Source organism: Paraburkholderia sp. 22099 (assembly GCF_052045835.1).
Lineage (GTDB): Bacteria > Pseudomonadota > Gammaproteobacteria > Burkholderiales > Burkholderiaceae > Paraburkholderia > Paraburkholderia terricola.
Map to the genome: position 1 here is coordinate 55,691 of NZ_JBQEPU010000010.1, position 113,941 is coordinate 169,631.

General features: G+C 64.9%; 97 protein-coding genes, 4 pseudogenes and 1 riboswitch (2 of these 102 cut by a window edge). Of the genes and pseudogenes, 61 read left to right on the top strand and 40 right to left on the bottom strand.

The window, feature by feature from the left end; translation table 11 throughout:
* Positions 1-339: the 3' portion of a PA2169 family four-helix-bundle protein gene (locus ACTJLC_RS11985; protein WP_073429962.1), read on the top strand. 114 nt of this gene lie to the left of the window's left edge; 339 of the gene's 453 nt are visible here — the last part of the coding sequence; its start codon lies off the left edge, out of view; the stop codon is at positions 337-339.
* A gap of 166 nt (positions 340-505) precedes the next feature.
* Here ACTJLC_RS11985 and ACTJLC_RS11990 read toward each other — a convergent pair whose 3' ends face one another.
* On the bottom strand, positions 506-844 hold the full coding sequence (locus ACTJLC_RS11990; protein WP_073429961.1) for a BON domain-containing protein: 339 nt from the start codon (positions 842-844) through the stop codon (positions 506-508).
* A gap of 504 nt (positions 845-1,348) precedes the next feature.
* Here ACTJLC_RS11990 and ACTJLC_RS11995 point away from each other — a divergent pair.
* The 10 genes from ACTJLC_RS11995 (at position 1,349) to ACTJLC_RS12040 (ending at position 13,653) form a co-directional block, all read left to right on the top strand.
* Positions 1,349-2,833, top strand: a complete 1,485-nt coding sequence (locus tag ACTJLC_RS11995; protein WP_073429960.1) for an RNA polymerase factor sigma-54 — start codon at positions 1,349-1,351, stop codon at positions 2,831-2,833.
* Between the two features lie 161 nt (positions 2,834-2,994).
* Positions 2,995-4,173, top strand: coding sequence for a pyridoxal phosphate-dependent aminotransferase (locus ACTJLC_RS12000; RefSeq protein ID WP_310135230.1), 1,179 nt, complete (start codon positions 2,995-2,997; stop codon positions 4,171-4,173).
* 223 nt (positions 4,174-4,396) lie between these two features.
* On the top strand, positions 4,397-5,143 hold the full coding sequence (locus ACTJLC_RS12005; RefSeq protein ID WP_073430016.1) for a FadR/GntR family transcriptional regulator: 747 nt from the start codon (positions 4,397-4,399) through the stop codon (positions 5,141-5,143).
* A gap of 203 nt (positions 5,144-5,346) precedes the next feature.
* Complete coding sequence (locus ACTJLC_RS12010) at positions 5,347-6,090, top strand: (Fe-S)-binding protein (protein WP_073429959.1); 744 nt, start codon at positions 5,347-5,349, stop codon at positions 6,088-6,090.
* Positions 6,087-7,478, top strand: a complete 1,392-nt coding sequence (locus tag ACTJLC_RS12015) for a lactate utilization protein B (protein ID WP_073429958.1) — start codon at positions 6,087-6,089, stop codon at positions 7,476-7,478. Before ACTJLC_RS12010 ends, ACTJLC_RS12015 begins: the two co-directional genes overlap by 4 nt.
* Positions 7,465-8,061 (top strand): LutC/YkgG family protein, encoded by a 597-nt coding sequence (locus ACTJLC_RS12020; RefSeq protein ID WP_310135227.1) that lies wholly within the window; start codon positions 7,465-7,467, stop codon positions 8,059-8,061. Before ACTJLC_RS12015 ends, ACTJLC_RS12020 begins: the two co-directional genes overlap by 14 nt.
* Before the next feature lie 142 nt (positions 8,062-8,203).
* Positions 8,204-8,629, top strand: coding sequence for a DUF6088 family protein (locus ACTJLC_RS12025; protein ID WP_310135226.1), 426 nt, complete (start codon positions 8,204-8,206; stop codon positions 8,627-8,629).
* On the top strand, positions 8,592-9,548 hold the full coding sequence (locus tag ACTJLC_RS12030) for a nucleotidyl transferase AbiEii/AbiGii toxin family protein (RefSeq protein WP_310135224.1): 957 nt from the start codon (positions 8,592-8,594) through the stop codon (positions 9,546-9,548). The genes ACTJLC_RS12025 and ACTJLC_RS12030 overlap by 38 nt, the downstream gene beginning before the upstream one ends.
* 86 nt (positions 9,549-9,634) lie before the next feature.
* Positions 9,635-11,392: a VRR-NUC domain-containing protein gene (locus ACTJLC_RS12035; protein WP_310135222.1), complete on the top strand. Its 1,758-nt coding sequence runs from the start codon at positions 9,635-9,637 to the stop codon at positions 11,390-11,392.
* Positions 11,389-13,653: an ATP-dependent DNA helicase gene (locus ACTJLC_RS12040; protein ID WP_073429954.1), complete on the top strand. Its 2,265-nt coding sequence runs from the start codon at positions 11,389-11,391 to the stop codon at positions 13,651-13,653. The genes ACTJLC_RS12035 and ACTJLC_RS12040 overlap by 4 nt, the downstream gene beginning before the upstream one ends.
* A gap of 76 nt (positions 13,654-13,729) precedes the next feature.
* Here the strand turns inward: ACTJLC_RS12040 and ACTJLC_RS12045 are convergent, their stop codons facing one another.
* From ACTJLC_RS12045 to ACTJLC_RS12060, 4 genes are all read right to left on the bottom strand, one after another.
* Positions 13,730-16,396 (bottom strand): mechanosensitive ion channel family protein, encoded by a 2,667-nt coding sequence (locus tag ACTJLC_RS12045; protein ID WP_310135221.1) that lies wholly within the window; start codon positions 16,394-16,396, stop codon positions 13,730-13,732.
* Positions 16,397-16,649: 253 nt separating this feature from the next.
* Positions 16,650-16,997 (bottom strand): NIPSNAP family protein, encoded by a 348-nt coding sequence (locus tag ACTJLC_RS12050; RefSeq protein WP_310135219.1) that lies wholly within the window; start codon positions 16,995-16,997, stop codon positions 16,650-16,652.
* A gap of 469 nt (positions 16,998-17,466) precedes the next feature.
* A complete protein-coding gene (locus ACTJLC_RS12055) occupies positions 17,467-19,158 on the bottom strand; it encodes an MFS transporter (RefSeq protein WP_310135218.1) in 1,692 nt (563 codons plus the stop codon).
* Positions 19,159-19,719: 561 nt separating this feature from the next.
* Positions 19,720-21,156, bottom strand: a complete 1,437-nt coding sequence (locus tag ACTJLC_RS12060) for a sigma-54 dependent transcriptional regulator (protein ID WP_154873176.1) — start codon at positions 21,154-21,156, stop codon at positions 19,720-19,722.
* A 1,380-nt stretch (positions 21,157-22,536) separates the two neighbouring features.
* Here ACTJLC_RS12060 and ACTJLC_RS12065 point away from each other — a divergent pair.
* The 4 genes from ACTJLC_RS12065 (at position 22,537) to ACTJLC_RS12080 (ending at position 25,646) form a co-directional block, all read left to right on the top strand.
* Positions 22,537-22,824 (top strand): hypothetical protein, encoded by a 288-nt coding sequence (locus tag ACTJLC_RS12065; RefSeq protein ID WP_154873178.1) that lies wholly within the window; start codon positions 22,537-22,539, stop codon positions 22,822-22,824.
* Between the two features lie 71 nt (positions 22,825-22,895).
* Positions 22,896-24,098, top strand: coding sequence for an AAA family ATPase (locus ACTJLC_RS12070; protein WP_440844080.1), 1,203 nt, complete (start codon positions 22,896-22,898; stop codon positions 24,096-24,098).
* A 77-nt stretch (positions 24,099-24,175) separates the two neighbouring features.
* On the top strand, positions 24,176-24,655 hold the full coding sequence (locus ACTJLC_RS12075) for a nuclear transport factor 2 family protein (RefSeq protein WP_073430014.1): 480 nt from the start codon (positions 24,176-24,178) through the stop codon (positions 24,653-24,655).
* 94 nt (positions 24,656-24,749) lie between these two features.
* Positions 24,750-25,646 (top strand): 2OG-Fe(II) oxygenase, encoded by an 897-nt coding sequence (locus ACTJLC_RS12080; RefSeq protein ID WP_310134332.1) that lies wholly within the window; start codon positions 24,750-24,752, stop codon positions 25,644-25,646.
* A gap of 33 nt (positions 25,647-25,679) precedes the next feature.
* Here the strand turns inward: ACTJLC_RS12080 and ACTJLC_RS12085 are convergent, their stop codons facing one another.
* From ACTJLC_RS12085 to ACTJLC_RS12095, 3 genes are all read right to left on the bottom strand, one after another.
* Complete coding sequence (locus tag ACTJLC_RS12085; protein ID WP_310134330.1) at positions 25,680-26,114, bottom strand: GNAT family N-acetyltransferase; 435 nt, start codon at positions 26,112-26,114, stop codon at positions 25,680-25,682.
* 4 nt (positions 26,115-26,118) lie between these two features.
* The gene (locus ACTJLC_RS12090; RefSeq protein ID WP_310134328.1) at positions 26,119-27,558 is read right to left on the bottom strand and encodes an MFS transporter; all 1,440 of its coding nucleotides are present in this window, start codon (positions 27,556-27,558) and stop codon (positions 26,119-26,121) included.
* Positions 27,559-27,874: 316 nt separating this feature from the next.
* Positions 27,875-28,756: an isocitrate lyase/PEP mutase family protein gene (locus ACTJLC_RS12095; RefSeq protein WP_073429944.1), complete on the bottom strand. Its 882-nt coding sequence runs from the start codon at positions 28,754-28,756 to the stop codon at positions 27,875-27,877.
* A gap of 206 nt (positions 28,757-28,962) precedes the next feature.
* On the opposite strand from ACTJLC_RS12095, the gene prpR reads away from it, so the two are divergent.
* From prpR to ahpF, 3 genes are all read left to right on the top strand, one after another.
* The gene (gene prpR, locus ACTJLC_RS12100; RefSeq protein WP_073429943.1) at positions 28,963-30,978 is read left to right on the top strand and encodes a propionate catabolism operon regulatory protein PrpR; all 2,016 of its coding nucleotides are present in this window, start codon (positions 28,963-28,965) and stop codon (positions 30,976-30,978) included.
* 123 nt (positions 30,979-31,101) lie between these two features.
* Entirely contained in the window at positions 31,102-31,665 is a 564-nt protein-coding gene (gene ahpC / locus ACTJLC_RS12105) for an alkyl hydroperoxide reductase subunit C (RefSeq protein WP_006046984.1), read from the top strand.
* Between the two features lie 150 nt (positions 31,666-31,815).
* Positions 31,816-33,408, top strand: coding sequence for an alkyl hydroperoxide reductase subunit F (gene ahpF / locus ACTJLC_RS12110; RefSeq protein WP_073429942.1), 1,593 nt, complete (start codon positions 31,816-31,818; stop codon positions 33,406-33,408).
* A 136-nt stretch (positions 33,409-33,544) separates the two neighbouring features.
* Here ahpF and ACTJLC_RS12115 read toward each other — a convergent pair whose 3' ends face one another.
* On the bottom strand, positions 33,545-34,270 hold the full coding sequence (locus ACTJLC_RS12115; RefSeq protein ID WP_073429941.1) for a pirin family protein: 726 nt from the start codon (positions 34,268-34,270) through the stop codon (positions 33,545-33,547).
* A 131-nt stretch (positions 34,271-34,401) separates the two neighbouring features.
* Between ACTJLC_RS12115 and ACTJLC_RS12120 the strand changes: the two genes are divergently transcribed.
* Entirely contained in the window at positions 34,402-35,292 is an 891-nt protein-coding gene (locus ACTJLC_RS12120) for a LysR family transcriptional regulator (RefSeq protein ID WP_073429940.1), read from the top strand.
* A gap of 98 nt (positions 35,293-35,390) precedes the next feature.
* On the opposite strand, the gene ACTJLC_RS12125 is transcribed toward ACTJLC_RS12120, so the two are convergent.
* The gene (locus tag ACTJLC_RS12125) at positions 35,391-36,407 is read right to left on the bottom strand and encodes a 1-aminocyclopropane-1-carboxylate deaminase (RefSeq protein WP_073429939.1); all 1,017 of its coding nucleotides are present in this window, start codon (positions 36,405-36,407) and stop codon (positions 35,391-35,393) included.
* A gap of 162 nt (positions 36,408-36,569) precedes the next feature.
* Here ACTJLC_RS12125 and ACTJLC_RS12130 point away from each other — a divergent pair, with 162 nt between their 5' ends.
* From ACTJLC_RS12130 to ACTJLC_RS12140, 3 genes are all read left to right on the top strand, one after another.
* Positions 36,570-37,097: an Lrp/AsnC family transcriptional regulator gene (locus ACTJLC_RS12130; protein WP_073429938.1), complete on the top strand. Its 528-nt coding sequence runs from the start codon at positions 36,570-36,572 to the stop codon at positions 37,095-37,097.
* Between the two features lie 163 nt (positions 37,098-37,260).
* Positions 37,261-37,974, top strand: coding sequence for a peptide-methionine (S)-S-oxide reductase MsrA (gene msrA / locus ACTJLC_RS12135; RefSeq protein WP_073429937.1), 714 nt, complete (start codon positions 37,261-37,263; stop codon positions 37,972-37,974).
* A 467-nt stretch (positions 37,975-38,441) separates the two neighbouring features.
* Complete coding sequence (locus ACTJLC_RS12140; RefSeq protein ID WP_073430013.1) at positions 38,442-39,281, top strand: MipA/OmpV family protein; 840 nt, start codon at positions 38,442-38,444, stop codon at positions 39,279-39,281.
* Between the two features lie 306 nt (positions 39,282-39,587).
* Here ACTJLC_RS12140 and ACTJLC_RS12145 read toward each other — a convergent pair whose 3' ends face one another.
* Positions 39,588-40,529 (bottom strand): LysR family transcriptional regulator, encoded by a 942-nt coding sequence (locus ACTJLC_RS12145; RefSeq protein WP_073429936.1) that lies wholly within the window; start codon positions 40,527-40,529, stop codon positions 39,588-39,590.
* Between the two features lie 204 nt (positions 40,530-40,733).
* Here ACTJLC_RS12145 and ACTJLC_RS12150 point away from each other — a divergent pair, with 204 nt between their 5' ends.
* From ACTJLC_RS12150 to ACTJLC_RS12160, 3 genes are all read left to right on the top strand, one after another.
* The gene (locus tag ACTJLC_RS12150) at positions 40,734-41,933 is read left to right on the top strand and encodes an amino acid aminotransferase (protein ID WP_073429935.1); all 1,200 of its coding nucleotides are present in this window, start codon (positions 40,734-40,736) and stop codon (positions 41,931-41,933) included.
* A gap of 73 nt (positions 41,934-42,006) precedes the next feature.
* Positions 42,007-42,801, top strand: a complete 795-nt coding sequence (locus ACTJLC_RS12155) for a class II aldolase/adducin family protein (RefSeq protein ID WP_073429934.1) — start codon at positions 42,007-42,009, stop codon at positions 42,799-42,801.
* A gap of 57 nt (positions 42,802-42,858) precedes the next feature.
* A complete protein-coding gene (locus tag ACTJLC_RS12160) occupies positions 42,859-43,842 on the top strand; it encodes a 2-dehydropantoate 2-reductase (RefSeq protein ID WP_073429933.1) in 984 nt (327 codons plus the stop codon).
* Positions 43,843-44,035: 193 nt separating this feature from the next.
* On the opposite strand, the gene ACTJLC_RS12165 is transcribed toward ACTJLC_RS12160, so the two are convergent.
* Positions 44,036-45,988, bottom strand: a complete 1,953-nt coding sequence (locus tag ACTJLC_RS12165) for an AI-2E family transporter (RefSeq protein ID WP_073429932.1) — start codon at positions 45,986-45,988, stop codon at positions 44,036-44,038.
* Positions 45,989-46,148: 160 nt separating this feature from the next.
* On the bottom strand, positions 46,149-47,429 hold the full coding sequence (locus tag ACTJLC_RS12170) for a DUF445 domain-containing protein (RefSeq protein WP_073430012.1): 1,281 nt from the start codon (positions 47,427-47,429) through the stop codon (positions 46,149-46,151).
* A gap of 297 nt (positions 47,430-47,726) precedes the next feature.
* On the opposite strand from ACTJLC_RS12170, the gene ACTJLC_RS12175 reads away from it, so the two are divergent.
* Positions 47,727-48,869, top strand: a complete 1,143-nt coding sequence (locus ACTJLC_RS12175) for a metallophosphoesterase family protein (RefSeq protein WP_073429931.1) — start codon at positions 47,727-47,729, stop codon at positions 48,867-48,869.
* Positions 48,866-51,490: an AAA family ATPase gene (locus ACTJLC_RS12180; protein ID WP_073429930.1), complete on the top strand. Its 2,625-nt coding sequence runs from the start codon at positions 48,866-48,868 to the stop codon at positions 51,488-51,490. The genes ACTJLC_RS12175 and ACTJLC_RS12180 overlap by 4 nt, the downstream gene beginning before the upstream one ends.
* 27 nt (positions 51,491-51,517) lie before the next feature.
* Here the strand turns inward: ACTJLC_RS12180 and cobJ are convergent, their stop codons facing one another.
* Genes cobJ through cobG form a run of 4 tightly spaced genes read right to left on the bottom strand, consistent with a single transcriptional unit; the run spans position 51,518 to position 56,076 of the window.
* Positions 51,518-53,221, bottom strand: coding sequence for a precorrin-3B C(17)-methyltransferase (cobJ, locus tag ACTJLC_RS12185; protein WP_310134313.1), 1,704 nt, complete (start codon positions 53,219-53,221; stop codon positions 51,518-51,520).
* A complete protein-coding gene (locus ACTJLC_RS12190) occupies positions 53,218-53,949 on the bottom strand; it encodes a precorrin-2 C(20)-methyltransferase (RefSeq protein ID WP_073429928.1) in 732 nt (243 codons plus the stop codon). The genes cobJ and ACTJLC_RS12190 overlap by 4 nt, the downstream gene beginning before the upstream one ends.
* A complete protein-coding gene (locus ACTJLC_RS12195; RefSeq protein WP_073429927.1) occupies positions 53,950-54,576 on the bottom strand; it encodes a precorrin-8X methylmutase in 627 nt (208 codons plus the stop codon). It lies immediately after the preceding gene.
* Positions 54,577-56,076 carry a precorrin-3B synthase gene (cobG, locus tag ACTJLC_RS12200; RefSeq protein ID WP_083086373.1) on the bottom strand — a complete coding sequence of 500 codons (1,500 nt, stop codon included), beginning with the start codon at positions 56,074-56,076 and terminating at the stop codon, positions 54,577-54,579.
* A gap of 84 nt (positions 56,077-56,160) precedes the next feature.
* Positions 56,161-56,339: riboswitch (cobalamin riboswitch) on the bottom strand.
* Between the two features lie 84 nt (positions 56,340-56,423).
* Between cobG and ACTJLC_RS12205 the strand changes: the two genes are divergently transcribed.
* From ACTJLC_RS12205 to cobM, 4 genes are read left to right on the top strand one after another with little or no spacing between them, the layout of a single operon-like run.
* Positions 56,424-57,683, top strand: coding sequence for a bifunctional cobalt-precorrin-7 (C(5))-methyltransferase/cobalt-precorrin-6B (C(15))-methyltransferase (locus ACTJLC_RS12205; RefSeq protein ID WP_073429926.1), 1,260 nt, complete (start codon positions 56,424-56,426; stop codon positions 57,681-57,683).
* On the top strand, positions 57,683-58,780 hold the full coding sequence (locus ACTJLC_RS12210; RefSeq protein WP_073429925.1) for a cobalt-precorrin-5B (C(1))-methyltransferase: 1,098 nt from the start codon (positions 57,683-57,685) through the stop codon (positions 58,778-58,780). Before ACTJLC_RS12205 ends, ACTJLC_RS12210 begins: the two co-directional genes overlap by 1 nt.
* Positions 58,777-59,499: a cobalt-precorrin-6A reductase gene (locus ACTJLC_RS12215; protein ID WP_073429924.1), complete on the top strand. Its 723-nt coding sequence runs from the start codon at positions 58,777-58,779 to the stop codon at positions 59,497-59,499. Before ACTJLC_RS12210 ends, ACTJLC_RS12215 begins: the two co-directional genes overlap by 4 nt.
* 43 nt (positions 59,500-59,542) lie before the next feature.
* Positions 59,543-60,268, top strand: coding sequence for a precorrin-4 C(11)-methyltransferase (cobM, locus tag ACTJLC_RS12220; protein ID WP_073429923.1), 726 nt, complete (start codon positions 59,543-59,545; stop codon positions 60,266-60,268).
* 24 nt (positions 60,269-60,292) lie between these two features.
* Here the strand turns inward: cobM and ACTJLC_RS12225 are convergent, their stop codons facing one another.
* Positions 60,293-61,786 (bottom strand): MDR family MFS transporter, encoded by a 1,494-nt coding sequence (locus ACTJLC_RS12225; RefSeq protein ID WP_114164510.1) that lies wholly within the window; start codon positions 61,784-61,786, stop codon positions 60,293-60,295.
* A 247-nt stretch (positions 61,787-62,033) separates the two neighbouring features.
* Here ACTJLC_RS12225 and ACTJLC_RS12230 point away from each other — a divergent pair, with 247 nt between their 5' ends.
* On the top strand, positions 62,034-62,294 hold the full coding sequence (locus ACTJLC_RS12230) for a DUF1488 domain-containing protein (protein ID WP_073429921.1): 261 nt from the start codon (positions 62,034-62,036) through the stop codon (positions 62,292-62,294).
* 38 nt (positions 62,295-62,332) lie between these two features.
* On the opposite strand, the gene ACTJLC_RS12235 is transcribed toward ACTJLC_RS12230, so the two are convergent.
* Both ACTJLC_RS12235 and ACTJLC_RS12240 read right to left on the bottom strand, forming a co-directional pair.
* Complete coding sequence (locus ACTJLC_RS12235) at positions 62,333-62,719, bottom strand: DUF3022 domain-containing protein (RefSeq protein WP_073429920.1); 387 nt, start codon at positions 62,717-62,719, stop codon at positions 62,333-62,335.
* 276 nt (positions 62,720-62,995) lie between these two features.
* Positions 62,996-63,196, bottom strand: a pseudogene (locus tag ACTJLC_RS12240) (transposase domain-containing protein); the annotation flags it as partial.
* 22 nt (positions 63,197-63,218) lie between these two features.
* Here ACTJLC_RS12240 and ACTJLC_RS12245 point away from each other — a divergent pair.
* Positions 63,219-63,461: pseudogene (locus ACTJLC_RS12245) on the top strand (transposase domain-containing protein); the annotation flags it as partial.
* Between the two features lie 3 nt (positions 63,462-63,464).
* Here the strand turns inward: ACTJLC_RS12245 and aac(6') are convergent.
* Positions 63,465-63,872 carry an aminoglycoside 6'-N-acetyltransferase gene (gene aac(6') / locus ACTJLC_RS12250; RefSeq protein ID WP_073430010.1) on the bottom strand — a complete coding sequence of 136 codons (408 nt, stop codon included), beginning with the start codon at positions 63,870-63,872 and terminating at the stop codon, positions 63,465-63,467.
* A 2-nt stretch (positions 63,873-63,874) separates the two neighbouring features.
* On the opposite strand from aac(6'), the pseudogene ACTJLC_RS12255 reads away from it, so the two are divergent.
* A pseudogene (locus ACTJLC_RS12255) lies at positions 63,875-64,129 on the top strand (phage late control D family protein); the annotation flags it as partial.
* Between the two features lie 381 nt (positions 64,130-64,510).
* On the opposite strand, the gene ACTJLC_RS12260 reads toward ACTJLC_RS12255, so the two are convergent.
* The 5 genes and pseudogenes from ACTJLC_RS12260 to tnpA form a co-directional block, all read right to left on the bottom strand.
* Positions 64,511-65,155, bottom strand: a complete 645-nt coding sequence (locus ACTJLC_RS12260; RefSeq protein ID WP_073429919.1) for an NUDIX hydrolase — start codon at positions 65,153-65,155, stop codon at positions 64,511-64,513.
* A 161-nt stretch (positions 65,156-65,316) separates the two neighbouring features.
* Positions 65,317-65,889 (bottom strand): hypothetical protein, encoded by a 573-nt coding sequence (locus tag ACTJLC_RS12265; protein ID WP_073430009.1) that lies wholly within the window; start codon positions 65,887-65,889, stop codon positions 65,317-65,319.
* A 259-nt stretch (positions 65,890-66,148) separates the two neighbouring features.
* A pseudogene (tnpC, locus tag ACTJLC_RS12270) lies at positions 66,149-67,727 on the bottom strand (IS66 family transposase).
* A gap of 29 nt (positions 67,728-67,756) precedes the next feature.
* Positions 67,757-68,110 carry an IS66 family insertion sequence element accessory protein TnpB gene (gene tnpB, locus ACTJLC_RS12275; protein ID WP_114164512.1) on the bottom strand — a complete coding sequence of 118 codons (354 nt, stop codon included), beginning with the start codon at positions 68,108-68,110 and terminating at the stop codon, positions 67,757-67,759.
* Entirely contained in the window at positions 68,086-68,574 is a 489-nt protein-coding gene (gene tnpA, locus ACTJLC_RS12280) for an IS66-like element accessory protein TnpA (RefSeq protein WP_073428468.1), read from the bottom strand. The genes tnpB and tnpA overlap by 25 nt, the downstream gene beginning before the upstream one ends.
* Positions 68,575-68,677: 103 nt before the next feature.
* Here tnpA and ACTJLC_RS12285 point away from each other — a divergent pair, with 103 nt between their 5' ends.
* On the top strand, positions 68,678-68,881 hold the full coding sequence (locus ACTJLC_RS12285) for a CsbD family protein (protein ID WP_073428467.1): 204 nt from the start codon (positions 68,678-68,680) through the stop codon (positions 68,879-68,881).
* Positions 68,882-68,887: 6 nt separating this feature from the next.
* Here the strand turns inward: ACTJLC_RS12285 and ACTJLC_RS12290 are convergent, their stop codons facing one another.
* From ACTJLC_RS12290 to treA, 3 genes are all read right to left on the bottom strand, one after another.
* Positions 68,888-69,349 carry a hypothetical protein gene (locus ACTJLC_RS12290; RefSeq protein WP_161553738.1) on the bottom strand — a complete coding sequence of 154 codons (462 nt, stop codon included), beginning with the start codon at positions 69,347-69,349 and terminating at the stop codon, positions 68,888-68,890.
* 247 nt (positions 69,350-69,596) lie between these two features.
* The gene (locus tag ACTJLC_RS12295) at positions 69,597-70,178 is read right to left on the bottom strand and encodes an alpha-ketoglutarate-dependent dioxygenase AlkB family protein (RefSeq protein ID WP_073428465.1); all 582 of its coding nucleotides are present in this window, start codon (positions 70,176-70,178) and stop codon (positions 69,597-69,599) included.
* Positions 70,179-70,298: 120 nt separating this feature from the next.
* Positions 70,299-71,984, bottom strand: coding sequence for an alpha,alpha-trehalase TreA (gene treA / locus ACTJLC_RS12300; protein WP_073428464.1), 1,686 nt, complete (start codon positions 71,982-71,984; stop codon positions 70,299-70,301).
* A 299-nt stretch (positions 71,985-72,283) separates the two neighbouring features.
* Here treA and ACTJLC_RS12305 point away from each other — a divergent pair, with 299 nt between their 5' ends.
* Both ACTJLC_RS12305 and ACTJLC_RS12310 read left to right on the top strand, forming a co-directional pair.
* Positions 72,284-73,447, top strand: coding sequence for an epoxide hydrolase family protein (locus ACTJLC_RS12305; RefSeq protein WP_073428463.1), 1,164 nt, complete (start codon positions 72,284-72,286; stop codon positions 73,445-73,447).
* Positions 73,448-73,807: 360 nt separating this feature from the next.
* Positions 73,808-74,782 carry a hypothetical protein gene (locus tag ACTJLC_RS12310; RefSeq protein WP_073428462.1) on the top strand — a complete coding sequence of 325 codons (975 nt, stop codon included), beginning with the start codon at positions 73,808-73,810 and terminating at the stop codon, positions 74,780-74,782.
* A 15-nt stretch (positions 74,783-74,797) separates the two neighbouring features.
* Here the strand turns inward: ACTJLC_RS12310 and ACTJLC_RS12315 are convergent, their stop codons facing one another.
* Positions 74,798-75,883: a TIGR03118 family protein gene (locus ACTJLC_RS12315; RefSeq protein ID WP_073428461.1), complete on the bottom strand. Its 1,086-nt coding sequence runs from the start codon at positions 75,881-75,883 to the stop codon at positions 74,798-74,800.
* 94 nt (positions 75,884-75,977) lie between these two features.
* Complete coding sequence (locus tag ACTJLC_RS12320) at positions 75,978-77,381, bottom strand: aminotransferase-like domain-containing protein (protein ID WP_073428460.1); 1,404 nt, start codon at positions 77,379-77,381, stop codon at positions 75,978-75,980.
* A 403-nt stretch (positions 77,382-77,784) separates the two neighbouring features.
* Here ACTJLC_RS12320 and ACTJLC_RS12325 point away from each other — a divergent pair, with 403 nt between their 5' ends.
* Together ACTJLC_RS12325 and ACTJLC_RS12330 are read left to right on the top strand one after the other, a co-directional pair.
* A complete protein-coding gene (locus tag ACTJLC_RS12325) occupies positions 77,785-79,014 on the top strand; it encodes an NAD(P)/FAD-dependent oxidoreductase (RefSeq protein ID WP_073428459.1) in 1,230 nt (409 codons plus the stop codon).
* A gap of 129 nt (positions 79,015-79,143) precedes the next feature.
* Positions 79,144-80,295 carry a branched-chain amino acid ABC transporter substrate-binding protein gene (locus tag ACTJLC_RS12330; protein WP_073428458.1) on the top strand — a complete coding sequence of 384 codons (1,152 nt, stop codon included), beginning with the start codon at positions 79,144-79,146 and terminating at the stop codon, positions 80,293-80,295.
* A 92-nt stretch (positions 80,296-80,387) separates the two neighbouring features.
* On the opposite strand, the gene ACTJLC_RS12335 is transcribed toward ACTJLC_RS12330, so the two are convergent.
* Entirely contained in the window at positions 80,388-81,293 is a 906-nt protein-coding gene (locus tag ACTJLC_RS12335; protein WP_073428457.1) for a LysR family transcriptional regulator, read from the bottom strand.
* Between the two features lie 198 nt (positions 81,294-81,491).
* On the opposite strand from ACTJLC_RS12335, the gene ACTJLC_RS12340 reads away from it, so the two are divergent.
* The 8 genes from ACTJLC_RS12340 to ACTJLC_RS12375 all read left to right on the top strand — a co-directional run bounded on the left by ACTJLC_RS12340 (position 81,492) and on the right by ACTJLC_RS12375 (position 89,699).
* Positions 81,492-81,827, top strand: a complete 336-nt coding sequence (locus ACTJLC_RS12340; protein WP_073428456.1) for an ArsR/SmtB family transcription factor — start codon at positions 81,492-81,494, stop codon at positions 81,825-81,827.
* On the top strand, positions 81,824-82,276 hold the full coding sequence (locus tag ACTJLC_RS12345; protein WP_073428455.1) for an SRPBCC family protein: 453 nt from the start codon (positions 81,824-81,826) through the stop codon (positions 82,274-82,276). The genes ACTJLC_RS12340 and ACTJLC_RS12345 overlap by 4 nt, the downstream gene beginning before the upstream one ends.
* A gap of 39 nt (positions 82,277-82,315) precedes the next feature.
* Complete coding sequence (locus ACTJLC_RS12350; protein ID WP_073428454.1) at positions 82,316-82,951, top strand: glutathione S-transferase family protein; 636 nt, start codon at positions 82,316-82,318, stop codon at positions 82,949-82,951.
* Positions 82,952-82,961: 10 nt separating this feature from the next.
* Positions 82,962-83,204, top strand: a complete 243-nt coding sequence (locus tag ACTJLC_RS12355) for a hypothetical protein (protein WP_244745120.1) — start codon at positions 82,962-82,964, stop codon at positions 83,202-83,204.
* 105 nt (positions 83,205-83,309) lie between these two features.
* Positions 83,310-84,308 carry an aldo/keto reductase gene (locus ACTJLC_RS12360; RefSeq protein WP_310134287.1) on the top strand — a complete coding sequence of 333 codons (999 nt, stop codon included), beginning with the start codon at positions 83,310-83,312 and terminating at the stop codon, positions 84,306-84,308.
* 617 nt (positions 84,309-84,925) lie between these two features.
* Positions 84,926-87,100 carry a M1 family metallopeptidase gene (locus ACTJLC_RS12365; protein WP_073428451.1) on the top strand — a complete coding sequence of 725 codons (2,175 nt, stop codon included), beginning with the start codon at positions 84,926-84,928 and terminating at the stop codon, positions 87,098-87,100.
* A 594-nt stretch (positions 87,101-87,694) separates the two neighbouring features.
* Positions 87,695-88,564, top strand: a complete 870-nt coding sequence (locus ACTJLC_RS12370) for a hypothetical protein (RefSeq protein WP_310134283.1) — start codon at positions 87,695-87,697, stop codon at positions 88,562-88,564.
* A complete protein-coding gene (locus ACTJLC_RS12375; protein WP_073428449.1) occupies positions 88,524-89,699 on the top strand; it encodes a GGDEF domain-containing protein in 1,176 nt (391 codons plus the stop codon). The genes ACTJLC_RS12370 and ACTJLC_RS12375 overlap by 41 nt, the downstream gene beginning before the upstream one ends.
* A 57-nt stretch (positions 89,700-89,756) precedes the next feature.
* On the opposite strand, the gene ACTJLC_RS12380 is transcribed toward ACTJLC_RS12375, so the two are convergent.
* Complete coding sequence (locus ACTJLC_RS12380; protein ID WP_073428448.1) at positions 89,757-91,229, bottom strand: sodium:solute symporter family protein; 1,473 nt, start codon at positions 91,227-91,229, stop codon at positions 89,757-89,759.
* Complete coding sequence (locus ACTJLC_RS12385) at positions 91,226-91,441, bottom strand: DUF3311 domain-containing protein (protein ID WP_073428447.1); 216 nt, start codon at positions 91,439-91,441, stop codon at positions 91,226-91,228. Before ACTJLC_RS12385 ends, ACTJLC_RS12380 begins: the two co-directional genes overlap by 4 nt.
* Positions 91,442-91,717: 276 nt before the next feature.
* Here ACTJLC_RS12385 and ACTJLC_RS12390 point away from each other — a divergent pair, with 276 nt between their 5' ends.
* Both ACTJLC_RS12390 and ACTJLC_RS12395 read left to right on the top strand, forming a co-directional pair.
* Positions 91,718-92,392, top strand: coding sequence for a MarC family protein (locus tag ACTJLC_RS12390; protein ID WP_073428446.1), 675 nt, complete (start codon positions 91,718-91,720; stop codon positions 92,390-92,392).
* Between the two features lie 35 nt (positions 92,393-92,427).
* Positions 92,428-93,288: an MBL fold metallo-hydrolase gene (locus ACTJLC_RS12395; protein WP_073428445.1), complete on the top strand. Its 861-nt coding sequence runs from the start codon at positions 92,428-92,430 to the stop codon at positions 93,286-93,288.
* A gap of 16 nt (positions 93,289-93,304) precedes the next feature.
* Here ACTJLC_RS12395 and ACTJLC_RS12400 read toward each other — a convergent pair whose 3' ends face one another.
* Positions 93,305-95,071 (bottom strand): cobaltochelatase CobT-related protein, encoded by a 1,767-nt coding sequence (locus tag ACTJLC_RS12400; protein WP_073428444.1) that lies wholly within the window; start codon positions 95,069-95,071, stop codon positions 93,305-93,307.
* 11 nt (positions 95,072-95,082) lie between these two features.
* Positions 95,083-96,315, bottom strand: a complete 1,233-nt coding sequence (locus ACTJLC_RS12405; protein WP_073428443.1) for an AAA family ATPase — start codon at positions 96,313-96,315, stop codon at positions 95,083-95,085.
* A gap of 459 nt (positions 96,316-96,774) precedes the next feature.
* On the opposite strand from ACTJLC_RS12405, the gene ACTJLC_RS12410 reads away from it, so the two are divergent.
* From ACTJLC_RS12410 to ACTJLC_RS12425, 4 genes are all read left to right on the top strand, one after another.
* Entirely contained in the window at positions 96,775-97,893 is a 1,119-nt protein-coding gene (locus ACTJLC_RS12410; RefSeq protein ID WP_073428495.1) for a porin, read from the top strand.
* Positions 97,894-98,127: 234 nt separating this feature from the next.
* Positions 98,128-98,577 carry a sugar dehydrogenase complex small subunit gene (locus tag ACTJLC_RS12415; RefSeq protein WP_083082424.1) on the top strand — a complete coding sequence of 150 codons (450 nt, stop codon included), beginning with the start codon at positions 98,128-98,130 and terminating at the stop codon, positions 98,575-98,577.
* Positions 98,578-98,579: 2 nt separating this feature from the next.
* Entirely contained in the window at positions 98,580-100,202 is a 1,623-nt protein-coding gene (locus ACTJLC_RS12420; RefSeq protein WP_073428441.1) for a GMC family oxidoreductase, read from the top strand.
* Positions 100,203-100,204: 2 nt separating this feature from the next.
* A complete protein-coding gene (locus tag ACTJLC_RS12425; RefSeq protein ID WP_310134272.1) occupies positions 100,205-101,500 on the top strand; it encodes a cytochrome c in 1,296 nt (431 codons plus the stop codon).
* Between the two features lie 99 nt (positions 101,501-101,599).
* Here the strand turns inward: ACTJLC_RS12425 and ACTJLC_RS12430 are convergent, their stop codons facing one another.
* Positions 101,600-101,866, bottom strand: coding sequence for a hypothetical protein (locus tag ACTJLC_RS12430; RefSeq protein ID WP_073428440.1), 267 nt, complete (start codon positions 101,864-101,866; stop codon positions 101,600-101,602).
* Positions 101,867-102,183: 317 nt separating this feature from the next.
* On the opposite strand from ACTJLC_RS12430, the gene ACTJLC_RS12435 reads away from it, so the two are divergent.
* Positions 102,184-102,429: a DUF6723 family protein gene (locus ACTJLC_RS12435; protein WP_073428439.1), complete on the top strand. Its 246-nt coding sequence runs from the start codon at positions 102,184-102,186 to the stop codon at positions 102,427-102,429.
* Between the two features lie 55 nt (positions 102,430-102,484).
* Here the strand turns inward: ACTJLC_RS12435 and ACTJLC_RS12440 are convergent, their stop codons facing one another.
* Positions 102,485-102,721, bottom strand: coding sequence for a hypothetical protein (locus tag ACTJLC_RS12440; protein WP_073428438.1), 237 nt, complete (start codon positions 102,719-102,721; stop codon positions 102,485-102,487).
* A gap of 173 nt (positions 102,722-102,894) precedes the next feature.
* On the opposite strand from ACTJLC_RS12440, the gene ACTJLC_RS12445 reads away from it, so the two are divergent.
* From ACTJLC_RS12445 to ACTJLC_RS12465, 5 genes are all read left to right on the top strand, one after another.
* Complete coding sequence (locus tag ACTJLC_RS12445; RefSeq protein WP_073428493.1) at positions 102,895-103,167, top strand: hypothetical protein; 273 nt, start codon at positions 102,895-102,897, stop codon at positions 103,165-103,167.
* Between the two features lie 53 nt (positions 103,168-103,220).
* The gene (locus ACTJLC_RS12450; protein ID WP_167363277.1) at positions 103,221-103,391 is read left to right on the top strand and encodes a hypothetical protein; all 171 of its coding nucleotides are present in this window, start codon (positions 103,221-103,223) and stop codon (positions 103,389-103,391) included.
* A 435-nt stretch (positions 103,392-103,826) separates the two neighbouring features.
* On the top strand, positions 103,827-104,372 hold the full coding sequence (locus ACTJLC_RS12455) for a cupin (protein ID WP_073428435.1): 546 nt from the start codon (positions 103,827-103,829) through the stop codon (positions 104,370-104,372).
* 358 nt (positions 104,373-104,730) lie between these two features.
* Positions 104,731-106,815 carry a transketolase gene (gene tkt / locus ACTJLC_RS12460; RefSeq protein ID WP_073428434.1) on the top strand — a complete coding sequence of 695 codons (2,085 nt, stop codon included), beginning with the start codon at positions 104,731-104,733 and terminating at the stop codon, positions 106,813-106,815.
* 183 nt (positions 106,816-106,998) lie between these two features.
* Positions 106,999-107,940, top strand: a complete 942-nt coding sequence (locus tag ACTJLC_RS12465; RefSeq protein WP_073428433.1) for an NADP-dependent oxidoreductase — start codon at positions 106,999-107,001, stop codon at positions 107,938-107,940.
* 54 nt (positions 107,941-107,994) lie between these two features.
* On the opposite strand, the gene ACTJLC_RS12470 is transcribed toward ACTJLC_RS12465, so the two are convergent.
* Complete coding sequence (locus ACTJLC_RS12470) at positions 107,995-110,316, bottom strand: hybrid sensor histidine kinase/response regulator (protein ID WP_227470543.1); 2,322 nt, start codon at positions 110,314-110,316, stop codon at positions 107,995-107,997.
* Positions 110,317-110,603: 287 nt separating this feature from the next.
* The gene (locus ACTJLC_RS12475) at positions 110,604-111,506 is read right to left on the bottom strand and encodes a YihY/virulence factor BrkB family protein (protein ID WP_073428431.1); all 903 of its coding nucleotides are present in this window, start codon (positions 111,504-111,506) and stop codon (positions 110,604-110,606) included.
* 187 nt (positions 111,507-111,693) lie between these two features.
* On the opposite strand from ACTJLC_RS12475, the gene ACTJLC_RS12480 reads away from it, so the two are divergent.
* A complete protein-coding gene (locus ACTJLC_RS12480) occupies positions 111,694-112,887 on the top strand; it encodes a ligase-associated DNA damage response exonuclease (protein ID WP_310134262.1) in 1,194 nt (397 codons plus the stop codon).
* Positions 112,884-113,941: the 5' portion of an ATP-dependent DNA ligase gene (locus tag ACTJLC_RS12485; RefSeq protein ID WP_310317972.1), read on the top strand. It continues 631 nt past the right edge of the window; only the first 1,058 of its 1,689 coding nucleotides appear in the window; the start codon lies at positions 112,884-112,886; its stop codon lies off the right edge, out of view. Before ACTJLC_RS12480 ends, ACTJLC_RS12485 begins: the two co-directional genes overlap by 4 nt.

Genomic DNA, 113,941 nt, shown 5'->3' on the forward strand with positions numbered 1-113,941 from the left:
TTCGTGTCGGCTGCCGACGCCTGCGCGCTCGGCGCGCGCGAACTGCAGGACACGGTTCAGGGTCTGGGCGGCAAGCCCGAGACGGGCGGCAGCGTGGGCGGCGCCTTGCATCGCGGCTGGGTCGACGTGAAGTCGGCCGTGGCCGATCGCAGCGATCACGCGATTCTGGTGGAATGCGAGCGGGGCGAGGATGTCGCGAAGAAGCGCTATCACGACGCGCTCGAAAAGGAGCTGCCGCTGGACGTCCGCGCGATAGTCGAGCGGCAATATCAGGGCGTGCTGCAAAACCACGACCGCGTGCGCGCGCTGCGCGATCAGTACGCGGCGGCTAACCGGTAATCGACGCTGTTCAGGGCGGCCGGCGCGTTGTCCGGCGCCGGCCGCATGAACGGAAAGCCGTCCGCGTGACGGCTTTTTTACTGGAACGCCTTGTTCAAACGAAAAAAGCGCCGGCCAGAAGCCGGCGCCTTGTCTTCGATATCGGCGCTCGTTGTCGATCCCGATCTTATTCGGCGGCGACCTTGAGATGGTTCTTCACGCTCGTCACGCCCTTCACGTTCTGCACGACCTCTTCGGCCGCGGAACGCTCCTCGGCCGACGGCACCGTCCCCGTGAGCGAAACGACGCCCTTGCGGGTCTTCACGTGGATATGGGTCGACTTGAGGTTCTTCGTCGCCAGCAGATCGGCCTTGGCCTTGGTGGTGATGGTGCCGTCGCTGATGTGCTCGCCCATGGTCTCGGACGCTACCGGCCGGATCGAGTCGTTCGTTTGCGCGCTCACGTTCAAGGCGAAGGCGACACATGCGATGCTGCCAGCGGTCTTCAGGACTTGAATGGTCTTCATGTTTCTTTCTCCTTCTGGTGTTGATGAAAATTGCGGTCTTGTTACCTGCGATCGATCGCGGCGAAAAACCGCCGATGAGTCGCGTGGGGCCGTTGCCGCTACGGTTTCCTTCCGGGCCCCCGTTATCGACACCGGACATTGCCGCGCTCCTGGGTAGCGCGCTGCGCTTCATGCGCGCAGCCATGTCCGTCCACATCGTGCCTTTCCGCAATCTTCATGCCCGTAGGCGAGGGCGCGCCGTCATCGCGCGTGCGGAGGCATGCCGGGGTTCGTCGATGAACGGACAAGCGAGCGGCAGCCCTGTCGGGCGCGTCTTCGCGCGCGATGCCGGGACGCGGACCGGAAATTGCCGGGTGCTTGTAAAAATGGCGCTCGCGGCCTGCGCAATTCGCGCGCCCGAAAAAAGCAAAGCGTAGGAAAAACAGGGCGTTGCGCGAGTTGGTATGACAGTTGCTCTGAAGAGGTCACTCACCACGATCAGCTCATTAACGGGACCTCACTACAATGCCTTCAATTGAACTACGCACAAGGCAGTCTCTCGCACTCACGCCGCGCCTGCAGCAATCCGTGCGTCTGTTGCAGTTGTCGTCTCTGGAGTTCCAGCAGGAGTTGCGCACGGCGCTCGACACTAATCCGTTCCTCGAATACGACTCGTCGGAGACCGAGGATGTGGCGCTTGCCGGCGCCACGCCCGACGAGGACGGCGCCGGCGTGCTGCCGGTGGCCGATACGGTCGCCGCCGTCGAGCCGGACCCGTTGCCGGCTGAGAGCGCCGTCAGCGAGACGCTCGAAAGCGCGGGCCAGGACGAGATGCCCGGCGACTTTTCCGGCGATTACAACACCCGCGGTTCGACGCGCCAGAACGGCGATTCGGACGGCAGCGATCCCGCCGAATGGGCGCGCTCGCAACCGACCTTGCGCGAGCAGTTGCACGACGCGCTGCGCCTCTATCGGCTCGACGATCGCGACCGCGCGGTGGCGCGCTTCGTCATCGAGGCGCTCGACGACGACGGCTATCTGCGCCAGGATCTCGCGGACCTCGCCGACAGCGTCGATCTCGAACCCGAACTGACCGAGGAAGAATTGCTCGTCGCGCTGCGGCTCGTGCAGTCGCTCGACCGTCCGGGCCTCGGCGCGCGCTCGTTGTCCGAGTGTCTGTTGCTACAGGTGAACGCCTTGCCCGCCGACACGCCGGGGCGCGACGTGGCGCGGCAAATCGTCGAGCATCATCTGGAACGGCTCGCGCGCCGCGAACAGGCCGAACTGCAAAAGCAGATCGGCTGCAGCGCCGATGAATTGCGGGTGGCCTGCGCGCTGGTGCGCAAGCTCGATCCGAAGCCGGGCAATTGCTACGGCCGTACCGAAGACAACTACGTGGTGCCGGACGTGATCGTGCGCCAGGTGCGCAACAAGTGGGTGGTGACGATCAACCCGGCGGTGCAGCCGCGCGCGCGCATCCACCGCATGTATGCGGAACTGTTCGCGCAGTCGGCCGGCGCGAGCCGCTCGCCGCTCGCGCAGCAGTTGCAGGAGGCGCGCTGGCTGATCCGCAACGCGCAGCAGCGCTTCGATACGATTCAGCGGGTGGCCGAATGCATCGTCGCGCATCAGAAGGCCTTCTTCCAGTACGGCGAAATCGCGCTCAAGCCGATGGTGCTGCGCGACGTCGCCGATGAACTCGGCCTGCACGAATCCACCATCTCGCGCGCCACCGGCAACAAATATATGGCCACGCCGCGCGGCATTTTCGAATTCAAGCATTTCTTCCCGCGCGAACTCGGCACGGAAAGCGGCGGCACCTGCTCGGCCGCGGCCGTGCGCGCGCTGCTCAAGGAAATGATCGCCGCGGAAAACACGCGCGATCCGCTCTCGGACGTCACGCTGGCCAGGATGCTCGCCGATCAGGGGGTGCTGGTGGCGCGCCGCACGGTAGCGAAATACCGGCATCTGATGAAGGTGCCGCCGGCGGAACTACGCCGCCAGATTTAGGCGCACCTCGCCCCGTGCAAACGGGGCCGCGCTGAAGGGCCACGCGAGGCTGATTGATCGCGTGGCTTTTTTTCGTCCTTGCGCGGGGTTGCTCCCTCGGCTCTGGACGTTTGGCACGCGCCCCATTACATTGGCGGCTTCGGTCAAGCGGGGTGAGCGCCATGAAGTACTCGAATCTGGTCGAGCGTTTGCAAGGCAGGCGCACGTCCGCGTGGGAAATCCATCGCGCCGCGTGGGAAGCGCTCGCGCGGGGCGAGGACGTCATCGTGCTGAGCGTGGGCGACCCCGACTTTCCCACGCCCGCGCCGATCGTCGAGCGCGCAGTCGAGGCCTTGCGCGAGGGCGACACGCATTACAGCGCGGTGTCGGGTCGCGAGCCGGTGCGCGTGGCGATTGCCGCGGAACACGCGCGCATGACCGGTTGCGAGGTCAGCGCCGCCAACGTGATTCTCACGGCGGGCGCGCAGAACGGCGTGTTCGCCGCGTCGCTGTGTCTGCTCGAAGCGGGCGATGAAGTGATCGTCCCCGAGCCGATGTATCTCACCTACGAGGCTTGCGTGCGTGTCGCGGGCGCGACGCTCGTGCCGGTGCCGGTCGATGCCGCGCGAGCGTTTCACGTCGACTGCGACGCGCTCGAAGCAGCCGTCACGCCGCGCACCAAGGCGATTTTCTTCGCGACGCCCTGCAATCCCACCGGCGTGGTGATGCAGCGCGCCGATCTCGAACGCATCGCGCGGCTCGCCTGCGAGCATGATTTGTGGGTGCTGTCGGACGAGGTCTACGCCGATCTTACGTTCGAGCGCGAGCATGTGAGCATCGCCGCGTTGCCCGGCATGGCGGAGCGCACGGTGACGCTCGGCAGTCTGTCGAAATCGCATGCGATGGCGGGCTGGCGCGTCGGCTGGGCAATCGGACCGGCGGTGCTGATCGAGCACATGGGGCGGCTGGCGCTCGCGATGCTGTATGGCTTGCCGGGCTTCATCCAGGAAGCCGCGCTGACGGCCGTGCGGAACAAGGCGCACATTGCCGCCGAGATGCGCGACATTTACCGGCGCAGGCGCGATGTGGTGTTCGAGCGACTGCGCCGCGTGCCGGGCTTGCGTTGTCTGCTGCCGGAAGCCGGCATGTTCATGATGGTCGACGTCAGCGGCACCGGCCTCGATACGGTTGATTTCACGTGGCGGCTATTTCGCGCGCAAGGCGTGTCGCTGCTCGACGCGAGTGCTTTCGGCGAGACCGCGAACGGCTTCGTGCGCTTGGGCTTCGTGGTCGACGAGGCGCAACTCATCGACGCATGCGAGCGGATCGAGGCGTTCGTCGTGGGGTTGAATCGCGCGTAAGCGTTTCATTCGACCGCGGATGGAAGCGGGCGGCGGCCGCTTTTATCCGCGTTGCCGGGCTCATCGGCGAGCTTCGCCGCGGGCCGTTGACCGCTATAATTGACGCGACCCTGGACGGCACCGACTCTCGACGGCACGTTCACGCGCTTCATCCATGCCGCGTCCCAGGCTGCTGTTTTCCACCTCGTTGTGCTTTGATAACCGGCTTCGCCAAACGCTGCCCATGCCCTTCGCCCCGATCCAGTCCTTCACGCGCAAACGACTCTCCGACGTCGTGTCCGACCAGATCAAGCAACTGATCTCGGACGGCTCGCTGATGCCCGGCGACCGCCTGCCGGCCGAACGCGATCTGGCCACGCAACTCGGCGTGTCGCGGCCTTCGTTGCGCGAGGCGCTGATCAGGCTGGAGGCGGACGGTTATATCGAAACGTCGGGGCGGGGCGGCTTCACGGTGGTCGACGTCACCGCGCCGATCATCTCCAAGCCGCTCGCCGAACTGTTGCTGCAAAACCCGCGCACCAGCGCCGATATTCTGGAGTTGCGCCAGGGGCTCGAATCGATTTCGACGGCGTATGCCGCCGAGCGCGCCAGCGCCGCCGACCTGAAAAAAATCACCCGCGCATTCGAGGCGTTGAAGGCCGGCTCGCTGTCCCGCGACCGCGTGAATCTCGCGGAACTGGACGCCGCGTTCCATCTCGCGATCGCCGACTCCACCCATAACATCGCGCTCGCGCACGTGATGCACGGCATCCATACGCTGATTCGCGAAGGCATGCGCCAATACCATCGGCTGATCGATTACGACGACGCGATGGAGAAACAGTTGATGAGCCAGCACCAGGCCATCTACGACGCCGTCATGGCCCGCGACCCGCAAAAGGCGCGCAAGGCCACCGAGCGTCATCTGGCGTATGTGCGCGAGATGTATAAGGAAGACGCCGCGAAGTCTTCGTCGAGCGTGGTTTCCTGACTAGCCGTGCCCGGCCGCGCCCCGGCGGCCTTCATCGACAGGTGAGCGGTTGCGGCGCTTCGCCTTCAATCTTCTCCAGCCCGATTTCAGATTGACGCCTCGCGGGGACTTCCCTATAGTTCGTGGTCAGACCAACATTACCAGTCTTGCTGCCGGGCGATGCGGAACCGGACAGGGCGGCTGTTTATCTCCCCAATGAACTTATGAAAGTCGCGCTGTTTATCCCGTGTTTCATCGACGCGTTCTATCCCGAGGTGGGGATCGCCACGCTCGAATTGCTCGAACGCTTCGGCATCGAGGTCGATTATCCGCAGGAGCAAACCTGCTGCGGCCAGCCGATGGCGAACAGCGGCGCGCACGCCGAGGCAGCCGGCGCCGAGCGGGTGTTCGTGCGCAACTTCGCCGGCTACGACTATATCGTCGGGCCGTCGGCAAGCTGCATCCATCACGTGCGCGAGCATCTCACCGCGCTCGAACAGACCGACGAAGTCAAAAAGGTCCGCGCCGGCGCCTACGAACTCGTCGAGTTTCTGCACGACGTGGTCGGCGCGCGCGAATTTCCGTGGGCCGAGTTTCCGCATCGCGTGGGTCTGCACAACAGTTGCAGCGCGTTGCGGCATCTGAAGGAAGCGTCGGTCTCGGAAGTGGCGTGCACGCCGTTCTCGAAGCCGCGCACCTTGCTCGAAGGCGTGAAGGGCATCGAATTCGTCAAGCTCGCGCGGCCCGACGAATGCTGCGGCTTCGGCGGCACGTTCTCGGTGACCGAGGAGCCGGTATCGGTGCGCATGGGGCAGGACAAGGTTCGCGATCATCTGAATGCGGGCGCCGAATACATCGTGTCCGGCGACATGTCGTGCCTGATGCATCAGCAAGGCTGTGCGGAACGCATGAAAGCCGACGCGCGCTTCATCCACATCGCGCAGGTGCTCAACGGAGCGCGCGCATGAGCCGGATCGATCACGCGAAAGCCGCGGGCGCGTTCATCAAGAAGACGGAGCACGTCGCGTTTCACGACAAGCGTCTGTGGGATTTGCGCGAGAAGCGCGATGCGCAGGCGCACGGTATCGCCGAATGGGAGACGCTGCGCGAACTCGCGTCGGGCATCAAGGAACACACGCTCTCGCATCTGTCCGATTACCTCGAACAGTTTGCCGCGGCAGCCGAGGCCAATGGCGTGGTAGTGCATTGGGCCGCGACAGCGGAAGAGCACAACGCGCTGGTGCACCAGATCATGTCGGAGCGCGGCATGACCACGCTCGTCAAAAGCAAGTCGATGCTCACCGACGAATGCAAGATGCGCGAATATCTCGAACCGCGCGGCATCACGGTGATGGAGACCGATCTCGGCGAACGCATCCAGCAGCTCGATCATCAGGACCCGAGCCATATGGTGGTGCCGGCGGTCCATAAACTGCGCGCCGATGTGGCCGAACTGTTCGGCCGCACCATCGGCACCGATCCGGGCAATAGCGACATTCACTATCTCGCGGAAAGCCAGCGCATGAATACGCGGCCGTACTTCGTGCGCGAGAAAACGGCCGGCATGACCGGCTGCAATTTCGCGGTGGCGGAGACGGGCACGGTCGTCGTGTGCACGAACGAGGGCAACGCGGATCTGTCCGCGAACGTGCCGCCGTTGCATATCGCGTCGATCGGCATCGAGAAGCTGATTCCGAAGGTGTCGGATCTCGGCGTATTCGTCCGCATGCTCTCGCGCAGCGCGCTCGGCTCGCCGATCACGCAGTACACCTCGCATTTTCGTGCGCCGCGTCCGGGCACCGAAATGCATTTCATCCTGGTCGACCACGGCCGCTCCGAGCGGCTCGCCATGGAAGACTTCTGGTACTCGCTCAAGTGCATTCGCTGTGGCGCGTGCATGAACACATGCCCGGTGTACCGGCGCAGCGGCGGCTTGTCGTATGGCGGCACGTACTCGGGGCCGATCGGCGCGATCATCAATCCGACCTTCGATCTGAAGCGCTATAGCGCGTTGCCGTTCGCATCGACGCTCAATGGCAGTTGCACGAACGTGTGTCCGGTGAAGATCAATATTCACGAGCAGATCTACAAATGGCGGGCGGTGATCGCCGAGCGTCACGAAGTGCCGTTCGTGAAGCAGGAAGTGTTGAAGATGGCGGGGCGGCTGCTGGCGAGCCCGACCTTGTATCGCGCGACGGTGTCGTCGATGGGCAGCGCATTGCGGCGGCTGCCGAATTTCGTGCTGTATAACCCGCTCAATATCTGGGGCAAGCAACGCGAGTTGCCCGAGGCGCCGAAGCTCACTTTCCACGCCTGGTACAAGAAAAATCGTGGAGGCGGCGATGGCAACGCGTGAGGCTTTTCTGGCGAAGGTGCGGCAGGCGCAGCCGAGCGCGCGGCCGCGGCCCGAGGTGCCGTTGTTCAACGCGGCAGGCGGTGATTTGCGCGCGCGTTTCGCCGCTGCGTTGCAGGCAATGGGCGGTCAATGCGTCGAGGCGGCCGCGGCCGGCGAGGTGCCCGCGTTGATCCGCGAGCGGTTTGGCGATGCGGCGTCCGTGGCATCCGCGACGCCGGAAGTGCCCGGCACGCGTGACCTGACAGCCGACACGGAACCGGCCTCGCTGCAAGACATCGACGTCGGCGTGGTGCGGGCGCGCTTCGGCGTCGCCGAGACCGGCTCGGTATGGTTGAGCGACCGCGAGTATGTGGTCAACGCGCTGGGGTACATCGTTCAGCATCTCGTGGTGCTGCTCGATCCGGCGCAATTGCTCGACGGTTTGCAGGACGTGTATCGACGCGACGATTTTCGCGAGGCGCGGTATGCGGCGCTGGTTACCGGTCCCTCGGCAACGGCGGATATCGAAGGCGTGCTGATTCGGGGCGCGCAGGGAGTGCGGTCTTTGACGGTGGTGTGGGTGGCGCAGCCGCGAAAGGGTTAGCGGACGGCTCGGCTGCCACGCCCATACGATCTCTCCGTGACAACGTGCTATACTTACCTCGTGAGCGGTATTGGATTTTTTATTTGTTTGTAATCAAACGGTTGCGGGTGCTTTAAGCCGAACACGATGAGCGGAGTTTGCCATGTATCTCGAAGACCGGCTCAAGATAGCGATTGCCAAGCGCGCGTCCGACGTGTTCCTGCGGACCGACTTCGCACGTCTCGGCAGCGAGGCGCAGCTCGGCCGGGCGCTGCGCAGTCTGATCGAGAACGGGGTCATCGTTAAGCTCGGCGTCGGCGTGTACGCAAAAGCCAAGCGCAGTGTTCTCTCCGGCGAGCCTATTCCGGTTCAGCCGGTCGAAGTTCTGGCTGAAGAGGCTCTCGGCAGGCTGGGCGTAAAGGTCTATCCGAGCAAGCAGGTCGAGTTGTACAACGCGGGAAAAACGACCCAGCTGCCCGCGGCAACCGTGGTCAATACCGGCAATCGCCGCATCGTGCGGAAACTGGGTTTCGGCAAGAAAACTGTTCAATATGAAAATAATCTCAGAAGAACAGAAAGAGCTTATTGATTCCATTACGGCGGAGGGACTCGCCGGAAATCTCTCCGCGTTTGTTCTCGAGAAAGACATCCATGTCACCGACGCGTTGCACGCGTTGGCGAGACTGCGGCATCCGCACATTCAATTTGTGTTTTGCGGCGGAACGAGTCTGTCGAAAGCCCACGGCCTGATCGAGCGAATGTCCGAGGACGTCGACTTGAAGGTCATCCTCCGGGGCGACCACGGGCTGTCGCAAAGTGGTGTGCGAAACCATCTCAGCCAACTGAAAGACGCCGTCATCAAGGCGATGACGGCCATAGGCTTTGGCGCAATCGAAGAAGAACAGCGTGCACTGAACGGGAACCGTTACTTCGCGTCGGGCTGGCACTACAAGTCACGCTATACCACGCACACCAGCTTGCGGCCTCATTTGAGTCTTGAATTGACAGTGCGCACGCCGAGCTTCGCCGTCGTGCGTAAACCTCTCGGGTACCTGACAGACCGTTGGGCGAATCGTGAGGGCGAGCCAACTGAGATGTCGTGTGTCGCCGTTGAAGAAACGCTTGCGGAGAAAGTCCTGTCGTTTTTGCGGCGTCACGCGGAACACCGCGCTGGCGTACGCGAGAAATGGGATCAGGCGTTGGTGCGCCACATCTACGACGTGTATTGCATCGTCTGCTCGAATGCTGAATTGGTCGATCGGGCGGCTGCCCACTTCAAGGACTGTGTCGAATACGACCGCAGGGAGTTTCACCGGCACGCCTCGTTCGTTGAGAACCCAAAGCAATGCATGACGGCGAGCCTGACCACGGCGGAAACAGAAGAGCAGACGAAGCGCGAATACCAGCATGTGCTGCTGCCGCTAATCTATGGAACGGTCCGGCCTACTTTCGAAGAGGCATTCGCGGTATTCAAGCAGGCCTCGACCAAGCTTCTGGCGGCGCTTTGACAACACACATCGTGCATTGAACCGCATGACCCCGCCACCGACTTTGCTATGATCACTGTATAAACATACAGGTTCCGTGAAAGCCCGTGGCAACAGATGCCCCTTCAAACCCCCCTTACTACCTGCTGAACTTCGAGCGCGCGCTCGCGTGGCTCGCAGAGCGCTACGACGACCTGCTGGATGCACACGAGCAGGCATTCCTGCATGCTTTCGCCGCCTTGCCGCAAGCATCGCGCGCGTTGCTGGTGCGCATGCTGATGCGCAAGGGCACGCTCTTCCGCGCGAGCCGGCTGTCTTACGAAGAGATCGGCTGTCCGTTGCAGGCGGCCGCGCCGTTGGCGGCGCTCGGCTGGGTCGAGACCGAACCGCCGCTCACACTCGACGATCTGTTCGCGCTCACCACGCGCCCCGAGTTGCTGCTGATCTTCGCGGATACCATCGCATGGGTCCCCGGCGCGAAAAACCTGCGCAAAGCCGATCTGCTGGAAGCGCTGCGTCCGTTCCACCAAAACATAGACGACGAAGCACACGCGAGCACGGCGCAACCGCTGTCTATGTGGCACGACCAGACGACCGACCGCGTGCTGCAGGTCGCCATCGCGCCGCTTTGCGAGCGTCTGCGGCTGATGTTCTTCGGCAATCTGCAACAGAGCTGGTCGGAGTTCGTGCTGGCCGATCTCGGCGTGTTCCAGTACGAGAAGGTCGCGTTCGCGCCTTCGTCGCGAGCCTTCCAGCAACGCGCGGACGTCGACGCGTATCTGGCGCTGCATGCGTGCCGTGAAGCGCTCGAATGGCTGCCCATCGGCGAGACGGCGCCGCAAGCGATCGACGAACTGGTCGCCGCCGTCAGCGCGGTCGAAACCTCGAACCCCTGGCTGGAAACGCGCCGCGCGAAGCTGCTGTTTCGCATCGGCCAGTATTGCGAGCGCGAGCAGAACTGGCCCGCCGCGCTGGCCGTTTATGAGGTCTGCGCGTGGCCTGGTGCGCGTCATCGGCGCATGCGCGTGCTGGAGCGCAACGAACGCTTCGACGAAGCCTTCGCGCTGGCCGTGCATGCAGCCGCCGCGCCCGAAAGCGACGAAGAAGCGCAGCGCGTCGCGCGCATGCTGCCGCGTTTGCAACGCAAGCGCGGCGAGCGGGTCGATCGCGTGCCGGCCGTGCGGCCGGTCGAGCGCAGCACGCTCGTACTACCGAGGCCCGCGGCCGCGCAAGCGGTCGAATACGTCGCACGCGATCATCTGACTTCCGACGCCGCGCCGGTGCATTACGTCGAGAACGCGCTGATCAACTCGCTGTTCGGCCTGTTGTGCTGGGAGCCGGTGTTCGCGGCGTTGCCCGGCGCGTTTTTTCATCCGTTCCAGCGCGGTCCGGCCGATCTGCATGCGCCGGATTTTCATGCGCGTCGCGCGGACCGGTTCGCGACATGTCTCGCGCAACTGGAGAGCGGCGCGTATCGCGAAACGATTCTGCGGCATCTGCATGGCAAGGCGGGCGTGCAGTCACCGTTCGTGTTCTGGGGGCTGCTCACGCCGGAGCTCCTCGCGTTGGCGCTCGACTGTCTGCCGGCCGCGCATCTGAAGCTATGGTTCGAGCGGCTGTTGCGCGATATCCGCGGTAATCGTTCCGGTTTGCCGGACCTGATCCGTTTCTGGCCTGCCGAGCGCCGCTATGAACTGATCGAGGTGAAGGGACCCGGCGACCGCTTGCAGGACAACCAGATTCGCTGGCTCGCGTACTGCGCGCAGCACGGCATGCCGGTGCGCGTGCTCGACGTGCGTTGGGCCGATGAAGCCGGCGCGCAGAATGAAACCGGCGCAACGGCCGGCACGGAGGCTGCCGCATGACTTACGTGGTCGCCGTGCGGGCGATGTGCGAATTCACCGCGAGGCGCGGCGATCTCGATCTGCGCTTTACGCCCGCGCCCACGTCTCTCGAAGGCATGGCGGGCCACGTGACGGTCGCCGGGCGGCGCGCGAGCGGCTATGAAAGCGAGATCACGCTGACGGGCACGCATCGCGGCCTGACCGTGCGCGGCCGCGCCGACGGCTACGACCCGGCGGCGAACCGCCTGGAAGAGGTCAAGACCCATCGCGGCGCGCTCGAACGGATGCCCGCCAACCACCGCACGCTGCATTGGGCGCAAGCGCTCGTCTATGGTCATTTGCTGTGCCGCACGCGCGGGCTCGGCGAATTGACGGTGGCGTTGGTGTACTTCGATATCGGCACTCAGAAGGAAACACTGCTGACGCAAACGCATACCGCGCGTGAACTCGAGGTTTTCTTCGTCGAACAGTGCGAGCGGTTTCTCGATTGGGCCGTGCAGGAAGAAGCGCATCGCGCGGCGCGCAACGCCGCGCTCGGCGCATTGCAATTTCCGCATGCGCGGTTTCGCAGCGGGCAGCGTGAACTGGCGGTGTCGGTGTATCGCTGCGCGCGCGACGGCAAGCCGCTGATGGCGCAGGCGCCCACCGGCATCGGCAAGACGCTCGCGACGATTTTTCCGTTGCTCAAGGCGTGTGCGTCGGAGCAGATCGACCGCGTCTTTTTCCTGACCGCGAAGACGCCGGGCCGCGCGCTGGCGCTGGATGCAATCGAGACCTTGCATCGAGGCGCCGAGCGCTTGCCGCTGCGAACGCTCGAACTCGTCGCGCGGGACAAAGCCTGCGAGCATCCCGACAAGGCTTGCAACGGCGATTCGTGTCCGCTTGCGCGCGGCTTCTACGACCGGCTCGATGCGGCGCGCGGCACGGCGCTGGCAGGGCCGCGGCTCGACCGCGCGGCGGTGCGCGAAGCGGCGCTCGCTCACGACGTCTGCCCGTACTATCTGGCGCAGGAACTGGCGCGCTGGGCCGACGTGGTGGTCGGCGATTACAACTACTACTACGACGGCAGCGCAATGCTGTACGCGCTCACGCAGATCAACCAGTGGCGCGTCGGCGTGCTCGTCGACGAGGCGCACAATCTGCTCGAGCGCGCCCGGCGAATGTATAGCGCGTCGCTCGATCAGGCGGCGTTCCGGCTCGCGCGCAAGACCGCGCCGGCCGTGTTGCGCAAGCCGCTCGAACGATTGCAACGCGAGTGGAACGCGCTCAGGCGCGCGCAGACCGACACGTACCAGGTCTATGCCGAGGTGCCCGGCAAACTGCTGTCGGCCGCGCAGAATCTGATCGGCGCGGTCGCCGATCAACTCGCCGAAGCGCCGCTTTCCATCGACGACGCGTCGCTGCGGTTTTTCTTCGACGCGATGCATTTCGTCGCGCTGGCCGAGCAATTCGGCGCGCATTCGATTTTCGACATCACGCTCGCCACGGATCGCCACGCGCCACGCGACAAGACCAGCGCCACGCTATGCGTGCGCAACGTGATCCCCGCGCCGTTTCTCGCGCCGCGTTATGCCGCCGCCCGGACCACGGTGATGTTTTCCGGCACGTTCAGTCCGCATCATTTCTATCGCGACACGCTGGGGCTGCCGGAGCAGACGCAATGGCTCGAAGTGGACGGGCCGTTTCGCGCCGAGCAGTTGCAGGTGCGCGTGGCCGCCAACGTGTCGACGCGCTGGCGCGATCGCGAGCGTTCGCTCGTGCCGATCGTCGAGCTGATCGCACGGCAGTACGCGGCGCAGCCGGGCAATTACCTCGGCTTTCTCAGCAGCTTCGAGTATCTGCAACAGGTTGTGGCGATGATGCGCGAGCGGCATCCGCAGTTGCCGGTGTGGGCGCAGGAACCGGGCATGGACGAAGCGGCGCGCGACGCGTTTCTCGCACGTTTTCGCACGATGCAACAGGGCGTCGGCTTTGCGGTACTCGGCGGCGCGTTTTCAGAAGGCGTCGATCTGGTCGGCCAGCAGTTGATCGGCGCGTTTATCGCGACGCTCGGCTTGCCGCAGATCAACGAGGTCAACGAGCAGATGCGGCGCACGATGGAAGCGAAGTTCGGCAACGGTTACGACTACATGTATCTGTATCCGGGCTTGCAGAAGGTGGTGCAGGCGGCAGGGCGGGTGATTCGCACGGAGCAGGATCGCGGCGTCGTGCATCTGATCGATGACCGGTATCGGCGGGCCGAGGTGCGCAGGTTGTTGCCGCGGTGGTGGGGGATGGGGTAGCGTTTTTGGCCGTCGCTGCGCACGCGAAACCTTGCGCTGCGAACCCCTCGGGTTTCGATTCGTGCGCTTCTTCGCGTCATTCATGCGGCGACGTCGGCCCAGGATTGCCCGGCGTCCCCGGCCCGCCGGCCGGCTTGGGGTCCACCGGCAATTGATCCTCCACCGGCGCGTCGGCCTTCCCGGCGGCCGCTTTCACCGAAGCGCCGGCCGCCGGCGTTTTGTTCGGTGCGTTGCTCGGTGGCTCGTCGTCCGGCGCATCCTTCGGCTCGATTCTCGCCGGCGCGCTCCGCGCGTCCCACGTCAGCAAATTGCGTTGCGGATTCGCGATCACGATGCCGCGCGCGCTGAACTGGTCGACGATGCGCCGGTTGAACTCGCGCTGCACGCCCCAGCGCGCACTGTCGCGGCATTGCATCTGGCCCGCCAGCGTCACCGCCGAGCCGTCCACGGCATCCACGCCCCAGAAGCTGAAGTCCGACAGAATGCCCTCCTTGAACTTCTCGTCCTCGCGTAACGCGGCGCCGATTTCCTTGAGCGTGTCGATCGCCAGATCGACGTCCTGGCCGAACACGATGTTCACCTTCACCGCGGCATTGCCGAGCCCGCGGTTGGTGTTGTTGACCGTCGATACCGAGCTGAACGGCACCGTGTACAGCGAACCGTCGCCGCCGCGCAGTCGGACCGTGCGGATCGACAGATATTCGACGGTGCCCGACACGCCCGCGAGCGTGACCCAGTCGCCGACCTGCATCGCGTTTTCCATCAACAGGAAAATGCCGGTGATGAAATCCTGCACGAGTTTTTGCGAGCCGAAACCGAGCGCCACGCCGAAGATGCTCGCGCCCGCCAGCAGCGGCCCGATGTTCACGCCGAGTTGGCTCAGGCCGGTGAGCACGACCACCAGCGCGATCGCGCAGAACAGCGCGCTGCGCAGCATCGGCAGCAAGGTGCGCAGGCGCGCGGCGCGCACCAGGTCGCCGCTGGTGGTCCAGCGGTCCAGCCGCCGTTCCACCGACACGTTGACGCTTTCCCACACCAGCAGCGCGATCACGGCGGCCACGCCGATCGTGGCGAGCGCCGAGGCGAGCCGATTCCCCACGGTGCCGTTGCGGAACAGATCGCCGACGTCCACGCCCCACACCTGCAACAGCGCCAGCACGGTGGCCACGCCGACGATCCACGAGACGATGCGCCGCATCAGCGGGTAATAGCGATACGCGTGCCGATGCACGAGCGACTTCTCCGCGTCGTCCTGCGCGTCGAAGAAGCGGGCCAGCCCGCCGAAGATCACGATCGACACGACCCGCGCACCCACCAGCACGGCCAGCGACAGGCCGCCCAGATGCAGCAGCGTTTGATAGCCGTTCCGCACGTCGAGCGCCCAGATGAACCACAGCGCCATCACGACGAATACCGCGAGCCACGCCCACGCATCCGCGAGGGCATTGCCGAACATCCGCAGCGATTCGCGCGCGGCGAAGCGCTGGCGGATCAGTTCGCCGACCGGCTTCGCGCATTGCAGGATCAGGATCGAGATCAGGATGTGGCCGGCGAGCGCGACCACTTTCATCAGCGCGAGATGCGCCGCATTGTTCAACCCGAGCGACCGGGCGATCTCCGCGAGCGCCGAACCCGCGCCGATCACGCTGACGATCCGCACGATCCAGCGATGCATGAAGGCGGCCCACGCGTCGCTCATGCGCAACAGGCGCAGGCGCGGCGCGGCCGGTTGCAGAAAGAAGCCGCTGACGATCACGACCACGCGGCACAGCACGTAGATGTCGATCAGCGGCTCGAGCGCGCGATCTTGCGGCGTGCCGTCGTCGATCAGGATCGACATCAGCGCGCTCGCCGCGCCGACGAACACCGCGAGCGGCACCAGCCGCAGCGCCATGCTCAACAGCGCGCGCGGCAGGCGCTGCAGGAGCGTCCAGTGATGCGCCGCCTTCTGTTTGCCTTTCGCCTGGATGGCATCGTCCCTGGGCGAAGCGGCGGGGGATGCGCCGGCTTTCATCGCTTCTGCTTTTATCCGGGCCTCGGTCTCAGCTTCCGACGCGGACGAAGCGGGCAGCGGCGGCGCGGCGTTCGGCGCATCGGCGGGCTGCGGCCTGACATCGACGGGCAGGTCGGCTCGCGGCGCATCGTCCTGATCGCTCTGTTCGCGGCGCGCGGCGATCGCCCGATAGGTGCGCCGCAACAGCCGCCGCGCGAGCCATTCCAGCACGAGCGCGGGCACCAGCGCGGCAAGCAGCGACCACGCGACGTGAATCAGCGTGCTGCGCGCCTGCGAACTGGTCGATTGCCAGTTCCACCAGGCGCGCACCGAGGCGACGTCGAGCAGCGCCGCGACGGAACTGCGCAGCGAGGCGCCAAGGTGGACCGCCCAATGCGCGCCTTGACGGGCCAGTTGCGAGGCCAGTCCATTGGACTTGAAGGCGGCTGGAACAAGGGCGGCGGCGCCGCTTGCCGCAGCCGGCGCCGAGGCGCCCGATGCCCCCGCCGCGGCGGCGGGCGGTGCGCTCAGGGCGCCGGCTGCGGCGATGGCTTGCAGCGTATCGGCGACCTGCGCGCGGCGTTTGGGATCGTTGAGGACGGCGAGGGCCTGGCGGGCCTGCTCGGGCGTCAGCGTGACCGCCGCGCCGGAGGCCTCGGAGGCGGGCGCGGCTTGCGCCAGCGCGGCGACGGCCGGCGAAGCGCCGACGACCAGAACAATGAAAAACCAGACGTGAAGTAGTTTGCGCATAGGGTGCAAGGCGGGAGGCAAGGTGCGGGCGGCAATGCCGCGACACGAGGACCGGTTCGGCGGGGCGATGATGAACCGACACCTTTTTGGTCGTACAAGTTCCTCGATGGGACGTCCGTGGGTCCCGCCGCTCTGCCGGCCGGTCGATCGCAGCACCGGTAGCAGAAAGCTTGCCTGCTAAGCCGCGTTGGCGCGAATGCGCCTGGGATGCGCCTGGACGCGCGGCGCACGCGCGTCCCCGCCGCGCGCGTGCTTAGGCCGTCCCGGCCTCGCGAACCGGCGCCACGCCGAGCGTGCCTTCCACTACCTCGGTAAAAGTCCGCTCCTCGCGCAAGATGAACCGCCTGGTCTGTGCGAACCTGAAATTCTCGCGTGCTTCGTCGTCGGTTCGCAGCCTTGCGCGATAGGTCTCGTAGGCCGCGAGGCTGGCGAATGCGACCAGGCCCCAGGCGATGTCGTTGGTGCCTTCGTGCGGCAGGAAATAGCCGATCAGATGACCGCCGCAGCGCGGAATAATGCGCCCCCAGTTGCGCGCGTATTCGTCGAAGGCATCGCGTTGGAATGGATCGATCTGATAGCGGATGAAACAGGTCAGCGTCATGTGAAAACCCTGGTCGAGTGAGGGTGGGTGGAAGTGGCCTGAACGGGCACCGGTACGCCAGTATGGCGACTCATCGAGCGTGACGTTTCACTGCTTTCTGAAGTTTGGGCTGTGCGTTGCTCGTTGCCCGCAACCTGCGCAACCTGCGCAACCTGCGCAACCTGCGCAACCTGCGCAACCTGCGCAACCTGCGCAACCTGCGCAACACGCGCAACGCACAACCCGCACAACCCGCACAACCCGCACAGCCCGCACCCCGCACCCCGCAACCCGCAACCCGCAACCCGCAACCCGCAACCCGCAACCCGCAGCACCCAACCCGCAGCACCCAACCCGCAGCACCCAACCCGCAGCACCCAACCCGCAGCACCCAACCCGCAGCACCCAACACGCAGCACCCAACCCGCAGCACCCAACACGCAGCACCCAACACGCAGCACAAACAGCGCCGCGCCTCGATGCTCGTGCTTCAGCGCGTATGCGGCGCGGCCGCTTTCCCGCTCGTCTTGCGGATCGTCCACACCGCCAGCGCCGCGCCGGCCAACGCGCACACCGCCGATACCAGCGCAACCGCCTGCAACGCCGCCGCGAGCGCATCGGCTTGAACGCGCGCCACCTCGGTTCGCATGGCGGCGTTCGGCGCAGCCGTTGCGCGGGCCGTCGGCGGCGCGGCCATGCCGATCTGCGTGAGCCGCGCCGCCTCGCGTACCTCTCGCGGCGCATGCAATTCATCGAGCCGCGTCCCGAGCGCGGCATCGTGCGACCACACGAACACAATGCCCAGCACCGCGATCGCCAGCAGGCTCGCCACTCGCGCGACCGCGTTGTTGATGCCCGACGCGACGCCGGTACGCGCGGCGGACACCGACGTCATCACCGTGGTCGTCAACGGTGCGACGGTGATCGTCATGCCGAGCCCCAGTACGGCGAGCGCCGGAAACAGGCCGCGCCAGTATCCGTCGCGCATCCAGGGCAGCGCGAACATCGCGAAACCGAGCGCGGCGATCATCGGGCCGACGCTCAGCAGGACGCGCGCCCCGTAGCGACCCGTCAGACCGCCCGTGAAACGCGACAGCAGGCCGATCGTCACCGGCACCGGCAGCAATGCCGCGCCCGCCTGGGTCGCGCTGTAGCCATCGGCGCGGATCAGCGTGAACGGCAGGAAGAACAGCGCGCCGCTCAGCCCGAAATAGAGCAGCAGCGTGACGAGATTCGCGCCGACGAAATCGCGTGAACGGAACACGTCGAGCGGCACCATCGGATTGCGGCTTTTGGCTTCGAGCGCGACGAAGCCGGTCAGCACCAGCACGCCGCCAACGATCGACGCCAGCACCCAGCGGTCGCCGAAGCCGCGCGTCGACGCGAGGGTGAGTCCGTAGGTCAGCCCGGCGAGCCCCGCGGTTGCCGTGACCGCGCCCGGCCAGTCGAGCCGCGGCGGCGATTCGCCGATACGTCGCCCGTGCGCGCGGGTTTCGCCGTCGTCCTCCTGGCGGCTGTCGGGCACGGCGACAAGCGCCAGTGCGACGGTCGCGCAGGCGATCGGCACGTTCAGAAAAAAGATGGCGCGCCACGAGAACGCGTCGACGAGCCAGCCGCCCGCCACCGGCCCGAGCGCCGACGTGATCGAGCCGACGCCCGCCCATGTGCCGATTGCCCGGCCGCGCTCCGCGTCGTCGAACACCGCGCCGATGATGGCGAGGCTGCTCGGCACCAGCAGCGCCGCGCCGATGCCTTGCACCGCGCGCGCCGCGATCAGCGAGCCGGCGCCCGGCGCGAGTCCGCAGCCGATCGACGCCAGCGTGAAGAGGCCGATCCCGGCGACGAACACGGTGCGCCGGCCGAGCTTGTCGCCGAGCGAGCCGCCCACCAGCACCAGCGCGCCGAGAAACAGGAGATACGCGTTGACGACCCACTGGATCGCCGCGACGCTGGCGTGCAGTTCGGTCTGAATCGAAGGTAATGCGACGTTGACCACCGAGCCGTCGATGAACGCCATGCTGGAGCCGAGGATGGTCGCGGCCAGCGCGAGCTTCTTGCGCCGGCATGGGCGGCCGGAGCCCGCGGGCTGCGCGCGGATGACGAGGGCATCGCACGGACTGGCCTGAGCGGGATGGGCGGAGGAGTGGCGGTGCTCGCGCGCCGCGATATGCTGATCGGCCAAGTCCGCTCCCGTCTGGATGAACGGCTTTCAGCATAGCAACGCCAGGAGGGATCCGATAGGCGCGCGAGGCCTGCCGTGGTCGGGAAAGGCCGGGCAACCCGGCAACCGCAGCCGCAACGGGAAACCGCAACCGGCAACGGCAACGGCAACGGCAACGGCAACGGCAACGGCAACGGCAACGGCAACGGCAACGGCAACGGCAACGGCAACGGCAACGGCAACGGCAACGGCAACGGCAACGGCGACCGCAACCGGGCACCGGCAACCGGCAACCGGCAACCGGCAACCGGCAACCGGCAACCGCAACCGCAACCGCAACCGCAACCGCAACCGGCAACCGCAACCGCAACCGCAACCGCAACCGCAACCGCAACCGCAACCGCAACCGCAACCGCAACCGCAACCGCAACCGCAACCGCAACCGCAACCGCAACCGCAACCGCAACCGCAACCGGCAACTCGCAACTCGCAACTCGCAGCCGCAACCCCGGCAAGCCAGCCCACGCCGTGACGGGTCCCACATCCCCCAAAAAACCAGTTCAGGCGCGCGGCGCTCCGAGTTCAAGCGAGCGAATGCGCCCGCCGCTCGGCCTCGTCGTCGGCGCCCGTGCCGCCGCTGCCGTTCAACGCGCGCGAGGCCGCCGGTTCCTGATGCAGCCGGTTCGCATGCATCAGCCGATACAGCGTTGCCCGTGAAATGCCCAGTTCGGCGGCGGCCTCGGACAACTTGTAGCCGTGCCGCTGCAAGGCATGCTCGATCGCATCTTTTTCGGCTTTGCTGCGGATTTCGGCCAGCGTCACGGCGGGCGCGTTGTCGGCCTCGGGCAAGCCGAGGTCGCCCGCGGTAATGAAGCGCCCCTCGCTCATCACGACGGCGCGGCGCACGCAATTGATCAACTCGCGCACGTTGCCCGGCCACGGATAGTTCGACATCGCGACGATCGCGTCGCTCGACAGCCCGCGCAGTTTGCGCGCGCCGTCCTGCTTGTACATGCTGAGCGCATAGTTGGCGAGCAGCTTGATGTCGCCGCCACGATCGCGCAACGGCGGCTCCACGAGGCGCAGCACGCACAGGCGGTGATACAGGTCGGAGCGGAACCGGCCGTCCTCGACCGCTTTGTCCAGGTCGACGTGGGTCGCCGAAATGACCCGTGCATCGACGTTGATCACGGCGTTGCCACCCAGCCGCTCAATGGTGCCTTCCTGCAGGAAGCGCAGCAGCACCGCCTGGCACTCGTGCGGCATGTCGCCGATTTCATCGAGAAAGAGCGTGCCTTCGTGCGCGCTCTCGATCCGGCCGATCTTGCGCTGAAGCGCGCCGGTGAAGGCGCCGCGTTCGTGGCCGAACAGTTCCGCTTGCAGCAGGCTAGGCGGAATCGCCGCGCAATTGATCGCGACGAACGGGCGGCCCGCGCGCGGCGAGCGGTCGTGAATGGCCCGCGCGGTCAGTTCCTTGCCGGTGCCGGACTCGCCGGCGACGAACACCGGCGCCTCGGTCACCGCGCACTTGTCGATGCGGCGGTACAACTGCTGCATCGCCTCGCATTGCCCGACCATGCCGTGCCGGCCGAGCGACGGCTCCGGCGCGACCTCCACATGCCGCAAGTTCGACAGCCCATGCGCGTGGCCGAGCGCGAACACGAGCCGCTCGTTCAGCCAGGGCCGCGTGACGAAATCGAAGCAATAGTCGAGGATGAAGCGGCCGACCAGTTCATTGTCGGCCTGCCCCGGCGCGATCTGGGCGACCCAGTTGGTTTCGACGCGCCGCATGCATGACGCGAGCGCGGACAGATGCTGGGATGTGCAGTTGCCGGGTAATTCGACGAGGCCGACCTTGATGTTGCCGCGTTCGATCATGCGCTCGGCGGCGGCCGCGGTCTTGGCGTGCACGGCATGCCAGCCGGACGCAGCGAGGAAGTCCGCGAGTTTTTGATCGGGCAAGCTCGACACATAGAGAACGGTGCGTTCGGTGTCGACAGGTGTGCCAGTCGTGTTCATGTTACCCCCGGTTCGATGCTGCTCTCAGCACTGCAGTTCGGCTTACTCGCCAGGCCGGCAAGCGCGCCGATCCTCGGCCAACCAAGCTAGCCCGCTTCCGCGTGAACGGACCCGGGCATGGATTTTCGTCACGGCGATCGAGCCCGGTTGCGAGCAGCCCGGCGGTGACGGATTCACGGTAGCGGCAATGGCGGGGGCGTGATGCGTGCGGCATGAGCCGCGAGGTGCTACGCGTCGGGCGGACAGCGGAACAGCGGTCGTGCTGGCTCCTGCCCGGCGTTTTCATCCCCGAATCACAACAACCGATTCTTGACCTCGTTGACCTCGTTGACCTGATACAGGCGCTCTAGGTGGCGCGTGACTTAACCATAAGCGAAAGATCATTCGAATGCCATACAAACAAATAGGGATTCAGAAAGGATTTTTCGCGCCGATGTTGTCTGTGGCGCCGCTCGACGATAGCCGGCCAAATTCGTTACGAGCGCTATCGCACACATCGCGGCAGGTCGCCTTGCGGCATGGCGAAACCGACCCGGCGTCCAGCCATGCGCCGTGTCTCAAGCGTGCGACATATCGGGCCGCCTGCTCCGCTAGCGTTGAATGCCCACAAGCACCGGCACGAATGACCGACGCTTGCGGTCAAGGTCTGCTGCAAGCGGGCTGGCGCGCCGCCGCCGAAGACCCCGGCTTGCCATGTTCATGCGCAACGCTTCGACGGAGGACTCAATCGTGTGTCGAATACGAATCAACGGCGGCCGAAAGGGGCGGCCCGGCCGTCCGCGCCGCGGTCCGAATCGCCGTGCGACAAGGCTTTCGACCCGCATGGCATGGGCGTTGCACTAAGCGATTCACAGCGAAAGCATTGCCGCCCGATGTGACGCACGGGGAAGCAGCGGTTGGAGCAGACCGGCGGCAAATAAAGACTTCGCAAGCGCGGCCGGGGAAGCCAGTGCGTTTTGCGAGGGTGCGGCGGGGCCATTGAAAAACGGATGTCAATAAAGCGGGGCGAACTGCCGATATACAGATATCGGTCGTTCGCGAACGGACAACGTGAACGCGGCCCCGCCACTTTTTTCGTCCGACTGGATGGAACCGAAGTTGCAGCCGACGTTGAAGCCGAAGTTGAAACCGCAGTTGACACCGCAGTTGAAACAATAACGACAGGCATCGCGCTCATGCGGTTCGCGATCGATGCATGGAACAGGGAAGGGGCAGCGCTCGGCCAGGACCAGCCGGCGCGAGGAAGCGGGGAGAACGGGCCAGGAGCCTTCATAGAGAGGCGCGTGTTACGAGCTGAACCGGGCGCCGTGCCGCGCATTTGCGCGAGCACGGTCCACCCGCAAACGGCCCCGGGAAGGGGGCAACACATTGGGGGTTGTCATGAACAAACTGACCAGCAAGCCGACCATCGCATCGTCGTTGGACCGTCAAGCCACGGTGCGTACCGCTGATGTCCGCTATCAACGGCATGTGGCGCCGCCACGCGCGCTGTTCGCCACGCCTTCGGTCGATCTGCAGACGCTCGTGATCGCCGACGCGCTCAAGCGCAAGGCTCAGGCGGAGATTCAGCGCGAGGCGCTGCGCGACGCGATGTTCGAGATGCCGGCATCGCCCGAATGGACGCGCGATCGCGAGGCGGGCATTCAGCCATCCGATTTCGAAGACTGAAGTGCTTACGCGTCGATCGTGATCGGCGTGGCATCGTCAACCGAACGGCGTTAGACCGGAGGAGACCCCGCATGATCGACGTCTTTCTGCTTTCGTCCAGCACGGAACGCGCGCCGCACATCATCGCGCGCCTCGACGAAAGCGGCGTGCCGTACCGGCTGCGCGCGGCGCACGGCACGGCGCGGCAACTGCGCGTGCATGCCCGCGCGATCAGAAGCGCCGATCTGCTGATCGTCGACGACGTGCATCTGGGCGCGCGCGAACTGGACGGCGTCGAGGAGGCGCTGGCCTGCACGCCGACCTTGCATTGCATGCTGGTGACGCCGGCGCCTTCGGCCGCCTTGCTTGCCGTGGCGGCGCGCATCGGCGTGCGGCATGTGCTGCCGTGGCCGCTCGACGCCCATCAGATCGCCGCCGCGCTCACCAGGATCGCGGCGAACAAGAACATGGATCTGCGCCGCGCCGGACGCGTCGTCTCGCTTGCATCGAGCAAGGGCGGCAGCGGCACCACGTTGATCGCGGTGAATCTCGCTTACTCGCTCGCCGCGCCCGGCAACCGGCGCGTGCTGCTGATCGACCTGAGCCAGCAGTTCGCCGATGCGAGCCTGCTCGTGGCCGACAAACCGCCGCCCATCACGCTCGCCGATTTGTGCTCGCGGATCGAGTTCCTTGACGCCGCCTTGTTCGAAGCATGCGTGATGCATGTGCACGCGAACCTCGACGTGCTCGCGGGCGCGGGCGATCCGCTCAAGGCCGCGGAGTTGCTGCCCGCGCAACTGGAGCGCATCCTCGCGCTGGTGCGCGAACGTTACGACGCGGTGCTGATCGACGTCGGGCAAAGCCTCAATCCGCTGACGATCCGCGCACTCGACGCGAGCGATGCGATCTGCATGGTGGTGCGGCAGAATCTGCTCTATCTGCACGGCGGCCGACGCATGCTCGACATCTTCAAGGAACTGGGTTATCCGGCCAGCAAGGTGCGGGTGGTGGTGAATCAATACGACAAGAACGCGCCGATCAACCTGCCGACACTCGAACACACGCTCGGCGCGAAGGTCGCGCATCAGCTTCCGCGTGACGACCGGCAGGCCAACGAGGCGCTCAACCGCGGCGTGCCGCTCGTGACGTCGGCGAAAGACAGCGCACTGGCGCGCGGCATCGGGCTGCTTGCCGACATGCTGTGGCCGGCCGCCGCCGAGCGCCGCAAAGGCGTGCTCGGCCGTTTGCTTCCGATATCGCCGGGCTTGCCGCGGCGGTTCAAGCCGGGGCATTGAACGCATGGCGTCAGGTTGAATGCCTGCGCTTACAATGCGTTCATACGATCCCCGCAACCATGCTCTTCGACACAAAAATGAGTCACCCCAACACCGAACTGATCGAGCGTTTCTACACCGCCTTCCAGCGGCGCGACGCCGAAACCATGGTCGCCTGCTATGCCGACGACGCTGTCTTCAGCGACCCCGCATTCGGCGAGTTGCGCGGCGAGGAAGTGCGCGACATGTGGCGTCTGCTGGTTGCGCGCGCACAGGATTTCTCGCTGACCTTCGAGGGCGTCGACGCCGATGACACGAACGGTCGTGCCCATTGGACCGCCAGTTATGTATTCAGTCAGACGGGCCGCCCGGTGGTCAACCGGATCGACGCGCGTTTCGTGTTTCACGACGGACGCATCGTCGAGCATCGCGACACGTTCGATCTGTGGTCGTGGATGCGCCAGGCGATGGGCGTCAGAGGCACGCTGCTCGGCTGGTCGCCGTTGGTCCAACGGGCGATCAGGACGCAGGCGCGTCGAGGGCTCGATCTGTATCGGCGCAGGCAGCGCAGCGCCTGATACGACGACCAGGCTTGCCACGCCTGGTGTTGCGCTTGCCACGCCGCAGCCAGTCGATGCAGTATTTTCGTCATCTGGACGAATGGGAGTGCCAATGCCCGTAGTCGATGCCGCATGGCAGGAATGGCTGGTCAGCAACGTCGCGCGCGGCTGCAGCATGGACTCGATGATCGACGCGATGGTGCAAGCCGGTTTTGCCGACGAGGCCGCGCGTGCCGCCGTGCACGCCGCGTTCGGCCGGAAAGCGGCGAACGCGGCGAACGCGGCGAACGTGGCGAACGCGGCCGCCGGCGCGACCGAGGCCGTGCTGACGAAAGCCGCGCCGCACGCTTACCAATACGATCAGTCGCCGGTCGCGCGCGGCAACGTGATTCGCGCGCACGATCGCGACGTCCGCGTGCTGATGCGCTGCGAGCGCCCCGAGTTGATCGTGTTCGCGGATGTTCTTTCGCCCGACGAGTGCGGTGAGATGATCGAGCGCTCGCGGCATCGGTTGAAACGTTCGACCATCGTCGATCCGGCCACCGGCAGGGAAGACGTGATACGCAACCGCACCAGCGAAGGCATCTGGTATCAACGTGGCGAGGACGCGTTCATCGAGCGGATCGAGCGGCGCATTTCGAGTCTGATGAACTGGCCGGTCGAGAACGGCGAAGGATTGCAGATTCTGCGCTACGGCGCGACCGGCGAATACCGCCCGCATTTCGACTACTTTCCGCCCGATCAACCCGGCAGCGCGGTGCATACCGCGCAGGGCGGCCAGCGCGTGGCGACGCTGGTGATCTATCTGAACGACGTGCCCGACGGCGGCGAAACGATTTTTCCGGAAGCGCGCATCTCGGTCGCGGCGAAGCAGGGCGGCGCGGTGTATTTCCGCTATATGAACGGCTCGCGTCAACTCGACCCGCTGACCTTGCACGGCGGCGCGCCGGTGCTCAGCGGCGAAAAATGGATCATGACGAAGTGGATGCGCGAGCGCGCCTATGGATGATTTTTTTGCTGCGGTGCGCGGCGCTGCATGCGTTCATGCTGTCTTGTACACGTCGGGATTGTGCAGCTCCATATAACGCTCGGGGTTCGCCAGTTCACGGAAGCCGTGCGGCCTGTACACATGATGTGCGTCGGTCGTCACCAGCACGATTCTGCGTAGACCCGTGAGCGATGGGCTGGCGAAAACGTGCTTCATCAACGCCGACGCATAGCCCTTGCCGCGATAGTCCGGCAGCACGAAAACGTCGCACAGGTAGGCGAACGTCGCCTCGTCGGTGATCAGGCGCGCGAAGGCGATCTGCCGGCCGCCGACATAGCCGCCGAAACATAGCGAGCCCGCGATCGCACGCTCCAGCGTGTCGCGCGGCATGCCCTTCGCCCACGCTGTTTGCCGTGACAGGAATGCATGGATCATCTCGATGTCGAGGTTGGCCTTGTCGCTCGAAATCGTTAGTTCGGCTGCTTGCACGTCATCACCCTTTGGCCGGATCTTCGGCGCCGCGCGAACCGCCGCCGATGCTCTGGCCGGCGTCGTGCGCAAGGCCCATATAGCCGATCACCGACACCAGCGTCAGCACGCCCGCGCACAGAAACGCGAGACGGAAATCGTCGAGCGTGAAGATGCGGCCCGTCGTCTCGCCATTGAAGAACGCCGCCGCGCGCAACGATACCGCGCCGAACGCGATGCCGAGACCGATCGTCATCTGCGCGGCCGCGCTCCATAGCGTGCTTGCCGCGCTCATCTGCGGCTGCGCCACGTCGGCGTAGGCCAGCGTGGCAAGCGTCGAGAATTGCATCGAGCGCGCCACGCCGTAGATGAACACGACGAACAGCACGAGGGCAAGCGGCACCTCCGGCGTCAACAGCCCGCACGCGATGATGAACACGCCGGCCACCGCGACGTCGACGATCGACACCATGCGGAAGCCGTAACGTTGCAGAATGCGCGTGGTCAGCGCCTTCATGCCGAGGTTGCCGAGCGCGCTCGCGAGCAGCAGCAAGCCCGACTTGAACGCGGACAAGCCGAAGCCCACCTGAAACAGCAGCGGCATCAGATAAGGCACCGCGCCAATGCCGATGCGTGTGAATGAGCCCGTCACGACCGTCACGGAAAAGGTGGGAATCTTGAGCGTTGAAACGTCGATCAGCGGATGCGGGTGACGCTTCGCATGCTGGAACGCCAGCACGCCCATCAGCAACCCGCCGCCGATGACCGCCGCGGCCACCCACGGATTTTCGCCCGGCTGGCTCGCCAGTTCGGCGCCGTACAGGATCGCCGTGAGCGTCGTGCCGCTCAGCAACAAGCCGACCACGTCGAGCGGTTTGCGTTCGCTGCCGCGCAGGTTCGGCACCAGCGCGAACGCGACGGCCATCGCCGCCAGGCCGAACGGCACGTTCAGCAGAAAGATCCAGCGCCACGACGCATAGGTCGTGATGAAGCCGCCCACCGGCGGCCCGATGACCGGCGCGGCGATCGCGGGCCACGTGATGGTCGAGATCGCCTGCATCATGCGGCTCTTCTCGGTGCTGCGGACCACGATCAGGCGGCCCACCGGCACCATCATCGCGCCGCCCATGCCTTGCAGCAATCGCGCGGCCGTGAACTCCACGACGTTCTGCGACAGCCCGCACAACACCGACGCCACCGTGAACACGGCGATCGCGCTGACGAACACCGTGCGCGAGCCGCAGCGGTCGGCGACCCAGCCGCTCGCCGGAATAAAGATCGCGAGCGCCAGCATGTAGGCGGTCATGCCGAGACTCAGGCTGTTCGGTCCGACGCCGAACGACTGCGCCATCTGCGGCAGCGCCGTCGCGATCACCGTGGTGTCGAGGTACTCCATGAAGAAGGTGGCCGCGACGATATACGGCAGCCAGCCGACATGCGCGTTGCGTGTGCCGCCGGCGGTCATTGCGCTGTCTCCGCCGCACGGCGTGCGGGCTCATGAATGTCGTGAGGGTGCAGGCAGGTTCGGAGAGAGGGTCTGGATTTCATGGTTCTTGCGACTACCTTTCGAAGAGGTGTTTCCGGCCTTCGGACGACGCGAATGCGCGACAGGATCGCGGCTGCGAATAACGCTCCATTAAAGGGACGCGCCTCGTCGCCGGCCTTGAATCCTAACCTGGTAATCGCTGTTGCATCGTCGGCCAGGGCAGTCGCCTGGCGCCCGAGGCGACCGGCGCGCTCCCTGCGCGCCGGTCGGCCGGAAACACGAGCGCGCGCGTCGCTCAGTCTTTCGCGGCGTACTCGCGGTCGAGCTTGTCGTACAGCGGCTTGTTGACGAGCCGCTGGCGTTCGCTGAACGGCGCGACGAGCGTCGCGTCCTCGTCGAGGCGGCCGTTGTTTTTCAACGTGCCGAGCGCGCGCTGCATGCCGAGCACCGCGCCTTGCAGCGCCGCGTTCGCGTACAGCACGATGCCGTAGCCGAGTTGCGCGAGCGCCTCGCGCGATTGCACCGGCGTCTTGCCGCCGATCACGATGTTGATCAACTGCGGCCGGTCGAACAGCGACGGCAGACGTTCGATGTCGGCGAGCGATTCGGTCGCCTCGATAAACAGAATGTCGGCCCCGGCCTCGATGAAACGGTGACCGCGTTCGATCGCGTCCTCGATGCCGTGGACCGCCGCCGAGTCGGTGCGCGCCATGATCTGCAGATTGCGGTCCTCGCGGGCATCCACGGCCGCGCGAATCTTGCCGACCATCTCGCTCGTGCCGACCACTTCCTTGCCGGCGAAGTGGCCGCATTTCTTCGGCATGACCTGGTCCTCGAACTGGATCACGTCGGCGCCGCTGCGCTCGAGCACGCGCACCGTCTGACGCACATTCAGCGCGTTGCCGAAGCCGGTGTCGGCATCGACGATCAGCGGCAGCGCGACCGCGTCGCGAATCCGCGCGGTATGTTCGGCGACTTCGGCGAGACCGATGAAGCCGAGGTCGGGCAGGCCGAGCGACATGTTGGTGACGCCCGCGCCGGTGATGTAGAGCGCTTCGAAACCGGCGTCCTCGATGACACGCGCGCTCATCGCGTTGAAGGCGCCGGGCACCAGCAGGCCTTGGCGTTGCTCGACCTTGGCGCGGAAGGCGGCGCGGCGTGTGGCGGAAGTGGTCATGACGGTGTGTCTCCGAAAAAGGTAAGCGGGTTTGAGAGGCGGCCGTGATTTTGCAGGAAGCATGCCATCGCGCGAGGCTCCGGGACTTAGGCAATCGAATCAGGAGCTTGCGGCGCGAAGCGGCGCTGCGCGGGTTCATGGCAGAATGCGCGTGTGTTCCGTGAAACGTTTCATGGAACGTTTCAACTGTTCGCGGAGTTACCGCAATGTCCACGTTCCCGTCGCTCGTCGCGAATGCCAATACGGCGCTGCCTGGCGTTGCCCTCGTCAGTATCAGCCGCTTGAAGTCGCTTTGCGAGGCCGTCGCGCCGCGTTACGCCGGGCGCGCCCGATTCTTTTCGGTTCGCGAAGGCTACGGCGCGGCCGTCACCGCCTTGCAGGCCTACGTGGATGCGGGCTCGGTCGACGTGGTGCTGGCTGCCGGCTCGAACGGCGCCTACCTGCGCGACAACCTGAACGTGCCGGTCGTCATGGTCAAGGTGAACGGCTTCGACGTGCTCGGTGCGATTGCCCGCGCCGCCACCACGTGGCCCGGCGCGCGGATCGGCCTGGTGCTGCACGAAACGATCTCGCACGAACTGGCGGATCTCGGCGCGTGGCTCAAGGTCGGGCTGACGCAGCGCGCCTACCGTTCGATCGACGAAGTGCGGCTCGCCGTCGAGAAGCTGGCCGCCGAAGGCTGCGGCGTCATCATCGGCCCCGGCATGGCTTGCGATTTCGCGCAGCAAGCCGGGCTCGAAAGCGTTTTCCTGTACTCGCTCGGCGCGGTCGAGGAAGCGTTCGAGCGCTCGGTCGAACTGGCGCGGGTGAGCCGTCAGAAGGAGTCGAAGCGCGTGCGGCTGAATACGATCGTGGCCCATCTGCGCGACGGCGTCGCCGCTTTCGACGACGCCGGCGTGCTCGAAGCGGTCAACCCGGCGATGCTCGAACTGCTGGGCCTCGGCGCCCCGAAAGAAGCTCTTTCGGCGGACCGCCAACAGGACGCGGCGGCGCAAGTCGCGCGCGTCGTCGGTCCGTGGCTGCGCGAAACGCTTGCGAACGACCTGCCGATCGAGGAACGGATCGAGCGGATCGGCGGCCGCGCGCTGATCGTCAACTGCGTGCCGATCATGGAGCATGGCGCGCGCTCCGGCTCGGTGGTGACGGTGCAGGACGCTCTCGTCGCGCAGCGGATCGACCATTCGCTACGCACCAGCCAGCGGCCGAAGCATCTGGTCGCGCGGCATCGGCTGGACGAGTTGATCGGCGGATCGGCGGCGCTCGAACGGGTGCGGCGGCTCGCGCGCGCGGGCGCCGCTCACGACGCCACCGTGCTGCTCACCGGCGAAAGCGGCACCGGCAAGGAACTGGTCGCGCAAGGCATCCACAACGCCGGCCGGCGGCGCGGCAATCCGTTCGTCGCGTTCAATTGCGCGGCCTTGCCCGAGGGGCTGATCGAAAGCGAACTGTTCGGTCACGAGGAGGGCGCGTTCACCGGCGCGCGCCGTGGCGGCAAGCCGGGCCTTTTCGAAATCGCGCACACGGGCACGATCTTCCTCGATGAAATCGGCGAAATGTCGGCCGCGTTGCAAAGCCGTCTGCTGCGCGTGCTGCAGGAGCGCGAGGTGATGAAGCTCGGTTCCGGGCGCGCCACGCCGGTCGACGTGCGGGTGATCGCCGCGACGCATCGCGATCTGCATGCGCTCGTCGAACAGGGATTGTTTCGCGCGGATCTGTATTTTCGTCTGAATCTGCTTCGGATAGAATTGCCGCCGCTGCGCGAACGGCGCGGCGATGTCGCGCAACTGGCGCGGCACTTGTTAAGCCGCGGGGCGCGCCAATATGGGTTGTCGGAGGCGACGCTCGACCGGGTGCTGACGTTTCTCGCACCCTTGTTCGAGCATTACGCGTGGCCCGGCAATGTCCGGGAACTGGAAAACCTGCTGACGCGCGCCGCGATCTATCTAAGCGACGCGGCCGGCCAAGGCCAGGATAGGCGGGATTTGCAGTCGATGTTCCCGGAGTTCGGGCGAATGAAACAGGCGCCGGCTGTCGCAACGCCCGCCGCGCCGATGTCCCGAGCCGGCGAAGACGAACACGCGCCGGCCCGCACTTCCCCGACTCGCGAGGACGTCATGCGCGCTCTCGAGCAGTCGGGCGGCAATCGCGCGGCGGCCAGCCGCGCACTCGGAATCGGCCGCACGACCCTCTGGCGGCTCATGAAAACCGATCCGCCGCGATAGCTGCCAGCGGCGCGATAAATAGCGTATGACTATTGCTATCATTAAAACAATCCGCTTTACCTATTAAGCGCGGTCTGACATACTGGCTCCACTTTCCAACCACTCCGAAAGAGGACTCAGCAAATGCCGATCATCAATAGTCAAGTCAAACCGTTCAAGGCACAGGCTTATCACAACGGCGAATTCGTGACCGTCACCGAAGAAAGCCTGAAGGGCAAGTGGTCGGTTTTCGTTTTCTACCCGGCCGACTTCACGTTCGTTTGCCCGACCGAACTGGGTGACCTGGCCGATCGCTACGCCGATTTCCAGAAGCTCGGCGTTGAAATCTACAGCGTGTCGACCGATACGCACTTCACGCACAAGGCATGGCACGACACGTCGGACACGATCCAGAAGATCAAGTACCCGATGATCGCCGACCCGACCCTGGCTATCTCGCGCAACTTCGACGTGTTGATCGAAGAAGAAGGCCTGGCGCTGCGCGGCACGTTCGTGATCAACCCGGAAGGCGAGATCAAGCTGTGCGAAGTCCACGACAACGGCATTGGCCGCGACGCCGGCGAACTGCTGCGCAAGGTGCAGGCCGCGCAATACATCGCCGCGCATCCGGGTGAAGTTTGCCCCGCCAAGTGGACGCCGGGCGCTGAAACGCTGACCCCGTCGCTCGACCTGATCGGCAAGATCTAAGGTCTCAAGACCCTTTGCAGTCAGCGCCTCGCGGCGCATCGCCGCGCGGGCCGCTTTTCACAGCGGCCCGCGCGTCCCCGGGCCGCGCACGTCCTATCCGATGTGCGCGGCGCCGGGAACCCAACACCCCTCGTCACGGAATCGAAAGCCATGCTGGACGCCAATCTCAAGACTCAGTTGAAAACATACCTGGAAAAGGTGAGCAAGCCGATCGAGATCGTCGCGTCGCTCGACGACAGCGCGAAATCGCAGGAGCTGCTGGCGTTGCTGAACGATATCGCGACGTTGTCGGAACGCGTCACCGTGATCGAACGCCGTGGCGACGACGAGCGCAAGCCGTCGTTCTCGATCGGCGAGCCGGGCAAGGCCACAGGCATCCGTTTCGCCGGCATTCCGATGGGGCATGAATTCACGTCGCTCGTCCTCGCGCTTTTGCAGGTCGGCGGCCATCCGGTCAAACTCGACGACGCGGTGATCGAACAGATCCGCAACCTCGACGGCGACTACCAATTCGAAACGTATTTTTCGCTGTCATGCCAGAACTGCCCGGAAGTCGTGCAGGCGCTGAACGTGATGGCGCTCATCAACCCGCGCATCCGCCACGTGGCGATCGACGGCGCGCTGTTCCAGAACGAAGTCGAAGCGCGCCAGATCATGGCGGTACCGACCATGTTCATGAACGGCGAAGTGTTCGGCCAGGGCCGCAGCGGCGTGAAGGAAATTCTCGCGAAGCTCGACACCAACGCCGGTGCGCGCGCCGCGAAGGAACTGGAAAAGAAGCCGGTGTTCGATACGCTGATCGTCGGCGGCGGTCCCGCGGGCGCGGCGGCGGCGATCTACTCGGCGCGCAAGGGCATTGCGACGGGCGTGGTGGCGGAACGCTTCGGCGGCCAGGTGCTCGATACGCTGGCGATCGAAAACTTCGTCTCCGTGACGGAAACCGAGGGGCCGAAGTTCGCGACGGCGCTCGAACAGCACGTGAAGAGCTATGAAGTCGACATCATGGACGTGCAGCGCGCCGAAGCGCTGATCCCCGGCCGCATCAACGCAGTGCGTCTTGCCAACGGCGCGGTGCTCAAGGCGAAAACCATCATCCTGGCGACCGGTGCGCGCTGGCGCGAAATCAACGTGCCCGGCGAGCGCGAATATCGCAATCACGGCGTGGCGTACTGCCCGCATTGCGATGGCCCGCTGTTCAAGGGCAAACGCGTCGCGGTGATCGGCGGCGGCAACTCCGGCGTGGAAGCGGCGATCGACCTCGCGGGCATCGTGCGCGAAGTCACGCTGTTCGAATTCGGCGCCCAGTTGCGCGCGGACGAAGTGCTGCAACGCAAGCTGCGCAGCCTCGCCAACGTGACGATCGTCACTCAGGCGCAGACCACGGAAATCACCGGCGACGGCAAGAAGGTCAACGGTCTGGTCTACAAGGATCTGCGTTCGGGCGAAACGAAGAACGTCGAACTCGAAGGCGTGTTCGTGCAGATCGGTCTCGTGCCGAACACCGAATGGCTCAAGGGCACGGTGGAGTTGTCGAAGCACGGCGAAATCGTCGTCGATGCTCGCGGCGCGACGTCGGTGCCGGGCGTGTTCGCCGCCGGCGACGTGACCACGGTGCCGTTCAAGCAGATCGTGATCGCGGTGGGCGAGGGCGCGAAGGCATCGTTGAGCGCATTCGATCACCTGATCCGCAATAGCGAAGAAGTGGAAGTGGTGAAAGAGGCTGAAGCTGAAGTGGCAGTGTGAGTGAGTGGTTGGTTGGTAGTGGACGGCGGCCTGCGGGCCGCCGTTTTTATTTGAGGCGTGCGGTGTTTTTAAGGTGAAAAGACAGAGGGCGAACGCAACGTTTGATTCCGTGCGTTCGAACCCCCCTCAAACCACATCAAGCCCACAACTCCGACATCTCGATGTCGCGCAGATCGAACACGAGCACTTCGGCGTCATGGCCTTGCGTGAAGCTCAGCGCTTGCTCGCCGCGCACGCGCGCGCCGTCGCCTTCGCCGAATTCGACGCCGTTCACCGTCACGCTGCCGCGCGCCACGTGAACATACGCATAGCGATTGCTGGCGAGTTCGAGCCGGGCGCTTTCATCGCCATCGAAAAGACCGGCATAAACCCGCGCATCCTGTTGCAGCATCAGCGAATCGTTCGCGCCATCCGGCGAGAGCACGAGGCGCAGCACGCCGCGCTTCTGATCCGCGCCGAAGTGACGCTGCTGATAACGCGGCTGCGTGCCCTTTTGCCCCGGCGCGATCCAGATCTGCAGAAAGTGCACCGGCTCGCTCTTCGAATGGTTGTATTCGCTATGCGCGACACCCGTGCCCGCGCTCATCAACTGAACGTCGCCGGGCACGATCACCGAGCCGGTGCCCATCGTGTCCTTGTGCTCCAACGCGCCTTCCAGCACGTACGAGAAAATCTCCATGTCGCGGTGCGGATGCTTGCCGAAGCCTTGCGCCGGTGCGACACGGTCGTCGTTGATCACCAGCAGGTCGGAAAAGCCGTTCTGCTTCGGGTCGTGATAGTTCGCGAAAGAAAACGTATGACGCGAACTGAGCCAGCCGTGCTCCGCGCGGCCGCGTTGATTGGCGTGTCTGATATCGAGCATCGTGTTTCTCCTGGGTTGTTTGCGATCGGGCAATGGTGAGTCCGCGATCCATGAATGACAGTGTAGGTCAATCAGGATGGCTATAATCGCCGTCATACGGGAAACACTGTCACGACACGGTGGACAATACGATGCAACTCGATGACATGCGGATCTTCGTCGCCACGGTCGACGCTCATAATTTCACCGCGGCGGCCAGGCGGCTGGCGCTCTCGAAGCAATTCGTCAGCCGGCGCGTGATGGCGCTCGAAGAAGCACTCGGCGTGCAATTGCTGATCCGCAATACGCGCAAGCTGGCCGTGACCGAACTCGGTCAGGAGTTTTACGAGCGCGCCAAACGCATCCTCGGTGAAGTGGAAGACGCCGAACAGGCCATGTCGCTGCGGCGCGCCGGTCCGCGAGGGCTGCTACGCGTGAGCGCGCCGATGTCGTTCGGCATGACGCATCTGTCGCCGCTGGTGGCGGCGTTCCTGCGCGAGCATGGCGACGTGCGCTTCGACATGGAGTTGAGCGACCGCACCGCCGACGTGGTGGGCGAGGGCTTCGACATGGCGATCCGCATCGGCACGCTGGCGGATTCCACGCTGATCGCGCAGAAGCTCGTCGACGTGAGGATGGTGGCGTGTTGCAGTCCCGGCTATCGGCGGCGGCGCGGGGCGCCTGCGGCGCCTGCCGATCTGCAACGTCACGCGTGCCTGTTGTATGGGCACGGCGGGGCGGTGAACTGGGAGTTCATCGTCGAGGGCGCGCACAAGAGCATCGAAGTGCACGGGCCGTTGCGGGCCAATAACGGCGAACTGATTCGCGATGCCGCCGTGGCCGGATTGGGCATCGCGCGGCTGCCCGACTTCATCGTTGCCGACGCGTTAAAAAGCGGCAAGCTCGTGACCGTGCTCGAGGAATTCCTGCCCGCCGCGGCGAGCGTCTACGCGGTTTATCCGCAGCATCGGCAAAGCTCTCTGACGATTCGAGCCTTTGTCGAATTCTTGCGCAAGCATTTGAAGAAGCAGTTGGCGGCGTGATTCGCCACGTCGCCATGACAACACCTCGCCGCCTCGCGGCGGCAGCCGGCTCGATGCATGCCGGCCGCCGTCGCGTCGCTCATCGCGCTACTCGCCGCTCAGCCGTTGCGGAAAATGAAGCTATAGCCGTTCAGCGCCGGCACGCCGCCCAGGTGCGCGTACAGCACGCGCGACCCTTCCGGGAATTCGCCGTTGCGCACCATGTCGATCATGCCGTGCATCGACTTGCCTTCGTAAACCGGATCGGTCAGCATGCCCTCGAGGCGCGCGCACAAGCGGATCGCCTCCAGCGTGCCGTCGTTCGGCAAGCCATATTCGGGACCGCCGAAGCGCTCGTCCAGCACCACGTCCTTGCTCGTGATGTCGCGCCCCAGTTCGACTTTTTCCGCGGTCTGCTTCGCGATTCGGATGATCTGCTCGCGCGTTTGCGCGGGCTTCGCGGACGCGTCGATGCCGATCACGCGCTCGGCGCGGCCGTCCGCGGCGAAGCCGACCACCATGCCGGCCTGCGTGCTGCCCGTCACCGAGCACACCACGATGTAGTCGAACTTGAAGCCCAGTTCCGCTTCCTGCTGCCGAACTTCTTCAGCGAAGCCGACGAAACCCAGCCCGCCCAACGGATGATCCGAGCAGCCGGCGGGAATCGCGTAAGGCTTGCCGCCGGCCGCGCGCACGCTCTCCAGCGCATCTTCCCAGCTCTTGCGAAAGCCGATGTCGAAGCCGTCGGCCACGAGCCGCACATCGGCGCCGAGAATGCGCGACATCTGGATATTGCCGACGCGGTCGTACACCGCATCCGAGTAGTTGACCCAGTTCTCCTGCACGAGCACGCACTTCATGCCCAGATGCGCGGCGACGGCGGCCACCTGGCGAGTCTGGTTCGACTGGATCCCGCCGATCGAAACGAGCGTGTCGCAACCCTGCGCCAGCGCTTCGGGAATCAGATATTCGAGCTTGCGCGTCTTGTTGCCGCCAAATGCAAAACCGCTGTTGCAGTCCTCGCGCTTCGCATACAGATGCACTTTGCCGCCGAGGTGATCGCTCAGGCGTTTTAGCGGTTGGATCGGCGTCGGCCCGAAAGTCAGCGGATGACGCGGGAATCGTTGCAGGTTCATGGCAGTTCCTGTGATGAGTAGGTTCGACGCGAACAGCAGGTCGTCGCGTTGAGACAATGGTAGGGAAAAGCGCCAGAAATGAGCTTGCGAAAAAATTGCGATGGGCGTAATTTTGAAAAGAGAAATGTCAAAGTGACTTAATAAAAACTTGTGAACTAACCTATGAGCGCAACGAAAGTGCGAAGCGCGCCGGCCGCATCGGCTGCCGCCCAATCACAAGCCGATCCGCTGCAATCGCTCGATCGCATCGACCGCGCGATCCTGCGCCAGTTGCAAACGGACGCGTCGATTTCGAACGTCGCGCTCGCGGCAAAAGTGAAGCTGAGCGCGCCGGCGTGCTTGCGGCGCGTCGAGCGGCTCAAGGAGTCGGGACTGATTCGCGGCGTGGTTGCGTTGATCGATCCGAAAGCGGCGGGCGCGGGGATGCTGGTGATCATCGGCGTGGTGCTGGATCGCTCCACGCCCGAGTCGTTCGCGGACTTCGAGAAAGCCGCGCAGAAGGTGCCGGGTTGCATGGAGTGCCACGTCGTGACCGGCGAATTCGACTACTTCATGACGATCCGCACGCGCGACAGCGACAGCTTCAACCGTTTGCATGCGGAGCAGTTGCTTTATCTGCCGGGCGTCCGGCAGATTCGCTCGTTCATGGTGCTCAAGGAAATTCTCTCGACCACGAAATTTCCGCTGTGAGCGCCGCTGTAGCCCCGGCTGCGATGCCTTGATGCCTCGATGCGGAAAGACGCGCATGCTGTCATAAAAGCCCTTGCTGGCCGACTAAACATCGAGACCACTCGCGGGCGGCACGACCAACGCCCGAACGGGTGAAACGTGCGAACTTTCCGGGACGATCATCATGGCTTGCAGCAGACGGATTTTCTTCAGGTTGATCGGCGCGGCGTCGCTTGCCGGCGGCGCGTCGGCATGGCGCATCGCGTTCGCGTCCGAGGCCGCGGTTGTGATCGCGCCGCCCGCGCTCGACGAACCGGTCTCCGCCGCCACGGCGCACGAAGAAACGGCGGTATTCGCAGGCGGCTGCTTCTGGGGCGTGCAGGGCGTGTTCCAGCATGTGCGCGGCGTCAGCAAGGCGGTGTCGGGCTATGCGGGCGGTGAGCGCGACACCGCGCACTACGAGACGGTGAGCGGCGGCGAGACCGGCCATGCGGAAGCCGTGCAGGTCACCTTCGACCCGGCCAGGGTCACCTACGGCCAGTTGTTGCAGGTGTACTTCTCGGTCATTCACGATCCGACCGAACTGAACCGCCAGGGGCCGGACAGCGGCACGCAATACCGCTCGGCCGTGTTCCCGATGACCGATATGCAGCGGCGCGTCGCGCAAGGCTACATCGCGCAGCTCGAGAAGGCGCATGCGTTTCGGGCGCCCATCGTCACGAAGACGGAGACGTTCAAGGCTTTTTACCCCGCCGAGTTCTATCACCAGAACTACCTCACGCTGCATCCCAACTCCGCGTATATCGCGCTTAACGATATGCCGAAGGTGGCCAACCTCAAGCGGCTGTTCCCGAATCTCTATCGCGACAAGCCGGTCCTCGTCGAAGCGGCCAGGTAGGATCGCCCGCGTTCGATGCATCAACGGCGCCGCATCGCGCGGCGCCGTGGTTTCCTGAAGGCGCATTGCGCTCGCGATTCCTTGCCACGGCGTGCTGGCACGCTCGCTCGGCCTCTCGTTGTTTCCCGTTTGCGTTTAACCGGTTTCGCACCGCTTCCGCCGACCAGGCCCGCATTTTGCACAGTGGGTCCGTCGGCAAGGCTTTCGCGGCAATGGTTCATACGAAAGGCCCGCTGTCCGGTACGCGACTCCCCGAGCAGGTGCGTTCTTGCCGGGCAACGCGTATCGTTTGCTGAAAAAACTACACGCCGCGCCTGAGAGCGCGGCGTGCGCCGGGGTGCTGTTCGATTCCTTGCGGACCCAGGCGGAACCTAAAACCCCTTCGCCCTGCGCGAGATCGGAGGCTTCTGGTGCGCAATGACAGCCGTGAAAAGCGGATCGGCACGTTCCGCAATAAACCAATAGGCATCGCGGCAGTTTCTCTGGTCGCCGTGACCCTCGGCGTTGCCGTCGTTCCGGGCGCCGCCTTGGCGCAAACGCCTTCGCCGCTGGGCGAATGGCAATACTCGGCGGGGATTCCACTGCAAAAGGTGTGGCAGCCGAGCGTTCCCGACTGGCAGTTGCGCGTCGGCGCGGCGACGTCGTTCCAGCCGCGCTACGAGGGCTCCGACCGGTATCACTTGATGGCCGGCCCGAGCGTCGACGTGCGCTACAAGGATCTGTTTTTCTTTTCGAGCGGCGAGGGACTCGGCGTCAACTTTGCGCAGGGACAAAACTGGCGTGCAAGCCTCGCGGCCATCTACGATCTCGGACGCCGCGGCCACGACGATCCGCAGGAACTGAACGGCCTCGGCAACATCAATCCGGCGCCGGGCCTCAAGCTCTCGGGCGAATACGTGGTGTCGAAGGAATTCCCGCTGGTGCTGCGCGCGGACGTCAGACGCTACTTCGGCGGCTCGAACGGCTGGACCGGCGATCTCGGCGCGTATATGCCGATGCCGGGCAGCACCAACAACTTCTTCTGGTTCGCCGGGCCCAACGTAACCTTCGCGGACTCCACCTACATGAACAGTTGGTTCGGCGTGAATCGCGAGCAGGCGGCGCACTCGCGGTATCCGGAATATCACGCGAGCGCGGGCGTCAAGTCGGTGGGCTTCGGCATCAGCGTGGTGTGGCTGTTCGACAAGCATTGGTTCGCCACCGCGGATGGCGCATTCCAGCAACTGGTCGGCAGCGCGGGCAACAGTCCGATCACGCACCGCAAGGCGAACGGCGTGGCCGACATTTCCATCAACTACCGCTTCTGATGCGTTTGCCGATGCACGGCGAAGGCGGTGCTTAACCGATGGCCGCTATCGGGCGATGAAAGTCGGAAGCGCTATCGATGGGCAGCGGCATGCCACACGAACGTTGCGAGAAGGGCGCGGCGCAGCGGCGCGCGAACGAGATCGGCTACGGCGCGCGAGTAGGGCTCGAATGAATGGGAGGCGCTGCATGGCTCGCATGATTGACCGGCGCGGGCGGTGCAAAGTTGCGTGCCGTCGAACACAGCAATACCCGAGCCGCCTCACCCGGGCGCTGGACGGCGCGTGCTCGCGCCGCGAGGCGGCCGGTCAGCCGCGCTTCGTTTTCGCCCCGGCCTGCGTTTCGCGGTCCCAGCGCTTCAGCCAGGGCACGATGAATTCCGCGAAGCCGTCGGCGGGCGGCGACAGCGCGCGCTCGGTGGAGCGGTACAAGCACACCTCGCGGATGGTTTCCGGATCGACGATCCGCTTCATCACCAGCCCGAACGTGCGCGCGAGCGGCGCGACATAGGCGGGCGCGAGCGTCACCGCCAGCCCTTGCGATGCGAGACCGAATGCCGTGGTGACGTTGTCCACCACGTCGACCGGAATGATGCGGGCCTCGGCCGGCAGATTGGCGAGCATCTGCCCGACCGCGCGTTCGTGGTCGCGGCCGGTGGCGACGATCGGCACGTCGCGCAGATGCCGCCACTGCACACGGCGCCGCGCGCTCAACGGATGCGCCGGCGCGCACCACATCACCCACGGACTCGCGAACGCCCGCTCGCGCCCCACGCGCGCGCCGCTTTGCCGGTCGGGGCCGATCGCGAGATCCACGTCGCCGCTTTCCACGCGCTCCACCAGTTGCTCGACCACGGTGTCGACAATCCGCACGACCACTTTCGGTTTGCCGCGCGCGTATTCGGCGATGGCCGCGGGCAACGCGGTGGCCGCGAGCACCAGCGGCGCGCCGACCCGCACGATGCCGGCCGCGCGGTTGCGGATGTCGTTGGCCGATTGCGCGGCGGCGCGCACATGGCGCAACACCGATTCGGCCGAGGCAAGAAAATCCTGCCCCGCGCTCGACAGATTGACGCGCCGCGTGGTTCGGTCGAAGAGGCGAAAGCCCAGTTCCGTTTCGAGTTCGGCCAGCAACTGGCTGACCGCCGACGAGGTCAGCCCGAGCCGCTCCGCCGCCGCGCCGATACTGTGCAAATCGACGATGGCGAGAAACGCTTCGAACTGACGAATGGTGACGCGCGTGAGTGACATGAAAAACGATTGTAAAGAAAAACTTACTAATCGTGAAAAATCGATTGATTGTGCGCCGCGAGCGATTGCCTGACACTTGCCCCAATCGACGCACGCACCCAATGACGCTTAGACTTTGGGTCTCGTCCGGCGGGTGTCGGCGCTTTGCTCGCCGCACCGAAACCATAGCGACGCCGGACCCACGCCCACCACCAAGGACTTGCCATGTTCGACCACATTCCCGCCTACCCAGGCGACCCGATTCTGAGTCTGAACGAGGACTTTCAACTCGATCCTCGCCCCAACAAGGTCAATCTGAGCATCGGCATCTATTTCGACGACGCCGGCAAGCTGCCGGTGATGGACGCCGTGCGGCGCGCCGAAACCGCCTTGCTCGATGCGATCGGCCCACGCTCCTATCTGCCGATGGCGGGCCTGCCGCTCTATCGCGACGCCGCCCAAGCGCTGGTATTCGGCGCGGACCACGAAGCGCGCGCGACGGGCCGCATCGCGACCTTGCAGACCATTGGCGGCTCGGGCGCGCTGAAGGTGGGCGCGGATTTTCTGAAGCGCTATTTCCCCGGCTCGCAGGTGTGGATCAGCGATCCGAGCTGGGAAAACCATCGCGTGATCTTCGAGGGCGCGGGCCTGACCGTCAACACCTATCCGTACTACGACGAACACACCGGCGGCCTGCGTTTCGCGGACATGCTCGACGCGATCGGCCGCTTGCCGGAGCGGAGCATCGTGCTGCTGCATGCGTGCTGCCATAACCCGACGGGCGTCGACCTCACCCCGGCGCAATGGGCGGAACTGGTGCCGGTATTGCAGCGCCGCAATCTGATCGCGTTTGTCGACATGGCGTATCAGGGCTTCGGCGCGGGCATCGACGAAGACGCCGCGTGCGTGCGTCTGCTCGCCGATGCGGGCGTGGCGCTGATCGTCGCGAATTCGTTCTCGAAGAATTTCTCGCTGTACGGCGAGCGCTGCGGCGCGTTGAGCGTGGTTTGCAAAAGCAGTGAAGAGGCCGGCCGCGTGCTCGGCCAGTTGATGTCCACGGTGCGCGCGAACTACAGCAATCCGCCGACGCACGGCGCGCGGCTGGTCGCCAACGTGCTCGCCGATGCGTCGTTGCATGCGTCATGGGAAGCGGAACTCGCCACCATGCGCGAGCGGATTCTCGCGATGCGTACCACGATCCACGAAGGACTCGCCGGCCGCGTCGATGAAGTGATGCGCGCGCGTTATCTCGCGCAGCGCGGCATGTTCACCTATACGGGCCTGAGCGAGAGCCAGGTCGAGCGCTTGCGCGGCGAGTACGCGGTGTACGTGCTGCGTTCGGGGCGCATGTGCGTGGCCGGATTGAACGCGCGCAACGCCGGTTATGTGGCGTCGTCGATCGCGGCGGTCGTGGCGGGGGCATAGCGTTTCCGATTCCTTCCGATTCGCGGCAATCGAACCGCGACAACCACAGCGAACCACAACGATGGAGACTCGAATGACCCCGACCCTTGAGATGCAAGCGGCCGACGCACCGAAGCACGCCGCGATGCATCCCGACGAATGGCAGGCGCGCGTGCAACTGGCCGCGTGCTATCGCATCTTCGACCTGCTCGGCTGGACCGAGATGATCTACAACCACATCACGTTGCGTGTGCCGTCGAGCGCGAGCGGCGGCGAGCGGCATTTTCTGATCAATCCGTTCGGCCTGCACTATAGCGAGGTGACGGCGAGCAATCTCGTGAAGATCGACGTGCAAGGGCGCGTGCTCGACCACTCGCCGTATCCGGTGAATCCCGCGGGGTTCGTCGTGCATGCGGCGATTCACGAAGGCTTGCCCGACGCGCACTGCGTGATGCATACGCACACCACGGCGGGCGTCGCGGTGGCGTGTCTCGAGGACGGCTTGCAGCAAACCAACTTCTATAGCGCGCAGTTGCACGAGCGCGTTGCGTACCACGACTTCGAAGGCATCACCGTTCACGCGGATGAAGGTCCGCGCCTGCTCGAACATATCGGCGACCGGCAGGCCGTGATCCTGCGCAATCATGGCCTGCTTGCGTGGGGCCGCACGTTGCCGCAGACTTTCGCGATGCTATGGACGCTGAACCGCGCGTGCGAGATCCAGATGGCGACGTTTTCGATGGGGCGCGCGCGGCCCGTGCCGGAAGAGGTCGCGATTCGCTGTTCGCGCGACGCGTTGCAGTTCGACCCGCGTCACGGTGCGGGACAGGACGTGTTCGACGCGCTGGTGCGGCGGGTGGACCGCATCGACGCGAGCTATAAGGATTAAACGCGAGGATTAAACGCGAAGATTAAACATAAACGACTAAACGCAAGGATTGAAGCGATGAAAGTAGCGATCTACGGTGCGGGCGCGATCGGCGGCTGGATGGGCGTGAAGCTCGCGCAGGCCGGCCACGATGTCGGCGTGGTGGCGCGTGGCGCGACGCTCGGCGCATTGCGCGAGCACGGCTTGCGTCTGATCGAAGGCGGCGCCACGCATGCCGTGAAGGTGAAGGCGAGCGAACAGCCGGCCGAACTCGGCGTGCACGACCTCGTCGTGGTGGCGGTGAAGGGACCGGCGATGGCGTCGGTGGCCGCGCACGTCGCGCCGCTGCTGAGTCCGCGGACGATCGTGCTGACGGCGATGAACGGCGTGCCGTGGTGGTTCTGCGACGGCCTTGGCCGCGACTTCGCGGGCAAGCGGCTCAAGTCGATCGATCCTGACGGCGCGATCGCCGCCGCGATTCCGACCGAACAGACCGTGGGTTGCGTGGTGCACGCCAGTTGCCTCGTCGAGGCGCCGGGGGTGATCCGGCATCATCAGGGCAATGGGCTGATCGTCGGCGAGGCGTCGGGGCAGCCGAGCGAGCGCGTCGCGGCGCTCACCGCGACGCTCGCCGCGGCAGGCTTCAATGCGTCGATGTCGGAGCAGATTCAGCGCGACGTCTGGTACAAGCTGTGGGGCAACATGACGATGAATCCGATCAGCGCCATCACCGGCGCGACCACCGACCGGATTCTGAGCGACGAGCTGGTGCGCGGCTTCGTCACGCGCATCATGCTGGAAGCGAAGGAGATCGGCGCGCGCTTCGGCATTCCGATCGAGCAGGCGCCGGACGATCGCCACGAGGTCACGCTCAAGCTCGGCGCGATGAAAACCTCGATGCTGCAGGACGTGCAGGCGGGCAAGGCGGTCGAACTGGATGCGCTGGTGGCCGCGGTGCGCGAACTCGGCCAACTGACTCATGTGGCGACGCCTTACACGGATGCGTTGCTCGGTCTCGCGAGGCTGCATGCGAGCACGTTGGGCTTGTATCCGCAGCAGTGAGGCGGGCGGCCGACCTTCGGCGATATGACGCGGGCTTCGCGCTGAGCGCCGCAGAGGGACTCGGCTTTCCTCCATTTCGCGGCGGGCAGGGTCGGTGCCGCAGCCGGCTTCGCGCTGTTCCTGCAGTCAACGCCGCAGCCATTCCCGCCCGTCAACGCCGCAGTCAACCCGCAGTCAACCCGCCGTCACTCCTTCAACCACTCCCGCCCACATGCGAAGCCTGCCGCGCGTGCTGCGTGCCCGCCGCCGCGAGGCATTCCTCGATCATCGCGCGGAAGGTCGGCGCCGCATGCGAAGCGCCGGTCGCGCCCATTTCCGGCCCCGCTTGCGGCGCTCCGCCGACGCCGACCACGAGCGTCGCGCGCGGCCGCCATTGCCGCGTGCGGCGCAACATATTGCGCAGATACGGCGGCGATTCCGGCGCGTCGAGCGAGACGATGCAGATGATCGGCGCATCCTTGAAGGCCGGTTCGTCGGCGCGCGCGCTGCGATAGCCCGAGTGCGTCGCCATTAGCGGCGCAAGGCCCTGGCGGCCGAGCAGTTGCACGGCGATCGCGGTGGTGACTTCGTCGAATGCGCCGCGTCCGGGCACGCACAGCACCGAGGTTTTTTCAGTCTCGGCGCGCGAGTGCGGATGCGCCGACATATGGCTCTCTGGCCGCTCGGACAGATCCGCCGACGCCGAAGCCAGCGCCGCCCCGGCGGATTCCGCCGGATCGGCGCGAGACAACCGCTCCGGCACGCCGTCCGCGATTTCCAGGTTTTCGACGATATCCACCAGCGACTCGTTGACCCGCGCCAGTTGCTCGGGCATCAGCACGCCGCGCATCGCGTCGTTGCGGGCGAGCTTGAGACCTTCGAGCGCGACCTTGTCGTAGTAGTCGATCAGCGACATCTCGCGCAACAGACGCTCGGCCTGCACGATCGCCTCATGCGGATCGTCGGCGAGCAGGCGCTGATAAAAGGTCTGCGCCGGCGTGAGCGCGGGCTGATCGCCCAGCAGCACGGTGAGGAAGTTCAGGCGGTCCGCATAGCGGCCCAACGTGACGACGCACAACGTGAGCGGCGTGGACAGCACGAGGCCGACCGGTCCCCACAGCCAGCTCCAGAAAATCGCCGCCACCACCACGGCGAGCGGCGACAGCCCCGAGCGGTGACCGTACAGCAGCGGCTCGGCGACCTGCCCGGCCACCACGTCGACGACGATGAAAAGAATCAGCGTATACACCGCCATCGTCCATTGCGGCTGAATGGCGGCGGCGAGAAAGACGGCGAGGATCGCCGCGATCCAGATGCCGATATACGGCACGAAACGCAGCAACGCGGCGATCACGCCGAACAGCAGCGCGCCCGGCACGCCGATGATCGCGAGACCGATCGCGATCACGCCGCCCGCGCTCACGTTCACGCCTAGTTGCGCGACGAAGTAGCGGCTCAGGCGCCCGGCGGCGTCGTTGATCGCGGTGGTGGTGCGGTGCAGATCGCGCGAGCCGAACAGGCTGATCAAACGGTCGCGCAAGTCCTCGCGCTGCAACAGGATGAAGATCGTCACCACCAGCACGATGAAGGTCGTTTCGAGCGGCGCGATGGCCGGCGACAACGCGCGCTGGGCGAGTTGCAACGGCGTGGGCGACGGCTCGTGCACTTCGACGGGCGTCGGCACGGCGGGCGCATTGCGCGCGGCGCGCCCGGTAGGGCGCGGCGGATTCGGTTTCGACGGCGCGACGCGTTGCAGCGTGGCGGCGGCGCGCTTCATCAGCGAATCGGCACGGCCCACGGTCTTTTCCTGCACCGTCTCGATCTTCTGCTCGATCGCCACCTGATACTGGGGCAGGTCGCCGGCGAGTTGCACCAGTTGCGCCCCGATCAGTCCGCCGACCGCGAGCAGGGTGGCGAGAGCGAACAGCACCGCGATGAAGATCGACGGCAACTGTCCCATATGCAAGCGCCGCAGCGTCTGCACGAGCGGCGCGAGCAGGAAGCTGAGCAGCACCGAGAGCGTGATCGGAATCAGCACCGCGCGGCCGAAGTACAGCGCGCACACCACCACGACGCCGGTGATCACCGAGGCGAGGCCGTGCAGGCCAGGCGTGCCCGGCGGATAGACGCGGTTCGGCCGCCCATGCGGCGGGAGCGATAATTTCATGAGCACACTTTCCGATTGAATGGCGTCGCTTTATAGGGAAGGCGCGCGCGGCTGGAACGTCGGCGTCGACTAAAGCGCCTGGCAGCAATACGCATGCCCGAATTGTAGGCGCTTTGATCGTCTCAAGGCTTATAGAAGCAGCGCGCGACGCTCCACGCGCTCATCCCGCATGCACGCGCAGCAACTCGAACAGTTGCGAACTCGCGTACAGCACGAGCCCGATAAAGCCGCCGACGATCGTCCCGTTGATGCGGATGTATTGCAAGTCCTTGCCGATGTTCAGCTCGACTTGCCGCGACATCTCGCGCGCGTCCCAGTTCTTCACGGTATCGCTGATGTGGCGCGTCAGGAACTGCGCGAAGTCCGGCGCCATGCCGCGCGCCGCGTCCTCCAGGTGATCGTTCAGCGATTGACGCAGCGTGGGATCGTGCGCGAGCTCGCGGCCCACCCATTGGCCCATCGCCATCACTTTCGCGTGCAAGGCCGAGTCGGGGCTTTGCAGATCGCGCTTGAGCCAGGCGCGCAATTCGCCCCACATGTCCTTCACATAGGTGCCGAGCGCGTCGCCTTCCAGCAGATAGCGCTTCAGTTCCTCGCCTTTTTGCAGGAACGCCGGATCGGTTTTGAGTTTGGCGATCAGCTTATGCGCGGCGTCATCGAACTTTTGACGCAGCTCATGCGTGGGGTTTTCGCTGATCTGTTCGAGCATCCGGTTCACCGCGTTGGCGATCGCTTCGGCGCCTTTCTCGCCGAGCCATGCGGAGGGCAGGATCTTTTCCATCTTCGGGTATTCGCTCTTCACCCAGTCGACGATGCGGTCGGCGATAAACGCGCGCGCCTGCTCTTCGCGCAGCAACGCGAGCACCTGTTCGATGCCGGCGTCGAGCAATTCCTGATGACGGCCGTCCTTCGTGAGCGTGTCGAGAATCGCGCCCATCGATTGCGACAGATCGACCTTGGCCAGCACGCCGCGCAAGGCGTCCTTGATGAAGACCTGGATGCGCACGTCGTCGGTCAAATCCAGAATGCCGCCGGTGAGCTTGACGACGTAGTCGCCGAGCCGCGCGGTGTTGGCCGGCTGCGTCAGCCAGCCGGTAATGCTTCGCGCCGGGTCGTGCTTCTGGATCAGACCGACCAGCGAGGGCACGTCCAGGAACTTGTCCTGCACGAAGACCGCGAGGTTGTCGGCGATCTTGTGCTTGTTCCTCGGAATGATCGCCGTGTGCGCGGAGACGATCGGAATCGGCACGCGGCGAAACAGCGCGACCACCGCGAACCAGTCCGCGAGCGCGCCGACCATCGCGGCTTCCGCCACCGCCTTGATGCCGTCGACCCACACGCCGCGCGGCATGAAGGCGGTGACCACGAAGACGCAGGCGGCCGCCAGCAACAGCAGCAAGGGTGTGCGCTTGGCCTTCTTGAGTTCGATTTCCTTGTTCATCGGCAGCGGTGCGGCGGGTTCCATTCGATTGAAATACGGCGCAGCAATCGACGCGCGCGTTCGGAACCGCGAGTGTAGCGCCGCTGTTCGGGCAATGCGCCATCCACGTGGGGCTATCTTTGCCGCGTCGGCGCGGTAACATCTGCGGCTGGAGTGCTGGAGCGGGCGGTTCGGCCAGGCGCGAAAGACACGATGCACGCGATGAGCGCCCACCGGTCGAACCCGCGCCGACGCCACAACGCCAGGCAAGGCCACGCAAGACCAGGCGACGCTGCAATTGAACGGAATGGAGGCACAGTGATCAGGTTTCTGCACACCGCGGACTGGCAGATAGGCACGCAATTCGGCCAGTTCGAGCCGGACGAGGCCGCGCATCTGGCGGAGGCGCGCTTCGAAACCGTGCGCCGCATCGCCGACGAAGCGGCCGCACGCAAGGTCGACGCCGTGCTGGTGGCGGGCGACGTCTTCGACCTGCAAACGGTGTCGGACACGGTGATCCGCCGCCTGTTCGGCGCATTGCAAGCGTTCTCGGGACCGTGGATCATGCTGCCGGGCAATCATGACGCCGCGCTGGTCGAAAGCGTGTGGACCCGCGCGCAGCGGCTGAACTGCGTCGCGCCGAACGTGCGGCTCGTGCTCGAACCCGGCGTGGTGCTGCTCGACGAGTGCCGCTCTGCATTGCTCTGCGCGCCGCTCACGCAACGCATCACCTACGACGACACCACCGCTTTCTTCGACGCCGCCGAGACGCCGCCGGGCTATCACCGCGTCGGGCTCGCGCACGGCAGCGTGAGCGGCATCCTGCAGGAGGGCATCGATTCGTCGAATCCGATCGCGCCCACGCGTGCGGCGAGCGCGCGGCTCGACTATCTCGCGCTCGGCGACTGGCACGGCCACCTGCGGGTGGACGAGCGCATCTGGTACGCCGGCACGCACGAACAGGACCGTTTTCGCGGCAACGATCCCGGCTTCATGCTCGACGTCACGTTGCGCGAGCCTGGCGCGTCGCCGCGGGTCGAGCCGGTGCGGGTCGGCAAATATCAATGGCGGCGCTGGGACGAAACGATTGCCGTGCCGACCGACGTGGATTCGCTCAAGGCGCGCCTCGCGGCGTTGAACGGCAACGACGTGCTGCGTCTCGCGGTAAGCGGCACGGCCGCGCTGGCCGATGCCGAGGCGCTGCACGTCGCGGTGGAGGAAGCCCGCGCGCGAGTGCGCGCGCTGCGCGTCGATCTGAGCGGCCTGCAAGTGCTGCCCACCGCCGACGACCTCGCCGAACTCGGCGCGCAGAGCGGCTATCTCGCGAAGGTGGTGGCGCGTCTGCGTGGCTTGCAGGAGGACCCGCAGTCGGACCCGCGAGAGGTCGCGCGCGCGGCCGAGGCGTTGTTGCTGTTGGCGCGCATTCAACGTGAACTGCCGCGCGAAGCGAGGTCCGCATGAAGCTCGAAAGCATTGCGATCCAGGAGTTCAAGCAGTTCACCGGCCGGCTTGTGGTCGACGATTTGCAGCCGGGGCTCAATCTGTTCACCGGACCGAACGAGGCCGGCAAGAGCACGATCGCCGAAGCGGTGCGCGCCGTGTTTCTCGAACGCTACAAGGCCTCGCATCTGAAGGATCTGTTGCCGTGGGGCAAGGCGAGCGGGCAGCCGTCGGTCGAAGTGACTTTCGATCTGGACGGCACGAGCTGCAAGCTGTCGAAGCAGTTCGTCTCGCGGCAGCGCTGCGAGTTGCGGATCGGCCAGTCCGTGTTCAGCGAGGACGAAGCCGAGGACAAGCTCGCGGCATTGCTCGGTTTTTCGCGTGCCGCGCGCGGGCCGTTGAAAGCCGAGAACGCCGGCGTTCCCGGTTTGCTGTGGGTGCAGCAGGGCGGCACGCAGGAGATGCGCGATTCGACCGGGCACGCGGCGCAGTATCTGCGCGACGCGCTCTCGCAACTGTCGGGCAGCCGGGAGTCGGCGGGTGAGGACGCGTTGATCGCCGCCGTGCAGCGCGAACTTCGGCAACTGCTCACGGCCCGCACGCAGAAGTCCACCGGGCCGCTCGCCGAAGCCGAACAGGCCCTGGCCGCGCTGCTTGTCCAGCGCGACGAGCTGGAACAGCAGCGCGAGCAGTTCGAGGAGAACATCGCGCGCCTCGCCGCGCTTCAGGAAGCGTTCGACGACACGCAACGCAAGCGGCCCTGGGAGCTTCACGAGCAGAAAGCCGTGCAGGCGCAACAGCGCGCCGACGCCGCGGCGGAACTCGAACGAAGCGTTCAGCAACTCGCACAGTCGCTGCAAGTGAGTGAAGCGGAACTGGCGCTTTCGTTGCAACAGGAGCAGGGCGCGGCCGAACTGGAAGCGGCCGTCGCTCGCGAGCGGCAGCAACTCGATGCGGCGCGAGCCAACGTGTCCGCCGTTCAAACCGAGCATGATCGAGCCGCGGCGAGCGTCGCGCGATTCGAGCAAGCCTCCGCCGATGCCAACCGGGCGCTCGACCTGGCGAACGCGGCGGTGAGCGCGGCGGACTTGCGCAGCCAGATCGGCCTGCATCGCGCCGAAAGCGAGCGGCTCGAAGCCGCGATCGCCGACGCGGGCAAGGCGAACGACGCCGTTCTCGAAGCCGCGCGCGCCGCGGCTTCGCTCGAAATCGACGCGGCGAAACTGAAGCGGCTTCAATCGCTCGATGCCGAATTGACGGTGCTGCGTGCGCGCACCGAAGCGGCGATGACGCGCATCGAATACCGGCTGAACGGCGCGATCACGGTTGGCGAAGCGCAGGTGAGCGGCGCGGGCGTGTTGCGTCTGGACGAGGAGAAGCTGATCGGCCTCGGCGCGCTCGGTGAGTTGCGCGTGATTCCGGGCGTCTCCGATTTGCCGGCGCGGTTATCCGAGCTTGCCTCGCTCGAAGCCGGTCATGCGCAGTTGTTGCAGGCGTTGGGCGTGGCATCGCTCGGTGAGGCCGAAGCGCGCCATGAACAGTGGAAGGCGCTCGTCGCGCAACAGAAGAGCCAGGCGAAGATTCTCGAAGTGCACGCGCCGCAGGGCATCGACGCGCTGCGTGCGGCGTTGGCTTCCACTAGCGCGCGCTGGCAGGCGTCGAATGAACGGCTGGCGTTGCTGCCCGATGTGTCCGCCGCGCCGCCGCTCGACGAAGCGCGCCGCAACGCCGAGATCGCGCGCGATGCATGGGAAGCCGCCAGAAAACTGCTGGCGCAGTCGGCGGAAAAACGATCGACCGCGACAGCCACGACCGACTCGCTCGCCGCCCAATTGCAGCGCAAGGAAGCGCAGTTGAACGACGAAGCGTTCCGCCGCCACCGCGCGCAATGGCAGACGAAAATGATCGAGCAGCGCGTACAGGTCGATGCATTGAGGAAGCAGCGCGAGGGACGCGAGCGCGAACTGGAAGCCGCGCGCCTCGACGATCCGGCTGCCGAGGCGAAGCGCTATCGCGCGTCGGCGGAACTCGCGCGCGGCGAGCAGCATGAGCGGCAAGTGCGGATCGCGCAATTGCGCAGTCAACTGGAGACGGTCGGCGCCTCCGGCCTCGGCGAGCGTCTCGCGGCGGTGCGGGCGCGCGTCGAACAGGCCACGCGCCGCAAGGACGAACTCAGCTTGCGGGCCAGCGCGTTGAGCCTGCTCGACGAAGTGCTGGTCGACGAACGCGACGCGGCGGTGGCGCAACTGCGCGCGCCGTTGACCGAGCGGCTCGGGCATTATCTGCGGCGAATTTTTCCGCAATCGACCATCGCGCTCGGCGACGATCTGAGTCCCGCGACACTGGATCGTTATGGCCGCGCGGATACGCTCGACGCGCTGAGCTTCGGCACGCGCGAACAGCTCGGCATTCTGACGCGGCTCGCGTATGCGGATCTGCTTAAGGCATCGGGCCGGCCGACCTTGCTCATGCTGGACGACGCCGCCGTGCATACCGACGCCGCGCGGCGCGATGCCATCAAGCGCGCGCTGATCGACGCGGCGACGCGCCATCAGATCCTGGTGTTCACCTGCCATCCCGAGTTGTGGGACGACTTGGGCGTGAGGCAGCGGGCGATCGACGATCTGAAGGCGGCGGCATAGGCCACCCCACCCGTTATCTGGATCGATTCACTCGTACCAGCGCGGGGTATAAATCCATTCGCCGCCTTCGGCGTTTTTGGCGAAGCCCCGCGTGGTCGATGAGCCCACGATCACCATCGTCCGCATATCCACGTCGGACGAGCGCAGTTCGCCGAGCGCGATCGTGCGCAGCGTGCCGCCCGGCCTGCCGATATCGCGGCCAAGCACCACCTTGGTGGTCGCGGCGCGATATTCCCTCACGATGTCCAGCGCCTTATCCAGTTGCCACGGACGCGCGCGCGAGATCGGGTTATAGAACGCCATCACCAGATCGGCTTCGGCCGCGTGCCTTAGACGCTTTTCGATGATCGTCCACGGCTTCAGATTGTCGGACAGCGACAGCATGCAGAAGTCGTGACCCAGCGGCGCGCCGGCTTGCGCGGCGGTGGCCATCGCCGCCGACACGCCCGGCACGATCGACAGGTCGACCGCGTGCCACTGCGCGTTCCGCTCGGCGTCGAGCGCTTCGAGCACCGCGGCGGCCATCGCGAACACGCCCGGATCGCCGGACGACACCATCACCACCGAGCGTCCCATGCTCGCCAGTTCGAACGCGTGACGCGCGCGTTGCATTTCCTCGCGATTGTCGGTGCCATGCACGCGCTGATCCGCGCGCAACGGGCCGGCCATTTTCACGTAGGTGTCGTAGCCGAGAATATCGGTCGCTTCGTTCAGCGCCGCGCGCGCGGCGGGCGCCATCAGATCGGCGCTGCCGGGGCCGAGGCCGATCACCGTCAGACGGCCGCGTGCGCGGCCGATCGTGTCGGGATCGATCGCCAACGGCGCCACTGCGAGCGCGACGCCGCTAGTCGCGTCGTCATGCAGCGTTTCGTAGGGAATGCGCAGCGCGGCATGCAGCAGGTTGCTGGGCCGCTCGCCGTCTTCGGGATGCGTTTGAGTGAAACGCAGCGGCACGTTCAGACTGGCGGCGGCCTGAGCGAGCGCCTGGTCCGCCATGTGTTCAGACGAAGCCAGCAACGCCGCGAGAGAAAGCACCGCAAGACCCTGCGCATCCAGCGCCTCACGCACGCGCGCTTCGATCTCCGCACCCGCACCCGACACCGCCACCACCACACTGCGCGGATGAATCACCAGTTCGTCATCACGTCCGCTCCACGCTCGCGGCGTCACGCGAATCGCGAGACGCGCCGATGCCGAGCGCGGCAACTGCGCATCGTCGAGCCACGGCGCTTCGCCTTCGATCCGCGTGCTCTCGCCGGCCAGCAGATCGGACACAAAGCGTTTGCCTTGGCCGAGATCGGCGAGCGCATAGCCTTCGGGCGGATTGAGCACGCAGGTGCCGAAGCGCAATTCGCCGCTCGTCGTGATCGCCGGCGACACGGCCAACGCGGCGGCAATCACGCGCGCCATCACGTTGACGCCGGCGAGACCGCCGAGCAAGGGCACGACCGCGCTGCCGTCCTCCGCGACGGCCAGCACCGGCGGCTCCGCGCCCTTGTTCGCGAGCAACGGCGCGACGCAACGAATCACGATGCCCGCCGCGCACAACGCGACGATCGGCGTGCCGCGCGCATACAACTCGCGCAGATGCGCGCCGAGTTCGCTGTACGAGACATCGGCCGCGACGCGTCCCTGCAACCCATGCACCTGGCTATCCGCGTACAAAGCTTGAATGCGCCGCGCGGTCGTCAACGCGCCCGCGCCGAGAATCACGATCGCGGGTGGCGTCATCCTTGCCATTTTTCCCCCGGCACGACGAGCAGCGAGAAATACGGCGACGCCATCGGATCGACTTCCGCGAGCGGCACGATGCGCTGATTGCCCATCGTCGCACGCTCGACGTAAAGCGCGCGCCGCGCGAGACCGAGTTCGCCCAGCACGCGCCGCACCTTGTCGAAATTGCGGCCGAGTTTCATCACGACGGCGGCGTCGGCATCGGCGAGACGGCGGCGCAATTCGTCCTCGGGCAGCACGCCCGAGAGCACGGAGAGGCTCTGGTTGCGATAGACGAGCGGCGCGCCGAGCACGGCGGCGCCGCCGAGCATCGAGCACACGCCGGGCACGACTTCGCTCTCGTAGCGCGCCGCGAGCCGGTCGTGCAAATACATATAGGAGCCGTAGAAAAACGGATCGCCCTCGCAAATCACGGCCACGTCGCGGCCCGCGTCGAGATGACCGGCGACGATCTCCGCCGCCGTGTCGTAGAAGTCGGCGATGATCGCTTCATACGAGAGCGGCGGTTCGAGCGCTTCGGTGGTGACCGGATACACGAGCGGCAGATGCTGCTGCGCGTCGTGCAAATGCGCTTCGATGATGCTGAACGCGTTGCCTTTCTTACCCTTCGCGACGAAATACGCGACCACGGGCGCCGCTTTCAGCAGACGCAGCGCCTTCAGCGTGATGAGTTCAGGGTCGCCGGGGCCGACGCCGAGTCCGAACAAACGTCCTTGCACGGTCATTTATTCGACCTCCGTCGCGAGCGCGTTCACGGCGGCGGCGGCCATCGCGCTGCCGCCGCGTCTGCCGTGCACCACCACGTAGGGCACGCCGCGGCTGTCGTCCGCGAGCAGCGCCTTCGATTCGGCCGCGCCGACGAAGCCCACCGGAAAACCGAGAATCAGCGCGGGCTTCGGCGCGCCGGCATCGAGCATGTCGAGCAAATGAAAGAGCGCGGTCGGCGCATTGCCGATCACGACGACGCTGCCCGCGAGTCGCGGACGCCACAATTCGAGCGCGGCGGCCGAGCGCGTGTTGCCGAGTTCGCGAGCGAGCGCCGGTACGTCGTCGTGGGTGAGCGTGCAGATCACTTCGTTGTTCGCGGGCAGCCGCGCGCGCGTGATGCCTTGCGCGACCATGCCGGCATCGCAGAGAATCGGCGCGCCTTGCGCGAGCGCCGTGCGGCCCGCGGTGCCCGCGCCTGCGGAAAATTGCAGGGCGTCGACGATATCCACCATGCCGCACGCGTGAATCACGCGCACCGCGAGTTTTTCCAGGTCCGCGGGGATGCGCGATAAATCGGCTTCCGCGCGGATCGTCGCGAAGGATTGGCGATAGATCTCCTGACCGTCGCGAATGTAATCAAGCATCTATGGGCTCCGGGCCAGGTGGTCGAGCAGGTCGGCGGCCTGGTCGATCGTCAGTTGGCGCGCGACGCACTGGCCGAAATCCGAGTGGCCGTCGTCGCGTCGATAAAGGTCGTAAGTGCCGGGCGACACAGCCAGCAGTGTGTACGGCGCACGATGCGCGGCGGCGCACGAGCGCGGGCAGCCGCTCAGATGGACCTCGACGTTCTCGGGCAAGCGCGCGGCGAGCCGCAGTGCGTCGGCCTTGGTGTCGGCGAGGCTTTTCGCGCAGCCTGGCGAGCCCGCGCAGGCGATCAGACGCGTGATGGCTTGCGTGGCATCGCAGGCGAGGCCCAGCGTGTTCAGTGCGGTCAGCACGGCTGGCACGGCGTGCGCCGCGATGTCGGTCAGCAGCACGCTTTGCCACGGCGTGACGTGCAGCGTGCCGTTGCCTTGCTGTCGTGCGAGCGCGGCGAGGGCATGCAGGGTGGCGGCGTCGAGGCGGCCTAGCGGCGGCTGGCCGCCTACGTGCCAGGTCTCCGTCGTGCGTTGGGCGTGCGCGCCGAGACGACGCGCGGCATCGGCCGGTGTCGCGCGATGCCAGGACGCGAGCGACGCGTCGCGTGACAGCGGGAAATCGACATACGTTTGCGCGCGCTGCAATACGGCGTCGACGGAACGCGCGGCGAGCAGGTGACGCATGCGCGTGGCGTCGGCGGCGGCGAGGTCGAGAAACGAGTGCAGCAGCGCGCGGACAAGCGCAGGGACTTGCGATGACGACACGGCGGCTAATGCGCCTGCGTCGTCCACGCGACGAGCTTGTGTCGAGTCATCGCAACCGGCAGCCGGGTTTTGCGGTAACGCCACCGCTGGCGGGCAACCCGCAAGACCGAACACGAACCGCACACCGTCACGAACTTGCGACGCCGCGAGCCACACGTCATGCGGATGATCGAGCCTCGCCAGGCGCTCGCCGCCATCCACCAGCAGCGCGAATTTCGGCGACAACGCCGCGAAGCGCGCTTCGCCTTGCAGCAGCGCCAGCAGTTCGGCGCACAGCGGCCTCGTGTCGAACAAGGCGAAGGGATCGCGCCCGGCGGCGGGGCTGATCATCACGTTGCGCACGTCGTCGGCGGCCGCCGCGCGGAGCGAGTTGGAAGCCGGCGCGGCGCGCTTCGCCATCGCATCCGAACCAGCCGCCGCGTCGGGCGCCGCTCCATCGGGCCCAAGCCCCGCCGCCACCAACGCCGCGCTCAACGCCGCTGCCTCGCCGCCACGCACGCCGCGCACCTGCAGGTTCGCGCGATTGGTCAACTCGATCACGCCGGCCGCATGCCGCGCGCTCGCCTCGGCAATCGCCTCGGCCTGCGCGGCGCTCAACTCGCCGCCAGGCAGCTTGATCCGGCAGATGCCGCCGTCGCGCGCGGCGACGATGCGCAGCAGCCCCGGACACGCCGAGGGCCGTGGCGCTGGGGCCGCGTCGGGCAAAACGGTGGAGGGCGAAACTTGATTCAAGACGGACACCGGGTTTAGCGTCGCGCGAAAGCCCGAGCAAGCCGTGAGGCGGGCATTGCTGCGGCATCGGTACACCCCGCCCGATGCAGGCTGGCACGAACAGTCTCGCCGGCAGGTCTCCTGGCTGGCAGGTCATGGTCCGCCGCTGCCTTCCCGGTGAAACCAGTGGCGCGGAGCGCAAACGGACTCGCTGCATACAGTTGCGGGGGCAGCCACAGTGGCACTGTGTTCCCTCTTCGGCCCCGAAGGGCACCGGCGGCTGTATTATGCCTTTTTTCGGACAGCACAACGAGGCTGGACGCTTTGACCGGCGTGGCACAGCGCATGATTTGAAGACACAGAATGAGGATGGATGCATGCCTGCGTGGCTGACGGTGGTGGGCATGGGCGATGACGGCTTCGCCGGTTTGGGACGGCCCGCGCGGCGTGCGTTGCTGGAGGCGTCGGTGATTTACGGCGGCGAGCGTCATCTGGCGATGCTGCCCGCGCGCCTCGCCGCGCGCCGCGCGGCATGGCCGCGGCCGTTCGATCTCGCGCCGTTGCTGGCCGAGCGCGGCGCTTCCGTATGCGTGCTGGCGAGCGGCGATCCGATGCTGTTCGGCGTCGGCGCGACGCTCGCGCGGCAGTTGCCGGCCGGCGAGTTGCGGGTGCTGCCCGCGCCGTCGTCGCTGTCGCTGGCGGCGGCGCGGCTCGGCTGGCCGTTGCAGGAGGTCGCGACCGTGTCGCTGGTGGGGCGGCCGCTGCCCGCGCTGAACGCGCATTTGCACGACGGCGCGCGCGTCTTCGTGTTGAGCGCCGATGGGCGCACGCCCGCGGCGTTGGCCGAACTGCTGAATGCGCGCGGCTTCGGCGCGACCCGCATGATCGTGCTGGAACATCTGGGCGGCGAGCTGGAACGTCGCATCGACGGCCGCGCCGATCAGTGGTCCGCTCCCGATGTCGCCGCGTTGAATCTGATCGCGCTCGAATGCCGCGCGACCGAAGGCGCGCCGCGTCTGCCGCTGACCTGCGGCTTACCCGACGACGCTTTCCGCCACGACGGCCAGTTGACCAAGCGCGACGTGCGCGCGATCACATTGGCGCGCCTCGCGCCGACGCCCGGCGAATTGCTGTGGGACGTGGGCGCGGGCAGCGGCTCGATCGGCATCGAATGGATGCGCGCGCATCCGACCTGCCGCGCGATCGCGATTGAAGGGCACGCGGAGCGGCAGCGTTTCATCGAGCACAATCGCGATGCGCTGGGCGTGCCGGGTCTGCAACTCGTGGCCGGGCGCGCACCCGAAGCGCTGCAAGGGCTGCCGGCGCCGGACGCCGTGTTCATCGGCGGCGGCGCGACGGCGGCGGGCGTGCTGGAGACGTGCTGGGCGCGTCTGCGCGACGGCGGCCGGCTGGTCGCCAACGCGGTCACCTTGCAAGGCGAGGCGGCGCTCGCGGCCTGGCGCGAGCAACATGGCGGCACGCTCACACGCATCGCGCTGGCCGACGCGCAACCGCTCGGCGGCTTCGATACGTGGCGCCAGGCGTTGCCGATCACGTTGCTGGACGTGACGAAGGCCGCGCGTGAAACCGATACGGCCGCCATCGCGACGTCATCCGAATCACGGCGACAACCGTAATGCGCGAAGAAACGCCCGAACAACCCGCGCCGCTGCGTAGCGGCTATACGACCGGCAGTTGCGCCACCGCGACGTCGCTCGCGGCGGCGCGTCTGCTGCTCGCGGGCGTCGTCAGCGAGGTTGCGGAAATCGTCTTGCCGAAAGGCCAGCATGTGCCGATGCCGCTGGTGTACTGCCGCTTCATCGCTGACGGCGCGGGCGGCGCGGAAGCGGGCACCGTGAAAGATGCCGGCGACGATCCCGACGTGACGCACGGCGCGATTGTGTTCGCCCGCGTGCGGCTACTGACCGAACCGGGTGTGATTTTTCGCGCGGGGCCCGGCGTCGGCACGGTGACGCGCGCGGGACTGACGCTGCCGGTCGGCGAGCCCGCGATCAACCCGGTGCCGCGCAAGATGATGACCGACCATCTCACCGACCTCGCCGCCGAGCACGGCTACGCAGGCGGTTTCGAGGTGACGATCGGCGTCGAAGACGGCGAGGCGCTCGCGCTCAAGACGATGAACCCGCGCCTGGGCATACTCGGCGGCCTGTCGATTCTCGGCACTACCGGCATCGTGCGGCCGTTCTCGTGCTCGGCCTATATCGCGTCGATCCATCAGGGCATCGACGTCGCGCGCGCGAACGGCTACACGCATCTCGCCGCCTGCACCGGCAACGCGAGCGAGGACGCGATGCGCGCGCATTACGGCCTGCCGGATATCGCGCTGATCGAGATGGGCGACTTCGTCGGCGCGGTGCTCAAGCATATGAAGCGCGCGCCGGTCGAGCGGTTGAGCGTATGCGGCGGCTTCGGCAAGCTCAGCAAACTCGCGGCGGGGCATCTCGATCTGCATAGCCGCAATTCGAGCATCGATCTGGAACGGCTCGCCGTTTGGGCCGCCGAAGACGGCGCCGACGACGCGTTGCAGGCGGCGATTCGCGCGGCCAATACGAGCCAGCAGGCGGTCGCATTGGCGCGGGCGCAAAACGTGCCGCTCGGCGACATCGTCTGCCGGCATGCGCTTGAAGTGGCGCGCGCTATCGTGCCGCCGCAGGTCAACGTCGAAATGTTCGCGATCGACCGCCAGGGCAATCTGATCGGAGCCGCGCAATGACGCGTGTCCTGCTGCTCGGCGGCACCGGCGACGCGTTGCGGATTGCGCGGCAACTCGGCCGTGAGCACGTGTACAGTCTCGCGGGTCTCGGCAAGGTGCCCGACGATCTCGCGTGTACGGTGCGCGTGGGCGGCTTCGGCGGCAGCGAAGGGATGGCGCGCTATATCGAGGCGCAACGCATCGCGCTCGTGATCGACGCGACGCATCCCTACGCCGCGCAAATCAGCGCGAACGCCGTCACGGCGAGCCGCGCGGCGCGCGTGCCGTGCTGGGCGCTGCGCCGCGAGGGCTGGCAGCCGCAAGCCGGCGACGATTGGCGCAGGGTCGGCGATTGGGCCGAGCTTACGGCGGCGCTTGCTGCGTTCGAGCGTCCGCTATTTACATTGGGACGCGAACCGCTCGCGCATCTCGACGACATTCCGGCGCATCAGTTCTGGACCGTGCGCTGTCTCGATCCGCACGAAGGCAATGCGCGGGCGCGAATTCTGGCGACGCGCGGACCCTTCACGCTCGAAGGCGAGCGCGCGTTGTTCGCCGCCGAAGCGTTCGACGTGGTGGTCAGCAAGAACAGCGGCGGCGGCGCGACCGAAGCGAAGCTCGAAGCGGCGCGCGAACGCGGTGTGCCCGTTGTCATGCTGCGCCGCCCGCCGTTGCCCGCCGTGGATCGTGAATTCGAACGCGTGGCCGATCTGCTCGAAGCGTTGCGAATCGCAGTTTGAACCGCGCATGCATCGCATGCCGCAATGAATCATGGAGTGTTGAATGACGGTGTTTTTTATCGGCGCGGGCCCCGGCGATCCCGAACTGATCACGGTGAAAGGACAGCGCCTCGTGCGCACGTGCCCGGTGATTCTGTATGCGGGCTCGCTCGTGCCGGCCGCGGTGCTTGAGGGCCATGCCGCGCGGCAAGTGGTCAACACCGCCGAGCTCGACCTCGATCAGATCGTCGCCTTGCTCAAGGACGCACACGGCCAGGGCCACGACGTGGCGCGCGTGCATTCCGGCGACCCGTCCCTGTACGGCGCGATCGGCGAGCAGATCCGCAGATTGCGCGAGTTGAACATTCCCTACGAGATCGTGCCGGGCGTGACCGCCACGGCCGCGTGCGCAGCGGCGCTCGGTTGCGAACTCACGCTGCCCGATATTTCGCAGACGCTGATCCTCACGCGCTATGCGAGCAAAACCACCATGCCGGAAGGCGAGCAACTCGCCGACCTCGCGAAACACCGCGCGACGATGGCGATTCACCTGGGCGTGCGGCATCTCGCGCGCATCGTCGATGAATTGCGTCCGCACTACGGCGGCGCTTGTCCGATCGCGGTGATCTACCGCGCGAGCTGGCCCGATGAGGAAAAAATCACCGGCACGCTCGACGATATTCTCGGCAAGGTGCAGTCGGCGAATATCGAGCGGACCGCGCTGATTCTGGTGGGCCAGGTGCTCGCCGCCGAAGGCTTCGCGGAGTCGACGCTGTACGCGAAAAACTGACCGGCCACCGGATGCGCGGCGGCGTCAGTCCTCGATCGGCGCCAAGGCTTCGTTCGGCATCTTGCGGTCCGCGCCGAGGTGAATCGCCGGCACCAGCGTCAGCAGCAGGACCATGAAGATCGAGATCGCGAAGATCGAGACGAAGGTGAGGTGCAGCGACTCGTGCAGCACCATGCGGGTCATGTCGCTGTTGACGAGGCTCGCCGCCTGATTTTGCAGCAGCGCCTTCAGTTGATCCGAGGTGACCGCGACCGCATCCTTCGCGTGACTGAGGCCGAAGTTGAGCACCGCGCCGAACAGCGTCGCGCCCAGCGTGCTGCCGAGATTGCGCGAGAACAGATTCGACGCCGTCGCGCTGCCGCGTTCGTCCATGCGGACGATTTCCTGGATCAGCACCAGCGAACCGACGCTCGAGGTGCCCATGCCGAAGCCCATCACCAGCGAGCCGAATGCCGCGACGAGCGGCGAGCCGCCAGGCGACAGAAACAGCAGCAAGACCGCGCCGAGCGGCACGAACGCGCTGCCGCCGACCAGAATGCGGCGCAGGCCGATGCGGTGAAACGACTTGGCCGCGAGCGTCGCGCCGACGGGCCAGCCCACCATCATCATGGTGAGCGAGAGGCCCGCGATCACCGGCGAGCGATGCAGCACGCCTTGCACGTACATCGGCAGGAAGGTGGTCGCGCCCATCAGGATCATGCCGGAGAGCAGCGTCGCGCCGTTGCATGCGGCAATCGGGCGGCGGCTCCAGAGCGCGAAGGAAATCATCGGCTCCGCCGCGCGCCGCTCCTGCCAGACGAACAGCAACACGCACAGTACGAAGACGCCGCCCGCCAGCGAGGCCCGGGCAAGCTCGTCGTCGCCGGCGAAGGTCAGCGCCATCATGAGCGCGGCGATCGCCGCCATGAAGAGCGCCGCGCCGCCGAAGTCGATCGACGGCCGCGCATGCCGCTCCGATTCGCGCAGGAACGCGATGAAACCCGCCGCGGACGCAAGCCCGATCGGCACGTTCATCCAGAAGATCCAGGCCCACGAGATGTTGTGAATGATGAAGCCGCCCACCATCGGACCCACCACCGCCGAAATCGCCCACACGCTGGCGAGATAGCCTTGCACCTTGCCGCGTTCGCGCGCCGGATACAGGTCGCCGACGATGGTCAGCGTGACCGGCTGGATCGCGCCCGCGCCAACGCCTTGAATCAGGCGGAACGCGATCATCGCGGGCATCGACCACGCGAAGCCGGCCAGCACCGAGCCGAGCAGAAAGATCGCGATGCCCATCAGCACGATGGGCTTGCGTCCGTACAGATCGGCGAGCTTGCCGAACACCACGGTCATCGCGGTCTGCGTGAGCAGGAACGACGAGAACACCCAGCTATACAGATGCAGGTCGCCGAGTTGCGCGACGATCTGCGGCATGGCGGTGGAAACGATGGTGGCTTCGATGGCGACCATCGCCATCGAAGCCATGACGGCGGCGATGACGAGGCGGCGCGATGATTGCAGGCTGCGGGACATGGGGCGAGGGTTAGTATTAGGATGTTGGGCGTCGGGCGGCATGACAATCGGCATGCGCGCCGCGACACGACAGCAGGCCGTTCGAGGGCGGCCGACGTGAAGTATGCGCCTTGCGAGGAATTCGCGCTGAGCCTGGGACCGCCGGCTTGCAACTAAGAAACCACGCCAGAAGCGACATCGGAAACAACGCCGGTTTGGCACAGCGCTTGCATTCGCAAGGCTTTCTTTCGACAAATGGAGGTTCATGATGAGGATCGAATTCACCGGACGCCGCGAAGTGGTGGCAGCGGCGCGCGTCGCCTTCGAAGCCAATGTGGATGGAGCCGACGTCTGGTGCAGCGTGTCACTGGATGCGCTGAACGACCACTTCGGCAACGGCGGCACCTCGGCTCACGATCTCGTCGGCACCTTCGAGGCGAATCGCGCGCGAATAGAAAACGCCACGCGCAAGGTGCTCCAGAAGAACGGCGGACAGTCGGTGGAACTCGAGACGGGGGACTTCAACTGACACCTGGCGGCGACAGGCGTCGCGCGAGGCGAGCCACGTTAATAAGAGGACGGCGCTGGCGGCACGTCGAACAATCCATCGTGGGCCGCCAGTTCCACCGCGCAATCGCCTTGCAGTTCCGGCGGACTCTGGCGCTCGCTGAACGCCGCGCGCACCCATGCGCTCAGACGCTCCTGAAACACTCGGCGCTGTGCCGTATCCAACGCGGCATAGCGGCTGATCTGCGGCTTGGTGAACGCGATCGTCACGATGCAACGCGCATCGAGCGAGGTATCGCGATGCGATTCCATCACCCATGAAAGCTGAATGAAAAGACGCGCGCCTTCGTCGTAGCTGCTGACGCGCGGCGCTTTCGGCGATTCGAAAATGCCCGCCAGCGCTAGTTCGATTTCCTCGATGCGTTGCTCCAGTTCGGTTTGAATCATTGCTTCCTCCTCGCGGCTCGCCGTCGGTGCACGTCGCGCGGACTGCCGCGTGGTTCAACCCGGACCCGCGCATGTCTCGTTGAATGAGCAACGCGCATTCCTCCTGAAGATGAGCAGATGAGCGCCCCGGTCACGGTCGGGTCACAGGCGGGTACGGGCGTTGCTGCGTCGCATGGGCTGTTTTTTCATCGACATCGCGGACAAGGGTAAGCGATCCACGAACGACGCCCCTCAGCGTAAGGTGGCAGAACGCGTGAGGTGTGGTAGCGGTGCGGGTCAGCGGAGATTGGCCGGCATTTTCCACGGAAGCAGCGCGTCGTAGTCGTCGACGGTCTTCGCCAGCGGGAGACGCTGGAACAGCCAGGTGAGATAGCGATACGGATCGATACCGCCGGCCTTGCAGGTTTCGACGAGAGAGTACAGGTTGGCGCTCGCGTTCGCGCCGTCGACGGTGTCCGAGAACAGCCACCCGCGACGCTTAGGAAAGCCTTTCCATAAGCGCCGGGGCTGGCTGTTCGCCGATACGGTTGCTGGTGCGCAGTCGAGTGCGAATCTCTACTCGCTGGTCGAGACGGCCAAGGCCAACGTCATCGATCCCTATCGTTACCTGATCACGTTGTTCCAGAAGTTGCCTCTGGCGAATACTGCCGACAACTACGCGGCGCTCCTGTCCTGGAACACTCTGGAACGGACTCTACACTGTCACCGGACCAAACGCGGAGAGCAGGTCACCGCGAATTGAATCTCAACGACGAAATGCGCGAGTCAAATAACGCTTCCGGAAAAACACGCCTCGCTCAGTCTCATCAAAGCCGAGTGCACGGTGTAAAGCTTGCGCATCCACGTTGTCGATAGACGTATCAGAAGCAAATTCTGCGCATCCATGCGAAGCGCCCCACTGTTCGATCGATGTACGCAACAAACTCGCGATACCTTGGTGACGCATACCGTGGACTACGTAAATGCCTTCGAGAAAAAGCACCGGCGAGGTGTCACAGCCGTTGACGTAGTCGCGTCGTATCGCAGCCTCAGCAAAGCCGAGCGCCTCACCTTGGGATGAGACGGCGATAACCATCGCGTAACGATCAGGCTCGGCAAGCAACTGCTTAGTTTCTCGTACATGGTCATCTACACTTGCATGTGGCCAGAGCATATGAGCTGACTCGCGTCAAGCGCAGCCAGGCGACCATGTCTTACGCGCTCGCGCTTGGCCGTGCCGAGCTGTTTCCAGAAATGCCCGTCACTGTCGTGGGCTTCAAACCGGATATCGATGAAACGCCGTGGCTCGTGAAACAGGTCACGCACACGATTACCGGCGACGCTGGCTTCACGTCACAACTCGAATTGGAAGTGCGCGACGATCCGACGACAGATCGGCATCGGTCACACTTCCGGAAGAGAAGCCGATAGAAAAAGCCCGCACATGCGGTAATGCCGTTCAGTTAAGGCACTTTGAGGTGCCGAACGGAGTAACGCTGATACAACTGTTTGACTGCTTTTGCAGACGGACATCCTGTTACGGCCCGCATGCATGAATCCGATGATAAAATACTGCCTGTGGCGATTTTCAGGCCCGCCGATTACGACGAATGGTTGCACGTAAGGATCGTCAATGCCGCGTGCAGTGCCACAACTCGATCCCACCGACGAGATGTCCACGGCGCCCGCGCCAAAGATAATGAGAATATCGAGTGACTCGACGAGAGTTCTTTCGCGACATTTGGCGTGAACATCCGCACAAACCCCTTGCGCCTGCATTTAAATTCTGAAAGTAATATTCACCTGAAAACCTTACACCTTGCGATTGAGAATGTGAAAACACAAATACTCCAAAATGCAGTAGTACCAACCTATATTATCATCGTTCTTCATTGATTCTATCTTGGCCCAGTCATTTTTATTAGAAAAACTCCAGCGCCAAACCCATTTCAGCTCGTTATCAGCCGGCCATTTTTTTATACCATGCTTCCTTGCATATAAAGTTATCTCTGAATACGTTTTAATGTCCCTGCGCATAATTGCCCCGGCAATATCCCTAGAATTAGGTAGGGCGATTTCTGATATATTGCTCCACGCATTTTCCACATCTTCTTCGCTTGCGCAAAAATATACTGCCGAAAAAGCAAAGCTCGTTGCATTGGGCGGCAATGCCCCACCCTTCACATTGAATTTCACTGTTCTCGGCGGATTATTATCGGGGCTAAGCGGCAAATTGAATCCAGTTTCCTCCAAGAACTCGCGCCTAGCACCGTCCTCGATGTTAGGTTCCTCTAACTTGCCTCCAGGCAATGCATATTCTCCAGGGCCGCTATTTATCGTCCACCCAAGCGCATTGACCTTCCCCCCGTCGGCTTGGGTATAGTATGACTTCATCTGCTTTTTAGCCATTAGAAACGTACCGCTCTTATCGTATAAGACGGCATAAACAGAAGCCATGATGCCTCCACAATTTGATTTTACGCACGATGTCGTTCGGCATTGATTCGGCTGCCGAACAATCGATGTTGCGAGATTTGACCGATCTATTTCCGCTCTGCCGATGGCGGGCTACGCCCGCCATCAGTGTCCCCAACAATTGAGGTTCACGAAATTTAAGCTCAGCCCTGCACTGTGAGTACCTTCCATGTGCCGCTACCGCCGTCACGATTGGCGAGACGCGAACCCGTGACCAAATATTGGAAGGGCTTATTATTACCTGCGCCGTTGGTGTCCAGAACGCCTGCCAAAGTATTAAAATTAGCCACCAAAATTATGTTGTCCTCGTAATTTAAGCCGACATCTTTGCCGCTTTTTTTGGTGGTAATAATGATGGTCCAGTTGATAGTAACCAGAGCATCGTCCGTATCAGTGGTTGTTGCCACGGGGTAGCCGGAATCGCTCGGGGGATAGCTGTTGAATAATGCCAAATTACCACCATCACTAGCATTTACCAGGGTAATCGTATCGCCACTATAAACGGAGCTACCATCACCAGAGGATTCCACCAACCCTATTGTCCATTGCGTTTCATTTACATAATCGCTAAATGACTTGTACGTTCCAATGGGGTCCAGGGCGCTAGTTATACTCGTAGTCTGTTTGGTATTGATGCCGAGATAGCTGGGATTACCTTCGCCTCCGTAAAGATTGCTAATTCGGATATTGGTGCCATATTGCACATAATTTGACATTTTCATTCTCCGGTTTTCAATTTGACGACGAATGCGACCTAGCCATCATGATTTTGGCGAAAAATTCAAATCCGCTTGAATTCACAGCGCAAAATAAGAAAGCTTGCGCACAAAAAATATAGCAGCTCGCGCGCGGAAGATCGATTACACTCAATTACACGTAATAAGTGAGTTGCATGCGGCGATCCAAACTGCGATCCCCGAACGACGTCCCTCAGAGTAAATCGGTGGAGCGGCTGAGGTGCGGTAAGGAAGTGGATCAGCGCAGGTCGGCCGGCATTTTCCAGGGTAGCAGCGCGTCGTAGTCGTCGACGGTGGTCGCCAGCGGGAGGCGTTGGAACAGCCAGGTGAGATAGCGATACGGGTCGATGCCGTTGGCCTTGCAGGTCTCGACGAGCGAGTACAGATTGGCACTCGCGTTCGCACCATCGACCGTATCGCTGAACAACCATCCACGACGCCCGACGCAGAACGGCCGGATCGCGTTTTCGCACGGGTTATTCGAGATGGGCCAGTCGCCATTTTCGACGTAGCGGATGAGTTTCGGCCACTGCGAGCGCAGATAGGTCAGACCCTTGCCGAGCAGGCTCTTCGGCGTGACACCAGGCGACTGCTCGACCATCAGCGTGTGGATTGCGGCGAGCACGCGCGCGCTGTAACGTCGTCGCAATCGCTGTCGTCGCGATGCCGACCATGTTTCTCTACGCGCTTCGGCCGCGAACAGCTTGCCGATCAGCTTGATGAAGCGCGTCGCGAGCAGATGAGGCGTGCGTGCCGCCTTCGGCACGCTGTCTTCCGCTTTGACGAAGTACCGTCTCACATGAACCCAACATCCCAGGTGCACGAGCTGATGACGCTCGGCAATGTCGTTGTAGGGTTCGTAGCCGTCGGTCATCATAACCGCGCCCGCACGGATGCCGGTGAACAGCTTGTCTCCTAACTTGGCACCACGCCCCGGTGTATAGGTGAAGCAGCGGATGAGCACACCCGAATCCGTCATTTGCGCCCACAGGTAACTTTTCGTTTGCGCACGGCGGCCTTCTTCTTTCAGCACCTGGAGCGTCGTCTCGTCGCAGTAGATCAGCTCAGTATCCAGCAGCACGTCGCGCACCAGGTTGATCACGGGCTGTGTTGCGAGGCCGACGCGGACCATGCTGGCGGCGATCGTGTTCGACGAGATATCGCCACCGAAGCGGCGCAGCAGACCCGCTTGCCGATACAGCGGCATGCCGAACTGATACTTGCCGGTGGCAATCCACGCGAGCGCCGATTCGCTCAACAGTCCGCGGGGGATGATACGTGGCGGCGCCGGCGTCACCTTGATGCCGAGCTCACAGCACGGGCACGCATATTTCGCGCTGGTGCTGGATCACCCGAAGCTGCTCAGGGATTACCGTGAGCTGTTCGCTGATCTCTACGCCGAACTCGACGAGCGCGTGACCGTCGTTCGCACAGAAGCGTTCGACTTCGGGTAGTTCGTGCCGTACGATGTCACGCGGCAGGCTGGGATCGAGCGGCTTGCGATGACCGCGCTTCTTGCGTGTATGGGCGGCGACCGTCGTATCGGGGGCATCTTCCTGCGCGGGCGTCGCGTTTGCGCCCAGCGCTTCGGCCTCGTTGAACAGGCCGAGCTGATCGGAGTCCCGTGCTTCACTCTTCGCGCCGAACAGCTCGCGACGGTAAGAGCGCAGTCGTTCTTCGGCCAAGTCGCGCTCCGCCGTCACGAGACGCACCATGCTACGCAGTTCGTCTCGCTCTTGCTGAAGTGCTGCGTGCTGCTCACGAATCGCGAGCAGCGCGGCGAGTTCATCGGCGGTGACGGTGACTTGAATCGGCATGCTGATTGGACAGGCATGCCGATCGATGTTCAGCTCACGCGTAAATATTTCCGCGTCGGATGCCGCTGGACCGTGGTAATGTCGTCACCGTCGAGCAACGCGTGCAGCAGCTCCGTCGTCATCGTCACGACTTCGGTTTTCTTGTCCGGCCAGGTGAAGTGATCAACCTCGAGGCGCTTCATCAGCAACCAGAATCCGTTCCCATCCCAGCCGAGGATCTTGATCCGATCGCGACGTCGATTGCCGAACACGTAGAGCGACGCGTCCATCGGGTTCAAGCGCATCGACTGTTCGACGAGAATCGACAGGCTGTTCATGCCGTATCGGAAGTCGACGGGATCGCGGTGCAGGTAGACCTTCAAGCCTTCGTCGAACCGGAACACGGCAGCCTCCCGAGCATTTGAATGACCGTGGCCAATTCGTCGATGCTTGCCTCGCCGAGATCGAACTCGACGCCATTCGATAGACGCACGTGCAGCGAAAGCGCCATCGAAGAAGGCAACGGTGATGGCTCGGACGGTTGTGCGCACGGCGATGCGATAGCCGCTACGATCGGCACGAACGTCGATGGGGGATTGGGGAGGTCGATCGTGACGCCGTCAGAAATCGCGGGCGTTCGGGCGACTCGCTCGTGTTCGAGCTGCGCCTGAATCTTCTGGTAGCGGGCGATCCAGCTGCGCAGGAGGTTCGGATTGAGACCATGCTCCATGGCGGTCCGCGCTATGGAAACGCCGGGCTGCAAGCAGATCTGTACCAGTTCGTCTCGCGCAGCATCGTCATATTCTCGGCGCCCATCTCGCTTTCGGCCGATGACCAGTCGGCTACGCAGGTCTCGTTTCTCACTCATACACTCTGATACCAGCTGTTCACGTGGACACGTAGCATCAGAGTGAAGCGATTTCTAGACAAGGACGTCGTTAGCGGACCGCATACGGACAAGGAGCTAGCGCATGAGCAGCGATCAATCGAAAGGTATCGCCGAACAATTGAAGGGCCTCGTCAACAAGGGGTTGGGCGCCGTGACCGGCAACGAGGACCGCAAGGTCGAGGGCGACGTGCAGATCATGAACGGCGCAAACCGGAAAGACCTGGGTGACCAAAAGGAGAACATTCGCAAAGGCAAGACCGACCCGGGCAACCCCACCAACGAATGACGCCGCTCATCGACTGACGATCATCGTCTTTTCATCTTCGACCCGACTGCGCGCCTGTTTCGCAAGCGAAGCAGGCATGGCCAATGCTGCGCTTCGTGCAGAAGTCCGGGCGTGGCGCGAAGCCGCGTAAAACAAGTTGGAGGGGAGGGCAGTCGTCATGAATTCGATCCTGAGAAGCACGTTGATTGCGGCGTCGATCGCCGCGCTGACCGTGGGTGCGAGCGGTTGCAAGCGCGTGGACAACACCAGCAGGGACACGATGAGTTCGGGCAGCAGCGGCGTGATGAGCAACTCGGCCGCGCCGAGCGGCACCGGTAACAGCGACGCGGCAAAGCGTGTGACCCCGCCGGTCGGCATCGCGCCGGCACGCCCGGCGAGCCAGTAAGTCCCGATCGGGTGGCGCTCCGCGCGGGAAAGGCGCGCAGGGTGGCGGCGGCTGCAACGTTGCCTTGGAACAGTCTCTTCCAACGCGGCCTATATATCCGTGCCACTGGCGCGGATACAGTGCCGATGCACGCACGGTTTCCGTGTGCGAGCGAGAGAGTTGGCCCCGGCTGGAACTGATTCCCCAGCCGGGGTTTTTTTCGTTTGGCGCCGCCGATTGGCCGCATGTGTCGTGACGGCGCTGTGCCACGCAAGCAAGCGGGTTGCCTACCGCGTGCCTGCGAGCCGGGAGTAAGACCCACCAGCAACCGAACCGCACCGCGCAGTGCGCTCAACCGTTGAAGCAGCGAAACGCAAGACTGATACGCGGTTCAGTCACGGCCGGCGTCTTGGGAATGCTGTGCTCGTGCGTGAATTGCGACGCATAGCTCATCACGATGCAACTGCCGGCCTCCAGTTCCACATGCACCGTGCGGCCGCCGCGCGCCTTCGGCCGGATCGACATGCGGCGGCTCGCGCCGAGCGAGACGATCGCAATCGGCTGCGCGGGCAGGAGCTTTTCCGTTTTGTCGCCGTGCGGCGCGACGCTGTCGTTGCCGTCGCGATAGAGGTTGAGACCGACGCGGTTGAACGGTGCGCCGACCAGTGCGCGAACGGCTTCGAACGCTTCGCTCAACGGCGCGGGCAAATCCGCGCAGTCGCGCGAGAAGGTGGCGATCAGACGCGGCACCGCGACTTCGCGCTCGTACATCACGCGCTGCTGGCTCAGCCAGCCGATATTGCGGAACGCCTCCTCGAACCACCGTTGTGCGACGGCGGCCGCGATCGACTCGGGCAGGTAACGAATCCCGCCTTCGCCGTCACGAACGAGAGAGACGGGCTCGGGTGCGAAGAGGTCTTGCTGGGACGCCATGATTTCAACGTTGCGGTAACGAGCGCCCGTTCGGACGGCGACGGGCGCCTCGTGCACGTCATTGTACTGTGATTTTATACAGTAGTTTTGGCGAACCCGGGCAGGCGGCGTTGCCCGCCTTCATTCGCCCGGACTGTACAGATCGAGCAGCTTGAGCGTCACGCCGTTTGTCCAGCCGAAGCCGTCCTGCAGCGGATATTCGCCGCCGCCTCCGCCACCGGTTCCCGCGCCTTCGACCACGTACTTCTCGACCAGCTTCTTCTCCGACGCATAAACGCCCTTCACGTCAGCGAGAAAACGCGTGCCGATCTGCTGGGCAAGCTCATCCTGGCCATAGCGTTTCAAGCCTTCGATAGCGACCCAATGCAGCGGCGCCCAGCCGTTCGGCGCATCCCACTGCTGCGTGGTGTTATAGGTCGTCGTGACGAGGCCGCCCGCTTGCAGCAACGTGGACTGCACTTGCCGCGCGGTCTTTTGCGCGCGCTCCGGCCAGGCCGCGCCGACGAACAACGGAAACACCATCGCCGCGGTCTTGTTGTCGCGCGGCCTGGCGAGCTGCCAGTCGTAGTCGCCGTAGTAGCCGTTGGCATTCCACAGGTACTTGTTGATGCCGAGCGCGCGTTTTGCCGCGCGTTGCGCGAACTCGCCGACGCAGCGGAAATCGCGCGTCGCACCGCAGCCTTTCGCGATGGTGATTTCGAGGTGGAACATCAGGCTGTTCAGATCGACGGGAATGATCGACGTGGTGCGCACCGTCGCGAGCGTCATGTTGTCGCCGAACCAGCGCGAGCTGAAATCCCAGCCGCTTTCGGCGGTCGCGCGCAACTCGCGGTACACCTCGTTCGGGCTGCGGCCGCTGGCCTGTTGCGCGGTCTTGATGTCTTCGAGATACGACTCGTCACGCGGCGTATCCAGTTCATCCCAGTAGCGGTTGAGCACCGTGCGGTCCGGCATCACGACGACGTTGCGGGTGGCCTGACCGGGTTGCGTCGTGGTCTCGCCCCGCATCCAGTACGCGTATTCCTTGCGCAGCGCGGGCAAGTACTTCTGATAGACGGTGTTGCCTTCCACCTTCGCCGCGAGCGCCACCATATGCGAGAAAAACGGCGGCTGCGAGCGGTCCAGATAGTAGGTGCGATTGCCGTTCGGAATGTGGCCGAAGGTATCGATCTCGTAGGCGAAGTTGTCGAGCATGTTGTCGACGAGATCCTCATGGCCGGATTCCTGTAACCCGAGCATCGTGAAATAGGTGTCCCAGTAGTAGCCTTCGCGGAACCGGCCGCCGGGCACCACATAGGGCTTCGGCAAGGGAATCAGCGAGCTGTTCGGCGGCGCGCTCGTGGTGGTGCGCGTGAGCGCGGGCCACAACCAGTTGATATGTTCGCGCAGCGTTTGATTCGCGGGCGGCGTGATGACCGGCTCGCTCGGCGGCGTGAAGTACTGGTTGACGAAATTCGCCAGCGAAAAGGCGGGATTGCTCTTCTGCTGTTCGTACAGTTGCACGATCGTGGCGGGGTCGGCGTTCGGCGTCGCGTCGACGAAGGTCTTCTGGTCGGGATAGATCTGCGCGGTTTGCACGGCTACGAACAGGTCGCCGTAGAGCGTACTGGGCGCGGGTGGAAGCGTGCTGCCGACCTGGGTGTCGGCATGGCAGACGCCGGCGAGACCGAGCAGAAAGACGAAGCTGGAAGCGGCGCTTGCTCGCCGCAGGCTTTTCATTCCGGAACGCGGCGCAGAGGGAAGGGGCGAAGGCTGGAAAGCCGTGCGAGCGGCGCGGATGGCGCGCCATTGCGATGACACAATCATGTCTCCTCCTGGGGAATGGACAACAGGATTGGTCTGCCTCACACCCACTCTTATTTCATACGATTGCTGGGCCGTCGCTAGCATCGCACAGATTGAAGGGGGCTTCAAACTATGCGCCACGGGTCCTGTCGAGCGCCGCAAACAGGAGGTCCGCGGCACGCCAAACGCGAAAGCGCTGATTGTGTACGATGCGAAGTTGCTTCGCGTGTTCGAGGCCGGGCTTTGTCCACTTGCCGGTCTTCATCGTTAGCGCATGCCGCGTGCGTGTCACCCCATTCCCTTGTGCCGAGGAAATCGCCATGCATATCGCACCGTTTCAGATCGCCATACCCGAACCTGACGTCGACGATCTCCGCCGGCGCATCCGCGCGACGCGCTGGTCGCCGGTCACGCCCGCGCCCGCGTGGCAGCAGGGCGCCGATCCGGCATGGCTGCGCGAGCTCGCCGGCTACTGGGCCGAGCGTTTCGATTGGCGCGAGGCCGAGCGCGGCTTGAACCGGCAACCGCAGTTTCTCGCCGACGTCGACGGTCAACGCGTTCACTTCGTCCATCGGCGCGGCGCGGGCGCAGCGCCCTATCCGTTAGTGGTGACGCATGGCTGGCCGGGTTCGTTCTTCGAGTTCCACACACTCGTCGACCAGTTGTGCGACCCCGCCGCATTCGGCGGCGACGCCGGCGATGCCTTCGATGTGGTGATTCCGTCGCTGCCGGGCTTCGCGTTCTCGCCGGCGCCGGCGCAGCCTGGCATGTCCGCATTCCAGATCGCGGACCTGTGGGTGTCGTTGATGCGCGGCCTCGGGTACGAGCGCTTCGGCGCGCAGGGCGGCGATCTCGGCGCGGGCGTGTCGGTCGCGCTTGCCGCGCGGCATGACACGGCGGTCGACGGCATTCACCTGAACTTCTTGCCGAGTTCCTACGAGCCCGCAATCGGCGCGGCTCAAACGCCGCTCACGTCGGCGGAAGAAAATTTCTTGCGCGAGAGAAACGAATGGGCCGCGCTCGAAGGCGGCTATTCGCACATGCACGCCACGAAGCCGCAGACGCTGGCCGCGTCGCTCAACGATTCGCCGATGGGACTCGCGGCGTGGATCGGGGAAAAGTTTCGCGCCTGGAGCGATTGCGGCGGCGACGTCGAGCGGGTGTTTTCCAAGGACGAACTGCTCACCAACATCTCGCTCTACTGGTACACGCAGAGCATCGGTTCGTCGATGCAACTGTATTGGGAAAACCGCCTTCAGCCGATGCGTTTCGCCGACGGACCGCGGGTCGTGCCGCCGGTCGGTTACGCGCGTTTTCCGAAGGAACTCAGCCGTCCGCCGCGCAGTTGGCTTGAACGGACCTTCGACGTCGTGCAATGGACGGACATGCCGAGCGGCGGACACTTCGCCGCAATGGAAAAGCCCGATCTGCTCGCGGCGGAGATTCGCCGGTTCTTCAGGCCGTTCCGGCGAAAGACCGCTTGAAAGCCGCTCGAAAACCTCATGAACGGCAACGGAAATGCTCACGCGTCGATCGAGGCAACCGACAAGGTAACTTGTTCTCTCACACGCAATCGCGACTCCGCAATTATTGCGCCCGACAATCGGCAAGCACGCATTGTCGGCCGCCGCGTTGCGTCCCGCTGAGTTTTGGCGGAAACGCGCCGCAAGGACGTGAAACGATAGCGCAGACCTGCTATCGCGATCGGGTTCGTGCATGACGCCATGAAGGCGCGCATCGCGCGGCTTGGGGCTCGCCCGGCGAAAGCACATGTGAACCGACCTGCGAGCAGTAACGGCAGCGCTAACGATGCGAACCGTCTCTCACGCGTGGTGAGGAGCAATGTGAATCTCTTTCCGTGCACGCTTGTTTATGTGGATGTCGACGCGAAGCCGGGTCCCAACTCGACGAATCGCGATCCGCTCTCGTATGTGAGCCAGGCGATCTGCCTGAACAACAGCTTGCGGCGCGTGGGCATGCCGACGCTGACGATCATGACGAACGCGCCGGCACAGGTCGAAAAGCGGCTCGAAGGCCTGCCGCCGGAAAAGCGCCCGGCGGTGACGAAGCTCACCGCGACGATCGAGTTGCCGAAGAACACGCCGTTCTACGCGGCGCATTTCAAGCTCGATCTAATGGATCAACTCTCCGATGCGCTGCCCGCGGACACCATGATGCTGTTGCTCGACGCCGACATGGTCGCGTGGTTGCCGCTCGATCACACGCTGATCGAGCGATGCGCCGAGGCGGGCCTCGGTGTCTACGATATTTCGGACCAGGTTTTTCCCGCATACGGCAGCGAACGCGTGGTGGCGGATCTGGAAATCGTCGCGGACGGGCGGCTCGCGAATCCGCGCTGGTACGGCGGCGAATTCATGCTCGCGACGCCCGCATCGTTGCGCCGGCTGGTGCCGCGTGCGCGCGCCAGTTACGCGCGTTACCTGGACGAAAGCGAACGCCTGAGACATCACGGCGATGAGGCCTTCATTTCCGCCGCGCTCAATGCGCTCGTGGACGAGGGGCAAACGGTGGTCGAGGTCGGCGCCTATCAGGCGGTTGGACGTCATTGGCCCGGCAACAACTATCGGGACTTCCGCTGGTTCTGCTGCTGTTCGTTCATCCATTTGCCGGGCGGCAAATATCTGCTGGAAAAGGAGGCGCGCTTTGTCGAGTTCGCGCCGACCCGTTTCTGGCGGCGCATGCGTCACGCGCATCTGCGCGGCCGCATGCGTCACGCGGTGAAGCGGATGGTCAGGATGCTCAGCGCCGAGCGCCTCGCCACGCTGTCGGCTTACGCGCTGCGCGGCGTGAAGAGCTAGATGCGCTGACGCCCGTCACATCTTCACGTCGATGCGTCCATAGACTCCGTTGGCTTCGTCATTGGGCCCGGCGGCAAAAAACAGCGTGTTGACCGGCTGATTATTGAGCCCGTTACCGAACGCGATACCCCACAGGCCGTCCTGCACGAACGCGTTTCCATTCGACAGCTTGACGGCGCCAAGCGACTGGCCGGTGATGGGGTCGAACGCATTGATCGTGCCGTCGCCGAAGTTGCCGATCAGCACGTCGCCGCTCAAGCGGCCGAAATTCGCCGGCGCTTGCGCGACGCCCCACGGCGCGTTCAGCGCACCGGCTGAAGCAAAGCGCTGCAACAGATTGCCGGACGTATCGAAGATGTCGACGAATCCCAGACCCGCGCCGTGAACATCGTCATGCGCATCCGCGTCCTGTTTGGCGTAGGTCACGAAGAGCTTCGCGCCGATGGCCTGAATGCCGAACGGCGCGAAACCCGTCGGCAGCAGAGCGTCCTGGAACTTGCCGGGCATCGCGACTTTCGCGAAGTTCTTGTCGAACACGTCGATCTTGTTGTTGTGAAAGTCGGTGGCGTAGAGCAGATTGGCGGTGCCGTTGCTGGCGAGCGCCAGTCCCTTGTAGACCGCGCCGCCGTTGCCGTCGTCGAACACGGTGATTGCCGCGGTGGGCGCGACCGCCGGCGCCCATGCGGTGATGTTGCCGCCTTCGCCGGAAAAGATGAATGCGGCGACGCCCGATTTGCCGCCCTGCGTGACCATGAAATCCGTCGTGCCGTTGAACACGATGCCGGTCGGGTTCGCCGAACCGCTCGCGCCGGCCGGAATCCTGACGACCAGCGATTGCGGCACGCCGTTGCCGTCATAGAGCGTCGCGAGCGAGGTTGCGTTATCCGCCACCCACACGAAACCTTTTGGATTGAACGCGATGCCCCACGCGTTCTTCAGATTGGCATCGGTATGCGGCGCCGCGACCGCGCCGTCCGACACCAGCACGGTGGACGTGAACGATTGCGCGTTGAGCGAGCCGGAACTTCCCCCGCATGCAACGAGACTCGTCAACGCCGCGGCGCCCATGACGGCGCCCAGTACCTTAAGCACAGATTTCATGACCACACCTCCGTCACGACCGATGGATCGTCGAGGCTATTCAAACGTGTGGCCTTGCCGCTTTATTCCCTCAGCGGCGCGGAAATCTTTTGCTTCAGATCGTTCCGAACAATGCGCGCGGACGATCCTTGAGCGTGCCCGTCAAGAGCCGCAACGCGCTCACGAGTTGATCGCGGCTCGTCGCGCAGGCGAGGTTGATGCGCACGCCGTGCTCGATCTCCGAGCGGTCCACGGCGAACGCCGACGACGGCATCACCACCACGCCGCGCGCCTTCGCGTTCGCCGCGAAATCGTCGGCGCGCCACGGCGGCGGCAACTTGAGCCACACGAACATGCAGGCGGGGTCGGTCTGCAGCATCTCCTGCGGCAACAGTTCGCGCGCGAGGTCCTGGCGCGCGCGAATCTCGGCAAGTTGCGCGTCCATGATGCGGCGCGCGGTGCCGTCCTCGATCCAGATCGACGCGATCAACATGGACATCGGCGCGGGCATCCATGCGGTGGTGCGCACGGCTTCCGCGCACAGCGCGGCGCTGTCCGGGGGACTCAGCAGATAGCCGAGCCGCAGGCCGGGCGCGAGGATCTTCGAAGTGGCCGCAAGGTGAAACGTCAGTTCGGGACACAGGCTCGCGATGGTCGGCAGACGTTGCGACACCAGTGGTCCATAGACGTCGTCCTCGATGATCGCCACGCCGTGGCGGCGCGCGATGTCGGCGAGGGCCATGCGGCGTTCGAGGCTCATCGTCGTCACGGTGGGGTTCTGCAGATTCGGCACGGTGAAGATCGCCTTCACCGGCATGCGCCGGCAGGCGCGCTCCACTTCGTCGGTGAGCAAGCCTTCGCGGTCGCTGGGAATGCCGACGATCTCGAACTGAAACACCGGCGCGAGCGCTTTCAGGCCGTAGTAGGTGAGCTGGTCGGCGAGGATCACGCCGTCCGTGCCGATCAGGCTGTTGAGCACCGCATACAAACCGTGTTGCGCGCCGCTCGTCACGACCACATATTCGGGCGCCGGCGCGAAGCCCGGCGCGGCCATCCACTGCGCGCCCGCGGCGCGCGCCCATGACGGCCCTTGCGGCGGCTGATACTCCTGCAATTGCGGATAGCGCGGATCGCGCGGCAGGTCCGCGAGCGTGCGCGCGAGGCAGTTCAGAAATTCGCTGGTGGCGGGGCGGTTGACGGTCAGATCGATCGCCGTGTTGCTCGCCGGCTGCGCGGGCTCGACGCTCGGCATCGCGCCGCCGGTCACGAGCGAGCCGCGCCGCTTGCTGCCGATCACCAGTCCGCGCAACTGCAATTCCTTGTACGCGCGCGAAACCGTCGACACGTTGATGCCGAGTTCCGTCGCCAGTTGCCGCTGCGGCGGCAGCCGGCTGCCCGGCGGATAGACGCCGCTGCGGATCTCGTTCTCGATCGAACTGGACACCTCGACATAGGTGGAGCGCTTCGCCTGCGCGCTCGACCCGTTAGTCCGACGCGCCGTGCCTTTGCCAGAAGCCATAAGAACCGATGTCTCCATACAAAAAATGCTTTGTCCGCGATTGTGCGGAGTTTTGCCGATTCTATACCAGACAGCGGGACTGCAAACGCTAAAAGCGCGTAGGCAGGGCGGCTTCGCACGGCTCGGGCACGGGCTGTCCGTTTGCGGCGCAGACCATCCAGGGAAAACGCCGATGCCACACAATGCGCGTTTTAATTGCACACAAAAAAATATTGTGTGATTCTGTGCTCATGGTTTTGTTCGGTGGCGCGGGAAATGAGCCGCTACCGGACAGCATTCGAAACTTATTAGCCGGAGCTTGCTGGATGCGCTTTCCTCAGTCCACACCACGCGGATGCGTGTCGAAACGCGGTGCGCCGCCCGTCCTCGGCCGTTGCGCCGCCGTACCCGAAAGGCGCGCGTGATGCCGGACGTCGCCATCATCGGTGCGGGGTTCATCGGCCTGGCGAGCGCGGCCGCGTTGATGCGCGACGGCCACCGCGTCACGCTGTTCGATCCGGCCGGCGTGGGGCAGGGCGCGTCGTTCGGCAACGCCGGGACGTTCGCGCCGTATGCGTGCATTCCGGTCAACAACCCGTCGGTGTTCCGTGACTTGCCGCGCTTTCTGTTATCGAACCAGAGTCCGTTCAGATTGCGTTGGGGTTATCTACCGCATCTCGCGCCGTGGCTGGTGCGCTTCATGATGAGTTCGCTGCCGCGCCGCTACGAGGCCAGCGCCGCCGCACTCGCGGCGCTGCTCGATCACGCGTATGACGGCTATGCGCCGCTGCTCGCGAACCCGGAACTGGCGAGCTTCGTTCGTCCGCGCGAGTGCCTGTATCTGTATTCGAGCGCGGCTTCATTCGATGCCGCGCGTGCCGCGCTCGATCTGCGCCGGAAGCTCGGCGTCACCTTCGATCTGCTCAAGGGCGACGATATCCGTGCGCTGGAACCGTCGCTCGCACCGATCTTCGAGCGCGGCGTGCTGTTCACGAATAGCTGGCATTTCTCCGACCCGCAAGGCTTCTTGCAGACGCTTCATGATCGACTCGCCGCGCAAGGCTTGACGCTGGAGCGCGCGGCGGTCGAGCGCGTGCAGCCTTCGGGCGAAGGCGCGAGCCTCAGCGTCGGCGGCATCGCGCGCCGTTTCGATTACGTGGTGGTGGCAACCGGCGCGCGCTCCGCGCAGTTCGCCGGCCAATGCGGCGACCCGGTTCCGCTCGACACCGAGCGCGGCTATCACGTCCGTTTTCCCGGCGCGCAGCAACTGGTGTCGCGGCCGGTCGGCTGGGCCGAACGCGGCTTCTACATGACGCCGATGAGCGACGGCTTGCGCGTCGCGGGCACCGTCGAACTCGCCGGTTTCGGCGACACGCGCAACCGCTCGCTGCTCGACTTGCTGACGTTTTCCGCGAAGCGCGCGCTACCCGCGCTGGCTACGCCTGACAGCAACTGGCTCGGCTTTCGCCCGACGCTGCCCGACGGCGTGCCGGTGCTCGCGCGATCGCGCGCGAGCGAACGCGTGATCTACGCCTTCGGCCATCAGCATCTGGGCCTGACGCTGGCGGGCGTGAGCGGGCGCATCGTCGCGGATCTGATCGCGCGGCGGGCGCCGTCGCTCGATCTCGCGCCCTACGCGGCCACGCGTTTTTGATTTTGCAGGGGACAGCCAAACGAAGTTTTCACGTTTCACCACAGGCATCGCAGGACGGTTTCGACGCGTCGCGCATCGGATCGGTCAACCTACTACACGCGCGACGTCACATCTCGCAAGGAGCGCATCATGAATCGCCGCTATTGGCTGTTGAGTGCCACTGTCTGTGCACTCGCCACGTACATGCCGTTGTCGTGGGCCGCCGACCCCGAAGTCGTCAAGATCGGTTTCGTCGGGCCGTTGACCGGTCCGGTGGCCCGAGTCGGCAAAGACTTGCAATATGGCGCGCAACTGGCGCTCGATGAAGAGAACGCGAAGCATCCGACCGTCGGCGGCAAGCCGGTCAAGTTCGTGCTCGACGTGCAGGACGATCAGGCCGACCCGCGCGTGGCGATTCAGGTCGCGCAGAAGCTGGTCGACGAAGGCGTGGTGGGGGTGATCGGCCACTACAACTCGGGTTGCAGCATTCCGGCTTCGACGGTCTATCACCAGGCGAACGTGGCGATGATCACGCCGGGCTCGACCAATCCGCAACTCACCAAGCAGGGCTTCAAAAACGTCTTCCGCACGATGGGCCATGACGGCATCGGCGGAGTCGTCGCGGGGCATTTCGTGGTGGAGCAGATGAAGGCGAAACGCATCGGCATCATCGACGACCGCACCGCATTCGGGCAAGGTCTCGCGGATGCGTTTGAAAAAGGCGTCAAGGAAGCGAACGGCAACGTGGTCGATCGCGAGTTCACCAACGACAAGGCGGTCGATTTCCGCGCCATTCTGACCACGTTGAAGAGCAAGAACGTCGACATGATCTTCTTCGGCGGCCTGGACGAGCAGGGCGCGATGCTGGTCAAGCAGATGCGCTCGCTCGGCATCAACGCGCAACTGTTCGGCGCGGGCGCGCTGAAGAGCAATGCGTTCCTGCAGATATCCGGCGCGGCCGGCGACGGCACCCAGGATCTCGAGCCGGGTCCGGCGCTCGACAAGCTGCCCGCCGCGCAGGCGTTCGGCAAGCGCTACAAGGCGCGCTTCAATCAGGATGTCGAGCTCTACGCGCCGTTCGCCTACGACGCCGCGCTCGCGATGATCAAGGCGATCCACGGCGCCGACTCGCTCGATCGCGCGAAGATTGTCGAGAGCCTGTCGAAGGTCACGGTCACGGGTGTGACCGGCAATATCACCTTCGATCCGTATGGCGATCTGATCAAGCCGCCTTATACGCTGTTCCAGGTTCAGCAAGGGCAATGGAAGAGCATCAAGACGGTGGGCGGCAACGGCGCGTAGTCGTTGGCGGTTTGCGCGGGTGCGCAGGCGATTGCGTTTGCGTTTGCGATTGTGTTTGTGTTTGTGTTTGCGGTTGCCTGCCGCGCAAACCGCTAGCCGTTCAGGTCGGGATTCTGCTGCGCGAGTTCATGCACCCACTCGCTGAATACTCTGACGCACATGCTCAGGCGGCGGTGCGGGTAAAGGATCGAAAGCGGAATCGGCGGGCTCGGGAAGCCGCGCAGAATTTCACGCAACGCGCCCGCATCGATCGCTTTCGCCACCATGAAGCGCGGCACCTGGATCATTCCCAAGGCTTCGAGCGCGGACGTGATGTAAACCTGGCCGTCGTTGACCGCCAGAATCCCTTCCATTGGTTTTCGCACGAGCGCGCCGTCGACTTCGAATTCGAAGGGGTAGACACGCCCCGTGCGCGCCGAAAAATAATTCACCGCGCGATGCCGCTCGAGATCGTCGGGCGTGGCCGGCTCGCCCATCTGTTCGAGATAGGCGGGCGCCGCGCAGGTGGTCATGCGCACGCTGCCGATCGTGCGCGCGACGAGGCTCGAATCGTCGAGCACGCCGATGCGGATCACGCAATCCACGCCTTCCTGCACGAGATCCACGTTGCGATCGGCGATACCCAGCTTCACCGCGATGTCGGGATAGCGCGCGTTGAAATCGCGCAGCACGGGAATCAGCACGTTGGTGGCGAATGTCGCGGAGGTGTCGACGCGAATCGTGCCGCGCGGGCTCTGGCGTTTGTTCGATAACGCCGACTCGGCGTCGGAGACCTCGGCCAGAATGCGCGCGCAATATTCGTAGTAGAGCGCGCCGTCGCCGGTGACCTGAACGCTGCGCGTCGTGCGATTCAGGAGCCGCACGCCGAGATGGCCTTCGAGGTTCTGCACGACAGTCGACACCGACGCGCGCGGCATTTCCAGCGAATCGGCCGCCCTGGAAAAGCTCGACGCGTCCACGACGCGCTTGAACACCGTCATCGCCTGAAGCATGTCCATACGTGTTGTCCTTGTGATGTGACCGGTTGGCGCGAGCGCGGCAACGAGGCGACATTCTAGAACGGCGACACGGCGGCGCGTGCCGGTCTCGGGGCGCAAGGACACGTCAACCGGTTGGATGCGCTCGCGTCCTCCGCATGACGAGGCGGCCCTGCAAAAAAGCTTGACACTTCACGATCAATCTCTATAGTTCACCACATGGCGAAGTATCCGGTCAGTCAGTTGGATCGTACGTTTTCCGCTCTCGTGGACCCCACGCGGCGGGCTATCCTCGCGCGTCTGGAGCGGGAGCCCGGCCTGTCGATCACGGAGATCGCGCGTCCGCTGCCGCTCAAGCTTCCCGCTGTCATGAAGCACCTCGACGTGCTGAGCGAAGCGGGTCTCGTGGCGCGTACCAAGAAAGGCCGGACCGTTTCGGTGGACCTCGTCGCCGGCCCGATGGAGGAGGCGATGGCGTGGCTACGACGCTATGAGCGCTTCTGGTCCGCCAGTCTCGATCGACTTACCGACTTTGTGGAGGGGGAAGAGGAATGATCAAGGAAAAGCCCAGCCTGACCATCATCCGGCGCATCAAGGCGCCGCCGGCGAGAGTCTACGCAGCGTGGACCCGCCCCGAACTGATGGCGCGCTGGTGGGGGCCCGACGCCGGGCCGGTGCTGAGCGCCGAAGCCGATCCGCGCGTGGGCGGGCGCTTTCGCGTGGTGTTCCAGACGCTCGACGGCGAAACGCACGACTGCCGCGGCGAATACCAGGAAGTCGAACCGGACAGCAAGCTCGTCTTTACCTGGCAGTGGGTGACGATGCCGGAGCGCCAGTCTCTCGTGACGATCCGATTGCGTCCGATCGAAGAAGGCACCGAACTCAATTTCACGCACTCGCAATTCTTCGACGCGGCCGCGCGCGACGCGCATCAGGTCGGCTGGAACGGCTCCTTCGACAAGCTCGAGGCACTGATCGCCGAACTGAACGACACAGGCGAATAAAGCGCATCGGACCGAATTCAACCCATATCGAGGTCGAACATGAAGCTCTACTATTCTGAAACCCTGGCCCCCAGAAAAGCGTGCGCCGTGGCGAAGTACCTGGGCTTGCCCATCGAATACGTTTTCGTCGATCTGGCAAAGGGCGAGCAGAATGAACCCGCTTATCTGGCGATCAATCCGAACGGCAAGGTGCCGTGTCTCGTCGACGGCGATAAAAGCCTTTGGGAAGCCGACGCGATCATCTGCCATTTCGCGCAGCGCGCGGAATCGGATCTCTGGCCGCGCGGCGCGCGGCAGGCCGATGCGGTGCGCTGGTTCAGCTGGAACAGCCAGCATTTTTACCGGCATGGCGGCACGCTTTATTTCGAGCATCTGGTCAAGCCGCGGATCGGACTCGGCGAGCCGGATGCGTCGAAAGTCGCTGAAGCGCAGGGCTGGTTTCGCAAGCACGCGGGCGTGCTCGATCGGCATCTCAAGGATCGCACATGGCTGCTTGGCGATGAATTGAGCGTCGCGGACTTTTCGGTCGGCGCGACCTTGCCTTACGCGAAAAGCGCGGCGATGCCGCTCGAAGAGTTCGAGCATGTGCGGCGCTGGCACGATCGGTTGAACGCGCTCGACGCCTGGCGCGATCCGTTTCCGGCGCGGCCGGCGCTGTCCGTCGCTAACGGTTGAAGGAACGGCCATGTGTTGCGCGATCGTGGCGCTCGGCATGACCTTGCTGGCGAGTTGGCGAAGCGTGTCGGGCACGCTCGTCGGCCGCGCCGGGCGGCTGCGCGGTATGGCGATTGTGGTTGCCGCGATCGGCGCGGCGGGCGGGTCCGCGTTGGCGGCGGATCGATTCGCGGCGGGCGGGGCGCAGTCGTCGCAGTCGTCTTTGTATATGCGCTTTAGTGCCGTGGCGATTTGTGGGCATTTCATCAGATAGCGGGGTGTCGTGTCCAGGCGCGACGGTCTCCTCACGCCACACGCCGCGCCCGATTGCCGTATCGTGCAGACTCGAAGCTTATTCGTTGCTTATCGAGGGCACGTCATGGCACTTTCATCGAACGACGCCGCGCGGCGCGCCGGCAGACGCTCCTTTCTGCGCACGGTAACAAGCGCCGCCATCGGCTTGCCGGTCTCGCTCGCTCTGCCGCGTTTGACCTCGGCGCAAACGCAGGCCCAACCACAACCGCAACCACAACCGCAAACCGCCACGCCCTCGCGCATCGCACAGCGTGTGATTCCGTCGACTGGCGAACGTTTGCCGGTCATCGGCTGCGGCACGTGGCGCACGTTCGATGTCGGCGACGATCCCGGCGCTCGCGCGCAACTTGCCGACGTGCTGCGAATTCTCTTCGAGGCAGGCGGCTCGGCGATCGACTCGTCGCCGATGTACGGCTCGTCGGAAGCCGTCGCCGGCGCGCTGCTGACGCAACTCGACGCGCACCGCAAAGCCTTCGTCGCGACCAAGGTCTGGACTCAGGGACGCGAGGCCGGCATCGCGCAGATGGAGGAATCGCTGCGCCGTTTTCAACAACCGCGCATCGATCTGATGCAGGTCCACAATCTGCTCGATTGGCGCACGCAACTCGCCACGCTGCGCGACTGGAAAGCGCGCGGCCGGATTCGCTATATCGGCGTCACGCACTACACGTCGAGTGCATTCGGCGAAGTCGCGGCCGTGATGCGCAGCGAAAAGCCCGACTTCGTGCAAATCAACTATGCAGCGGATGACCGCGCCGCCGAGGCGCGCATCTTGCCGCTCGCGGCGGAGCTGGGTATCGCGGTGGCGATCAACCAGCCTTTCGGCGGCGGCGGCCTGCTCGCGCGCGTCGGCAAAACGCCGCTGCCCGCGTGGGCCGCGGAGATCGACTGCACGAGCTGGGCGCAACTGCTCCTCAAGTTCGTGCTCGCGCAAGCGGCGGTGACGGTGGTGATTCCCGGCACCGGGCGTCCGCAATACATGGCCGACAACGTTCGGGCCGGCTCGGGTCCGCTGCCCGATAAAGCGATGTGCGCGCGGATCGTGGCGGCGGTGGGCGGTTGAACACCGCGTGGTCGATTCGCTCCTGAACCTGCTGCCGTGTTTTCGTGAGGGGCGCGGATGCGCAAGGTGTTTTCAACGCAAAACCCCGCGCATTCGTTTTGCATTTATTCGCGCGTCAATCCATAGCACATTCCGGGAAATGGAAAGCTAGGTTTTCCGTAGGCAATCGGGAATCGCGGGGTTTCTAGAGTATTAACTCGGATCATTTACTGGGATTCCATTCGAACGGCATACACCGTGTGAAACTTCAGGAAAGATTGTGAAAGGAAGTTGACACGGGAACGTTTGCCAAACTAGGCTACGCACTGTCGTCAAAACTGATTAAAAAAATTTACCCCTGCCCGGAGACGCAGGCAAGCCGCCGCTTTGCCCATCAGTCAGACGATCGCATGGAAGCTGAACGAAACGGTTCCAATCCGTTTCGCTGAAAGCATTGTAATGATTAAACGCCGTTATTTAAAAATCAGCCGCAAGTGCTGAGGGTGTAACACGTCCATATATTCTCGCCAGCAATTCGGTGTTGGTGCGGGAGACCTTTTTCTCTGAAAAAACAGAGAAACCAGTTGAAGCATTCATCGCACTTTCTTTATGCCGATATTGTCAGTCGAGGATTAATCATGAGTATAAATTTCCGATTGCAGATACAGTGCCTGGCGCTAGCCGGAATAATGGTTCTGGCGGGATGCGGCGCGGGAGATGGCGCCTCCACGCTGACGAGCAAGTCCGCGCAGACGCCGACGGCCGCTTCCGACACGGCGCTGGCGCCGCCCACCGCGCCGATCGCCGCGAATCCGTCGATCGACAAGACGGTGCCGCCGGTCGAACTGCCCGACACGGTCATGCCCGTCAACTACAAGCTGTGGTTCCGGCCGAACCCGGCGCTGTCGTCATTCGACGGCCGCGCCGACGTGCAGATCAAGGTGCTGAAGGCCGTCAACGCGATCACCATCGCGGGCCACCGCGTCAAGTTCACCAATGGCACGATCACGCTTCAGCCTGGCAACATCCCGTTGATCGCCACGCCGCAGGACGACGGCGACTTCTATCAGCTTCGGCCCGTCAGCGGCCAGATCGCGGCCGGCAATTACTCGCTGCACATGGAGTGGAGCGGCATCATCAACTTCAAGAGCTATGACGATCCGGTCACCAAGACCGGCGGCAGTTGCGGCGACGATCCGTATCCGGGATGCTCGGCGGCCGAAGGCGTGTTCCGCGTCGATCTGAAGGCGACGGACGGCACCACGAGCGGCGCGATTCTCACGCAAGGCGAATCGAATCTCGCGCGCCAATGGTTCCCCGGCTGGGACGAGCCGGCTTTCCGGCCCACCTATGAGGTGAGCGCGGAAGTCCCGCAAAACTGGAACGTCGTCTCGAACGCGGCGGAGAAACCGGCGGTGAACGTGGACAGCGGCTACAAGCTGGTGTCGTTCGAAAAGACGCCGCCGATGCCTTCGTATCTGCTCTTCTTCGGCGGCGGCCAGTTCGATATTCTCGAGGACGATTTCACGAGCCCGCTGCCGGACGGCAAGGGTCTGCATCTGCGTATCTTCACGCCGCCCGGCATGCGTGACTGGGCCAAGCCGGCGATGCAGCAGACCAAGCAGGCGCTCGATTACTACTATCGCTACACGGGCATTGCGTTGCCGCTCACCAAGTTCGACACGATCGCGGCGAACGACGCGTTCAAGGAGCAGAAAGACCTGAACTTCGGCGGGATGGAGAACTGGGGCGCGATTCTGGAATTCGCCGACGACATTCTGCCGGCGCCGGGCACCGAGATGTCCGATTACGGCGTGACGGTGCTCACGCACGAAGCGGCGCACCAGTGGTTCGGCGATCTGGTCACGCTCGACTGGTGGGACGATGTGTGGCTGAACGAGTCGTTCGCCACCTTCTTCGAGAACAAGACCAAGGTGCGTTTCTTCCCGGACCGCTTCAGTTGGGTCGACGACGTGAAGAACAAGTACGCGGTGATCAATGCCGATCTGAAATCCACCGCGTTCCCGGTGCAGCCGAACTTCAACGGCTGGGCCTCGAACGACTTCGTGCTGAGCGCGAGCGCCTTCACCTACGACAAGGGCGGCCACGTGCTGAAGATGCTGGAGAACTATCTCGGCGAGGAAGTGATGCGCAAGGGGCTGCAATCGTATCTGGCCGACTATGCGCTCGGCAATGTCACGCCAAGGCGCCTGTGGGATGAACTGACCAGGGCAAGCGGCGAGCCGATGGTGGCGATCGGCGACAGCTTCGTGCGGCAAACGGGCGTGCCGTTGATCTCGCTCGACACGCAGTGCGATCTGGTCTCGAATCAGACCGTGGTCACGCTCAAGCAGTCGCCGTTTCCGAACCAGAACCCGTACCCCGGCACGCAGTGGACCATTCCGTTGACGCTCGCCTACGGCGACGGGCTCACGTCGCGCAAGACGGTTGCGATGAAAGACATGCAAACGCAGGTGCGCCTGAACGGTTGTTCCGCGGTGCTCGCCGATCCGAGCGGTCTCGACTACTACGTGACGAATTACGGCAACACCGCGTGGAGTCAGTTGCTCGCGCAGGGCAACGCGTTGAAGGATCCGGTTCTGCTGACCAATCTGCAACTCGAAGCGAAGCTGCTGGTGAAGAACGGTCTCGCCGATCCGTCGCGTGAAACCAGCATCGGTTCGTTGAACCCGACTGCTACGCCGCTCGCGCGTCAGATGCTCATGACCCCGCCGACGACGCAATCGCTGCGTCCGCAGATCCGCTTCCAGGGCAAGCTCAGGTCGAAGCAGCAAGCGCAGCAGGCGAAATAAGCGGCCGGCGTTATCGAGCCGCGCTGAAAAGCAGGGCCGTGGTCCGCATCGTCATGCGATGCGGGCCACCGCCTTTACGTTTCAGGAGCCACGCGTTTTGCCGTTTCGCGGCTACCTTTCGCACCTTCGCAAAAGTAGCCAATAGCAGCCGAAATCCAGGTGCGGGCCGCCACGATCCAGCGAGGCGGAAGTCATCGCAAACCGCCCCAGCGTGGCCGTTTCTCGTGGGCCTGAGCGGTCTAGCGCGCGGCCAATTCATCGTTTATACCCTTCATTCCCCGATGCAACGCCGCCGACCGCGCTTCTCATAGGCGTGTTTGTTGCATGCCAGAAGGCCGCGAGCATGCGCCTATTCGTCTGCCCGCGATATCACCTGCACGAGCGGCCATCGAGGTCGCGCCGTACCGTCCGCATCTACACGTGACGTTGAATCTTTTACAACCTTGCAGCGCGAAGCCGACTCGCAGAGCCGGCATGTGAAGCGCGGCGTTGTCGTGTTGTCGTTACGCGATGAGCGAATTAGCAAAACCGTCGGAAGAATGTTGAACCAGGTCCGACGAACCGTCGGACGGAAGGGTTCCGGAGAGTATTGCGATGTTCGACGATACCGAGTTGCCGAGGTCCAGGAGGGCCGGCCGGGATGCCGGCTTCGACACTGACGAGCCCGAACAGGATCCGGCGCCGCCGCCACGCTTCGGACGTCTCGCGCTATGCGTAGCCGCCGCAAGCGCGCTCGCCTTCGGCGTGGTGGGGACGGTCGCGTACGGCGTCTGGTTCAATCACGATCAGCAGGCCTATGCCGAAGCCATGGCGGGTGCGCGGCGCGCGCTCGGCGTGCCGGCGTCGGCGGCGAGCGCAGCGGTGCTCGCGAAGTCGGCGTCATCGCTGGGACCGCCGATGTCGATGACGATGGCGGGGCCGGGCATGCCGTCCGCGCCCGTCGCGGCGGCGCCCGTGAATGTGCCGCTCACGGCCCCGATGGGCGCGGCGGTCATGGATACGGCGGTAACGGGGCCCGCAACACCCGGCGCGGCAACCCCGGACAGCAAGCCGGCCATGAACCCGCCCGCACCAAAACCGCCCGCAACGCCTGCATCCTCCGTCGCGACACTCACCTCGGAGGGCGAAGAAGGCCGCAAACAGGCAGTCTGGTCAGGCCGTGTCATGCGGCGCCCCGCAACCACGATCGCTCAAGCCGGCGCATCCAACGCTACCTCCGCGCCGGCTGCAACGTCGGTCCGATCGAGCCGGCGCGCGAGCAGCGGCTCCGATCCCATCGTGCAGCCGTTCGCGGCGGCGCGGCCGGTCAAGGACGCGCGAGCCGCTCAGCAGGAGCGGCGGGCAACGCCCGTCAACGCAAAACCGAAAGGCAATGTGTTCACACGGATGAGCCTTTTCTTTAAACGCACGAGCTACCGGCAACATGGCCGCGCAAGCCAGCAAGACATCTATTCCCATCCCTGAGCGGCATCGTCCCCGGCGCGCCGCGGTGCGCGTCCCGACGCTGCGCCTGGGGCCGGGTCCCGCGACGATGGCTGTCGCGTCGGTGCTGTGCCTGCTGATCGGCCTGCTGTACCTTGCCTTGCAGATCAGGATGGTCTTTTCGGATCAGATCAAACAGGAATATGCGAGCCTGGTTCTCGAAGAGATCGAACGCGCGGACAGCGCGCGCCATCTCGCGGACGTATGGGAGCATGTGCCGGTCGATAGCGAGGCGAGGGCGGAGGGGCGGCGAAACGCGCGCGCCGAACTGGCTCGCCGTCTCACGTCGCTCGCCGCGCTGGTGAACGCGAGCCCGTCCGCGGCGCCGCGTATTGCGCCCGCCGCGCCCGCCGCGCCCGCCGCGCTGTCGCCGGACGCGAATCTTCGCGACACGGATGCGCTGCTGCGCAACGCCTCGGCCTATTGGCACGCGCAACGCGACATCGACAGCGCCGACGTGCGGGTGCGGATCACGCATGTGGCGTACACGGTGATCGCTCTGGCCGCGCTGCTGTTCTGCATGTTGATCACGGCGCTCGGCATGTATGCGAAACGGACGCGCCAGTTGGCGGGACAGTCGCAGGAATTCGAGCACGCCGCGCTACACGATCCGATGACCGGTCTGCCGAACCGGCGCAAGCTGTTCGCCGCCCTCGAAGCAGCCGCGATGCGGCGGCAGGCCGAGTCGGCGACTCACAAGATCGCCGTGCTGTATGTCGATCTGGACGGATTCAAGCAGGTCAACGATTCACTCGGTCATCGCGTCGGCGATGAATTTCTGGTCGCGGTGTCGAAGTGTTTTCGCGGCTCGGTGCGCAAGGCCGACGTCGTCGCCCGGATCGGCGGCGACGAATTCGCCGTGCTGGTGCGGGGATTCTCGACGGATGCGGAACTCGTCGAGATTGCCGGGCGGCTCATCGCGTGCGTGGTTCGCACGGACGAGCAGATGGGAATCGGCCTGGTTCGCGCGAGCATCGGCATTGCCAGCTTCCCCGATCTCGTCGACGACTACCGTCGCCTGATCGGCGCGGCCGACGAGGCGATGTACCAGGTCAAGCGCAGCGGCAAGAACGGGTATGCGTTCGTGGATCAGGGGCGTAGGGCGGCGACGTTGTGATCGGCGCCGACGCGACAACGCGCGCTGGGCCCCTTCACCCGCCACCGCCCTTCATCCTCAATTCGCCGACGCCTGCGTCCGTTCAGCCTGCCGCGTTTGCGTCGCCGCGCTCACCGCGGCAAAAACGATCACGTTGACCGCCAGCGCCAGAAAACCAATATTGACGTCCTTCAACGCATCGGGCAAAAACGGCATCAGTTGGCCCACGCTCAAATGCATGCTGGTCGTCACCGCCACCACCGCGACGCCGGCGAGAATCCCGCAGAACGCGCCTTCCTTCGTGGCGCGATGATTCGGCCGCAGGCTGCAAATCACCGCCGGAAACAACTGCGTCACGAAGCTATAGCCCATCAGCAGCAATGCGACGATCGTCTCGCCGCCATGCAGCGTGAAGCCCACCGCGACGAGCGCCACCACCGGCACCAGAAAGCGCGCCAGCTTGGCGACCGCCGCATCCGACGCATTGCGGTTCACCATGCCGCGATACACGTCGTTCGCCAGCAGCGTGGAGGCCGCCGTCAGGATCATCGAGCCCGGCACCAGCGCGGTCAGCACGCCCGCCGCGCCGATCACGCCGACGAACCACGGGTCGAAGGTCTGCAACGACAGGCGGAACAACGAGAGGTCGATGTCGCCGCCCTTGAGCCCCGGCACCTTCAGCGTCGCCGCGAAGCCGACGAAGAACACGAACAGCAGAATCAACTGGTACAGCGGCAGCACGATCGCGTTGCGGCGGAAAATGCGCTCGTCCCTCGCGGTGAAGATCGAACCGAACGTGTGCGGCCACATGAAAAAGCCCAGCGCCGTGAGCAGCACGGTGGACTGGAACCAGGTCACGCTCGAACCCTTGGCGGGGAACGTGAGAAAGCCCGGACGCGCGGCGTCGATCGCATGGAACATCTCGCCGAGGCCGCCGTAATAGTGCAGCGGCAGATAGATGCCGAGGAACAGCACGATCGCCAGAATCAGCAGATCCTTCACCACCGAATTCCACGCGGAGCCGCGCACGCCCGAGACGATCACGTAGGACGTCACCACCGCGGCGCCGATCCACACGGCCGCGGTCGATGAAATCACGCCGTAGGAAGCCGTCGCGACGATGATGCCGAGCCCCTTGAGTTGCAGCACGAGGTAGGGGATCAGCGCGGCGACGCCCACCAGCGCGACGAGCGTGCCGAGCGCCGGGCTTTCATATTTGCGCGAGAAGAAATGCGGCTGCGAGACGAGCCGGTGGTTCTTCGCATAACGCCAGATCGGCGGCAGCATCCAGTAAGAGAGGATGTAGGCCAGCGTGCCGTAGGCCAGAATGTAGTAGACGGGCGCGCCCTTGCCATAAGCAAAGCCGCTGCCGCCGAGGAAGGTGAAGGTCGTGTAGATCTCACCCGCCATCAGCAGGAACACGAACGCGGTGCCGAAGCTGCGGCCGCCGACGGTCCATTGTTCGAGGCTCATGTCGTGGCCGCGCCGCGCGCGCATGCCGAGGTAAAGCGCGAACACCGTGATGGCCGCGATGATGACGAGGGCGCTCATGAGCGAACCTCCTCGCCGTCGGCGGCGATGTGGCGATTGGACGCGTCGAGGCGATAGACGATCGCCATGATGAGCGAGCTCAGCACCACCCACATGACGATCCATGCGAGCACGAAGGGCATGCCGAGCATCAGCGGCTCGACACGGTTGACAAACGGAACGCCGAGCAGAATGCCGATGAACGGCAAGGCGGCGAGTACACGAAGCAACATAGGGGGCAACTCCTCGAACCGGTCAGTACGTCTCGTTGAAAGTGCGGCTTCGCAGCGACTGTATGCCTGATGCTTTGGTTGCGTAAAGTCGATCAAAAATGCGTGTAGGCTTTCTGAAAGTTGCCGGCACACCTTTCGGCCGCGCTATGATGCTCGCCACGCAACGCAAGCATCATCCGGACCGCCCGCGCGGCTCCGGTTCGTTCAACCTAGCGCGGCGCCTTTTCATGCGCGGACAGTCGAGCCGCCCGAGCCGCCGCCCGCCACGGGTCGCATATGGTCGAAAGTCTGATCGCGGACATTCTGTTTGGCTTTACCGGGTTGATCAGCATCATCAACCCGATCGGCATTGCTTTCGTTTTCCTTGACCGCACCGCCTCGCTGACCACCGAGGAGCGCACCGCGCTCGCGAGGAAAATCGCCATCAACGTGCTGTGCGTGCTGCTGGTGGCGTTTTTCATCGGCACGCCGATCCTGCATTTCTTCGGCATTTCAATGGAGGCGCTGCGCATCGGCGGCGGCCTCGCGGTCGCGGTGGGCGGCTGGCAGATGCTCAATGCGCCCGACACGCAACCCGCGGACAAGCCGGGCGTGAAGCGCGTGGACGCGGACAATGCGATGTCGAAGGCGTTCTTCCCGTTCACCATTCCGCTCACCACAGGACCGGGCTCGATCGCCACCGCCATCGCGCTGACGGCCAACCGCACGCACAAGCTCTCGGAGTTCGTGCTCTCGGGCATCGCTTCCGTGGTGATCTCGCTGGTGGTGGCCGCCACGGTCTATCTGGTCTACAGCAAGGCGGTGGTTTTCGCCCGCTATCTCGGAGCGGAGGGAACCAAGGTCGCCATGCGTGTATCTTCGTTTCTGCTGCTGTGCATCGGCGTTCAGATCATGCTGACGGGCTTCTCCGAATTCCTGATCCCGATCGCGACCATGCAGCCGGTCAAATAGCCCGCGCGCGGCGGCAAACAAAAAAGGAGCGGACGATGACACCCCGGATAGAAGCCTTCTACGACGCCACCACGGGCACTTTCAGTTACGTCGTCTACGCGGGCGAAGGCTCGGCGTGCGCGGTGATCGACCCGGTGCTCGACTACGATCCGAAATCCGGCCGCACGTCGACGGCGGGCGCCGAACGCATCGTCGCTTTCGTCCGCGAGCATGGCTTGCGTGTCGAATGGCTGCTGGAAACCCATGCGCATGCCGATCATGTTTCAGCCGCGCCTTATCTGAAGGAGACGCTGGGCGGCAAGATCGCGATCGGCGAAAGCATCCGCATCGTGCAGGCGGCATTCAAGCGCATTTTCAATTTCGGCGACGAGATGCACGCCGACGGCCGCCAGTTCGATCATCTGTTCGCGCCCGGCGAGACCTTCGGCATCGGCCAACTGAGCGCGCAGGCGCTGCATGTGCCCGGTCATACGCCGGCGGACATGGCGTATCGGATCGGCGATACGGTGTTCGTGGGCGACACGCTGTTCATGCCGGACGGCGGCTCGGCGCGCTGCGATTTTCCGGGCGGCGATGCGCGCATCCTGTATGAATCGGTGCGGACTTTGCTGGCGCTGCCGCCACAGACGCGGCTGTGCATGTGCCACGACTACCCGCCGGACTCGCGCGGGCCGCAATGGCAGACCACCGTCGCCGAGCAGCGCCGCGACAATATTCATTTGCACGACGGCGTGACGGTCGAGGAATTCGTTGCGATGCGCACCGCCCGTGATCGCACGCTCGGCATGCCGACGCTGATTCTGCCGGCCATCCAGATCAACATTCGCGCGGGCGCGCTGCCGGAGCCCGAAGCCAACGGCGTGCGCTATCTGAAGATTCCGTTGAACGCGTTCTGACGGTTGACGCGCAGCGCTAGCGCTTCAGCAGCATCGCACTCAACACGGAGAACACCGTCGACGGCAATTCCGCGAGGCGGCTTACCACCACGTTGTGCGGATAGAAGTCCTCGACCGCATCGGTCAGCACGCCGATGCCGACCAGTTCGATGCCGCGCTTGCCGATGGCCGCGACGCGTTCGCGCAGATCGCTGCGCAACACCTGCGTGTCGCCGTCGCCGGTCGAGGGATAGCCGTCGGAAAATACCATCAGGATGCGCCGTTCGGCCGGATGATCGGCGAGGCGCGTCGCCGCCCAGGCGAGCGCCTCGCCGTCGGGATTCTCGTGGCCGCAATCGATCCGCGCGATGCCGCTCAGATCGGCCGCGCCAAAGCGCTTGTAGACCTTCAGATCGAGCCGTTCGACGAAGCGGTTATAGCGCCGCAAATCCGCGCCGGCCGCACGCTGCCGCTCGTATAGCTGCTTCATCGGCGCGGATTCGAGCGAGCAGTAGCCGAGCACCTCGCAATCGAACGACAACTGCGTGAGCGCATCGCACAGCGCCGCCGCGCACAGCCGCGCGAGTTCGATCTTGCGTCCGGCCATCGAGCCGCTGCGGTCGATCAGCAAGCTCACGGCGACGTCGCGTCCCTTGGCCGCGCGCTGCGTGCGAAACGGCGTGCGATAACCCGGCGAGGTCGCGAGCCTGGCGAGCGACGTGCGGTCGATCTCGCCGCGCTCCTGTTCGCGCCGCCAACGGGTTCGCTCGTCGGCGCTCAGCGCGCGTTCGAGTTTTTTCTTCAGCGGCGCGGTGTCCGCGCGAGCCTGCGCGCGCAGCTCGCGCCACGCCGTGCTGTCGCCCTGGCCGGTGAGGTCGGCGATGTCGTCGAATTCGGTGGCGAGCGGAATCGACAGGCGTGCGCGCGCGGCGTGCGGGACGGCGGCAGCTTCGCCTTCCGTGCGGGCCGAGGGCTGTTGCGTATCGGCCGGCGATTGGCCCATGCCCACCGCGTTGTCCGCCTGCGCGCCGCCGCTTTGATCGGACGGCGGCGAGGCCGTGTTGCCCTGATCGGGGAGCAGGGTGTCGTCGTCGTTGAACGGCGCGGACGAGGCGGCAACGGTTTCCGTCTCGATGTCTTCGAGCGGATCGGCGGTGAACGCCATGCTGTTCACGTCGCCCGCCGACAAAGCCCGTACGCGCGCCACCAACGCCTGCGCTGTCGCGATGCTCCGCGCGGTCGAACCGCTCGCGCGCGCTTCGTCCAGCAAATCTTGCGACGCATGCAGCGCCGCGATCAACGAATGGCTCGCTTCGGTCGGGCTCGGCTGTTCGTCCCACAGCGCACGCTCCACCAGCCACACGAGCCGGTCGCGCCAGTGCAGCTTCGGCCAGCGTTGCCGCGCCCGTTCGGCGGCATGCACGCGCAACTTGCCGATGAACCAGCGCGCGCCCGGATATTCGTCGAGCAATTGCGCGCACACGCGGCGGTCGTCGATCACTTGCGCAAGCGTGGCCGCGACGCCGGCCGGCAAGGCGTCGAGTTGCGCGAGCGAAGCATGCTTGGCGCGCGCCACCAGCAAGTCCAGATAACCGATCAGCACGTCGCGCTCGACGCCGCCGTTCAACTCGTAATCGGGAATCACGATGCGGCCCGGTTCGACGCGCGGGCCATCGGGACTGAACGCGACCGTCACGCCGTATTGCCCGGTGAGCACGCGCGCCACCTTGCCGAGCGTCGATTCGAACGCGAAGCCTCGCGTGTCGCGCGCCGCGTGCTTCGCGCTCGTGCGCGCCGCGTTCATTCGGCTCACCGTCACGCGGCCGGCGCGATGTGATGACGGACGATGCCGCGAATCAACGCGGCGTCCTCGGGGCTGATCTTCGCGTAGATCGCCGGGCCGGCCGCGCGCTCTGGGTCGCCGGTGCGCAGCATCAGTTCGGCCCAGTCGAGCAGGCGGCGCGTGGAGAACGCGCTCGACAGATCCTCGCGGGCAAATGCCGCGCGGCAGTCGGCGGCAATCGCGGCGAGGGTGGTGGCGAGCGGGCGGGTCATGTGCGGGGCGAGCGTGCGCATCAGCACGTCGGCTTCCTCGGCGGGCGTCAGATAGTCGAGCTGGTACACGCGCCAGCGATCGAGAAACGCCTCGTTCATCAGATTCGCGCCTTGATACAGATGACGGAACTGGCTCATCGCGCCCACCGCGTTCGCGGTGGCAAAGAGACGAAACGCCGGATGCGGCGCGACGATCTCGTTGCCTTTCTCCTTCAGCACGAGCCGGCCGTGCGGTTCGAGCACGGCGGTGAGCGCGGCGAGAATCGACGGTTCGGCAAAATCGATTTCGTCGACGATCAGCCACAGCCCTTCGCGCATCGCCGTGGGCAGCACGCCGTCGACCCACAGCGTCTCGCCGCCCTTGACCGTCCAGAAGCCGACGAAATCGCCGACCGTGGTCTGTCCGTTCATGTTCGAGCGCAACACGCCGTGACGCGAGCGCGCCGCGACCTGTTCGATCAGGCTGGTCTTGCCGGCGCCCGTGTGACCGATCAGCATCACGCGCCGGTTTTCGACGATGTCCTCGACGATGTCGTTAAAGCGCTCGGAGAACAGATAGGCCGGATTGAGGCGCGGCACGAGCGGGTTGGCGATGCCGCACGGCACGTCGATATGGCCGATACGCACGGTGTCGCGCGTGCTGTCCGTGCCTTGCGTCTCGCGACGTTTCTCCGCCAGGGCCAGCGCCGCCGCGCGCCGCAAGGCCGGCATGAAGGCGGCCCGTTCCGCCGCGCTGTCTTCGCTCGCGGCGTCGGCGGTGTCGATCGCGAAGCCTTCGCGGCGCCACTTCTTCAGCTTCGCGCGCAGGTTTTCGGCGTCGACCACCAGATCCATGTCGACCGCTCCGGCGCCGTGACCGTCGCCCACGCCATGCTCCAGCCGATAGTTTTCCGGCCGGTCGGCCACGCTCACGCGCCACCATTCCGGGCCGTTTTCGGTCGCGCGTTGATAAAGGCCAAGGTTTTCGTCTTCGGTCAGTTCGGGCGCGTTCATGGCGAAGTTAAAGGTTTGATAAGCAATGGAGAATCCGGATTCGGCTCGGGCCGAATGAGCGGCTATCTTAGCCGGCGCAGCTTTCGTTTCGCATCGAGGTCGCGGCGCCAATTTCATTGCCGCCGTGAAAGTCGAGTACGCCGTCCGCAAAAGTTTATTGCGTAAAAGGGCTAGTCCGTCCGGCGTGTATCACCTATAGTTCCGCGACCAACTGTGTAGTTTTACAACATCGTCATCGCGAGCCGGTGCGAATCACGCGTGGAACCGGCTTCGTCCGGTGTGCGCGGCAAGTCAATGCGCATGCCGTTGAACCGCCCGCGCGAAGCGCCGAAACGCCAATCCGGCAGATGTTCTGCAGCCCTCGCAGCATTGAAATCGCAGCATGGCGCGTCGAGTAGTTTTTATTCACGCCGCCGCCCGCATCGCCCCTACATTGCGACAGAAAACTCACTCAGGATGATGAGACTACCAACGAAATTAATCACTGCCGTCGCGTTGGCGAGTCCGCTGGCCGCATCGCTCGCTCACGGTCAAACGAGCGTGAGCTTATATGGCCGTCTCGACGGCGGCGTCGAATATCTGAATCACATCAATAATGGTTCGGGCGGCAGTGCGAGCCGATGGAGCGCGGAAGGCGGCGATTGGGGCACCAGTATGCTGGGTCTCAAAGGCACGGAAGATCTCGGCGGCGGATTGAACGCGATCTTCAATCTGGAAACGGGCTTGCAGGTCATGAACGGCACCACCAGCGGCGGGCGGCTATGGTCGCGGCGCGCCTTCGCGGGCCTGAGCAGCAAGCAGTGGGGCACGTTGCAGGCCGGGCGCAACCTCTTCATCGACAGCGACGGCGTATGGGAATTCGACCCGTTCGTGCAGCAGGCGTTTTCATCGGCCTCGCTCGTGCGCGGGCGCAACTGGCAGCAAACCAGCAATAACGTCGAGTATCACAGCCCGGTGTTCCGGGGCTTCGACGTGCAGGCGCAATACGCGTTCGGCAATCAGCCGGGCGCGTTCAACAGCGGCGCCAGCGGCGAGTTCGGCCGCTCGGACGGCATCATGCTGACGTATCACTCGCCGCTCTTCGACGTGCGCGGCATCTACGACGAACTGCGCGACAGCAATGGCCGCTTCAGCAACATCTTTCAGAGCTCGCGCGAATATTTCGTGGGCGCGAACGTGCATGTCGACGCGGTGAAGATTCAGGGCGCCTATACGCATTACTCGGCGCCCGACTCGCCGGCGGGCGTGGCCGACAGCGCCGATCACTACTGGCTCGGCGCGACCTACAACGTCCAGCCGCGCTGGGCGGTGACGGCGGGCGGCTACTACGTGAAGGTCGGCGACGGCGGCGGCGATGCCGCGCACGACCCCTCCGGCCACGCGATGATGTACGTGCTCGGCACCACCTACAACCTGTCGAAGCGCACCTTCCTGTACGGCACGGTGGGCTATGTGCGCAACAGCGGCAACGCGAATTTTTCGCTCGAGGCGTCGCCGCGCGACGCGGCGAACAATACCAGCCCGCTCGTTGGCGAATCGCAAACCGGCGCGTATGTCGGGATGCTGCATCAGTTCTGAAGCGCTTCTCGCGGCGTCAGCCGCGACCTCCGCGGTAAGCCGGGCAACACCGCATTGCCCGCTATCAGCATTGAAAAAACGCATTGAAAAACACGCTTCGAAAAACACATTGAAAACGCCTCACAAAAACGCCTCACAAGGGATAACCAACAATTGACTCCACACGACTCTCACGGAGCGTCCCACCCGGACGCTTCCCTCGGGGCCGACGCCGCGCGCGGTGAGCCGTCGGCGATGACGCGCCGTCGCTGGCTCCAGGGCGCGCTGGCCATCACGGCGGCGGGCCTCACCGGCTCCCTCACACTCAAGGCGCTCGCCGACGATTCGTCCGCCGCCCCCCTCGACGCCTTCATGACCCTGTCGCAAGCGCTGAGCGCGAAGTCCGGTCTCGATCGCGAGGTCGGCACGCGCCTTCTCGCCGCGTTGCAAAAGTCCACGCCGGATCTCGCGCGGCAATTGCCGAAGCTGGCGGGCGCGCTGGCCTCGAACTCCGCCGACGCGGCCCAGCAAGCGCTCGCGCTGAAGATCATGGAAGCGTGGTATCTCGGCACGGTCGACAACGTCGTGATCACCTACGAGCAGGCGCTGATGTTCGAGGTGGTCTCCGACACGCTGATCATCCGTTCCTACTGCCCCAACAAGCCCGGTTTCTGGGCGGCTAAACCGATCGAAAGGCAAGCTTGAGCATGGCCGATAAAGCACAACAAACCAGCCAGGCCGATGTCGTCGTCGTGGGCTCCGGCGTGGCGGGCGCGATCGTCGCGCATCAAATGGCGCTCGCGGGCAAGTCCGTGATCCTGCTCGAAGCCGGGCCGCGCATGCCGCGCTGGGAAATCGTCGAGCGCTTTCGCAATCAGACCGACAAGATGGATTTCATGGCGCCGTATCCGTCGAGCCAATGGGCGCCGCATCCCGAGTACGGTCCGCCCAACGACTACCTGATCCTCAAGGGCGAGCACAAATTCAACTCGCAGTACATTCGCGCGGTGGGCGGCACGACGTGGCACTGGGCCGCGTCCGCATGGCGCTTCATGCCGAACGACTTCAGGATGAAGACCGTGTACGGCGTGGGCCGCGACTGGCCGATGCAATACGAGGAACTGGAGCCGTACTACCAGCGCGCCGAAGAGGAACTCGGCGTATGGGGCCCGACAGACGAGGAACTCGGCTCGCCGCGCAGCCAGCCGTATCCGATGGCGCCGCTGCCGCTCTCGTACAACGAGCAGACCATCAAGAGCAAGCTCAACGCATTCGACTCGCGGTATCACGTCGTGACCGAGCCGGTCGCGCGCAACAGCCGTCCGTACGACGGCCGCCCGACCTGCTGCGGCAACAACAACTGCATGCCGATCTGCCCGATCGGCGCGATGTACAACGGCATCGTGCATGTGGAAAAGGCCGAGCAGGCCGGCGCGAGGCTGATCGACAACGCGGTGGTGTACAAGCTCGAAGTCGGCGCGGACAAGCGCATCGCCGCGGCGTTGTACAAGGACCCGCAAGGCAACGAGCATCGCGTGGAGGGCAAGTATTTCGTGCTCGCCGCGAACGGCATCGAGACGCCGAAGATCATGCTGATGTCCACCAGCCACGATTTTCCGAACGGCGTGGGCAACAGTTCCGACATGGTGGGCCGTAATCTGATGGACCACCCCGGCACCGGCGTCACGTTCTACGCGGACGAAAAGCTGTGGCCGGGCCGCGGCCCGCAGGAAATGACCTCACTGATCGGCTTTCGCGACGGCGCGTTTCGCGCCACCGAAGCCGCCAAGAAAATCCACCTGTCGAACCTGTCGCGCGTCGATCAGGAAACGCGCAACATTTTCAAGCAAGGCAAGCTGATCAAGCCGGCCGAACTCGACGCCCGGATTCGCGACCGCTCGGCGCGTTTCGTCGAATTCGACTGCTTCCACGAAATCCTGCCCGCGCCGGAAAACCGCATCGTGCCGAGCAGGACCGAGACGGATGCGATCGGCATCCCGCGCCCGGAGATCACCTATCGCATCGACGATTACGTGAAGCGCGGCGCGGCGCATACGAAGGAGGTCTACGCCAACGCGGCGAAGGTGCTGGGCGGCACGGACATCGAGTACCAGGACGATTTCGCGCCGAACAACCACATCACGGGCGCGACGATCATGGGCAGTGATCCGCGCGATTCGGTGGTCGACAAGCATTGCCGCACCTTCGACCACCCGAACCTGTTCATCTCCAGCAGCGCGACGATGCCGACGGTGGGCACCGTCAACGTGACGCTGACCATTGCCGCCCTGGCGCTTCGCATGGCCGACCAGTTGAAGAAGGAAGTTTGAACGTGCTGAAAAAAACCTTTTTCTGGCTGCTGGCCGGCGCTCTGGCTCTGCCCGCATTCGCGCATGCCGATACGTCGGCCAACGCGGTAAACAGCAACGACACGGCGCTGATCAAGCGCGGCGAGTACCTCGCGACGGCCGGCGATTGCATGGCCTGCCACAGCACGGCGAAGGGCAAGCCGTTCGCCGGCGGCCTGCCGCTCAAGGTGCCGATGCTCGGCACGGTCTATTCGAGCAACATCACGCCCGATCCGCAAACGGGCATCGGCACATGGACGCTCGCTGATTTCGACCGCGCGCTGCGCCGTGGCGTCTCGAAGGACGGCCACAATCTGTATCCGGCCATGCCCTACGTGTCCTACGCAAAGGTCAGCGACGACGACGTGAAGGCGCTCTACGCGTACTTCCGCTACGGCGTCGCGCCGGTGAACGCGGCCACGCGCGCGAGCGACATTCCGTGGCCGCTCAACATGCGCTGGCCGCTGACGGTATGGAACTGGCTGTTCCTGAAGAGCGGCCCCTACGAAGCCAGGCCGAACCGGAGCGCCGAATGGAATCGCGGCGCGTATCTCGTGCAAGGTCTCGCGCATTGCAGCACCTGTCACACGCCGCGCGGCTTCGGCATGCAGGAGAAGGCGCTCGACGAGACCGGCGGCGGCTTCCTCGGCGGTTCGGTGCTGGCGGGATGGGACGGCTACAACATCACTTCCTCGGCTGACAGCGGCATCGGCGCGTGGACTCATGCGCAGCTCGTGCAGTATCTGCAAACCGGCAGCGTGCCGGGTCTCGCGCAGGCCGCCGGGCCGATGGGCGAAGCTGTGGAGCACAGCTTCTCGAAGATGACCGGCGCCGACATCGACGCGATCGCAACCTACGTGCGCACGGTGCCGGCGGTGAGCGACGGCGGCACGCGCTCGCGCAGCGCGTGGGGCAAACCGTCGACGGACGTCGCGCGTTTGCGCGGTGTCGCGTCGAGCGACGGTACGCTCGACCCGGCGCGCCTGTACCTCGGCAATTGCGCGACCTGCCACCAGGCGCACGGCAAGGGCACACCGGACGGCTACTATCCGCCGCTATTGCATAACTCGACGGTGGGCGCATCCAACCCGGTCAATCTCGTGCAGGTGATTTTGCACGGCGTGCAGCGCAAGACCGCGGACAGCGATGTCGGCATGCCGGCCTTCGGGACGCAGTTGAACGATGCGCAGATCGCCGCGCTCACCAACTACGTGACGACGCAGTTCGGTAATCCGTCGACGACGCGAGTGAGCGAGAAGGACGTCGCGAAGCTGCGTTGAGATTGAAGTTGAAGTTGAAGCGAGCGTGAATCGGTCGATATCGATTCACGATGTGTGCGGCATTTGAAAGGCGCGCCGGTTCGATCCGGCGCGCCTTTTCTATTGCCGATCGGCGAGCCCGCATGAAGTGCGGCTTCGCAAGTTGCGAGCGCGCCGCAATCGGCCGGCTCCGGCCGGGCTCGCGCGCATGGGCGGCGGCTTGACGGGTGGATCGCCTTCGGGCGGATCGTGCGAGGGATCATCCTCGGGCGTGGGCGGCGGATCGGGATCGATGTTCGGCGGCGGCGGCGTTTCGGGATCGATTTCCGGCGGCGTCGGTACATGCAATCGCAGCCTCCGCATCGAGCGCGTGCTGGGCAACTTCATGGTCTACCTCCGTGACGTGCGGTCGGGCTCGCGTTGACGTCCGGTGCCGGGGACCGGACTCGAACCGGCAACACGAGCCAGGCGGATTCGATGTCCGCACTCTGTCTCGCAACCCTCGTGCCATAGCGGCTATAGCGCGATCGCCACGCTAGATAAGGCATCGGCTCGCTAAGGCATCGGCTCGCATCGCGTGGAACACGTGTTGCTGGAAACCCCATACGCGGTGCGGCTCGCCTATTCGTCCGAACCGTTCGCACGAACCGCGCCGCCCACGATAACGTGACGCGCCGAAGGTGCAGGGATAAGGGAAATCACACATGGCGCGACATAAGGCCGACGTTGCCGACGACGATTTCGAGATCTACGCGAGCTATCACGGAACCGGCGACGGCCGCTACGTGGGCGGACTAAAGGTCGTCAGGAAAGCGGACCGGAAGGTGCTGTTTCCGTTCGACGGCGCGCCGGAGATCGGCCCGTATGCGACCGCCGACGAGGCGCGCCGCGCCGCGATCGACTACGGTCGCGAGATCGTGGCCGCGGATCGCGCGGCTCCTGAGAAGTGATACGTTGCGCGCCGCGTCGAAGCGCGGCCCCGCTGGCCGCCGTTCAAACCGGCATTCAAGGCATCCCGCCGAGCGACGGCGAGATGGTGCTGTCGCGGCCGGGATCGTCAGGACGCTCGCCCGGCGGCGTGGGCCGCACCGACACAGGCGGATGGCTCTTATAGCAGTTGTCGATCGAAGTATCGGCGAGGCAGCGCTGGAACGCGTCGGCGTCGCTCTTCTGCGTGAACGTGTACACCGTTCGTTCGACTTGCACCTCGTTATCGGACACGCGAATCGTCATGATGCTCATGAGGATCTCCTTTTTACAAAAAACGACTACGGACCTCCCTCGTTTTATGCCGCAACGGCCGTGCCAGGTCGCCGCGTTAACGCTGCACGGCACGCATCGCGGAGAGGGACCGGATGTTGCTGCACTGCCAATGGAGCCGATTCGAGGAGGGCGAGATGCGCGATACGCACGATATGCACGATACGCACGACAGCAAATCCGGCCAGAGCCGCAATGCACCCGGCGCGGCATCCGATGCGAAGCCGCGCGCGAAGCCGAGCGGCACGCAGTACGTCGAGCCGAGTCCGCTAGGCATCGAGCCGGTCGAGCAAACGGACGTGGCGAAGCAGACCAATCCGCGGCGTTCGAGCGAGCGTCCGAAGCAAACCGCGGAGGTGCCGCTTGGCACCGGCGAGCATGCGGAACCGCCGGGCGGCGGCGGACACGCGTCGCACCGCAAGAGCTGACACGCCGGCGCGGCGCGCCGTCGCATGCAGGCAAACACCACATGGAGAAACTGATGCAACAGGACAACGAGCCGCTCAATCCCGGCGACGAAGCACCGCCTGACGCGCCCGGCGTGGGCGAGGACATCTGCCGCGCCTGTCACGGCACCGGCAAGGTGGAAGGGGAGCAATGCACCGTATGCGGCGGCACGGGGAAAGTGCTGCAAGGCATCGGCGGCGGCTGAGGGCGCAGTGACGCGCGGACCGCGCCGGTTGATGTGACCGGTTTGCAGCCCGGTTTGCAAATCGGTTTGCAAATTTCACTGGCGCGGCAATGCAATCGTGCAGTCCAGCGGCGCGTGAACTCGCAGGTGTTCGCGCGTCGCGCGTTCGCGCGCGGTCAGGCCTGCTTTATGCGGCGCGGCAACGGTTGCGCGCTCGCACACCGCGTGATGCGAATCGCGCAAGCGCACGAGGACGCACGGCCGCAAGTCGCAACGCGCGGAAGCTCATGGCGCAATGCGCCACGAGGTCCGTAAGCTTGCGATCCGCGGAAGCGCGCGGCGCGCAAGCGCCATCGCGCGTAGCCGAACTCGACGCGTAGACCGAACTCGACCCGGACTCCCAGCCGACCCCCGAGAGCCAGCGCGCCACCGCATCAGCACGCACAGGAGCTAACCATGTTCAACGATTCGAAGCACGGCTTCGACGCGGTCAAAACCGAGTACGAAGCCTTCATGCTGGAACCGCACGACTGGGTGCCGAACAACCGCAAGCTGCCGGTCGTGATTTATCGCCACGCGCTGTCGCCGCACACCGGCGATCTCGCCGCGGCCTTCGAGATCCTCTTCGAGCGCAACGAATGGCCGCCGCAATGGCGCGACCGCATTTTTGACTACCACCATTTCCACGCGACGGCGCACGAGGTGCTCGGCGTCGCCGACGGCTCGGCGGAAGTCATCGTGGGCGGACCAGGCGGCAGGCTGGTGACGATCGCCGCGGGCGACGCGCTGTTGCTGCCCGCCGGCACCGGCCATTGCATGCAATCGTTCGAGCGCCAGTTCAAGGTGGTGGGCGGCTATCCGCGCGGCCAGCAGTGGGACATTCGCCGCGAAGCGCTCACACCCGACGAACAGGCGGTCATGGACGCCTTGCCGTTCCCCGCGATGGACCCGGTCGACGGCAAGCATGGCCCGCTGCTCGAACACTGGCTGCACGCGGCTTGATGCGGGCGGAAATCGCCTGGCGCGTAAGTGAAGGACAGGTGAAGGGAGAAGTGAAGGCGCGGGACATCGCGCAGGCCGAGACAATGCCGAACGCGGATCGCAGCGACCGCCCCAGGCCGCGAGCCGTCTGAAAGACCCGGCGCCGATCATCGAACGAACGCGGTGCCGCATGTCACGCATGCTGCGCATTTCGGCGTATCGGCGCATCATCGGCGCATCACACCCGCATCTACACCGCGCATCACACCCGTAAGCCGGCCGCGGCGCCTCGCGCGTGCTTCCACGAACACGCCGCGCCGAACGCACCGACGCCGCGCATGCCGGCCAGGTTCTCAATCGCCGAACAAGGAGTGTCCTCATGCAAAACGATCCCGCCCTCGATCAGTTGTGCATCAACACGATCCGCACGCTATCGATGGACGCCGTGCAAAAGGCCAATTCCGGCCACCCCGGCACGCCGATGGCGCTCGCCCCGGTTGCCTATCATCTGTGGCAGCACCATTTGCGTTATGACCCGGACGAGCCGCTGTGGCCGAACCGCGACCGCTTCGTGCTGTCGGTGGGGCATGCGTCGATGCTGCTGTATTCGCTGCTGCATCTGGCCAACGTCAAGGCCGTGGACGAGCACGGCAAGCCGACCGGCTCGCCCGCCGTCTCGCTCGACGACATCGAGCGCTTTCGCCAGATCGACAGCAGGACGCCCGGCCACCCCGAATACCGGATGACCACCGGCGTCGAAACCACGACGGGACCGCTCGGCCAGGGGCTCGGCAACAGCGTCGGCATGGCGATGGCGGGGCGCTGGTACGAGAACCGTTTCAACAAGCCCGATGCGCCGCTGTTCGATTACCGCGTCTATGCACTGTGCGGCGACGGCGACATGATGGAAGGCATCTCGCACGAAGCCGCGTCGCTGGCCGGTCATCTGAAGCTGTCGAACCTGATCTGGATCTACGACAGCAATCGCGTGACCATCGAAGGCCACACCGATCTCGCCTACAGCGACGACGTGGAGAGCCGGTTTCGCGGCTACCAGTGGCACACGCTGCATGTGAACGACGCGAACGACGCCGCCGCGTTCGAAGCCGCGCTGGTGGAGGCGAAAAGCGTCACGGACAGGCCGACGCTGATCGTGGTCAACAGCATCATCGGCTGGGGCGCGCCCAACAAGCAGGACACCGCGGCCGCGCACGGCGAGGCGCTCGGCGTGGACGAAGTGGCGCTCGCCAAGAAGTTCTACGGCTGGCCCGAGGACAAATTCTTCTACGTGCCGGATGGCGTGCACGAACGTTTCGCGCAAGGCATCGGCGCGCGCGGCAAGGCGGCGCGCGAGCAATGGCAGGCGCGATACGACGCGTATGGCAAACAGTATCCCGAGCTGTCGCGCGAATTCGCGCAGATGCAGGCGCACGAGTTGCCCGAAGGCTGGGACAGCGGCATTCCCACCTTCGACGCCGACGCTAAGGGCGTCGCGTCGCGCGAATCGTCGGGCAAGGTGCTGAACGCGATTGCCGCGCGCGTGCCGTGGATGATCGGCGGCGCGGCCGACCTCGCGCCGTCGACCAAGACCAATCTGAAGTTCGAGGGCGCAGGCAGTTTCGAGCATGACAACTATGGCGGGCGCAATCTGCACTTCGGCATTCGCGAACATGCGATGGGCGCGGTGGTGAACGGTCTCGCGTTGTCGAATCTGCGGCCGTTCGGTTCGACCTTCCTGATTTTCAGCGACTACATGAAGCCGCCGATCCGCCTCTCGGCGATCATGGAAGTGCCGTCGATCTACGTGTTCACGCACGATTCGATCGGCGTCGGCGAGGACGGTCCGACGCATCAGCCGATCGAGCAGCTCGCGTCGCTGCGCGGCGTGCCGGGGCTGACCGTGCTGCGTCCCGGCGACGCCAACGAAGTAGCCGAAGCCTGGCGCGTGGCGCTGTCGAATCCGCGGCGGCCGTCATGCATCGTCGTGTCGCGCCAGCCGTTGCCGACGCTCGACCGCGGCCGCTATGCATCCGCCGAGGGGGTCAAGAAGGGCGCGTACGTACTCGCCGATGCACCCGGCGGTGAGAAGCCGCAGGTCGTGTTGCTGGCCACGGGCAGCGAACTTTCGCTATGCGTCGACGTGTACGAGAAGCTCAGGAGTGAAGGCATCGCGGCGCGCGTGGTGTCGATGCCGTCGTGGGATATTTTCGAGCGTCAGGACGCGGCGTATCAGGACTCGGTATTGCCGCCCGACCTCGACGCGCGCGTGGCCGTCGAGCAGGCCGCGACGCTCGGCTGGGACCGCTACGTCGGGCGGCTCGGCGCGCAGGTGGTGATGCATACGTTCGGCGCTTCCGCGCCGCTTGCCGATCTGAAGAAGAAATTCGGCTTCACGCCGGAGCGCATCTACGAGGCCGCGAAGCAGCAGATCGCGCGCGTGCAGTCGAAGCGCAGCCAGGAGTAGGGGCGATAGCGTGGTGCGATGCGTGCGCTCGCGCGAGACCGCAAGACCGTAAGCCCGCTGCAAGGAACGGGGTTTGCGCGGTCCGTGAGATGAACCACGGGCCGCGCAAGCGCCGCGACACGCACACGCACACGCACACGCACCACCGCGTCATGCGACGACCCGCCTTGCAAGGAGCCACTCATGAGCCAGATGCGTGCCTATCGTATTCACCGCTTCGGCGGTCCCGAAGTGTTCATCGCCGAAGCGATCGACGTGCCCGAGCCGGGCGCGAATGAAGTGCTGGTGCGCGTGCGCGCGGCCAGCGTCAATCCGGTCGACATCAAGACGCGCGAGGGCCAGTACCCGGCGATTCGCGAAGACAAACTGCCCTATACGCTCGGCCGCGATTTCGCCGGCGTGGTCGCGCGCGCGGGCGCGAATGTGAAGGACTGGCGTGAGGGCGACGAAGTCTATGGTTTCGTCGGCCAAGGGCAGGGCGCGTATGCGCAGTTCGTCAAGGTGGATCGAGGCGCGCTCGCGCGCCGTCCGTCAACGATCGATTTCGTCACCGCGGGCGCCGTGCCGCTCGCCGCGCTCACCGCGTGGCAAGGTCTGTTCGATCACGGCTGTCTCGAAGCCGGCGAGCGCGTGCTGATTCATGCGGGCTCGGGCGGCGTCGGCCACTTCGCCGTGCAGTTCGCCAAGGTCAAGGGCGCGGAAGTGTTCGCCACGGCTTCCGGCGACGGCGTCGAATTCGTGCGCGCACTCGGCGCGGATCACGTGATCGACTATCGCGCGCAGCGTTTCGAGGACGCCGCGCGCGACGTCGACCTGGTGTTCGATCTGATCGGCGGCGAGACGCAGCGCCGCTCGTGGACGGTGCTCAAGAACGGCGGCGCGCTGATCTCGACGCTCACGGAACCCTCGCAAACCGAGGCCGCCGATCGCGGCGCGCGCGCCGAGCGCTACACCGCGCAGCCGAACGGCAGACAGCTCGCCGAAATCGGCGCGTTGATCGACAAGGGGCGTGTGCAGGTGAAAACGGCCGGCACGTTCCCGTTCGACGCGGCGGCCGAAGCGCTTGCGCGGCTCGAAAAGGGCCACGTGCGCGGCAAGCTCGTCATCGACGTGTCGGGCGCTTGAATGGGGCGGTGAGGCGATGAGACGGTAAGGCATGCGCCGAAAGCCCGCAGCCGATCAAGCCGATTGCCGCGTCATCACCCGTTGCAACTCGCGCGGATCGACCGGCTTGGTGAAATGATGGTCGAAGCCGGCCGCCACCGCGGTTTGCTTGTCCTGCTGCTGGCCCCACCCGGTCACCGCGATCAGCAGAATATCGGCTTCCTCGTGTTCGTCGCGAATGCGCCGCGCCACTTCGTAACCGTTCAGCAGCGGCAAGCCGATATCCAGAATCACCGCTTGCGGACCGAACTCGCGGATCAAGGCCAAGCCGGCCATGCCGTCGCCGGCGGTCCGAACCTCGTGGCCTTCCAGTCCGAGCACCATCGCGAGGCTGTCGGCGGCGTCCGCGTTGTCGTCGACGATCACCACGCGCAGCGCGGCCTGAGGCGCCGTCTCGAGCGGCGCGCCGTCGCTCGCCTCGGCCGGCGCGTGCGAAAGCGGCAGGCGGATCACGAACTCGCTGCCGGTGCCGGGTCCGCTGCTGAACGCCGCGACCGTGCCGCCGTGCAGTTCGGCGAGGCCGCGCACCAGCGCAAGCCCGATGCCGAGGCCGCCTTGCGAGCGATCGAGCGCCGGCGCGAGTTGCGAGAACATTTCGAACACGCTGCCCAGATGCTCGGGCGGAATGCCGATGCCGGAATCGCGTACGACGATCACCGCCTGGTCGCCCTCGCGTTCGGCGGCGAGCGAGATGCTGCCGCCGGGCGGCGTGTATTTGGCCGCGTTGTTCAGCAGATTCAAAATCATCTGCGACAGGCGCGTGGGATCGGCGTCGAGATACAGCGGCTCGCGCGGCAACGTCACGCTCAAATGATGCGACGAGGCCTGCACGGTGGGCCGCGCCGCTTCCATTGCCGATTGCATCGAGCGCGCCAGTTCGAGCCGCTGCTTGCGCAATTCGAGCTTGCCCTGCGTGATGCGCGAGACTTCCAGCAGATCGTCCACCAGATGCGTCATGTGCTGCAATTGCCGGTCGAACACGTCGCGCGACCAGTTCAGTTGCGGATCGGCGAATTCCTTCAGGCGCAAGATTTCGAGCACGTTGCGCATCGGCGCGAGGGGATTGCGCAATTCGTGCGCGAGCGTGGCGAGAAATTCGTCCTTGCGGCGATCGGCTTTCGAGAGTTCGAGATTCAGCCGCTTGAGTTGCTGCTCCGCGCGTCTGCGTTCGGTAATGTCGCGGTTCACGCTGACCGCGCCGTAAACGTCGCCACGCGCGTTCGCCAGCGGCTTGACGACGGTTTCGCAGACCCCGCGCGAGCCGTCGCGCCGCACGAACGGCAGTTCGCTGCGCCACGTGCCCTCGGCGGCGAGCGCGGCGAGCGCTTCGCGGCGAATGCGCAGCGCGTCTTCCGGCGGGTGGAACATCGAGACCGGCTTGCCGAGAATCTCGCCCATGCGATAGCCGAGCATGCGCTCGCCGCCCACGTTGAAATCGGTGATGTTGCCGCGCAGATCCGTGATCACGATCGCGTCGCTCAGGTGCTCGAAAATCGCCGCCTGGCGCAGCAGCACGGTCTGCGCTTCCTTGCGCTCGGTAATGTCGATGCCGAGGCCGTAGATGGTCAGCGGCTCGCCGCGTTCGTCGTAAGTGGCGCGGCCGCGGCCTTCCATCCAGCACCAGTCGCCGCTCGCATGCAGGAAGCGGAATTCCGCGACGTAATCGTCGCCGCTTGCCACCGCCCGGTCGACGGCCTCGTTCAGCGCGGCGAGGTCGCCCGGATGAATCAGTTCGAAAAAGCCGCCGCGCATGTTGGCGAAGCGCCCCTCGGCGTATCCCGCGAGCGCTTCGAGTTCGCGGCTCCACCAGAACTTGCCCGACTTCGGCTCGTGCGACCACGCGCCCATGCGCGCGCCGCGCATCGCGAGACTCAGCACGTCGCGGCTTTCCTGCAACTCCTTGCGCGCCAGTTGATGCGCGGCCACCGACGCCTCCGCGTTGCGGCGCGCCAGCAGCAATTCCTGTTCGTACTTGTGGCGATCCGCGACGACCAGCACCGCGACTTCGAGGTAGCTCGCGTCGCCATGACGGCGGCGCACCGCGTTGAGCAGCATCGGCACCGTATGGCCGTCGCGATGCATCATGTTCAGCTTGATCTCGGCGACCGAGCCCTGCGTGCGCAGAAGCGGCGCCCAATGCGTCTCGTAGAGCACCTTGCCGCCGCTGCTCAGCAGGTCGCCGATGCGGCGGGTTCCCGCGAGCTGCCCGGCGCCATAGCCCAGCCAGTCGCAGAACGTGGCGTTCACGCGCAGGATGAGGCCGTCGGGATCGGCGACGAGCAGGCCGCAGGCGGCATGCTCGAACAACGCATCGGCGGACGGCAAGGGCGGGTCCATGCTGTGCATCGCGTTACCCGGACAGCATGGTTCTGCCGAAGCCATGCTCAAGCACCGTGACGCGCTCGTTGCTGCCCGAAACCGGTATGTCGCTGCACTGGGGGATGCTCATGGTGGGTCCTGAGACGTGCAGGGAATAAAGCATGCTCGATCCTGGAACGTGCACGGAATAAAACGTGAATGTAGGAGACCCGCGCGAGACCACGCGAGGCCCGGCATTCGCGGAATGTTACCGCAGTCTTGCCGATCCGCGAGGCGCGTCGGCGGTGAGGCGCGCTGATCGCCAGTCAACCGGTCTTGATGCGCGGCTGCGGCGCGTCCGGCGGTTCCAGCCCGAAGCGCTCGTATTGCGAAATCACCTGGGCGCCGAACAGCAGCAAGGTCGCCAGCCATTCGAGGCTGAACAGGATGACGATCGCCATCGTCAGCGACCCATACACCACGCTCACCTGCGAGAGCGTCGCGAAGTACCACACCAGCACATGCCGCGTGATTTCCCACAGGAGCGCCGCGACGATCCCGCCGAGCAGCGCATGCTTGAGCGAGGGCCGCCCGACCGGCATCACCATGTAGATCGAGGTCAGCACGAAAATCTCGCCGGCGAGCCCGAGCAGATACAGGACGACGCGCGAGAATCCCTGCAACGAAACATGCGTGCCGAACAGATCGACCGCTTCGGCCCCCATCACGTCGAGCCCGCTCGACACGAGCGTGACGATCAGCGAGCCCACGCCGAGAAAAAGAATGTAGCAATAGGGCAGCAGCGCGGAAAGCAGGAAGTGCCGCCGGCGGATCACCACGCGATGCACGAAAATCAGCGACATCGCGTTTTCCAGCACCGTAAAGGCGAGCGAGCTGAAGAAGAGCATCGTCAGGAACAGCACCCAGCCGACCACCTCGCGGTGCGCCAGGAAATGGGCGAGTTCGCGCACCAGCGCGCCCGATTGACCCGGCACCAGCCATTGCAAAAGATGACCCAGCGCGGTGAGCAACGTGTGCTCCGGCACTACGCGCGACAACGCGATCACGATCAGGATCATCAGCGGCACGATCGACAACAGCGCGTAATACGCCACCGCCCCGGCGAGCAGCAAGCCCTGATTCGCGCGGAACGCCTTCAGCGTTTGCAGGACGAAGGTGCCGGGATGTTTGGCCACATACAACGCGTGTTCGTCGATGATGGTTCGCATGGTCGCTCACGACGCGCGTCGCGGAGCCTGCCGACATGCAGCGGGTGCGGGCGCGCTTGTTGTCGTACCGTAAGCAAGAACGCAGCCATCCCGCGTGGCTGAACCGACTCTCGCCACATAAGTCGCGGGAATGCGACTTGCTGCGCCTTTCATCGACCTTGCCTGGAGTCCGTCGGAATCCCATACATTGAACAACGCGTCTGACAAGCCGGAAAACCCGCACGATCCCGACCTCGTGGTCGCCCGGCCAGAAGGTTTGTACTGCCCGTGCGGCGACTTTTATATCGATCCCTGGCGGCCGGTCGAGCGGGCGGTGATCACGCACGCCCATTCCGATCACGCGCGCGTCGGGCACCGTCATTACCTTGCCTCGCAAGCGGGCGCGAACGTGCTGCTGTCGCGCTTGCCCGGCATCGCGCTGCAAACGCTCGCCTATGGCGAGCGGCTGGAGCTCGACGGCACGACCGTCTCGCTTCACCCGGCGGGACATGTGCTGGGTTCGGCGCAACTCAGGATCGAGCACAAGGGCCGCGTGTGGGTCGCATCGGGCGACTACAAGCTCGACCCCGATCCGACCTGCGCTGCGTTCGAGCCGGTGCGCTGCGGGACCTTCATCACCGAGTCGACGTTCGGGTTGCCGATCTATCGTTGGGACGCGCCGCAAGCCGTGTTCGACGGCATCGATTCATGGTGGCGTCACAACGCGTCGCAAGGACGCGCGTCGGTGCTGTTCTGCTATTCGTTCGGCAAGGCGCAGCGCGTGCTGGCGAGCGTCGACGCGGCCATCGGACCGATCTTCTGTCACGGCGCCATCGCGCCGCTCAATCGCGCGTATCGCGAGGCGGGCGTGCGCTTGCCGCCGGTGCGCCTCGTCGGCGAAATAGCGGCGAGGGACAAGGCCGCTTTCAGGCAGGCGTTGATCGTGGCGCCGCCGTCCGCGCAAGGCAGCGCATGGCTCAGGCGTTTCGGCGACTATAGCGACGCGTTCGCGTCGGGCTGGATGCGCTTGCGCGGCGCGCGGCGCCGGCGCGGCGTCGATCGCGGCTTCGTGCTGTCGGATCACGCCGATTGGCCCGGCCTGCAAAGCGCGATTCATGCGACGGGCGCGGGGCGCGTCATCGTCACGCATGGTTCGGTCGAACCGATGGTGCGCTGGCTGCGCGAACAGGGTCTCGAAGCAGGCGCGTTCGACACGCAATACGGAGACGACACGGTGGAGGCCGACGCCGCGGGCGGCGACGAAACGGCCGCGACGAGCGGCGCTTCGCCGGTGGAAGCCACACAAACCACGCAAGCCACACAAGCGACACGAGATGACACGCCGAACGCGGCCGATCTCGAAGCCGGACCCGCGGCCGACAACACGACGAGCGGCCCATGAAACGCTTCGCCGCCCTCTATACCGCGCTCGACGCGACCACCTCGACGCGCGACAAACTCGAAGCGCTCACCAGCTATTTCTCGGCGGCCGAACCGGAGGACGCCGCATGGGCGTCGTACTTTCTCGCCGGCGGCAAGCCGCGTCAATCGGTGCCCACGCGTCTGCTGACCGAAATCGCCCGTGAGCGGGCCGGCTTGCCGCCGTGGCTATTCGAGGAGTCGTATCACGCGGTGGGCGATCTGGCCGAAACCATCGCCCATATCCTGCCGCCCGCGCAACGCAGTTCCGAACTCGGCCTCACGCAATGGATCGAGCAACGCGTGCTGACGCTGCGCGGCGTCGCGCCGGAGGAATTGCGCACGCGCTTGCTCGGTTACTGGGACGAACTCGATTGGGGCGGACGGTTTCTGCTAACCAAGCTGATCGGCGGCGGCTTTCGGGTCGGCGTGGCGCGGCAACTCGTGGTGCGCGCGCTCGCGGAAGTGGCGGGCGTCGACCATAAACGGATCGCGCAACGCATGGTGGGCTGGACCGACTCGCGGCAGAAACCCGACGCCGCGCGTTATCTGCGCCTGATCGCTCCGGAGAGCGGCAGCGAAGAGGCGCGGCAAGGCCTAGAAGTGCATCATGCCGCGCATGACGACGATGCGGGTTTGCCTTATCCGTTCTTTCTCGCGCATCCGTTGCAGACCGACCCGGCGACGCTCGGCGAGCCAATGCAATGGCTGATCGAATGGAAGTGGGACGGCATTCGCGCGCAACTCGTCAAACGCGCGGGCCGCGTGTGGTTGTGGTCGCGCGGCGAGGATCTGATCACGGAGCGCTTTCCCGAGGTCACGGCGCTCGGCGACGCGTTGCCCGACGGCTTCGTGATCGACGGCGAGATTCTCGCGTGGGAGCCCGGCGCGACGGCGCCCTTGCCGTTCGCGCGCCTGCAACCGCGCATCGCGCGTAAAACGCTGACGAAAAAAGTGTTGGCCGATTCGCCCGCCACCTTGCTCGCCTACGATCTGCTCGAAGCGCGGGGCGATGATCTGCGCATGATGCCGCTCGT

What these genes read in the sequence shown, in the direction of transcription:
- ACTJLC_RS12400 (WP_073428444.1), bottom strand. Translation starts at nt 95,071, where the DNA reads ATGAACGCGGCGCGCACGAGCGCGAAGCACGCGGCGCGCGACACGCGA.
- ACTJLC_RS12370 (WP_310134283.1), top strand. Translation starts at nt 87,695, where the DNA reads ATGTTCGACGATACCGAGTTGCCGAGGTCCAGGAGGGCCGGCCGGGAT.
- ACTJLC_RS12445 (WP_073428493.1), top strand. Translation starts at nt 102,895, where the DNA reads ATGCACGATACGCACGACAGCAAATCCGGCCAGAGCCGCAATGCACCC.
- treA (WP_073428464.1), bottom strand. Translation starts at nt 71,984, where the DNA reads ATGATTGTGTCATCGCAATGGCGCGCCATCCGCGCCGCTCGCACGGCT.
- ACTJLC_RS12335 (WP_073428457.1), bottom strand. Translation starts at nt 81,293, where the DNA reads ATGGACATGCTTCAGGCGATGACGGTGTTCAAGCGCGTCGTGGACGCG.
- ACTJLC_RS12115 (WP_073429941.1), bottom strand. Translation starts at nt 34,270, where the DNA reads ATGCTCGATATCAGACACGCCAATCAACGCGGCCGCGCGGAGCACGGC.
- ACTJLC_RS12095 (WP_073429944.1), bottom strand. Translation starts at nt 28,756, where the DNA reads ATGACCACTTCCGCCACACGCCGCGCCGCCTTCCGCGCCAAGGTCGAG.
- ACTJLC_RS12090 (WP_310134328.1), bottom strand. Translation starts at nt 27,558, where the DNA reads ATGACCGCCGGCGGCACACGCAACGCGCATGTCGGCTGGCTGCCGTAT.
- ACTJLC_RS12005 (WP_073430016.1), top strand. Translation starts at nt 4,397, where the DNA reads ATGCCCTTCGCCCCGATCCAGTCCTTCACGCGCAAACGACTCTCCGAC.
- ACTJLC_RS12045 (WP_310135221.1), bottom strand. Translation starts at nt 16,396, where the DNA reads ATGCGCAAACTACTTCACGTCTGGTTTTTCATTGTTCTGGTCGTCGGC.
- ACTJLC_RS12190 (WP_073429928.1), bottom strand. Translation starts at nt 53,949, where the DNA reads ATGACCGTGCAAGGACGTTTGTTCGGACTCGGCGTCGGCCCCGGCGAC.
- ACTJLC_RS12000 (WP_310135230.1), top strand. Translation starts at nt 2,995, where the DNA reads ATGAAGTACTCGAATCTGGTCGAGCGTTTGCAAGGCAGGCGCACGTCC.
- ACTJLC_RS12465 (WP_073428433.1), top strand. Translation starts at nt 106,999, where the DNA reads ATGAGCCAGATGCGTGCCTATCGTATTCACCGCTTCGGCGGTCCCGAA.
- ACTJLC_RS12010 (WP_073429959.1), top strand. Translation starts at nt 5,347, where the DNA reads ATGAAAGTCGCGCTGTTTATCCCGTGTTTCATCGACGCGTTCTATCCC.
- ACTJLC_RS12415 (WP_083082424.1), top strand. Translation starts at nt 98,128, where the DNA reads ATGACGCGCCGTCGCTGGCTCCAGGGCGCGCTGGCCATCACGGCGGCG.
- ACTJLC_RS12225 (WP_114164510.1), bottom strand. Translation starts at nt 61,786, where the DNA reads ATGTCCCGCAGCCTGCAATCATCGCGCCGCCTCGTCATCGCCGCCGTC.
- ACTJLC_RS12330 (WP_073428458.1), top strand. Translation starts at nt 79,144, where the DNA reads ATGAATCGCCGCTATTGGCTGTTGAGTGCCACTGTCTGTGCACTCGCC.
- ACTJLC_RS12020 (WP_310135227.1), top strand. Translation starts at nt 7,465, where the DNA reads ATGGCAACGCGTGAGGCTTTTCTGGCGAAGGTGCGGCAGGCGCAGCCG.
- ACTJLC_RS12305 (WP_073428463.1), top strand. Translation starts at nt 72,284, where the DNA reads ATGCATATCGCACCGTTTCAGATCGCCATACCCGAACCTGACGTCGAC.
- ACTJLC_RS12015 (WP_073429958.1), top strand. Translation starts at nt 6,087, where the DNA reads ATGAGCCGGATCGATCACGCGAAAGCCGCGGGCGCGTTCATCAAGAAG.
- ACTJLC_RS12205 (WP_073429926.1), top strand. Translation starts at nt 56,424, where the DNA reads ATGCCTGCGTGGCTGACGGTGGTGGGCATGGGCGATGACGGCTTCGCC.
- prpR (WP_073429943.1), top strand. Translation starts at nt 28,963, where the DNA reads ATGTCCACGTTCCCGTCGCTCGTCGCGAATGCCAATACGGCGCTGCCT.
- ACTJLC_RS11995 (WP_073429960.1), top strand. Translation starts at nt 1,349, where the DNA reads ATGCCTTCAATTGAACTACGCACAAGGCAGTCTCTCGCACTCACGCCG.
- ACTJLC_RS12155 (WP_073429934.1), top strand. Translation starts at nt 42,007, where the DNA reads ATGACCCCGACCCTTGAGATGCAAGCGGCCGACGCACCGAAGCACGCC.
- ACTJLC_RS12125 (WP_073429939.1), bottom strand. Translation starts at nt 36,407, where the DNA reads ATGAACCTGCAACGATTCCCGCGTCATCCGCTGACTTTCGGGCCGACG.
- ACTJLC_RS12340 (WP_073428456.1), top strand. Translation starts at nt 81,492, where the DNA reads ATGGCGAAGTATCCGGTCAGTCAGTTGGATCGTACGTTTTCCGCTCTC.
- ACTJLC_RS12405 (WP_073428443.1), bottom strand. Translation starts at nt 96,315, where the DNA reads ATGAACGCGCCCGAACTGACCGAAGACGAAAACCTTGGCCTTTATCAA.
- ACTJLC_RS12385 (WP_073428447.1), bottom strand. Translation starts at nt 91,441, where the DNA reads ATGTTGCTTCGTGTACTCGCCGCCTTGCCGTTCATCGGCATTCTGCTC.
- ACTJLC_RS12355 (WP_244745120.1), top strand. Translation starts at nt 82,962, where the DNA reads ATGTGTTGCGCGATCGTGGCGCTCGGCATGACCTTGCTGGCGAGTTGG.
- ACTJLC_RS12380 (WP_073428448.1), bottom strand. Translation starts at nt 91,229, where the DNA reads ATGAGCGCCCTCGTCATCATCGCGGCCATCACGGTGTTCGCGCTTTAC.
- ACTJLC_RS12150 (WP_073429935.1), top strand. Translation starts at nt 40,734, where the DNA reads ATGTTCGACCACATTCCCGCCTACCCAGGCGACCCGATTCTGAGTCTG.
- ACTJLC_RS12285 (WP_073428467.1), top strand. Translation starts at nt 68,678, where the DNA reads ATGAGCAGCGATCAATCGAAAGGTATCGCCGAACAATTGAAGGGCCTC.
- ACTJLC_RS12410 (WP_073428495.1), top strand. Translation starts at nt 96,775, where the DNA reads ATGAGACTACCAACGAAATTAATCACTGCCGTCGCGTTGGCGAGTCCG.
- ACTJLC_RS12060 (WP_154873176.1), bottom strand. Translation starts at nt 21,156, where the DNA reads ATGAACACGACTGGCACACCTGTCGACACCGAACGCACCGTTCTCTAT.
- ACTJLC_RS12315 (WP_073428461.1), bottom strand. Translation starts at nt 75,883, where the DNA reads ATGAAATCTGTGCTTAAGGTACTGGGCGCCGTCATGGGCGCCGCGGCG.
- ACTJLC_RS12080 (WP_310134332.1), top strand. Translation starts at nt 24,750, where the DNA reads ATGCCCGTAGTCGATGCCGCATGGCAGGAATGGCTGGTCAGCAACGTC.
- ACTJLC_RS12440 (WP_073428438.1), bottom strand. Translation starts at nt 102,721, where the DNA reads ATGAGCATCATGACGATTCGCGTGTCCGATAACGAGGTGCAAGTCGAA.
- ACTJLC_RS12065 (WP_154873178.1), top strand. Translation starts at nt 22,537, where the DNA reads ATGAACAAACTGACCAGCAAGCCGACCATCGCATCGTCGTTGGACCGT.
- ACTJLC_RS12195 (WP_073429927.1), bottom strand. Translation starts at nt 54,576, where the DNA reads ATGCTTGATTACATTCGCGACGGTCAGGAGATCTATCGCCAATCCTTC.
- ACTJLC_RS12040 (WP_073429954.1), top strand. Translation starts at nt 11,389, where the DNA reads ATGACTTACGTGGTCGCCGTGCGGGCGATGTGCGAATTCACCGCGAGG.
- ACTJLC_RS12375 (WP_073428449.1), top strand. Translation starts at nt 88,524, where the DNA reads ATGGCCGCGCAAGCCAGCAAGACATCTATTCCCATCCCTGAGCGGCAT.
- cobM (WP_073429923.1), top strand. Translation starts at nt 59,543, where the DNA reads ATGACGGTGTTTTTTATCGGCGCGGGCCCCGGCGATCCCGAACTGATC.
- cobJ (WP_310134313.1), bottom strand. Translation starts at nt 53,221, where the DNA reads ATGACGCCACCCGCGATCGTGATTCTCGGCGCGGGCGCGTTGACGACC.
- tkt (WP_073428434.1), top strand. Translation starts at nt 104,731, where the DNA reads ATGCAAAACGATCCCGCCCTCGATCAGTTGTGCATCAACACGATCCGC.
- ACTJLC_RS12025 (WP_310135226.1), top strand. Translation starts at nt 8,204, where the DNA reads ATGTATCTCGAAGACCGGCTCAAGATAGCGATTGCCAAGCGCGCGTCC.
- ACTJLC_RS12350 (WP_073428454.1), top strand. Translation starts at nt 82,316, where the DNA reads ATGAAGCTCTACTATTCTGAAACCCTGGCCCCCAGAAAAGCGTGCGCC.
- ACTJLC_RS12360 (WP_310134287.1), top strand. Translation starts at nt 83,310, where the DNA reads ATGGCACTTTCATCGAACGACGCCGCGCGGCGCGCCGGCAGACGCTCC.
- ACTJLC_RS12390 (WP_073428446.1), top strand. Translation starts at nt 91,718, where the DNA reads ATGGTCGAAAGTCTGATCGCGGACATTCTGTTTGGCTTTACCGGGTTG.
- ACTJLC_RS12145 (WP_073429936.1), bottom strand. Translation starts at nt 40,529, where the DNA reads ATGTCACTCACGCGCGTCACCATTCGTCAGTTCGAAGCGTTTCTCGCC.
- ACTJLC_RS12030 (WP_310135224.1), top strand. Translation starts at nt 8,592, where the DNA reads ATGAAAATAATCTCAGAAGAACAGAAAGAGCTTATTGATTCCATTACG.
- ACTJLC_RS12170 (WP_073430012.1), bottom strand. Translation starts at nt 47,429, where the DNA reads ATGAACAAGGAAATCGAACTCAAGAAGGCCAAGCGCACACCCTTGCTG.
- ACTJLC_RS12395 (WP_073428445.1), top strand. Translation starts at nt 92,428, where the DNA reads ATGACACCCCGGATAGAAGCCTTCTACGACGCCACCACGGGCACTTTC.
- ACTJLC_RS12160 (WP_073429933.1), top strand. Translation starts at nt 42,859, where the DNA reads ATGAAAGTAGCGATCTACGGTGCGGGCGCGATCGGCGGCTGGATGGGC.
- ACTJLC_RS12320 (WP_073428460.1), bottom strand. Translation starts at nt 77,381, where the DNA reads ATGGCTTCTGGCAAAGGCACGGCGCGTCGGACTAACGGGTCGAGCGCG.
- ACTJLC_RS12165 (WP_073429932.1), bottom strand. Translation starts at nt 45,988, where the DNA reads ATGAAATTATCGCTCCCGCCGCATGGGCGGCCGAACCGCGTCTATCCG.
- ahpC (WP_006046984.1), top strand. Translation starts at nt 31,102, where the DNA reads ATGCCGATCATCAATAGTCAAGTCAAACCGTTCAAGGCACAGGCTTAT.
- ACTJLC_RS12265 (WP_073430009.1), bottom strand. Translation starts at nt 65,889, where the DNA reads ATGTCAAATTATGTGCAATATGGCACCAATATCCGAATTAGCAATCTT.
- ACTJLC_RS12130 (WP_073429938.1), top strand. Translation starts at nt 36,570, where the DNA reads ATGAGCGCAACGAAAGTGCGAAGCGCGCCGGCCGCATCGGCTGCCGCC.
- ACTJLC_RS12295 (WP_073428465.1), bottom strand. Translation starts at nt 70,178, where the DNA reads ATGGCGTCCCAGCAAGACCTCTTCGCACCCGAGCCCGTCTCTCTCGTT.
- msrA (WP_073429937.1), top strand. Translation starts at nt 37,261, where the DNA reads ATGGCTTGCAGCAGACGGATTTTCTTCAGGTTGATCGGCGCGGCGTCG.
- ACTJLC_RS12470 (WP_227470543.1), bottom strand. Translation starts at nt 110,316, where the DNA reads ATGGACCCGCCCTTGCCGTCCGCCGATGCGTTGTTCGAGCATGCCGCC.
- ACTJLC_RS12430 (WP_073428440.1), bottom strand. Translation starts at nt 101,866, where the DNA reads ATGAAGTTGCCCAGCACGCGCTCGATGCGGAGGCTGCGATTGCATGTA.
- ACTJLC_RS12455 (WP_073428435.1), top strand. Translation starts at nt 103,827, where the DNA reads ATGTTCAACGATTCGAAGCACGGCTTCGACGCGGTCAAAACCGAGTAC.
- ACTJLC_RS12235 (WP_073429920.1), bottom strand. Translation starts at nt 62,719, where the DNA reads ATGATTCAAACCGAACTGGAGCAACGCATCGAGGAAATCGAACTAGCG.
- ACTJLC_RS12260 (WP_073429919.1), bottom strand. Translation starts at nt 65,155, where the DNA reads ATGGCTTCTGTTTATGCCGTCTTATACGATAAGAGCGGTACGTTTCTA.
- ACTJLC_RS12180 (WP_073429930.1), top strand. Translation starts at nt 48,866, where the DNA reads ATGAAGCTCGAAAGCATTGCGATCCAGGAGTTCAAGCAGTTCACCGGC.
- ACTJLC_RS12075 (WP_073430014.1), top strand. Translation starts at nt 24,176, where the DNA reads ATGAGTCACCCCAACACCGAACTGATCGAGCGTTTCTACACCGCCTTC.
- ahpF (WP_073429942.1), top strand. Translation starts at nt 31,816, where the DNA reads ATGCTGGACGCCAATCTCAAGACTCAGTTGAAAACATACCTGGAAAAG.
- ACTJLC_RS12325 (WP_073428459.1), top strand. Translation starts at nt 77,785, where the DNA reads ATGCCGGACGTCGCCATCATCGGTGCGGGGTTCATCGGCCTGGCGAGC.
- ACTJLC_RS12230 (WP_073429921.1), top strand. Translation starts at nt 62,034, where the DNA reads ATGAGGATCGAATTCACCGGACGCCGCGAAGTGGTGGCAGCGGCGCGC.
- ACTJLC_RS12070 (WP_440844080.1), top strand. Translation starts at nt 22,896, where the DNA reads ATGATCGACGTCTTTCTGCTTTCGTCCAGCACGGAACGCGCGCCGCAC.
- ACTJLC_RS12435 (WP_073428439.1), top strand. Translation starts at nt 102,184, where the DNA reads ATGGCGCGACATAAGGCCGACGTTGCCGACGACGATTTCGAGATCTAC.
- ACTJLC_RS12050 (WP_310135219.1), bottom strand. Translation starts at nt 16,997, where the DNA reads ATGACGCTGACCTGTTTCATCCGCTATCAGATCGATCCATTCCAACGC.
- ACTJLC_RS12450 (WP_167363277.1), top strand. Translation starts at nt 103,221, where the DNA reads ATGCAACAGGACAACGAGCCGCTCAATCCCGGCGACGAAGCACCGCCT.
- ACTJLC_RS12475 (WP_073428431.1), bottom strand. Translation starts at nt 111,506, where the DNA reads ATGCGAACCATCATCGACGAACACGCGTTGTATGTGGCCAAACATCCC.
- tnpA (WP_073428468.1), bottom strand. Translation starts at nt 68,574, where the DNA reads ATGAGTGAGAAACGAGACCTGCGTAGCCGACTGGTCATCGGCCGAAAG.
- ACTJLC_RS12120 (WP_073429940.1), top strand. Translation starts at nt 34,402, where the DNA reads ATGCAACTCGATGACATGCGGATCTTCGTCGCCACGGTCGACGCTCAT.
- ACTJLC_RS12365 (WP_073428451.1), top strand. Translation starts at nt 84,926, where the DNA reads ATGAGTATAAATTTCCGATTGCAGATACAGTGCCTGGCGCTAGCCGGA.
- ACTJLC_RS11990 (WP_073429961.1), bottom strand. Translation starts at nt 844, where the DNA reads ATGAAGACCATTCAAGTCCTGAAGACCGCTGGCAGCATCGCATGTGTC.
- ACTJLC_RS12420 (WP_073428441.1), top strand. Translation starts at nt 98,580, where the DNA reads ATGGCCGATAAAGCACAACAAACCAGCCAGGCCGATGTCGTCGTCGTG.
- ACTJLC_RS12345 (WP_073428455.1), top strand. Translation starts at nt 81,824, where the DNA reads ATGATCAAGGAAAAGCCCAGCCTGACCATCATCCGGCGCATCAAGGCG.
- ACTJLC_RS12215 (WP_073429924.1), top strand. Translation starts at nt 58,777, where the DNA reads ATGACGCGTGTCCTGCTGCTCGGCGGCACCGGCGACGCGTTGCGGATT.
- ACTJLC_RS12210 (WP_073429925.1), top strand. Translation starts at nt 57,683, where the DNA reads ATGCGCGAAGAAACGCCCGAACAACCCGCGCCGCTGCGTAGCGGCTAT.